Origin of the sequence: Streptomyces virginiae (genome assembly GCF_000720455.1) — a bacterium.
In the GTDB taxonomy this organism is placed as follows: domain Bacteria; phylum Actinomycetota; class Actinomycetes; order Streptomycetales; family Streptomycetaceae; genus Streptomyces; species Streptomyces virginiae.
This window is the reverse complement of record NZ_JOAK01000024.1, coordinates 1-86,120: the sequence shown is the minus strand read 5'-3', so window position 1 is coordinate 86,120 and position 86,120 is coordinate 1. Positions and strand designations below refer to the sequence as shown.

Here is an 86,120-nt window from a genome sequence, read left to right as displayed (position 1 = left end):
GGGCGGAGCCCCGGCAGCCGCCCGCAGGGCCAGACCCACCCCCGACCCGCCGAAGCGAGCCGTGCACCGCCGAGCAAGCCCGCAGGGCACCCCGCAGGGCAATCGGCAATCGGCCTTCCATCGGCCCCCGCGGCGCGACATCGCGTCCCTGGCACCCCGTGGGGGAAACGGTGTAGCAACTCCCCCATGACGATCAACGGCGGCATTTCCTTCTGGTACGCGACCGACCACGGCACCACCCCGCCCACCCCACCCCGCACGCCCCTCACCGCCCACACCACCACCGACGTCGTCATCGTCGGCGGCGGCTACACCGGCCTGTGGACCGCCTACTACCTCAAGCGGGCCGCCCCCGACCTGCGCGTCACCGTCCTGGAGCAGAAGTTCTGCGGCTACGGCGCCTCCGGCCGCAACGGCGGCTGGCTCTACAACGGCGTCGCCGGCCGCGACCGTTACGCCGCCCTCCACGGCCGGCAGGCCGCCGCGCGCCTCCAGCAGGCCATGAACGAGACCGTCACCGAGGTCATCGACGTCGCCGCCAAGGAGGGCATCGACGCCGACATCCACCGCGGCGGCGTCCTCGAAGTCGCCCGCACCCCCGCCCAGCTGGGCCGCCTCAAGGCCTTCCACGCCGCCGAGCTCGCCTTCGGGGAGACCGACCGCGAGCTGCACGACGCCGCCGCCACCCGCGCCCGCATCGACATCGCCGACGCCGTCGGCTCCGGCTGGAGCCCGCACGGCGCCCGCATCCACCCCCTCAAGCTGGTCAGGGGCCTGGCCGCGGCCTGCGAACGCCTCGGCGTGGTGATCCACGAATCGACCCCGGTCACGGAGATCTCCCCGGGCAAGGCCGTCACGCCCTACGGCACCGTCCGCGCCCCCCACGTCCTGCGCTGCACGGAAGGCTTCACGGCTGCCCTCAAGGGCCAGAAGCGGTCGTGGCTCCCGATGAACTCCTCGATGATCGCCACCGCCCCGCTGCCGGCCGAGACCTGGGCGCAGCTCGGCTGGTCGGGCCGGGAGGTCCTGGGCGACATGGCCCACGCGTACATGTACGCCCAGCGCACCGCCGACGACCGGATCGCGATCGGCGGGCGCGGGGTTCCGTACCGCTTCGGCTCGCGCACCGACAACGACGGCCGCACCCAGCCGGCCACCGTCGACTCCCTGCGCGACCTCCTCTTCTCCTTCTTCCCGGTGCTCACCGGCACGGAGATCACCCACGCCTGGTCGGGGGTCCTCGGCGTCCCGCGCGACTGGTGCGCGACCGTCACCCTGGACCGCACCACGGGCGTGGGCTGGGCGGGCGGCTACGTCGGCTCGGGCGTCGCGACGTCCAACCTCGCCGCCCGCACCCTGCGCGACCTGGTCCTCGGCGAGTCCACCGAGCTGACCGCCCTGCCGTGGGTGAACCACCGCGTGCGGCGCTGGGAGCCGGAGCCCTTCCGCTGGCTGGGCGTACAGGCCCTCTACGCCGCCTACCGCGAGGCGGACCGCCGGGAAGCCGCCACCCACACCCCGACGACGGCCCCCCTGGCCCGCCTCGCCGACCGCATCTCGGGCCGCCACTGACGAACAAGAACGCCGGAAGGCCCCGGACGATCGCCCGGGGCCTTCCGCTTCTGGAGCCCCCTGTCGGATTCGAACCGACGACCTACGCATTACAAGTGCGTTGCTCTGGCCGGACTGAGCTAAGGAGGCACGACCCACTCGCGCACACGGCGAGCGAAGCCGCCATCACTCTACACAGCGCGCGAATCCCCCTGCCATCACATTCGTCAGCCCCCCGCGGGGTACCCCGTCGACGCCACCGCCGCCGCCACGGCGGCCGGGTCCGCCTCCGGGTTCAGGGCTTTGACCACGTCACCCGTGAGGGGGCGCAGGGCGAACACGTGACGGATCGCGTCCAGGTCCACGGACCGCTCGTGGTAGTCCTCGGCGAAGTCGCGGTAGGCCTCCGGGGTGCCCGCCGCGAGCACCTCGAAGAGGTCCCGGGCGCCGTCGCCGTAGCCGCCGGGGTCCTCGGGGATCTCCACCGGTCCCGTGCGCCACGCCTCGTCCGCCGCCTCCCGCCAGAACACCACCGTGACGCGCGGGACGGGTCCGTCGCCGTCGTCGTCGCAGAACGCCGGCTCCGTCACGTACGGGCGGAACACCTCGGGCACGGCGTCGACCAGCCCCGGCCAGACCTCGACGTCCGCGCCGCCCCACGGGCTCATCCGGGATTCGTGGGCGAAGCCGCGCGCGTAGGCGCCCGCCGCCGAGAAGACGATGGCGTAGTCGTCGCCGGAGCCGTTGTCCATCAGGGCGGCCTCCTCCGTCTCGGACCAGTCGGCGGCGTACGCGAAGAACTGGTCCCGGGTGTCCATCACCGTCTCCAGCACGGCCAGGGCCCGGCAGCGGTCCCGCAGGGCCGGGACGTCGGGGAGGACCGGGAGGATCTCGTACACGCTCATGGGCGCATCGAAGCAGGTCGCACCGACAATCCCACACGCCCGCGGTGCTGACAGACGCCGTCGTGGGAGGTAGCGTCGGGCGGAGTCCGATTTCTGGACTAGACCTTCCACTCGGATCGTCCGGCACGTTCCTGCCGGTAGAAGGGATTCCTCACCATGGCTTCTGTCACTTTCGACAAGGCGACCCGTCTGTACCCGGGCGGCGACAAGCCCGCCGTCGACCAGCTGGAGCTGGAGATCGAGGACGGCGAGTTCCTCGTCCTCGTCGGCCCCTCCGGCTGCGGCAAGTCCACCTCGCTGCGCATGCTCGCCGGCCTGGAGGACGTCAACGGCGGCGCCATCCGCATCGGTGACCGCGACGTCACCCACCTGCCTCCCAAGGACCGGGACATCGCGATGGTGTTCCAGAACTACGCGCTCTACCCGCACATGAGCGTCGCCGACAACATGGGCTTCGCGCTCAAGATCGCCGGCGAGGACAAGGCCACCATCCGCAAGAAGGTGGAGGACGCGGCGAAGATGCTGGACCTCACCCAGTACCTGGACCGCAAGCCGAAGGCGCTCTCCGGCGGCCAGCGCCAGCGCGTCGCCATGGGCCGCGCGATCGTCCGCAAGCCGCAGGTGTTCCTGATGGACGAGCCGCTGTCGAACCTCGACGCCAAGCTCCGCGTGTCGACGCGTACGCAGATCGCCGCGCTCCAGCGCGACCTCGGCATCACCACCGTCTACGTCACCCACGACCAGGTCGAGGCCATGACCATGGGCGACCGGGTGGCCGTGCTCAAGGACGGTCTGCTCCAGCAGGTCGACACCCCGCGCAACATGTACGACCGTCCCGCGAACCTCTTCGTCGCCGGCTTCATCGGCTCCCCGGCCATGAACCTGGTCGAGGTCCCGATCACCGACGGCGGCGTGAAGTTCGGCGACAGCGTCGTCCCGGTGTCGCGCGCGGCGCTGTCCGCCGCGGCCGACGCGGGCGACCGCACCGTCACGGTCGGCGTCCGCCCGGAGCACTTCGACGTCGCCGAGACCGGCGGTCTGACCATCACCGTGAACGTCGTCGAGGAGCTCGGCGCCGACGGCTACGTCTACGGCTCGACCTCGGCCGCCGAGGGCTCGCAGGACCTCGTCGTCCGCGTGGGCGGCCGCCAGGTCCCGGAGAAGGGCTCCAGCCTGCACATCGTGCCGCGGGCGGGCGAGATCCACGTCTTCTCGACCTCTTCCGGGCAGCGACTGTCCGACTAGTCGCACCGGACACGGAGGTTGGAGGGGCGTCCCGTCAAGGGGCGCCCCTCCGCCGTCCGTTGCCGCAGGACACTCCACAGGAACCCCGGCAGACCGGGCCATTCGGGCGCGACCGTCAACCCGTAATTCGAAAAGCCACGTCGAACCATCCCCCGACAGGGTGACTAAATGTCGCCAAATCTTCACCGAGCGCTACTCTCGCCCTCGTGACCCACACTGCCCGCCGTATCGGCCGTTCCCTCGCCCTGGTCCTGCCCGTCGTCCTGGTCCTGTCCGGGACCCTCGCGGTCACCATGGTCCCCTGGGCGGACACTTCCTCCTCCCAGCTCGTCACCGCCTCCGCCGAGGGCGTCTCCACGCCCGCGAAGCCGCGCGCCGCCCACGAGGTGCTGCGCACGCAGCTCGTCGGCGAACTGCAGCAGGGCCAGGCGCCCGACGACGTCCTGACCCACCTCCAGCAGGAGGTGAACCGCCGGCCGTCGCTCGCCGAGCACTGCGTGGGGATCGCCCGGGCGCTCGGACGCGCCGCCGTCGAGGCGTACGGCCCGACGAAGGCCCAGTCGTTCGCCCGGCCCGTCTGCGACACCTCGTACGCCACCGGCGTCGCCTCCATGGGCTGACACGCGACCCGTCCCTACGCTGGCCGCCATGACCGACGACCCCCGATCCGCCTCCTCCGCAGCCGCGTTCCCCGCCGCCCCCACCCAGGCAGTCGTCCTGGCGGGCGGCCAGGGTTCGCGGCTGCGTCCGTACACCGACGACCGCCCCAAGCCGATGGTCGAGATCCCGGGGACCGGGCTGCCGATCATCGGGCACCAGCTGAACTGGCTGGCGGCCGAGGGGGTCACCGACGCCGTGGTCTCGTGCGGGCACCTCGCCGGGGTGCTCCAGGAGTGGCTGGCCGAGGCGCCGTTGCCGCTCCGCGTGACCACGGTGGTCGAGGAGGAGCCGCTGGGGCGCGGCGGCGGCCTGAAGTACGCCGCGCGGCACCTCCCGGACCCCGACGGGGCCTGGTACGCGACGAACGGCGACGTCTGGACGCGGTTCTCGCTGCGCGAGATGGCGGCCTTCCACGCCGAGCGCGGGGCGGTCGCGACGCTCGCGCTGGCCCGGCCGCGGATCCCGTGGGGGGTGGTGGAGACGAATGAGTTCGGGCACGTACTGGACTTCATCGAGGCCCCTCTGTCGCCCTATCCGGTGAACGCCGGGGTGTACGTCTTCGGGCCCGAATTCGCGGCGCTGCTCCCGGACTTGGGGGACCACGAGCGCACCACCTTCCCGCGGCTGGCGCGGGAGCGGCGGCTGGCGGGCTTCCCGCTGCCCCAGGGCGCCTACTGGCGGGCGATCGACACGGCCAAGGACCTCACCGAGGCCGCACGGGAGTTGGCGGCGCAGACGGGCCCCTGAGGCCTCTCACGGTCCCGGCGGCGGCCGGGCCTCCGGCACACCCCCCGCACACACCACAGGGGCCCGGCACGCTCTCGCGTGCCGGGCCCCTGTGTGCCGGCCCCTGGCGGAGGGCTCAGCCGATGAGCCCGCCGATCAGGCCGGGCTGCTTGGTCGGTGTGGTGCCTCCTCCGCGCGTGCTGCTCCCCGACGAGGACGACGACGACTTCGGCGCCGTGGACTGCCGGGGCGTGCTGCGCGGGGTCTGCTGCTTGCCGGTCGTGCCCCGGGTCGCGGTCGGCGACTCCGAGCCCGTCCCAGCGGTCTCCCGGGACGGTGCGCCCGACGCGGTCCTGCCGGCCTTGGCGGACGGCTCGGACGGGGAGGGCGTCGGCGAGGACGACTGCCGGCTCGGCTGCTGCTGCGCGGGCTGCTGCTTGGCCGGCGCCTGCGGCAGCGGGCGGCCCGGCAGGTAGTTGCTGGGGGCCTGGCCGGGCCCGGGGACGGTGACCACGGTGGTGGAGCGGACGGCACCGCCGAGGAGCGAGCCGACGAGCAGGGTGAGGCCGCAGACGACGGTCGCCATGACGGCCCCGCGCCGCAGCACGCGGCGGCGCAGCCGCCAGATCTCGGAGCGGGGCCCGAGGGTGCGCCAGGCCTCGCCGGCGAGGCGCCCGTCGAGGGAGTAGACCGGGGCGCCCGCGATGATCAGCGGGCTCCAGGCGGCGAGGTAGATGATGTCGGGCGCGTCGTAGGCCGGGACGGTCTTCCAGCTGACCGTCATCAGCAGCGCGGCGGACAGCAGCGCCCCGAAGCAGGCGGCGAACCGCTGCCACAGGCCGAAGACCGTCAGCACGCCGACGATGACCTGGAGGAAGGCCACGCTGAGGCCCGCGCCCACCGGGTGCGCGAGCGCGAAGTCGCGCAGCGGCTCGGCCAGCGCCCACGGGGTCAGGGTGTGCAGCCAGGTGACCATGGAGCCGCGCTCGCCGCCGTCGAAGTAGACGGGGTCGCACAGCTTGCCCATGCCGGCGTAGATGGAGATGAAGCCGAGGAAGACGCGCAGCGGGAGCAGCACGACGCCGAGGTTCATCCGGCGGCCGGGGTAGTAGGAGGCCTGCCCGCGGTTGTCGGCCGCGGGGCGCCGGGATTCCGGTCCGGTACCGGCCCCGGAGCCGGGCGGCTGCTCGTACGGGAGGTCCCGTACGGGGGCCAGGGGGCGCGTCTCGGCGGGGTCCCCGTAGCTGCGCTGGCCGATGACGGTCGGCGTGGCGAGGGTGTCCTCGGCGAGGTCGTGGGCCATGTCGATGCGCGGGATGACCTGGGTGGCGACGCCGTCGTACCCGTCGTGGCCGCGCCCGGCCTCGCGAACTGCCTGGAGCAGTCCGCCCATGGCCGCGGCGGCGTCTCCGGTGTCGGACTTGCCGCTCCAGACCACGGGGGCCCGGCGGCGGGTGGCCCCGGCGGCCGCCACCACGGCGCCGCCCAGGACGGGCGCGCGGCCGGGGGCCTTCGCGGGCTTGGAACGCGCGCTCGGGCTCGGTGCGAGCCGCACGCGGAAGCTGGCGTGGTTGACGATGACCTGTGCGGGGTCGCACGGCACCTTGACCATGCTCAGCGCGGGCTGGTCGTCGAACCCTGACGTTCTGGTGTCCACACTCATCTAACCGAGTGATCAGTGTTTAGGACACTGCCTTGACATCAGGGATCTGTCCGAGACCCGTCAAGATCAAGCCACCCCGCCCGAAACGGGCGGGGTGACACGCTCACGGGTCACTGTCCGTGAGCCAAGTGGATCAAAGCGGTCAGGTGCGGGGCTGCGTGGCGCGGCGGCGGGCCGCCTCGTAGAGCACGACGCCCGCGGCGACACCGGCGTTGAGGGACTCGGCGCCGCCCGGCATCGGGATGCGCACGAGGTAGTCGCAGTTCTCGCCGACGAGACGGCCCAGGCCCTTGCCCTCGGAGCCGACGACGATGACGACCGGGCCGCCGAGCGCCTCCAGGTCCTGCACCTCGTGCGTGCCCTCGGCCGCGAGGCCGACGATGGCGATGCCGGCCTTCTTGTACTCCTGCAGGGCGCGGGTGAGGTTGGTGACGCGGGAGACCGGGGTGCGGGCGGCGGTGCCGGCCGAGGTCTTCCAGGCACCGGCGGTCATGCCGGCGGCGCGGCGCTCGGGGATGACCACGCCGTGACCGCCGAAGGCGGAGACGGAGCGAACGATCGCGCCGAGGTTGCGCGGGTCGGTGACGCCGTCGAGGGCGACGATGAGGGGGTCCTCGCCGTTGTCGTAGGCGGCGTCGGTGAGGTCCTCGGGGTGCGCGTACTCGTACGGCGGCACCTGCAGGACCAGGCCCTGGTGGTTGAGCCCGTTGGTCATGCGGTCGAGCTCGGGGCGCGGGGCTTCCATCAGGTTGATGTTGCCGCGCTCGCCGGCGAGCTGGAGCGCCTCGCGGACGCGCTCGTCGTTGTCGATGAACTGCTGGACGTAGAGGGTGGTGGCGGGGACGCCGTCACGCAGCGCCTCGAAGACCGGGTTGCGGCCTACGACCATCTCGCTGGTGCCCTTGGGGCCGCCGCGGCGCGGTGCCGGACGGCGCTTGGCCGCCTGGCGGGCCATGGCGTTGGCGATGCGGTTCGCCTTGTGCTTCTTGCGGTCCTCGGCCTTGGGCGTGGGGCCCTTGCCCTCCAGGCCCTTGCGCCGCTGGCCACCGCTGCCGACCGTCGCGCCCTTCTTGTTGGACGTGCGGCGGTTCCTGCGCTGGCTGTTCCCGGCCATGACCTCTACCTGTTTTCGTTGATGCTGCGATATGTACGTATGAAGAGTGTGCCGCCCGGAAGGCCGGGCGGCACAGTCGGACTGCTCCGGGTGCCGGGGGCTCAGCGGGGGCCGAGCGTCCAGCGCGGCCCCGTCGGGCTGTCCTCGATGACCAGACCGGACTGCTGGAGCTGGTCGCGGATGGCGTCGGCGGTCGCCCAGTCCTTGCGGGCCCGGGCGGACTCGCGCTGGTCCAGGACCAGGCGGACGAGGGTGTCCACGGCTCCGTGGAGGTCCTCGCCGCGGTCGGTCTCGCCGGCCCAGTGCGGGTCGAGCGGGTCCAGGCCGAGGACGCCCAGCATGGCCCGTACCTCGGACAGGCGGGCGATGGCCGCGTCCTTGTCGTCGGCGGCGAGCGCGCTGTTGCCCTGGCGGACGGTGGTGTGGACGATGGCGAGCGCCTGCGGGACGCCGAGGTCGTCGTCCATGGCCTCGGCGAAGGCGGGCGGGACCTCCTTCGCGGCCTCGACGGGGCCTCCGGCCTTCTCCACGACGCGCTGGACGAAGCCCTCGATGCGGGCGAAGGCCGACTCGGCCTCCCGCAGCGCCTCCTCGCTGTACTCGATCATCGACCGGTAGTGCGGGGTGCCGAGGTAGTAGCGCAGGACGATCGGGCGCCACTGCTTGACCATCTCGGAGACGAGGACCGAGTTCCCGAGGGACTTGGACATCTTCTCGCCGGACATGGTGACCCAGGCGTTGTGGACCCAGTAGTTCGCGAACTCGTCGCCGAAGGCCTTGGCCTGGGCGATCTCGTTCTCGTGGTGCGGGAAGATCAGGTCGAGGCCGCCGCCGTGGACGTCGAAGGCCTCGCCGAGGTACTTGTGCGCCATGGCGGAGCATTCGAGGTGCCAGCCCGGACGGCCGCGGCCCCACGGGGTCTCCCAGGAGGGCTCGCCCGGCTTGACGGACTTCCACATGGCGAAGTCGCGGGGGTCGCGCTTGCCCGTCTCGCCCTCGCCGGAGGGCTGGAGCAGGTTGTCGAGCTCCTGGTTGGACAGGCTCAGGTAGCCGGGGAAGGAGCGCACGTCGAAGTAGACGTTGCCGTCGGACTCGTAGGCGTGGCCGCGCTCGATCAGGCCGCGCATCATCTCGATCATCTCGGGGACGTGGCCCGTGGCGCGCGGCTCGTAGGTGGGCCGCAGGCAGCCGAGGGCGTCGTACCCGTTGTTGAAGGCCTGCTCGTTGTCGTAGCCGATGGACCACCAGGGGCGGCCCTGCTCGGCCGACTTCGCGATGATCTTGTCGTCGATGTCGGTGACGTTGCGGATGAAGGTGACGTCGTAGCCGCGGTACTCGAACCAGCGGCGCATCATGTCGAAGTTGAGGCCCGACCGGATGTGCCCGATGTGCGGGGCCGCCTGCACGGTGGCACCACAGAGGTAGATCGAGACGCAGCCCGGAACGAGCGGGGTGAAGTCGCGGATCTGCCGGGCGTTGGTGTCGTACAGGCGAATAGTCACGGCATCCAGGGTAGTGCGCCTGTAGCAGTGCCCCGCGACCTTTGGGGTCGCGGGGCCGCTTTGTTGCCGAAGATGTGCCGTCACGGCGGGCGTTCAGGCCCGGTTCGTCCGGTACACGAGGGCGGTGGCGATGGCGGCGAGCCCTTCGGCCCGGCCGGTCAGGCCCAGTCCGTCGGTGGTGGTGCCCGATACGGAGACGGGGGCGCCCGCGGCGGCCGCGAGCGCCTTCTGCGCCTCTTCGCGCCGCTTGCCGATCTTCGGACGGACACCGATCACCTGGATGGCGATGTTGCCGATCTCGAAGCCCTCCGCGCGCACGATCCGGGCGGCCTCTGCCAGCAGGGTGACCCCGGCGGCGCCGGACCACTCGGGGCGGGAGGTGCCGAAGTGCGCGCCGAGGTCGCCGACTCCGGCGGCCGAGAAGAGGGCGTCGCAGGCGGCGTGGGCGGCGACGTCGCCGTCGGAGTGCCCGGCGAGGCCGTCCTCCCCCTCCCACAGCAGGCCGGCGCACCACAGCTCGCGGCCGGTCTCGAAGGCGTGCACGTCGGTGCCGATCCCGACGAGCGGGATCAGCGGTGCGTCGGAGCTAGAACCCATCGGTGGCCCTCCTGCGGGCGAGTACGGCCTCTGCGAGGACCAGGTCGAGCGGTCGGGTGACCTTGAAGGCCTCTTCGTGTCCCGGGATCACCACGACGGGGACGCCGAGGCGTTCCACCATGCCGGCGTCGTCGGTGGCGCCCTCGCCGTCCACCGCGATCGCGGCGTGCGCCTCCAGGAGCGTGGCGAGGTCGAAGCCCTGCGGGGTCTGCACGGCGCGCAGCCGGGCCCGCTCGGGCGTGGCGACGACCGGCTCGGGCTCGCCCGGCCTGCCGGGCTCGACCTCCTTGACGGTGTCCGCCAGCGGGAGCGCGGGGACCACGGCGCGGGCGCCGTCGCGCACGGCCTCGACGACGGCGTCCACGGTGTCCACCGGGACGAGCGGGCGGGCCGCGTCGTGGATCAGTACGGAGGTGACGTCCTGCGGCAGCGCGTCCAGGCCGGCCCGTACGGACTCCTGGCGGGTCTCGCCGCCGGGGACGACCAGGACCTCGGTCCGCTCGGGCAGCGCGTGCTCGCCCAGCAGGAGGCGCACCTCGGCCGCTTCGGCGGCGGGGGCGACGACCACCACGACGGACACCGCGCGGGAGCGGGCCATCGCGCGGACGGCGTGGACGAGCATCGGGGTGCCGCCGAGGGCCCGCAGGGCCTTGGGGGCGCCGGGGCCGAGGCGTACGCCGCGGCCGGCGGCCGGGATCACCGCGGCCGTGCGGCGGGGGCGCGTTACGTCAGACATCAGTAGCTCCGAGCCAGGTTTCCGAGCCAGGTTTGTGACTTCGGCCGACATGGGTATGGCCTGAAGGGTGCCGGGTGCGACGCCCCTCGCCCCTTCCGTGACGACCGGTCGAGCAGGCTGCCCGGACCCGGCACGCCAGTGAGAAGTACGCGTACGAGTACGACTGACTAGGGAAGCAGAAGTACGAGTACGGCAAGAGGTACGGATACAGACATGCCGCAGCGCCCGGCAACAGGTCTCTCCCGGGGGAGAAGCCTTGTCATCGGGCACCGCGGCAAGCTGTGCACACCGTGCACGGGGCCTCGCGTCAGGACGCGAGCACCTCGTCGAGGAGGGCCTCGGCCTTGTCCTCGTTCGTGTTCTCAGCGAGCGCGAGCTCGCTGACCAGGATCTGGCGCGCCTTCGCGAGCATGCGCTTCTCGCCCGCGGAGAGCCCGCGCTCGCGCTCACGACGCCACAGGTCACGCACCACTTCGGCGACCTTGATGACATCGCCAGAAGCGAGCTTCTCCAGATTTGCCTTGTAGCGCCGGGACCAGTTCGTCGGCTCTTCTGCATACGGTGCACGAAGCACCTCGAAGACCCGGTCCAGCCCGTCCTGGCCGACTACGTCGCGAACGCCGACGAACTCCGCATTGTCCGCAGGCACACGAACCGTCAGGTCGCCCTGGGCGACCTTGAGCACCAAGTAGGTCTTGTCCACGCCTTTGATCTGGCGAGTCTCAATGGCCTCGATCAGCGCGGCCCCGTGATGGGGATAGACCACGGTGTCGCCAACCTTGAACGTCATGTGACAGGTACCCCTTCCGTGGCTATCCAGGGTAACACGAGAACTGACTGTTATGAATGGCGTTTTCGCAGGTCAGGGCACATCTCGGGGCTTGACAACAGCGACAGGAACGTGCTGCGGAAGGGTTCCGGAAGGGGGTATTCGCAGGTCGGGGGCGCTGCGCGGACCAGGCGAAAGGGCCACGCTACACCCGCCGCACACCCCCACCAGTGTGACGTACGTCCCGTTTTGCCGGGTTGAGAGTCGCGAAACCGAACTGCTCCGTTCGGCTGGCGAGCACGCGTGCGGGAGCGGGTTCCGGCCCAATCCGGAATTGATCACCGAGTGGCGTTCGGGGGAATCCGGGAATTGATCAACGCGCGGCGGACGCACGATATGCGAGCGCCACATGATCGGCGAGGTGAACGACAAGGCGGACCCCGCCCGGAATGCAAGATCGTGGACCACCCCCAGGGCGGCGGCCGCCCTGCGGAGGGTCGGGTGCGGGGGCGGGGCGGCGGCTCGGTAACCTAAGCGCGCTGACACACCCTTAGAGCGGCTTCACCTCGGCCGCTCCGGGGGTACCTCCCAGCGGTTGCCGGGAGAGCCCACCCTCCGTTTCCGTTCGTCCTAGGAGTTGCCGCCGCCGTGAGCCGCAGCCTTCGACGCGGCGCCCTCGCCGCCACCGCCGTCGTGTTCTCGATCGCCTCGCTGGCCGCATGCGGTGCGGGCAAAGACGCGCAGACTCTCCAGATCAAGCCGGACAACGCCGCCGTGACCAAGGGCGACATCGAGATCCAGAACGCTCTGGTGATCACCCAGGGCGAGAAGGACAAGAAGGGCCCGGCCGTCGTCTCGGCGACCGTCTTCAACAACGGCACCAAGGCGCAGACGCTTGACGGCATCACCCTTGCGGATGGCAAGGGCAAGGTCGCGCTGAAGCCGGCCGAGGGCGGCGGCAAGATCACCGTGCCGGCCGGCGGCTCCGTGGTGCTCGGCGGCAAGGGCAACGCCTCCGCCGTGATCGAGAACGGCTCCGAGGCCGCGAAGAACGGCGACGTGCAGAAGGTCGTCTTCCAGCTGAGCAGCACCGGTGGCGTCGAGCTCCAGGCCTTCGTGGTCCCGGCCACCGGCATGTACGCGGGCTTCGGTCCGTCGGCGGCCCCGTCCGCCGCCCCGTCCGCCACCCCGGCGGGCACCCCGTCCGGCACCCCGGCCGCCACCCCGGGCGGTACCCCGGCCGCGACCCCGGCCGCCGGCGCCACCCCGTCCGGCAGCGCCTCGGGCGCGGCCGCTTCGCCGTCGGGCTCCGCCTCGCACGCCGCGGGCCACTGACCCCGGTCACGGCGTAGCTCCGTACGCATACGGAAAGGGCCCCCGTCCGCACCAGCGGACGGGGGCCCTTCTCCGTGGCCCTGCGCTGCGGTCCCGCAGCGGTCCGGTCCGGCTTACGGCTCGAACTTGTAGCCGAGGCCGCGGACCGTGACCAGGTAGCGCGGCGCGCCCGGATCGGGCTCGATCTTGGCCCGCAGGCGCTTGACGTGGACGTCCAGGGTCTTGGTGTCGCCGACGTAGTCGGCGCCCCAGACCCGATCGATCAGCTGCATGCGGGTCAGCACGCGGCCCGCGTTGCGCAGCAGCATCTCCAGCAGGTCGAACTCCTTCAGCGGGAGGTCCACCTTGCCGCCGGCGACGGTGACCACGTGACGGTCGACGTCCATCCGTACGGGGCCGGCCTCCAGGGCCGCCGGGGTGACCTCCTCCGGCTCTCCGCGGCGGCGCAGGACCGCGCGGATGCGGGCGACCAGCTCCCGCGAGGAGAAGGGCTTGGTGACGTAGTCGTCTGCTCCTATCTCCAGCCCGACGACCTTGTCGATCTCGCTGTCCTTGGCGGTCACCATGATCACGGGAACGTTGGAGCGGCCGCGCAGCTGCCGGCAGACCTCGGTGCCGGGCAGGCCCGGCAGCATCAGGTCGAGGAGGACGAGGTCGGCGCCGTTGCGCTCGAACTCGTCGAGCCCGTCGGGGCCGGTCGCCGCGATGGCGACCTCGAAGCCCTCCTTGCGGAGCATGTAGGACAGGGCGTCGCTGAAGGATTCCTCATCCTCGACGACGAGCACTCGGGTCACGGAAGGACCTCCGGGGCAGGGATGGCTGGAGCGGTTCTGGTTCAGGCTGGGGTCGGGTGGGTGCGGGGGGCCGCCGCGGGGGCGGCGGCGGCCGCTTCGGGGAGTCGCAGGGTGAAGGTGGAGCCCTGGCCCTCCGAGCTCCACACCGACACCTCCCCGCCGTGGGAGGCGGCCACGTGCTTCACGATCGCAAGGCCGAGGCCGGTTCCTCCCGTGGCGCGGGAGCGGGCCGGGTCCACGCGGTAGAAGCGCTCGAAGATGCGCTCGCGGTCCTTCTCCGGGATGCCGATGCCCTGGTCGGTCACGGCGATCTCGATCAAGTCTCCCCCGGGAGCCGTCACCCGGCGCGCGGCGATGCCGACACGGGTGCGGGCGGGACTGTAGTTGACGGCGTTCTCGACGAGGTTTCCGAGGGCGGCCGCCAGCTGCCCCCGGTGTCCCCACACCCGCAGGTCGGCGGTGCCGCCGGCGGCCATGGTGATCTGTTTGGCGGTGGCCGTGTGGCGGCAGCGGTCGATGGCCTCCGCCACCAGCGTGTCCACGCGTACGGGCTCGGCGTCCTCCAGGGCCTCGTCGTTCTGTACCCGGGAGAGGTCGATGAGTTCCTGCACGAGGTTGATCAGCCGCGTGGACTCGATCTGCATGCGGCCCGCGAAGCGGGTGACCGCCTCGGGGTCGTCGGCCGCGTCCATGACGGCCTCGGACAGCAGGGAGATCGCCCCGACCGGGGTCTTCAGCTCGTGGGAGACGTTGGCGACGAAGTCGCGGCGTACGGCTTCGATGCGGCGGGCCTCGGTGAGGTCCTCGACCAGGAGGAGCACCAGGCGGGAGCCGAGCGGGGCGACGCGTGCCGAGACGGCGAGGGCCTCTCCCCGGCCGGTACCGCGGCGGGGCAGGTCCAGCTCGACCTGCCGTATCTCCCCGTCGCGGCGGGTGTCGCGGGCCATGTGGAGCATGGGCTCGACGGCCAGCTTGCCGCCGCGTACGAGCCCGAGGGCGTAGGCGGCGGACGAGGCCTTCACGACGGCGTCGCCCTCGTCGAGGACCACGGCGGAGGAGCGGAGCACGGACAGCACGGTGTCCACGCCGGGCGGGAGCACCGCGTTGATGTCGGGGCGCATGGAGCTCCGGGTGGGGCGGGCCTGGTCGCGCTCGCTCCAGCGGAACGCCAGCATCGCGATGACGCCGGTGCACAGACCGGCGATCGCTGCAGCTGCGGCGACCGCCGCGTTCACGTCCATGGATCCAGGTTAAGCAGGCGCGACGACACTTCCACAGCCGTTCGGGTGGCACCTCGAACAGTCGTCGCCCAGAGTTCACCCTGGCGACGGGGTTGATTCACTTGTGGTGCCGGAGTCGGACGCGTTTGCGGCTCACCGTGTCAACGTGGGGCAGAAGGCCGCCCCGGCCCGCCCCGGGCATCACCGCAGTAGTAGGTCGAGAGAGGGACACGAGACATGCGCGACGCGTACCACGAGGAACTGGACTCGATCGGAGAAGGCCTGGTCGAGATGGCCCGGCTCGTCGGTTCCGCGATCGGGCGGGCCACGACGTCCATGCTCGATGCCGACCTCAAGCTGGCCGAGAGCGTCATCGCCGCCGACCAGAAGGTCGACGACCTCCAGCACGACCTGGAGGCCCGCGCCATCGCACTGCTGGCCCGCCAGCAGCCGGTCGCCACCGACCTGCGGATCGTGGTGACCTCGCTGCGCATGAGCGCCGACCTGGAGCGCAGCGGCGACCTGGCCCAGCACGTGGCGAAGCTCGCCCGGCTGCGCTTCCCGGACCGCGCCGTCCCGCGTGACCTGCACGCGACGATCCTGGAGATGGGGCAGCTGGCGCAGCGCCTGATGGCGAAGGCGGCCGAGGTCATCATCACGAAGGACGTCGACCTGGCGCTCCAGCTGGAGCAGGACGACGACGAGATGGACCAGCTGCACCGGACGCTGTTCCAGCACCTGATGGACGACCGCTGGAAGCACGGCATCGAGACGGCGGTGGACGTGACGCTGCTCGGCCGCTACTACGAGCGCTTCGCGGACCACGCGGTGTCGGTGGCCAAGCGCGTGGTCTACCTGGTGACGGGAGAGCACGCGGACGACCTCCAGCAGCCGACCCAGATCGAGGGCGCCTGATCGCGGGCGCCTGACGGCGGCGGCAGGCGGGCGGCGGTCGGGCCGGCGCCGGGCGGGCGGCGGGCGTCCCGGGGGCGGCGGCCCGCACCGAGCTTCCGTGCGCCGTTGACGCGCCGGTGGAGCTGGGCATGAATGAGGGCGAGGCGGTCAGTCGCACGAAGTCCCGTATGCCGCGGGGCACCGCCTCTTTCGAGGAGGAACCATGCCCGATTCCCCCGTCCCCATCACCCCGGAGCAGGAGCAGCCTCCGAAGCCCGAGCCGCTGCGGCTCCCGCTGCTCGCGGCATGCGGCTGCGGTTCCGGCTGCGGCTGCGGCTGCCAGTCCGGTGCCCCCTGCCAGTGCGGCGGCTGACCGGGCCCACCCGGCCCGGCACCGCACCCCGTACCCCGAGAGGCCCCCTGCCCGCGGACGTCCCGCAGGCGGGGGGCCTTTCTCGGTACGCCGGGGGCACCGGGGGCACCGGGGGCACCCCTAACGCAGGAGCCACGTCCGGGTCAGCGCCATCACCTCCGCGCGGCTGCGGCCACCGTGGTCGGCCGCGATGAAGTGGGAGCCGATCCGCAGGGAGAAGGTGATCAGGGAACGGACCTCGACGTCGTCCTCGTCGGTGCAGAAGGCGCGGAACAGCGAGCGCAGGTACTCCATGCGCCTGCTGTCCGCGCGGCGCAGCCGCTCGGCGACGGCCTCGTCGCGGCGCGCCCAGTCGCGGATCGCCAGGTCGGCGTCGACGCCGACCACCGGCCCCTCCTCGTAGGAGGCGACGATCGTGAACAGCCGTTCCAGCCTGGCCCGGGCGTCTCCCCCGCCGCTCTCGACCAGCTCGATCACCGCCTCGGTGACCTCCCGCTCCCAGGTGTCGAGCATCTCGGCGAGCAGCGCGCCCCGGCTGCCGAAGTAGCCGTAGAAGCCGCCCTTGCTGACGCCGAGCGCCTGCGCCAGCGACTCGACGCGGACGGCCTCCGGGCCGCCGGCGGCCAGGGCCCGCAGCCCCTCCTCGATCCACTTGCCGCGCGGCGTGCGGGTCGCGCCCATGGTGTCTCCTCCTCACACGGACCCCTTCTATACGGTGCCGTATAGAAGAGTGCTAGCCTCGATCTATACGGCATCGTATAGACAGGGGCTTGCGCATGAGACTCCCCAGCACCGCCCACACCTCGCGCCCCTGGCGCATCCACGAGATCGCCGGCGACTTCCGGCTCGAAGACGTGTGGGCCCTGCCGACCCCCGGCGGTCCCGACGACCTCGCGCGACTGGTACGCCAGTTCGCGGGGGGCACGGGGGACCCCGTCCCCTCCCGCGCGGGACGGGCGCTGTTCGCGATCCGCTGGAAGCTCGGGGCGCTGCTCGGCTGGGACGAACCGTCCGGCGGACTGCGCTCGCGGGTGCCGACGCTCCGGGACCGGCTGCCGGCGGACCTCCGCGAGGGCGATCGCGGGCCGGACCTCACCTCCGTGCCGTTCACCTCCGTCTACCAGACGCACGACGAGTGGGCGGCGGAGACGGCCAACAAGACCATGCACGGCGTGCTGCACATCGGCTGGGTCCCGGACGGCGACGGCGGCCACCACGGCCAGATGGCCGTCCTGGTGAAACCCAACGGCCTGCTGGGCGCCGCCTACATGCTGGCCATCAAGCCCTTCCGGTACCTCGGCGTCTACCCGGCCCTGATCCGCTCGATAGGCAACGAGTGGCGGACCACCACCCCGGCCGCCACGGACTGACCCGGAGGACGGCGAAGCCCCCGCCCGCCGCGGAACAGCGGACGGGAGCCCCGCGTGAGCCCCCGTCCGGCCGGCGGCCGGAAATCCGATGGCTGGACCGTCCGCGCCGCACCTACGCTCCGACCATCATGAAGTTCCGCATCGAGTTCACCGAGCAGGCGGGAAGGCTCCGCGACTACCTCCCGCCCGACGACCGCCGGTCACTGCTGAGCCTCGTCAACAAGATCGCCACGGATCCCTACGGTCCCGACACCCACCTCGCCTACACGAACGACGACCTCACACGGTCGAGTTGGTCCGATTCCGCCACGGTGAAGTACATCGTGGTCCCGGCATGGAACGTCATCTACGTCGTGGAAGCGGACATCTACGACGCGGCCAGGGGCTTCAACATCGACTGAGGCCAGGGCTCCACGGCCGGACGGTCCCCCGCGCACAGTGGGCATGGGGGGTAGACGAATGCCCCCGACCCGCGCCGTGTGCGCAGGTCAGGGGCATGATCGCGGCAGTTACTTCTTCTTGCCCTGGTTCTTGACGGCCTCGATGGCGGCCGCGGCCGCGGCCGGGTCGAGGTAGGTGCCGCCCGGGTTGAGGGGCTTGAAGTCGGCGTCGAGCTCGTAGACGAGCGGGATGCCGGTCGGGATGTTCAGGCCCGTGATGTCCTCGTCCGAGATGCTGTCGAGGTGCTTGACCAGACCGCGCAGGGAGTTGCCGTGCGCGGCCACCAGGACCGTGCGGCCCGCCAGCAGGTCCGGGACGATGCCGTCGTACCAGTACGGCAGCATGCGCTCGACGACGTCCTTGAGGCACTCGGTGCGCGGACGCAGCTCGTTCGGGATCGACGCGTAGCGCGGGTCCTCGGACTGGGAGAACTCCGTACCGTCCTCGAGCACCGGCGGCGGGGTGTCGTAGGAGCGGCGCCACAGCATGAACTGCTCCTCGCCGAACTCCGCGAGGGTCTGCGCCTTGTCCTTGCCCTGCAGCGCGCCGTAGTGGCGCTCGTTCAGACGCCAGGAGCGGTGCACCGGGATCCAGTGGCGGTCCGCGGACTCGAGCGCGAGCTGAGCGGTGCGGATGGCGCGCTTCTGGAGGGAGGTGTGCAGAACGTCGGGCAGCAGGCCGGCGTCCTTCAGCAGCTCACCGCCACGGACCGCCTCCTTCTCGCCCTTCTCGGTGAGGTTGACGTCCACCCAGCCGGTGAACAGGTTCTTCGCGTTCCATTCGCTCTCGCCGTGGCGGAGGAGGATCAGCTTGTACGGTGCGTCGGCCATGCGTACGAGCCTAATGGACGCACGAGGGTGTCGATTGACGGCTCGGGTCAATTGGGTGGCGCCCCGAGCCCGTCCCCTCGTAATGTGCCCATCGCCAGAGCGACGCTTACACCCTCGGGGGGATTCCGTATGTCCGCTGCCAGTCTGAGACGGGCCGTCCGGGAGAGCGTCTCGGGTCTGCCCCGGGCGTTCTGGTGGCTCTGGACGAGCACGCTCGTCAACCGGCTCGGGGCCTTCGTCGCCACCTTCATGACCTTGTACCTGACGCTGGACCGGGGCTACTCGGCCTCCTTCGCGGGACTCGTCGTCGCCCTCCACGGGCTGGGCGGTGTGGTGTCCTCGCTCGTCGCGGGCGTGATGACCGACCGGCTGGGGCGGCGCCCCACGCTGCTGGCGGCCCAGGCCTCGACCGCCTTCTCGGTGGCGCTGCTGGGCTTCATGGAACACCCGGCGGCGATCGCGGCGGTGGCCCTGCTGGTCGGTATGACCTCGAACGCCTCGCGCCCGGCGGTCGCGGCGATGATGGCGGACATCGTCCGCCCCGAGGACCGCGTACGGGCCTTCGCGCTCAACTACTGGGCCATCAACCTCGGCTTCGCCGTCAGCGCGACCGCGGCGGGCCTGATCGCCGAGTACAGCTACCTGGCCGGCTTCCTCGGCGAGGCGGCCCTCACGCTGGCCTGCGCGGTGCTGGTGTACGTCAAGCTGCCCGAGTCCCGCCCGGAGGGCGGCGGAGCCGGGGCGTCCGGAGCGTCCGGCGCCACCTCGGGGAAGACCGGCGACGGGACGGAGATCGGGCTCGGGACCGTGCTGCGGGACGGCCGGTTCATGGGTGTGGTCGGCCTGTCGTTCCTGATCTCGCTGATCTTCACGCAGGGCTCGGTCGGCCTGCCGGTCGCGATGGGGTCCGCCGGGTTCTCGCCCGGGGACTACGGGCTGGTCATCGCCGTGAACGGCCTGCTGATCGTGGTGCTGCAGATCCCCGTCACCCGCTTCATCGAGCACCGCGACCCGCAGAAGCTGCTGGTGCTGTCGGCGCTGCTGGCCGGCTACGGCTTCGCGCTGACGGCCTTCGCCGGACCGGTGTGGGCGTACGGGCTGACGGTGTGCGTGTGGACGCTCGCCGAGATCGTCAACTCGCCGACCCAGATGAGCCTGGTCGTACGGCTCTCGCCGGTGCACGGGCGCGGGCGCTACCAGGGCGTCTACACGATGTCCTGGGCGGTGGCCGCGCTGGTGGCGCCGCTGATGGCGGGCTTCATGATCGACCGGTGGGGCGCGGGCCGGCTGTGGGCGGCCACGGGCGTACTGGGCACGGTGGTGGCGGCCGGCTACTGGCTGCTGATGCGGAACCTGCCCGCGGGGGACAGGGGTACGGACCCGGTGGCGGCCGGTGACGCCGCCGGCCCGAAGGCGGCGCAGCCGCTGCCCGCCGGACCGGCTCCCGCCGAGCCGCTCCCCGCTACCGCGCCCACCCCGGACCCGGTGCGGGCGGGCTGACCGGAGCCGGCCGGCACCCGGGCGGGAGCCGGCCGGGAGGCCGGACCCGGCGGGCGGCGCCGCGCCGGTGTCAGTCGGCCGGGCCGCCCGGCGTCGCCGCCGGCTCGTCCTGCGGGCGCGTCAGGTGCTTGAAGGCGTCGAGGTTGAAGGTCGGCTCGCCGCGCGAGCCCCGCCACTCGTACTCGCGCCGGATCGCGCTCGCGAAGCCCAGCTCCAGCAGCGTGTTGAAGGAGCCGTCCGCGGCCTCCAGCACCGTGCCGAGCAGCCGGTCCAGCTCCTCCGGGGTGACCACCGACAGCGGCAGGCGGGCCGTCAGGTAGATGTCGCCGAGGCGGTCCACCGCGTACGCCATCCCGTACAGCTTGAGGTTGCGCTCCAGCAGCCAGCGGTGGACGCCCGACTCGTTCTCGTCGGGGTGGCGGATCACGAAGGCGTTGACCGACAGCGAGTGCCGGCCGACCCGGATCGAGCAGGTGGTGCTGAGCTTGCGCGTGCCGGGGAGCTGGACGACGTAGGTGCCCGGCTGGGGGCTCTCCCAGCTCAGCTCCGCGCCGGTGAGCGCGCTCTCGATGATCTCGGCGGTGTCAGCCATGGTGGGAGCGTACGCGACGGCGATGATCGTGCATCGCCGCCGTGTAGACGTCGGCCGTGCCGGCCGCCGCCGTGTCCCAGCCGAAGAACTGCGCGTGCCGCGCCGCCTCGGCCCCCATCCGGTCCGCCAGCCCGGGCTCGTCGACGAAGCGGCGCAGCTTGCGCGCGTAGTCCGCCGGGTCGTGTCCGGGTACGAGGATCCCCGTGACGCCGTCGTTGACGGCGACGGGCAGCCCGCCGACCTCGGCGGCCAGCACCGGGGTGCCGGCGGCCTGGGCCTCTATCGCGACGAGCCCGAACGACTCGCTGTAGGACGGCATGACCAGCACGGACGCCGCCCGGAACCAGTCGGCGAGGCCGTCCTGGGCGACCGGCGGGTGGAAGTGCACGAGGTCTGCGATGCCGAGCTTGGCGGCGAGCTTCTGCAGGCCCTCGGGCTTGGCGAGGCCGCTGCCGCTGGGGCCGCCGACGACGGGGACGAAGAGGCGGCGGCGCAGCGAGGGGTCGCGGTCGACGAGGACGGCGACGGCGCGCAGCAGGATGTCGGGGGCCTTCAGCGGCTGGATGCGCCCGGCGAACAGCGGGATGACGGCGTCCTGCGGGAGGCCGAGGCGGGCGCGGGCGGCGGCCCGGCCGTCGCCGACGGTGAAGCGGTCGAGGTTCACGCCGGGGTGGACGACGGCCACCTTGGCGGGGTCGGCCTCGTAGTGGCGGACGAGCTCGTCGGCCTCTTCGGCGGTGTTGGCGATGAGGCGGTCGGCGGCGGAGACGATCTGGGTCTCGCCTATGACGCGGGCGGCGGGCTCGGGGGTGTCGCCCTCGGCCAGCGCCGCGTTCTTGACCTTGGCCATGGTGTGCATGGCGTGGACGAGGGGCACGCCCCAGCGTTCCGCGGCGAGCCAGCCCACGTGCCCGGAGAGCCAGTAGTGGGAGTGGACGAGGTCGTAGTAGCCGGGGCGGTGGCCGGCCCAGGCCTGCATCACGCCGTGGGTGAAGGCGCACAGCTGGGCCGGGAGCTCCTCCTTGGCGAGGCCCTCGTAGGGGCCCGCGTCCACGTGCCGTACGAGGACGCCGGGGGCCAGCTCGACCACGGGCGGGAGCCCGCCGGTGGTGGCGCGGGTGAAGATCTCGACGTCGATGTTGATCGCGGCGAGGCGGCGGGCCAGCTCCACGATGTAGACGTTCATCCCGCCGGCGTCGCCGGTGCCGGGCTGGTGCAGCGGTGAGGTGTGCACGCTGAGCATGGCCACGCGGCGCGGTTTGCGGTGGTGGCCGACGGCGGGCAGGCGCAGCCGGGGCGGTTCGTGGCGGGTGGCGGCACGGGCGGCGGCGAGGCGCCCGCTGAGGCTGCCGCCGAGGCGGGACACGTACTGGCTCAAGGAAGCGCTTCCTCTCGGCTCGGACGGTGCGCGCTCGGACGCTCGGACGGCATGACTGCGGGGGCGCGTAGGGCGCCCTGCAAGGAGTGCAACCCGGATGGCCGTCCCCCGCATTCCGGGGTGCCCGGTTTTCCTGCGCGTTCCCCCCGTTTCTTGGTGCTTTCTTGGTGCGCCGCGCGATTTTCGGGGTGATGCGGGCGGTTTTCACCGTGTGGGGGCGCTCCGCTTACCCTCGGCTCATGGCCTCCCGCAGTACCCCGTCCCCCAGCCGCGCCCCCGGCCGTCCTGTGGGTTCGGTGACGCGCGGGACGACGAATCCGAACCGGTTGCGCCGGATGGACCGCTGGATCGCGGCCGCCCACGGGGCGGCGCTGCGGCGTGCGGGTGATCCGGTGGCGGTGGACCTCGGGTACGGGGCCGCGCCCTGGACGGCGGTCGAGCTGCTGGCGCGGCTGCGGGACGCGGCGCCGCGGGTGCGGGTGGTCGGCATCGAGATCGAGCCGGCGCGGGTGGCCGGGGCGAAGCCGTACGAGCGGGAGGGGCTGAGCTTCCGGCACGGCGGCTTCGAGGTCCCGCTGGAGGGCGGGGAGCGCGCGATGCTGATCCGCGCGGCGAACGTACTGCGCCAGTACGACGAGGAGCAGGTCGCCGAGGTGTGGGCACGGCTGTGCGCGCGGCTGGCGCCGGGCGGGCTGCTGGTGGAGGGGACCTGCGACGAGATCGGGCGGCGGCACGTGTGGGTGGCGCTGGGGCCGGAGGGGCCGCGCACGGTGACGTTCGCGACCCGGCTGGGCTCGCTGGAGCGTCCCTCGGACCTGGCGGAGCGGCTGCCGAAGGCGCTGATCCACCGGAACGTGCCGGGTGAGCCGGTGTACGCCTTCCTGCGCGACTTCGACCGGGCCTGGGCGGCGGCGGCTCCGTACGCCTCGTACGGGGCGCGGCAGCGCTGGATCCGCACGGCGCGGGCGCTGTCCGCGGACTGGCCGCTGGCGGACGGGCCCGGGCGGTGGCGGCAGGGGGAACTGACGCTGCGCTGGGAGGCGTTGCGCCCGGTGGGGTGAATGCGGTGCGGCGGGGAACCGGGGGCGGGGGTGCCCCGTTGATCCGTGAGGGGCAGGGCTCGGGGTCCGTTGGGGCAGACAAGATCGAAATGGCATCCACAAGGGTGTCGGAATTCATCGACTCGTGGCACCATCCCGATGGCAGTGCGAAGTTACTGATGAATAGTCAGATCTGATACCAGGTCTGGCTCGGGTGCCTGGGGGGACCATGGGGTCGGTAAGGCGACGACGAGGCGCAAGCTCTCTCGTGCTGCTGTGCGCGATGGCGGTGCTGACGGCGCCGGGCCTCGCGACGGGCACGGCGTATGCGGCGCCGGCCGTGCCGGGGGCTCCGGCCACGCCGGCCGCACCGGGGGCTCCCCTGCCGGGCCCGGGCGGCAAGTCCCTGGAGCAGGTCCGCAAGGACATCGAGGAGCTCTACCGGCAGGCGGGCGCCTCGACGGACGCCTACAACCTCGCCGAGGCCGAGACCAAGGCCCAGTCGGACAAGATCGTCGAGATCGCCAATCTGATCGTCGCGGGCAAGGAGCGGATCGCCACGCTCAAGAGCCGCGCGGGCGCCGCGGCCCGCGCTCAGTACCGCTCGGGCGGCCTGCCGCCGGGCGCACGGCTGGCGTTGAGCGAGGACCCGAACCAGTTCCTCGACGGCGCGGACCGGTTGCGGCAGGGAGAGAAGGCCGCCTCGGACCTCCTGTCCGAACTGGACCGCACCCAGACGGACTTGCAGCGCTACGCGGAGGAGGCGAGCGAGCGCTGGCAGAAGCTGGAGACGAACCGGGTCAAGCAGGAGGACTCCAAGAAGCAGATCGAGGAGAAGATCAAGGCGGCGGAGGAGCTGGAGAGCAAGCTGGAGGCCGAGGAGAAGGCCCGGCTGATCCAGCTGGAGCAGGAAGCCCAGTACCGGGCGCAGACGGCGTGGCTGTCCACGGGCGCGATGAAGGACGTCAACGGCAAGGCGACGGACGCCGGCAAGCACGCCGTGCAGTTCGCCACCGCCCAGATGGGGAAGCCGTACAAGTGGGGCGCGGTGGGCCCGGACTCCTTCGACTGCTCCGGGCTGACGTCGCAGGCCTGGCGCGCGGCGGGGCGCGGCATCCCGCGCACCTCGCAGGAGCAGCTGCGGCTGCTGCCGAAGGTCGCGCTCAAGGACATGCGTCCCGGCGACCTGATCATCTACTTCGACGACGCGAGCCACGTCGGCATGTACGTCGGCGACGGCGCGATGGTCCACGCCCCGCGCCCCGGCCGCAACGTCACGCTGGCGGGCGCGGGCTCCATGCCGATCAAGGCAGTGGTCCGCCCGGACGCCTGATCCCTCCCGGGCGGGGCAGCCGCTCCCGCGGCCCGTGGCACTGCCGGGCCGCGGCGGGCGTGGGCCGCGCACGGCCTCGGTACGGACGGCGGGCGACCGGCCGGGGCCGCGGGCGCCGGGAGGGCCGAGGAGGCGAGGGTGCGGAGGCAACCCCGGGGGTGTGGGGGACGTCTCGTTAGGCGGGACGGAACGCGGCCCCGCCGTGACCTTTGTCATCCAGTGAGGCCGATTTTCCCCCGTGATGACGGCATATGACGGAGGCCCGCGCCAAGAACGGCATTCCGTTCGCGGGGCAGGGACCGCTAGGGTCTGCCGGACGAGCGCACCCTCGGGGGGAGGGAAGGAACCGGAAACGATGCCCGTACCCGTACCGCGGCAGAGGGAGACCCCCGCCACGGAGAGCGGTCAGGCCGTTCTGCACACCGCCGCACCGCCTGCCTCCACAGGTGCCGGCGTCGCGCAGGCGACCCCTCAGACCACCGCCCTGACCCTCCTGGTCATCGAGGACGACCCCGCCGGCGGGCTCACCGTCCCCGAGATCCTCGACGCCGACGGCCACCGCATCCGGCTCCGCACCGCCCGCAACCTCACCGAGGCCGAGCGGCTGCTCACCCCCGACGTGCACTGCATCCTGCTCGACCTCTCGCTGCCCGGCACCGGCGCCCGCATCCCGGTCGCGGCAGCCGGGGCGTCCGGCGGGGCCGGCGGGTCCGGCGCGGTCACCGCGACGACCACCGCCACCGCCGACCCGCAGCTCGCCGTCCTGCACCAGGTGCTGCGCCTCGCCCCGCGCCACGCCGTCCTCGTCCTCACCGACGAGGACGACGCCGAGCGCGCCGCCGAGGCCGTCCGCGTCGGCGCCCAGGACTTCCTCTTCCGGGACGAGCTGGACGGCCGGCTGCTGAGCCGCGCAATCCGGTACGCCGTGGAGAGAAAACGGGCCGACATCGCCCAGTACAAGCTTGCAGAATCGAAACTGCGCGCCCAGGAGAACGCCCGCCTGGAGCGCGGCCTGCTCCCCACCCCCCTCCTTGAGGGCTCCGATCTGCGCTTCGCCGCCCGCTACCGCCCCGGCCGCAGCCGGGCCCTCCTCGGTGGCGACTTCTACGACACCGTCCGCACCCCCGACGGCACCGTCCACGCCATGATCGGCGACGTCTGCGGCCACGGCCCCGACGAAGCCGCCCTCGGCGTCGAGCTCCGCATCGCCTGGCGCGCCCTGACCCTGGCGGGCCTGTGCGGCGACGACCTGCTGGCCACCCTCCAGGAGGTGCTGGAGGTGGAGCGGCCGTGCGAGGAGATCTTCGCGACGCTGTGCACCGTCGACATCGCGCCGGACGGCCGCCGTGCGGGCCTGTGCCTGGCCGGCCATCCGGCACCGCTGATCTCCCGGCCGGGCCGCCGCGCACGGCTCCTGCCGTACGAGAACAGCGGTCCGGCCCTCGGACTGCTGCCCCGGGCCCGCTGGCCGCGCCGGCAGGTCGAGCTCGGCGGCACATGGAGCCTGATGCTCTACACCGACGGCCTCATCGAGGGGCGGATCGGCGAGGGCAAGGAACGCCTGGGCCAGGACGGCATGGTCGAGATGATCAACCGCCATCTGGACCGCGGTCTGAGCGGCGAGTCACTGCTGGAGGCCTCCGTCACCGAAGCGCGCCGCCTCAACGGCGGCGAGCTCACCGACGACGTGGCCGTGGTCCTGCTCTCCCGCTCCGAGGGCTGACCTCCGCCGTCCCTCGGCGATCCCCGCCGAACCCGGCTACCGTCCGCCGTTGTACGGGCCGTACGGGCCGTCGCTGCTGCTGCCACCACTGCGGCGGCCGCCGCCCGAGACCTGCTTGAGGGCCGGCCGTACGTCCACGAAGAACACGATGGTCGCCACCAGGCCCGCGATCTCCAGGAAGAGCATCCCCAGGAAGGCGTCGACGAGCACGGTGATGCCGAGGATGACCAGCCAGAAGGTCTTGCTCTGCTTGTCGGCCGCCCGGTAGGCGTCGTCCCGCGCCACCAGCGCGAACCCGAAGGCCACGACGGCGAGCACCAGCATGGCGAGCCCGAGAAGCGGGATCACCCCTCGATCGAACCCGTCCATCAACATCGCTTCGACCGCCTTTTCCTGCTCGCGCTTCGCACTTCCGGTGCCGCCTCACTCCACGCTACCGGCACACGCCCCTCCATCGACCACAACGGGCCGGGCCCTTGAAGGGTGCCCGGCCCGTGGTCGCCCATGCGGGCGTGCGGCTCAGCTCGCGTCGTCCGCCGTGACGACGGCCTTCTTGGCCGTGCTCCTGCGCGTGGCGGGCTTCTTGGCGGCGGGCTGCTCGTCGGCGGCCGCCCCGGCCGCCGGCTCCGCGGTCGGCTCGGCCTCCGCCTTCGGCTCGGGCCGCGGCTCGACGACGACGGCGATGTCGACGATCTCCTCGGAGACCTCGCCGCGCCAGGCCCGTACGGCCTGCTCACCGTGCTCGGCGACCTTGTCGTAGGTCTCCTTGGCGCGCACCGCGTACTCGGCTGCCACGCCGACACCGCGCAGCGCCAGGTCCTGGGCGGTCTCCCCGATCTTCTTCGGGTCGATCGCGCCGAGCACCTCGGCGACCTTGGCGGTGACCGCGTCCTGCACGGCCTTCGGGTCCGTGTTCTTCACGGCCTCGATGCGCGCGGGGGCCTCGGCGCGCAGCTGCTCGATGAGCTCCGGAACCTTCTTCGCCTGCTGCACGGCGAGATCGGCGGTGCCGGCGGCGAAGTAGAGGGGAGTGGGGTCGGTGAGGGTCTTCTTCAGGTCATCGGCGATGGCCATGTGCTGGTCCTCCCGGATCAACTTCAGTCGGTCTTCGACGGCATCTCGTCGGCGGGAACGGCGGGAACATCGGGAACGGCGGGTTCGTCGAGTGCGTTCTCCTTGCGGAACGACTCGTAGACCTGGAGCAGCACCTGCTTCTGCCGCTCGTTGATGGACGGGTCGGCGAGTATGACGGCTCGCGTCTCCACCTCGTCGCGGTCCCGCTCGTCAAGGATCCCGGCCTGCACGTACAGCGTCTCCGCGGAGATCCGCAGCGCCTTGGCCAGCTGCTGGAGGATGTCCGCGCTCGGCTTGCGCAGCCCGCGCTCGATCTGGCTCAGGTACGGATTCGACACCCCCGCGGCGTCGGCCAGCTGCCGCAGCGAGAGCTGCGCCTGCCGCCGTTGCTCACGGAGGTATTCGCCGAGGTTTCCGACGTTGAGCGATGCCATGCTGCCGATCCTGCCCGACGCCGCTAACTTTTGCAAGCAGATGCTTGCAACATCTCCCGCCCGCGCCGCCGGGCCGCACCACCGGTGGTCACCCGCCGAAGCCGAGGGCCAGGGCGACCACCGCCGGGGCCGCGTAGATCACCGGGAAGGGCACGTGCGCGTATGCCCCGGCACGGACCACCGTGAACACCGCCCCCGCGAAGTACGCCGCGATCCCGATCGCCGCGGCGACACCGACGGCCGGTACGAACACGCCGACCGCCAGGCCCACCGCGCCCGCCGCCTTCGCGGCTCCCAGCCACACCCACCACGTACGCGGGACCCCGTACTCCGCCAGCGGCTCGACCACCCACTTCGCCCCCAGGAACATCGAAGCCGCCGAGAACCCGACCATGAACGCACCGACCAGAGCGAAAACAACAGCCGTCGTGGACATCCGGCACTCCCCTCAGACGGACGCCGGCGCGGACCGCGCCGGTCAGGTCTCCCGCCTGCCTCACTCCACTGACCCGCCCCGACGCCCACGTGTGACAGACCGAGCCGACCCGTTTCCCGGCCCGTCCGAAATCCCTTGGCGGGGCGGCCGTCCGCCGAAGCAGACTGGCCGCATGCCGCATCGCTCCGCCTACGTGTGCCTCGACTGCCGGGTGTCGGTCAAGCGCGCCGCCAACCACTCCGCCGAGGACTGCGCGTCCCGCGCATACCGCTGCCCCCGCTGCCGCCGGGCCCTCGTCCTGGCCGGGGACGCCTTCGAGGCGCCGCCACGGCGGGACCGGGACGCCTGGCGGGTCCTGTCCGTGCTCCTGCACGCCGGGCTCGACTTCCGCCAGGCCTGCTGCGGATGCGGACCCGGCTACCGGCCGCGGAGCCTGCGCGAGGTGCGCGAACGGCTCGAGTACGCCCGGCGCACCGGGGTCCCGGTCGCCCGCGCGCTCGCCACCCGGTGACCACGGGCGGGCGGGCGCGGCCGGCCCCGGCTCAGGACGTGCCGATCACCACCGTCGCGTACAGCTCCTCAGAGGTGACCGCGCGGACCGAGAGGCCCGCGGAGGTCAGCGCCGAGGCCGTCGACGGGGCCTGGCGGGCGCTCGTCTCGATCAGCAGGTGACCCCCCGGGGCCAGCCAGGCCATGGCGCCCGCCGCGACCCGGCGGTGCACGTCCAGCCCGTCGGCCCCGCCGTCCAGCGAGACCAGCGGCTCGTGGTCGCGCGCCTCCGACGGCATCAGGCCGATCTCCTCCGTGGGCACGTACGGGGCGTTGACCACCAGCACCTCCACCCGCCCGCGCAGCTCGGCCGGGAGCGCCGCGTACAGATCGCCCTCCCACACCCGGCCGCCGTACGGGGCCACGTTGCGCCGCGCGTACGCCAGCGCCGCCGGGTCGATGTCGGCGACGTGCAGCTCCACCCCGCCCGGGGACTGCGCCGCCACCGCCGCGCCCAGCGCGCCGACCCCGCAGCACAGGTCCAGCACCACCGCGCCCGGCCGGGTCAGCGCCAGCGCCTCCTGCACCAGGAACTCGGTGCGCCTGCGCGGCACGAAGGCCCCCGCGCCCACCTGGACGCGCAGTCCGCAGAACTCCGCCCAGCCCACGACGTGTTCGAGCGGTTCGCCGCCCACCCGGCGGGCCAGCAGCTCCGCCAGGTGCGCGTCGTCCCGGGCGGCGCCGCTCAGCAGCTCCGCCTCCTCCTCCGCGAAGACACAGCCGGCCGCGCGCAGGGATTCCACAAGTGACGTCAAAACCTCAGTCCTCAGTGCTCAGTGCTCAGTGCTCAGTTCTCACTACCCGGTGCCCGGTGCCCGGTGCGGTGGGCGGTCTCAGAAGATGTCCGGGCACCACGGACGGCGCGCGGTGCGGAACACCGCGTCCGCCAGCGCGGCCGCGCCCGGCCGCTCCTCGGCCACCCGCCCGAGTGCGGCCAGCCGTACCGCGGACGCGTCACCGAGGTACACGGATCCCAGCGCGGACACGTCCAGCCGCAGGTCAGCCGCCTCCCGCGTGCGCTCGCACACGCCCGCCGCCGCGTCCAGCCGGTAACGGCCGGCCGCCGGGCCCGCCTCGTCCGTGACCTCCAGCACGAGCACCCCCGGCACCTCGTACGTCCGCGCGCCCAGGGCCCGTACGACGTCGAGGACCCGCACCCACAGGAAGTCGGCGGACGTCACGACCCGCGCCGACCGCGGGTCGGGCAGCAGCTCCGGGAGCAGGTCGTCGGGCGCCCGGTAGCCGGTGCGGACCTTCTGCACCCAGTCGATCGAGCACAGGAACTGCCACAGCGCCCGCTCCGCCTGCGGGGTGAGCGCCAGCAGGTCCCGCACCTGCACGGTGTTCTGCGGGACCTTCGCGTCCGTCCAGTGGTCGTCGGCGGTGTAGACGGCCACGCCGGCCACCTCGCCCTCCGCCGTCCGGTACACGGCGTGGAACTTCTCCTTGTAGGGCCGGTGCGAGATCTCCTCCACCCCGGTCGCCAGGTCCCACCAGCGCTCGTTGCGGCCCACGGCGCCCGGCGTGGCCGCCCGCAGCCCGTCGTGCAGCCCGGGGCCGAACCGCCGGTAGTCGGCCGCGTCCACCAGGTCGATCCGCCCGCCGTCCACGGGCGCCGCCAGCCGCCGGTCCAGCCCGGTGCGCGGTACGTCGATCTCCCACTCCACGAGGGAGGTGGCGGGCCCGAAACCGTACCGCCCGTAGATCGGGTACTCGGCGGCGATCAGCGTCGCCAGCGCCTCGCCGCGCGCCGCGGCCGCGGCGAACTCGGCCCGCATCATGCGGGTCAGCAGACCCTGCCGGCGGTGGGTGGGCAGCACGCCCACGTTGGAGATCGCGCTGGAAGGGACGGCCGCGCCGCCGGGCACCGTCACCTCCTGCGCGAAGGAACGGAAGGCCGCCACGCAACGGCCGGTGTCGGTGTCGAACGCGCCCTGCATCCGGGCGAGGTCGTTGTACTTGGCGCGCTGGGCCACATCGGCGTCCGTCACCCGGGTCGCGGTCAGGAAACCGGTGTTGACGGCACGCAGCCAGTCGTGGAGTTCGGATTCGGCGATCGGCCGGACGTCAGCACTCATAGCGGCCCACGCTAATCGCCCGACCGGCGCGGGTCGCCCGAATTTCCTTACGCCAGCAGGTCGTCCACCTGCGCCTCCCCCTCCCGGTACCGCCGGGTGATCTCCGCACTGCACTCGTCGGCCGTGCGCTGGAGCTGCTGCCGGCGCCGCGAGACCTGCTGCTCGTAGCGCACCAGCCGGCCCAGCCCGTCGTGCAGTTCACCGTCCGTGCGGGCCTCCAGGTCCGACAGCTCGACGTCGGCGAGCATCTCCGCCGCCAGCACCCGGTACTCCTCGCTGTGCGGGGTGCCGAGCGTGACGTGGCGGGCGGAGGCGCTGCGGCTGGAGGGGGCGTCGGCGAGGATCACCGAGAGCCGGTCCACCACCGGCGCCTCGGGGTCGGTCCGCCGGGCGAGTTCGGCACGCAGGATGTCGATACGGCCCTGGAGCAGTCTGCGCACATAGCTCAGGTCGGCCTCGTCGCGCTGCGCGTCGCGGCGCAGCGCGCGCAGTTCGGGCAGCCCGAGCGCGGTGGCCGGGGCCGCCGGCCCCGGCTCCTGTGTCTCGGCCGTGCGCTGCGCGGGCGGTCGTACCGCGGCAGCTGCGACGGAAGCGGGTGATGCAGGTACGGAGGTACCAGAGGTATTCATGACGTTCGGGTCCGTCCCCTCGACCGGTGCGGCGCACCCGCACCGCCTGCGTGCATCGTGCCACTCTCCGTGGCCCCGGTGCAGTCCCACTCCACCCGATCGGCCCCGGACGGGTGCAAGGCTGGTACACAGGTGGTATGCGAGCTGTGGTGCAGAGGGTGGACGGCGCGAGTGTCGTCGTCGGCGGCGAGACCGTGGGCGAGATCGTCGGCGAGGGGCTGTGCGTGCTGGTGGGGGTCACCCACGACGACACGCCGGAGAAGGCGGCGGTGCTGGCGCGCAAGCTGTGGTCCGTGCGGATCCTGGAGGGCGAGAAGTCCTGCAGCGACAACGGCGCACCGCTGCTGGTGATCTCCCAGTTCACGCTGTACGGCGACGCCCGCAAGGGGCGGCGCCCCACGTGGAACGCGGCGGCGCCCGGTCCGGTCGCCGAGCCGCTGGTCGACGAGGTCGTCGCGCAGCTGCGGGCGCTGGGCGCGACGGTGGCGACGGGCCGCTTCGGGGCGGACATGCGGGTGTCGCTGACCAACCACGGCCCGTTCACCATCGTCGTCGACGTGTAGGCGCGGCGCGTCAGGGCGCCACGACGACCTCCTGCGCGGCGGCCGTGCCGCCCACCAGCAGCGGCGCGTCGACCGGGACGTTCCGCTTGACCAGGGCGAGGGCGATCGGGCCCAGTTCGTGGTGGCGGACGGCGGTGGTCACGAAGCCCAGCTGGCGGCCCTCCTCGCCGTCCGCGGCGAGCCGTACGGGGGCGCCGTGGGCCGGGAGGACCACCTCGGAGCCGTCCAGGTGCAGGAAGACCAGGCGGCGCGGGGGCTTGCCGAGGTTGTGGACGCGGGCGACGGTCTCCTGACCGCGGTAGCAGCCCTTCTGCAGGTGCACGGCGGTGCCGATCCAGCCCAGTTCGTGCGGGATGGTGCGGTGGTCGGTCTCCAGGCCGACCCGCGGCCGGTGCCCCTCGACGCGCAGGGCCTCGTAGGCCAGGAGGCCGGCGGCCGGGCCGTGCGCGGCGGCGAAGGACTCCAGCTCGGCGCGGGGCAGGAAGACGTCACGGCCGTACGCGGTCTCGCGTACGACGAGTTCCTTGGCGATCTCGGCGATGGAGCCGGCCGGCAGGTGCACGACCGCGAACTCCTCGGTGCGGTCGGCGACTTCGACGCGGTAGAAGAACTTCATCGACTCCAGGTAGGCGATCAGCTCGCCCTGGGTGCCGGGCTCCACGTGCACCCAGGTGGTGTCGCCGTCGTCGACGAGGTAGAGCGCGTGCTCGATGTGGCCGTTGGCGGAGAGGATCAGCGCCTCGGTGGCCTGCCCGGCCGGGAGCTCGGTGACGTGCTGGGTGATCAGCAGGTGCAGCCAGCTCAGCCGTTCCGGTCCGGTGACGCAGACGACCCCGCGGTGCGAGAGGTCGACGAAGCCGCGGCCGTCCGCGAGGGAGCGCTGTTCGCCGTACAGCTGGCCGTAGTGGGCGGCGACGCCCTCGTCGCGGCCTTCGGCCGGGACGGCGCCGGGAAGATGGAGCAAGGGGCTGCTGGTCATGCGACCAAGCCTACGACCCTGCTACGCGGACGCGGCACGCTGCTTGGCGGCGCACTTCTTGCACAGGCCGAAGATCGCGAAGTGCTTCATGTCGGTCTCGAAACCGAAGGTCGTGCGCAGCTTCGCGGTGAACTCGGCGGCGATGTCGAGGTCCGCCTCGATGACGTCGGCGCAGTCGCGGCAGACCAGGTGGATGTGGTGGTGCCGGTCGGCCAGGTGGTAGGTGGGGGCCCCGTGCCCGAGGTGGGCGTGCGAGACCAGGCCAAGCTCCTCCAGGAGCTCCAGCGTCCGGTAGACGGTGGAGATGTTGACACCGGAGGCCGTCCTGCGGACTTCCGCGAGGATCTCGTCCGGCGAGGCGTGCTCCAGCGCGTCGACGGCTTCCAGCACGAGCTGGCGCTGCGGGGTCAGCCGGTAACCGCGCTGGCGCAGGTCGGCCTTCCAGTCGGTGCCCGGGGTTCCTTCGGTGCTCTCGGTGCTCACCACCCCGCCAGTGTATGTGTGCGAAGGGGACCACGGTCGAGCCCGCGGTCCCCTTTCGTACACAGCCTGTGGAGGTTTCCGCTCAGCGGAAGAAGGCGATGCCGTCGTCCGGCATGTCCGGGAGGTTGCGCGCCATCTCGGCGACCTCCTCGGGCGTGACGACCTTCTTGAGCTGGGCCGACATGTACGGGCGCAGCTCGACGTCCGGGGTGGCCTTCTCGCCGACCCACATGAGGTCGCTCTTGACGTAGCCGTAGAGCCGCTTGCCCCCGCTGTACGGGCCGGAGGCCGCGGTACGGGCGACCGCGTCGGTGACCAGGTCGATCTGGGGCTTCTGGTCGGCCAGCTCGCCGTACCAGACCTCGACGACGCCCTGGTCGCGGACCATGACGATCTCGACCTTGCGGTCCTTGTCGATGCGCCAGTAACCCGACTCGGACTCCAGCGGCCGCACCTTGTTGCCCTCGGCGTCGAGGACCCAGGTGTGGGAGGTGTACTCCAGGAAGTCCCGGCCGTCGTGGCTGAAGACGACCTCCTGGCCGAAGTTGCACTTCTCCTCACCGGGGAAGTCGAAGACTCCCGCACCCTCCCAGTTGCCGAGGAGGAAGGCGAGGGGGACGAGGCCCGGGTTCAGGTCGGACGGGATCTGGATCATGAATGGCTGCTCAGGCGATCTGTGGGAGGGGTTCCGGGGCGGTCAGCTGAGCCGGTGCTCAGCGCTGACCCTGGTACAGCTTCTTGACGGCCAGGCCGGTGAAGGCCATGACGCCGACGCAGACCAGGACCAGCAGGGAGGTGAAGACTGCCTCAAGCACGGGGTGCTCCTCGGAATCGTTTCGGGGCTGTACGGGGCCGGTCCCCAAGCCTACTGGCCCGGGGACCGGCGCACGGTGTGAGGTGGGCCGTACGGCGCCCGCCCGGTGGTCAGCTCAGCAGCTGGCTCTGCAGGATCACCGTCTGGTGGAAGGGGACGGGTGCCACCTCGCCCTTGCGGGTCTGGACGACCATGCCCAGGACGTCACCCGTCCGGAGGCAGCCGACCTTGGTCTGCTCCTCGCCGGTGACGGGCTTCATCTCCTGGTACACGCTGAGGTCGGTGCCGTCGAAGTTGGCGGCGCCGGGGAAGTCCAGCGCGGTGCTGTTCATCTGCGTGTTCTTGGCCTTGCTCCAGACGTCGTCCAGGTCCAGGGCCGAGACGCCGCTCAGCTGGGCGTTGGTGTCGCAGCCCTTGAAGGCGTCCACGAAGCCGGACGAGTGGAAGCGCAGCAGGTAGACGTGCGTGCGCGTGCCGTCCGCCGTCGTCCAGCCCCGGCCGACGATCTGCCGCAGCCCGTCCCATTCGAGGGACGTCTTGAGCTTCTCGCGGGCTTCGGGCGCGTACTCCTCCAGGAAGGAGTCGACCGGCACAGCACCGTCCTTGTCCGCCTTGACCGCTTCGTCGGTCTTGGCGCCCTGCGGAGCGGGCAGGAGCAGGCCGGAGAGCTGCGCGTAGTGCGTCCCGTCCTTGTTGTCCGGGCCCTGGGGCAGGGGGGCGCCGGCGGGCAGCGCGGGCGGGGAGAGCTTCGGGAACGTCCAGCGGCCGTCGCCCTCGGTGGACAGGCCGGGTACGTCGGTGCGCTCCGGCACGGTGATCCCGTACGCGACCCCGGCGCCGACCACGGCGAAAACGGCGACGGCGGCGGTCCAGCGCAGGGCGGCGCGCAGCGCCCGCCGGTCCTTCGGCGGGGCGGGCGGGGCCGCCCAGGGGGAGGCCTCGGACGAGGGCGCGGCGGCGGGCACGGGCTCGGCGGCCGGCACGGGCTCGGCGGCCGGCACGGGCTCGGACGCGGGCATGGGCTCCGCCTCGGGGCCGGTGGTGGTCTGCTCGCTGCTCACGCGGACTCTCCGGGGGACTTGAGGTGGTCGAGTTGCTGCTTGAAGAGGCTCGCGGCGTCCTTCACCGCGAATCCCTTGCTCCCGTACATGCGGAAGGTCACGAGGACGTCCCCTTCGACGGCCACGCAGTCGAGGGCGTCGATCTTCTCCTTGCCGTCCTTCCCGCCCTTGAGCGAGTCGTCCAGCCCGCACTTGGCCTGCGGGTAGCCCTCCACCTGGGGCGCCTCGCCGCCGGCGGTGAGCTCGATCAGCTTCTTGGTGAACTCGCCGAACTTGGCGAGCTGCTGAGGATCGGCCTGGATGAGCCGGATCTCGGCGACCGCGCCGCCGTAGCCTTCGCCCCGGCCGTAGCTGCGCCCTGCCATGCCCTTGAGCTTCAGGTCCGCCAGCGACTTGTCCCGTTCGGCCCGCTCGCTGCTGGAGAGGCCCGTACGGGCGTCCTTGAAGCTCTGCAGCGCCTTGTCGCTCGGGAGGTAGTAGAAGTTGCCCTCGGGGTCGAGGTCGGGACCGGGCCAGTAGTTGGCGGGCAGCGGCATCAGCTTGCCCGTCAGCTCGTTGGGCGGCACGGACGGGACCGGGGCCGGCGTGCCGCCGGTCGTGTGGTCCTCGGCCATCCAGTACCGCGTCGGCGCGGTCCGGTCGGCGTCCGCGAGCGCGGCAGCGGCGGCGACACCGCCGCCCGCGAGGACGACGACGCCCACGGCCGCCGAGACCAGCGCGAGCGTCCTGCGGTTCTTCTTGCGCGCGGGTGCGGGATCGGGCGCCGCCGCCGGCTCGGGTGCGGGCGCCGGCTCGGGTGCCGGCTCGGGTGCGGGCGCCGCTACGGGCTCGGCCGCGGGTGCGGGCGCCGCTACGGGCTCGGCCGCGGGTGCGGGCGCCGACTCGGGCCCGGTCGTGTTCTGCTGCTCGCTCACAGCCGCTCCATCTGTCGCTGGGCCAACTCGACCAGGGCCTTCTCGTCGACTTCGCCGCGGTTGTTCGTGTACTCGATGCTCATCACGATGTCGCCGCGCCGGACCACGGCCCGGCCCTGCCGCAGCGGGTGGTAGCCGGGCTCCTCGTGCGCCTTGGAGTCGATCCATATGTGCCCGAAGTCCGCCGGAGCGCCCGGGAGGCCCTTGCCCGTGTTGCCCGCGTGGTCCTTGCCGGGCATGTACTGGACGATCTCCGTGTAGAAGTCGTCGGCGCCCGCGCGGTCGCGGAACTGGAGCAGGTTGACCTCGATGAAGTTCCGGTCGTTCTCGGACCACCGGGCGGTGGCGAGCCGCTTGGCATCCCTGATGAGCGAGCCGACCGCCTGGGACGGCTCGAGGAAGTAGTCCGCCGAGAACGCGTCCGTGGAGACGGGACCCGAGAAGCTGTCCTGCGCACCGCCGGGGAGGTCCAGCAGCTTCTTGGCCAGGTCCTCGTCCGCCTTGTGCCAGCGGGTGGCGTTGATCGAGCGGCGGCTCGTCGCGTCGTTCATGGCGGCCGGCTTCGGCCCGTCCATCTTCTGCTGGGCCAGCGGCGGCAGCGGGGTGGGCTCGCGGTGGTACTGGACCGCGTAGCCGGTGACGGTGCCCGCGAGGACGCCGAGCACGGCGGCGCCCGCGATCAGGAGCGTGGTGCGCCCCGCGCGGCGCCGGCGCGGGACCGGAGTGGCCGAAGTTTCCGACTCCGGTGCGCTCTCCCCCTCTTTCCGCTGCTCAGGGATGGTCTGTTCGTGTTCCAACGGGGTCCCCCACAAAACCGGAAGCGCGGGTTCGTTACCCGCGCGTACCCCATGACCCACAGCGCGTCGGAGCAGTTGTACGCAGCCTGATCACGTTCTTGTCTCGTGGGGGATTCAGTCCTCGCGGCGCCGTTTTCCGTCCAGTTCGTCCCACCATTCGTCGGACTTCGGATCGCCCGAGGGGTCGTCCCACCAGCGGTCGTCCGGGCCGCGCCGGTTCGCGACCATCGCGGCGACGGGCGGGATGACCATGGCGACCACGCACATGGCCACTGCGGCCTCGACCGACCACAGGCGCACGAAGGACCAGGCGGAGACGAAGAGGACCAGGCATCCGCCCATCAGCAGGAAGTAGGCGCGCCGGCGCCGGGCGTACATGCTTCCAGGGTAGGTCGGCAGGCCCGGGCCCGGAACGGCACGAAGGGCCGCACCCCGTTCCAGTGGCGTCCAACCCCCGGGGGTGCGGCCCTTCGGCCGTTCGATCAGGCGATCACATGTGCGGCGCTCAGACCGCGATCGCCACGTCCGTCACGCCGCCGGCCTCGGCGACCACGACGGCACGGTCCGCCTGGGCACCCGGGACGAGCGCCCGCAGCGTCCAGGAGCCGGTGGCGGCGTAGAAGCGGAACTGGCCGGTGGCCGAGGTCGGGACCTCGGCGGTGAACTCACCGGTCGAGTCCAGCAGCCGCACGTAACCGCTGACGGGCTCGCCGTCCTTGGTCACCTGGCCCTGGATCGCGGTCTCACCGGGCTTGAGGGTCGCGAGGTCGGGCCCGCCGATCTGTGCTCCACACATGTTCTCTGTCCTGTCCTGAGAGAAGTCGTACCTACGAGGGCGTCGCGTGCCCGGGAATTACTTGTTGGGGCCGAGCTCGATCGGCACGCCGACCAGCGAGCCGTACTCGGTCCACGAGCCGTCGTAGTTCTTGACGTTCTCCTGACCCAGGAGCTCGTGCAGCACGAACCACGTGAGCGCGGAGCGCTCACCGATGCGGCAGTAGGCGATGGTGTCCTTCGCCAGGTCGACCTGCTCGGCCTCGTAGAGGGCCTTGAGCTCGTCGTCCGACTTGAAGGTGCCGTCGTCGTTGGCGTTCTTCGACCACGGGATGTTGCGGGCGCTGGGCACGTGGCCGGGGCGCTGCGACTGCTCCTGCGGGAGGTGCGCCGGGGCGAGCAGCTTGCCCGAGAACTCGTCGGGGGAGCGGACGTCGACCAGGTTCAGGGAGCCGATCGCGGCCACGACGTCGTCGCGGAAGGCGCGGATCGAGCTGTCCTGGGCCTTGGCCTTGTACTCGGTGGCCGGGCGGTTCGGGACGTCCTTGCCGTCGACCAGGTCGCGGGAGTCGAGCTCCCACTTCTTGCGGCCGCCGTCGAGGAGCTTGACGTCCTGGTGGCCGTAGAGCTTGAAGTACCAGTAGGCGTAGGAGGCGAACCAGTTGTTGTTGCCGCCGTAGAGGACGACGGTGTCGTCGTTGGAGATGCCCTTGGCGGAGAGGAGCTTCTCGAAGCCCTCCTGGTCCACGAAGTCGCGGCGGACCGGGTCCTGGAGGTCGCTCTTCCAGTCGATCCGGACGGCGTTGGTGATGTGGTTCTTGTCGTACGCGGACGTGTCCTCGTCCACCTCGACGATGACGACATTGGCGTCGTTCAGGTGGGCCTCGACCCAGTCGGCGTCTACGAGGACGTCGCTGCGGCTCATGGTGTTCTCCTCCGGGGCAGTGTGCGGCGGGGCGGTGCGGGTTGCGCTGTGCTGCGTGCCTGCGGGTGCGCTCGGTCTCCTGCGCGGGGAGGCGTCAGGGGTCAGGAGGCAGGTGCGGTCACGCGGGAAAGGGCCGGTGGGGCCGTCGTCCGGCTGATGGAGCGGATGCGCTCACACGTCACATGGATCGACAGAGCATGGCGGCGACGCGACACAGGTCTACTGCCCGTCGCTTCGTGAGGTCCGCCTGCTGATGCTTCATAGCCATGGATCGTAGGGACGAATCAGCCGCCCTGTCACCGGTGTGTCATATTCCGAGACAGGATCGTCCGTATAGTGGGATGAGAAGACCCGTTCCGGGCGCCCCGGCACCCCTGCGGCCCGTCGAGCGGCCCGTCCTTCTGCGGATCGGACCGCTCCGTCTCACGATCCGGCCATCACCACGTTCGAGCCGCCGAGGGTGAGGTGCACACCGGCCTCGTCCGAGGTCAGCGCCGAGAGCTGGAGCCCGGCCGGGAGGCCGGTGCCGAGGTCGCGGTCGAAGTCGGTCCGCTTGCGCACCTGGCGCTCCAGGCCGGGGATGCCCTCGCCCGGGACCTCCTCGGCGTGCACCCGGACGATCTTGCCGCCCTTGGAGTCCGGCGCGTCCACGAGCGTGATCGTCGAGATCACGCTGCGCGACAGCGTCCGGCCGACGATGTCCACCGACGCGGTGACCTTCACCTTGCCGGGCGCGCCGCCGTAGGAGAGGGTCGCGCCGGTCTGCGAGGCGGCGGTCAGGTCGGCGTAGGTGATGAGCGCGCTGCCGGTGGCCCGCTCGGCCGTGCCGCCGCTGTAGTCACCGTTCAGCTTCACGCCGTGGAAGCTCGCGTCGAGCTCCGCGAGCCGCGTCTTGCGGCCGTCCGCCGTGACCTCGACGCCCCGCAGGCCGAGGTCGACCCGGTCCAGGTCGTGACTGAGCGCCTGGGTGAGGAAGGGGAACCCGTGGATCTCCACCTCGGCGGTGCCGGCCAGCCCCTGGCGGGCCTGTATCCGCTCGGCCAGCCGGTTCTCGGCGTAGCCGACCGCCCACCGGTCCACCCCGGCGAACAGGGCCGCCAGCACCACTCCGACGATCACGACGACACGCAGAACCCGCACGCGCCCACCCCCTACTAATCGGTACGTGCGTTCTAGTTGACCATGCTCCGCGTCGGACGGGTATCAGCCCACCACCCGCCCGATCAGGTACACGGCGGGAGCGGCGGCCGCGAGCGGCAGCGCGACACCGGCCGTCATGTGCACGAACTTCGACGGGTAGTCGTACGCCGCCACGCGCAGCCCGACCAGCGCGCACACCCCGGCGGCCAGGCCGAGCAGCGCCCCGCCGACCCCGACGGAGGTGAGCCCGCCGACCGCGACGCCCGCTCCGGCGGCCGAGGCCAGCGAGACGCCGACCGAGGTGGCGGTGGGCAGCGGCAGCGCGCGGACGAAGACGGCGACCGCCACCGCGGCGGCGCCGACCGTGACGGCGGCGGTGTCGGCGGCCAGGTAGCCGGCGCAGATGATGGCGAGGGCGGCCGAGGCCACCGAGGCCATCAGCCCGTACATCCGCTCGTCGGGGTCCGCGTGGCTGCGCAGCTGCAGGACGAGGGTGAGCAGCACCCAGGCGCCGAGGGTGCCGACGATCGCGCCGGCCCCGTACGCGTCCTCCACCGCGAGCACCGCCGCGTCGGCGACCAGGGCTCCCGCGAAGGCGAGGGCGATGCCCTGCCGGGCGGGCCACATGCCGTTGAGGCGGAACCAGCCGGCCGCGGTGAGCCCCTGGAGGGCGATCAGCGGCACGAGCAGGGCGAACTGCCCGAGGGCGGCGGCCGCGGCGAGCAGCAGCCCGAGGGCGGCGGTCAGTATGGCCGACTGCGGCCCCGGGTCGATGATCGGCGACCGGCCTTCGGCCCGGGCCTGGGCCGGGTCCACGGCCCGCAGGGTGTTCCCGCCGAGGGTGGGCGGGGACCAGTCGGCGGGGGCCTCCGGCGCCCCGGCGGCGCTCCCGGCCGGAGCCTGGGCCTGGGCCCGGGCCGGAGCCGGGTCGGCGGCGGCCTGGGGCGGGAGGTAGGCCGTCTGCTCGGCGGCGGCGACCGCGGGCTCCTGGGCCTGCGGCTCGGGGCCGGGGAAGGGCGGCAGGTACGCGGTCTGCTCGGCGGCGGCGCCCTGCTCCGGCCCGGGACCCGGGTACGGCGGCAGATATGCCGTCTCGGCCGCCGAGACGGCCGTCCCGGCACCCTGCGACCAGTCCGGCCCGGGTGCGGGCGCGGCCGGAGCCGGAGCCTCGTCCCGGAACCAGCCCTCCGGAGCCACGGCCTGCTGCTGCGCCGGCCCGGGGTAGGGCGGCAGGTACGCGGTCTGCTCGGCGGCGGCGCCCTGCTCCGGCCCGGGACCGGGGTACGGCGGCAGGTACGCCGTCTCGGCGGCGGACGCGGGCGCGGGCACGCCCGTACCCGGACCGCCCTGCGACCAGTCCTGCGCCGCCGGAGCGGGCTCTGCCGGAGCCGGAGCCTCGTCCCGGAACCAGCCCTCCGGAGCCAGCCCCTGCGGCTCCTGGGGGGCGGCCGCCCCCCAGGAGGCACCCTCGGCCGGAACCTGGGAGTGGGACTGGGACTGGGACTGGGACTGGGACTGGGACTGGGGCTGGGGCTGGGAATGGGGCTCGTACGACGGGTGGGCCCCGGCGTGTCCGGGCGCGGCTCCCGCACCCGCCCCGGCGGCGGAGCCGTCCGGCCACGGCACTCCCGTACCGGCGGCCGGGGCCTGGGCGGCGTCCTCCTCCCGGAACCAGCCCTCGGGCGCGACGGGCTGCCCCGGCACCGCGCCCAGCGGCGGGTGCACCGGCTGGTAACCGGTGTCCCAGGTGTCGGCCTGCCAGGTCTGGGTCCCGTACGGATCCTGCGGCTGCGGCGACTGCGACTGCTGCTGCGGCGGCGACTGCTGCTGCTGCGCCTGATGCTGCTGTGACTGCTGCTGCGCGTACTGCCGGCGCTGCTGTTCCTCTGGCGTGCTCATCGGCTCCCGCTCACCCGCCCGCGAACGGCGGGAGCACCTCGACGGTGCCCCCCTCGGTCAGCGGCACGGAATCGTGCGGGCGCTTGCCCACAGGTTCTTCGTTCACGAGGAAGGAGCAGCGCAGCAGGACCCGGGTCAGCTCCCCGGGGTGGCGTTCCCGCACGCCCTCGAGCGCCTCGGCCAGTGTCAGCGCCGAGTACGGCTCCTCCGCAGTCCCGGCCGCGGCCTTGGCCGCCGCCCAGTAGCGGATGGTTCCGGTTGCCACTGCAGCTCCTATCGTCGGCTCTCTACCGTCGGCCTCCATGATGGCCCCTCGCGCCGCCGCCCCCGGCGTGCCCCGACGCGCCGTCCGTGCGCCCGGGCGGGCGACCGGCGCCGTCGCGCATGCCCCCGATCCGGTGAAACCGGTGCATACGCAGGGCGGAAACGTGGCAGGAGGGTGGCAGGAACCACAGAAGACGAAGCAGGAGAGCCTCGGCCCCGAAACGGCGGGTGGGCTATTCTGCTGGCGAGAGGATCCGGGCAATGTGGCCCCCGGGTCCTTTTGTGCTTTCAGCACGTTGAACGAACCGAGAACAGTGGTATCCGAAGCGGACTCCCGGGGCGCGGGACCGCGAGGGCACCAGGCGACACGTACGAAGCAGTACCGCGCACGTCCTCGACGGGACCGAGGAGGAACCGACGTGATGGACCAGCGATCCGTGCACCACCGTCCGACCCGGGCAGGTGGTCGGTCATGAGCTCGCTCCTGCTGCTCACCAACGCATTGCAGCCGTCCACCGAAGTGCTGCCCGCACTCGGCCTGCTGCTGCACAACGTCCGGGTGGCGCCGGCCGAGGGCCCCGCCCTCGTGGACACCCCCGGCGCCGACGTCATCCTCGTCGACGGCCGCCGCGATCTGCCACAGGTCCGCTCGCTGTGCCAGCTGCTGCGCTCCACCGGCCCCGGCTGCCCGCTGATCCTCGTCGTCACCGAGGGCGGCCTGGCGGCCGTCACCGCCGACTGGGGCATCGACGACGTACTCCTGGACACCGCCGGTCCCGCCGAGGTCGAGGCGCGCCTGCGGCTGGCCACCGGCCGCCAGCAGCTCGGCTCGGACGACTCCCCCATGGAGATCCGCAACGGCGACCTGTCGGTGGACGAGGCCACGTACTCCGCCAAGCTCAAGGGGCGGGTGCTGGACCTCACCTTCAAGGAGTTCGAGCTGCTCAAGTACCTCGCGCAGCATCCGGGCCGGGTCTTCACCCGCGCCCAGCTGCTCCAGGAGGTCTGGGGCTACGACTACTTCGGCGGCACCCGGACGGTCGACGTGCACGTACGGCGGCTGCGGGCGAAACTCGGCCCCGAGCACGAGTCGCTGATCGGTACGGTCCGCAACGTCGGCTACCGTTTCGTCACGCCGGAGAAGGTCGAGCGGGCGGCGGCGGAGGCCGCGGCCCAGGCGGCGGCCAAGGTCGCCGCGGAGGCGGCCGCGGAGGGTTCCGTCGGGGCGTCGGGGGCCACCACCCGGTCGGCCTAAGGAGCCGATGATCGTCCGGTCTTCAGGACGCCCTGCCCAGAGGTAGGTCACCCCGCGTAGACTGCCGCGCGTGGCCAAGGTGACGCGGGATGACGTAGCGCGACTTGCGGGTACTTCTACCGCCGTCGTGAGCTACGTCATCAACAACGGACCCAGGCCGGTCGCCCCGGCCACGCGCGAGCGTGTCCTCGCCGCGATCAAGGACCTGGGCTACCGCCCGGACCGGGTCGCCCAGGCGATGGCGTCGCGGCGCACCGACCTCATAGGCATGATCGTCCCCGATGCCCGCCAGCCGTTCTTCGCGGAGATGGCGCACGCGGTCGAGCAGGCCGCCGCCGAGCGCGGAAAGATGGTCCTGGTCGGCAACTCCGACTACCGCACCGAGCGGGAGGTCCACTACCTGCGGGCCTTCCTCGGGATGCGGGTCTCGGGCCTGATCCTGGTCAGCCAGGGCATGAGCGAGCAGGCCGCCAGCGAGATCGAGGCCTGGGACGCCCGTGTGGTGCTCCTGCACGAGCGCCCGGAGGCGATCGACGACGTCGCGGTCGTCACGGACGACATCGGCGGCGCCCAGCTCGCCACCCGGCACCTGCTGGAGCACGGTCACGAGTACGTCGCCTGTATCGGCGGCATCGAGAACACCCCGTCGGTCGGCGACCCGGTCGCCGACCACGTCGAGGGCTGGCGCCGGGCCATGCTGGAGGCGGGCCGCTCGATCGAGGGCCGGCTGATCGAGGCCCCGTACAACCGCTACGACGCGTACACGGTCGCCTTGGAGGTCCTGGCGCGGCCGGACCGGCCGACGGCCATCTTCTGCGCCACGGACGACCAGGCGATCGGTGTGCTGCGCGCCGCGCGCGAGCTGCGCATCGACGTGCCCGGGGAACTGGCCGTGGCGGGCTTCGACGACGTGAAGGAGGCGGCCCTCACGGACCCGCCCCTGACCACGATCGCCTCGGACCGCCCGGCGATGGCCCGCGCGGCGGTGGACCTGGTCCTGGACGACGGGCTGCGCGTGGCCGGCTCGCGCCGCGAGCGCCTCAAGCAGTTCCCGTCGGCCCTGGTGATCCGCCGCTCCTGCGGCTGCCGCTAGGGGGCCTACCAGGCGGCGAAGAGAAGCAGCAGGTAGAACAGCGGCGGCAGTACCAGGCCCACCGTGACCGACGCACAGTCAGGTGAGTTGGCGGGGTCGGCGACGGAGGCGGCCAACAGCAGGAGCGCCGCCGCGACGACAGGTCCGAGACCGAACTCGGCCCCGACCGGTGACCCCCACAGCAGCATCACCCCCACGATCAGGCATGCGCGGCCGAAGGATGCCGGCGCCTGGCGCATGAGGAGCGGCAGCACGACGACGGCCGGGACCACCACGTACACCGCGCCCGGCACGCCCTCCTTCCCCACGGCTGCCGCGTACACCACCGCACCGGCCGTCACCGCCGCCGCCGTCACGGCCAGCCTCCACGGCACGCGCTTCACCCTCCGCGGCACGACCCCGTCCATGATCCCCCCGATCCGTATTTGAACACGTTCACTTGAACATGTTCAAGGTAGCGGAGAGAGAAGGAGGCGGGAAGTGCCTTTACATCGGGCATACGCGGTTCTGTCGGGCTTCTCAGGCCGGACTCAGGAAGCTCTCATCAACGGCGGGGAGAGTCGTCCCATGACCGAGAGCTTCCGCCGCGAAGGCGAGTACCCGCAGGAACACCGCCCCCAGCACGCGCCGTTCGGCGAGGACTGGCAGCGCGGACGCGACCGGCTGGCGCACGAGGCCGGAGCCGGGACCGGGGCGTATCCACCGCCGCCCGCCTACCCGCCGGCCGCGCCCGGCTGGCACGAGGCGCACCAGCCGCCGGTCATCGTGGGCGAGACCGTCCCGGCGGCGGCCGGCGGCGGCGACGGCACGGGCACCCCGCAGGGGCCGGCCCACGCCGCACCCGACCGGCGCGCCAAGAAGCCGCTCGCCCTGCTGGCCGCCGTCGCGCTCGCCGCGGCCCTGGTCGGCGGCGGCACCGCGGCCGCCGTGCAGCAGCTGATGGACCGGCAGGCCGGTACGGCCGGCGGGGTCAACGGCACGAACGTCTCGCAGTCCAGCACCGGCACCGTCTCCGGCATCGCCGACCAGGTCAGCCCCTCGGTCGTCCGCATCGACACCCGCACCGGCTCCGGCCAGGGCACCGGTTCCGGCATCGTGCTCACCGCCGACGGCGAGATCGCCACCAACAACCACGTCGTGGACGGCGCCACCGAGATCCAGGTGACGATGAGCGACGGCAAGAAGTACTCCGCCAAGATCGTCGGCACCGATCCCGACAAGGACCTGGCCCTGATCAAGCTCCAGGGCGCGTCCGGCCTGAAGCCCGCGAGGCTCGGTGACTCCGGCAGCGTCAAGGTCGGCGACCAGGTCGTCGCCATCGGCTCCCCCGACGGCCTCACCGGCACCGTGACCAGCGGCATCGTCTCGGCGCTGAACCGCGAGGTGAAGGTGCCCAAGTCGGAGCAGAGCTCCCCGCAGGGCCGCCAGCAGGGCGAGGGCGGCTGGCCCTTCTCCTTCGGCGGCCGCCAGTTCAACGGGAACACCGGCTCGGACACCACCTCGTACAAGGCCCTCCAGACGGACGCCTCCCTCAACCCCGGCAACTCCGGCGGCGCCCTGGTCAACATGAACGGCGAGATCGTGGGCATGCCCTCCGCGATCTACTCCCCCTCCTCGGGCGGCTCCGCCGCCGGCAGCGTCGGCCTCGGATTCGCCATCCCGGTCGACACGATCAAGGCCGACCTGGACTCCCTGCGCAAGGGCGGCCCCGGTGGCAAGGGTTCCTCCGGCAACTCCCAGAACCCCGGCGGCGACTCCTTCGCCAACGGCTTCGGCACCTCCTTCTAGCCCGTGCGAGGCTGGAGGCGCCGTCACCCGTCGGAGCCACCGGCCGACCACCACACCTGGGAGACCCATCCATGAATCCCGCCGAAGGCGAAGCGCGGATCCTCGTCGTCGACGACGAACCGGCCGTACGCGAGGCCCTGCGCCGCAGCCTCGCCTTCGAGGGGTACGCCGTGCAGACCGCCGTCGACGGCCTCGACGCCCTCGACAAGGCGGCCTCGTACGCCCCCGGCCTGATCGTGCTGGACATCCAGATGCCGCGGATGGACGGGCTCACTGCGGCCCGGCGGCTGCGCGCCTCCGGCAGCGTCACCCCGATCCTGATGCTCACCGCCCGCGACACCGTCGGCGACCGCGTCACCGGCCTCGACGCGGGCGCCGACGACTACCTCGTCAAGCCCTTCGAGCTCGACGAGCTCTTCGCCCGCGTCCGCGCCCTGCTGCGCCGCAGCTCCTACGCCGCCCCGCAGGCCGGCGCCGACGCGCACGAGGACGCCCTGGCCTTCGGCGACCTGCGCATGGACCTCGCGACCCGCGAGGTCACCCGGGCCGGGCGGCCGGTGGAGCTGACCCGGACCGAGTTCACGCTGCTGGAGATGTTCCTCGCGCACCCGCGCCAGGTCCTGACCCGCGAACAGATCCTCAAGACCGTGTGGGGCTTCGACTTCGAGCCCAGTTCCAACTCCCTGGACGTGTACGTGATGTACCTGCGCCGCAAGACCGAGGCGGGCGGCGAGCCGCGCCTGGTCCACACCGTGCGCGGCGTGGGCTACGTACTGCGCGCCGGCGAGGGCGGGCCCGAGTGAGCCCGGTCGCCCGCTTCCGCGCGCTGCCCCTGCGCTCGCGGCTGGCCCTGCTGGTCACGGTGGCGGTGGCCCTCGCCGTGGCCACGGTGTCCGCGGTGTCCTGGGTGATGGTGCGCACCCAGCTGCGCGATCAGCTCGACCGCTCCCTGATGGCGACGAACGTCGGCGCCGAGGTGAACCGGATCGTGATCCAGAACGACTGTCTCCCGCCACCGCAGCAGCCCCGGCAGCAGACCGCCGGGAACCTGGGCGCGACCGTCCAGATCGTCCTGCCCGACGGCCGGCACTGCTGGGTCGCCGGGCCGACCGCGCTGCCGGTGACCGAGGCCGACAAGGAGATCGCGGCGGGCCGGCGGGGCAAGACCCTGCAGACCGTGACGACCTCCGCAGGCACCCAGATGCGGGTCTTCACGATCCCGGTGGTGGCCCCGGACACCGGCCAGGTCTTCGGCGGCGTCTCCATCGCCAAACCGCTCGCCGACATCGACAAGCCGCTGTCCACCCTGGCCTGGGTGCTGCTCCTCGTCTCCGGGATCGGGGTCGTCGGCGCCGGCGTCGCCGGCCTGTGGGTGGCCCGTACCGGGCTGCAGCCCGTCGACGAGCTGACCGACGCCGTCGAGCACATCGCCCGTACCGAGGACCTGACCGTACGGATCCCCGACGAGGGCGACGACGAGATCGCCCGCCTGTCGCGGTCCTTCAACGCGATGACGGCGGCCCTGTCCTCCTCCCAGGAGCGGCAGGCGCAGCTGATCGCGGACGCCGGTCACGAGCTGCGCACCCCGCTGACCTCGCTGCGCACCAACATCGAGCTGCTCGCGCGCAGCGAGGAGACCGGCCGGGCCATCCCGCCCGACGACCGGCGCGAGCTGCTGGCCTCGGTCAAGGCGCAGATGACGGAACTGGCCTCGCTGATCGGCGACCTGCAGGAGCTGTCCCGGCCGGACGCGGCCGCCCCGGGCCGGCTCGCAGTGGTCGCCCTGCACGAGATCGCCGCGGCCGCGCTGTCGCGGGCCCGGCTGCGCGGTCCGGAGCTGGCCTTCGCCTCGGACCTGGAGCCCTGGTACGTACGGGGCGAGGCGGCGGCGCTGGAGCGGGCGGTGGTCAACGTCCTGGACAACGCGGTGAAGTTCAGCCCGCCGGGCGGCTCGGTCGAGGTGACGCTGCGGGCGGGCGAGCTGACCGTACGGGACCACGGGCCGGGCATCCCGGCGGAGGACCTGCCGCACGTCTTCGAGCGGTTCTGGCGCTCCCCCTCGGCCCGCGCCCTGCCCGGCAGCGGACTGGGCCTGTCGATCGTGGCCCGCACGGCGGCCCGCGCGGGCGGCAGCGCCGAGCTGCGGGCGGCGGCGGACGGCGGTCCGGGCACCGAGGCGGTGCTCCGCATCCCGGGGGCGCCCACGCCGCCGCCCTCCGAGCCGTCAGTTGTGCCGGATCAGTGAGGGGACCAGGCCGGAGCGGGTGTTGGGGAAGTCCATGGGGACGATGCCCAGCCCGGTCCGGCCGGCCAGCTCGCCGCCGTCGACGAACGAGTGCACCTGCGGGTTGAGGCGGTCGGAGTTCCAGCGCGGCGGCATGTAGGCCGAGGTGCTGACGTAGTTGACGAAGAGCTTGCCGGGCTGCTGGACGGCCTTGCGGAAGTGGTTCTCGATCTTCCCGCGCTTGGCGAAGGGCTCGGCGTTCCAGTCGTCCTGGACGTCGAAGACGTTGCCGTCGCCGTAGCGCAGCCCCGGCAGGCCGCCGTTGTCCGCGAGCAGGACCACCTTGCCGCGGGCCTGGCCGAGCGTGGGCAGGGTGTCGGCGATCCGGAACAGCGGGCGCCAGCCGCGGTTGTCGAGGTAGTCGTCGAAGACGGCACGGAAGGTGGCGTCGCTCTCCCCGGAATACTCCTGCTTGACGCGCATCAGGACGGTCTCGCCAGGATGGGCGGCGAGGAAGTTCCAGCAGGCGACGAGGACGTCCCCGAACATCAGGTCCTGGAAGAAGGACCCGTGGTGGATGGCGAAGGAGCCGCCGGTGACCCGGCAGCGCACGTCCAGGAAGCGGATGCCGGAGTCGAGCTGCTGGGCGATCGAGGTGTTCTGGCAGGCGACGTAGAGCCCGCCCTTGGTCGCGCCGGAGTCGTGCGTGCCGGGGACGGTCATCCGCTGGAGGGCGGTGGAGTCGCCGAGGCCGGCCATCCAGTCCTGGGTGCCGAGGGCCGCCGCGGCGGCCGGGGCGGACGCGGCTCCCAGTCCGACGGCCGCTCCGGCGGCCAGCGCTCCGGCCAGAAACGCCCGCCGGCCCATGCCCGTACCCATGCCCGTGCTCGCGACCGTGCCCATGCCCGCCCCTTCGCCGACCCGGTGATGGGCGGATTATGGCGTGGACACGTCACACTGACCACCCGTCGGCAATGGTCAGTCTTCGAGCAGCCCGACCATCTCGCGCAGCCCCCGGAGCAGCTCCCGACCGTCCGGAGCCTGCTCCGGATCGGTCAGCGTCTGCACCATCACCCCGCTCAGCAGCGCGATGTGCATCGAGCCGAGGGCGCGTACGTCGGCCTCCGACACCTCTGACTCCGGCACCCCGCGCAGGGCCGCGGCCACCATCCGGCGGTTCCGGCGCTGCCCCTCGGCCAGGATGGCGAGCAGCTCGGGCGAGGACTGCGCGTGCACGAATGCCTCGACGGAGGCGAGCCACAGCCAGCGCATCTCGCCGAAGTCCCGGATCTTGCGGTCCCAGGTGTCGGCGTAGCGCTCCCCCGCGGTCTCACCCTCTCCGGCGAGCCGGCCGGAGCCCGCGGCCCACTCCTCCATCGCCGCGAACAGCGCCTGGTTGAGCAGCGCCTCGCGCGACCCGAAGTGGTAGCCGATCGCGGCCATGCTCACCTCCGCGGCCGTGGCGATGTCGCGCACGGTCGTGCGCAGGTAGCCCTTCTCCTCCAGGCAGCGCCGGGCTCCGGCCAGCAGGTCCTCGCGATTTCCCATGCCGGGATCGTATCCACCAGCCGTTTGGGCAAGCGCGCAATACAAACGTATTGCGCGCTTGCCCAAACGCTGGCAGGGTGGAGCCGACGCAAGAGATCCACGGGCCCACGGAAGGCAGGAACATGCGCCACGAGCTGAAGATCGAGAACCGGACCCTCTCCTACCTGGACTTCGGCGGCACCGGCCGACCGCTCCTCGCCCTGCACGGCGGCATGTCCGAGGCCCTCGCCTTCACCGGCCTCGCCGCCTCCCTCGGCGACGGCTGGCGGGTCATCGCCCCCGACCAGCGCGGTCACGGCGCGTCGGACCGGGCGCCCGACTACCGCCGCGAGGGCTACGTCGCCGACGCCGTCGCCCTCCTGGACCACCTGGGCCTGGACACCCCCGTGCCGCTCCTCGGCTACTCCCTCGGCGGACTCAACGCCTACCACCTGGCCGCCGCCCACCCCGACCGGATCAGCGCGCTCGTCGGCGTCGACGCCACCGTCGACATCCGCATCCCCGACGGACCGAACTGGTTCGACTTCCTGGGCGGCCTGCCCTACACCGCCCCCACCCGCGAGGAACTCCTCGCCGCCGCCGGACCGGCCGCCGCGCCCTTCGTCGCCGACGGACTGCGCCCCCTCCCCGACGGCAGCGGCTGGCGCCTGGCCTACCACCCGCAGGACATGCTCGACTCCATCCACGCCTGCGCCGGCGACCACTGGGACGTCTGGCTCGCGAGCACCTGCCCGGCCCTGCTGGTCCACGGCACCCGGAGCCAGGCGCTCACGCAGCCCGTCGCCGACGCGATGGCCGCCCGCCGCCCGAAGACCTCGTACGCGCCCCTCGACGGCGACCACTTCGTACCGTTCACCGACCCGGACGGCTTCCACCGGGCCGTCGGGACCTTCCTGGCGGCGCTCTGACCCCACGGGGTCCCCGCGCCACGGGGGTGCGCGGGAAAACGCCGGAGGGGCGGCGGGCCGACAGGCCCACCGCCCCTCCGGGCACGCTGTGCGCGGGTGTTACTTGATGACGGTGATCCGGTTCGCCGCCGGCGGGGCGATCGGCGCGGACGCCGAGGAGTTCTTCGTCAGGTAGGCGTTGAAGCAGTCCAGGTCGGACGCGCCGACCAGCTTGTTCTTGTGCTCCTTCAGGACGGTGAAGCCGTCACCGCCGCCCGCGAGGAACTCGTTCATCGCGACCCGGTAGGTCTTGGCGGGGTCGATCGCGACACCGTTCAGCTTGACCGAGTCCACGACGATGCGGTCGGCGCCCGCCTTCGTCATGTCGAGGGTGTAGGTGAAGCCCTTCGACACCTGCAGGATCTTCGGGCTCGGCCCGTTGACCGGCCCGCTGACCTGCTGCTGGAGCGCGGTGATCAGCTGCGCGCCGGTCAGGTCCACGACGTTCATCATGTTGGTGAACGGCTGGACCGTGAAGGACTCGCCGTAGGTCACCACGCCGTCGCCCTCGGCGCCCGAGGCCTTGTAGGCGAGGTCCGAGCGGATGCCGCCCGGGTTCATGACGGCCAGCTGCGCGCCGCCCTTGTCCGCCGGGGCGAGCGCCTCCAGCTGGGCGTCGGCGATCAGGTCGCCGAGCGGCTTCTCGTGCTCCGCCGAGCCGCGGCCCGGGATGTCCGCCGAGATGAAGCCCTGCGGGCGGTTGGCGATCGGGGCCGCCAGGGCGTTCCAGCGACCGATCAGCTCGGTCATGTCCGGGGCCTTGGGCTGGTCCCGGGTGACGACCTTGTTGACCGGCTTGGGCGAGGTGACCGGCGTACGGACGATGTCCTTGGTCTGCCGGTCGTAGGTCAGCGTGGTGTCCGTGAACAGCCGGCCGATCGAGGCCGCCGAGGTCACCGCGCGCGGGTTGCCCGCCGGGTCGGGGATGTTGCAGGCGTAGGCCTGGTGGGTGTGGCCCGTGACCAGCGCGTCGACCTTGGCGTCGACGTTCTTGGCGATGTCCACGATCGCGCCCGAGATGCCGGCGCCGGCACCCGGGACGTCACAGTCGTAGTTGTACGCGCCGTTCGCGGGCAGACCGCCCTCGTGGATCAGCGCGACGATCGACTTCACGCCCTGCTTGTTCAGCTCGGCGGCGTACTTGTTGATCGTCTCGATCTCGTCGCCGAACTTGAGGCCCTTGACACCCTCGGCGGTCACGACGTCCGGAGTGCCCTCCAGGGTGACGCCGATGAAGCCGATCTTCACGTCGCCCTTCTTCCACACGTAGGTGGGCGACATCAGGGGGCGCTTGGTCTTCTCGTCCGTGACGTTCGCGGCGAGGTACTGGAAGGTGGAGCCCGTGAACTCCTTGCCGAACTCGTAGCAGCCCTCGACCGGGTGGCAGCCGCCGTACGCCATGCGGCGCAGCTCGGTCTTGCCCTCGTCGAACTCGTGGTTGCCGACGCTGGAGACGTTCAGGCCCAGCTTGTTCAGCGCCTCGATGCTCGGCTCGTCGTGGAAGAGCCCGGACAGCATCGGGCTGCCGCCGATCATGTCGCCGGCAGCCGCGGTGACGGAGTACTCGTGGCCCTTGCGGGCCTCGCGCAGGCTGGTCGCGAGGTACTCGACCCCGCCCGCGGGTATGGCCTTGGTGGTGCCGTCGGCCTGACGTTCGGTCACGGTGCCGGAGGAGCCCTGCGGGGGCTCCAGGGTGCCGTGGAAGTCGTTGAACGACAGCATTTGCACATCGACGGTCCGGCTCTTGGCCGCACCGCCACCACTCGCGGCACCGGCCGGCAGTGCGGCCGCGACCATCGCTCCGGCCCCGGCCGTGACGGCGAGGGCGGCGAAGGTCAACCGGCGGTTTCGGCGGTGCCGTTGTGGCGTCGCTGACATTTAGTCCCCTTTGTGGACAGCGATACTGCTTGGGAGGTCCGCCGAAGCCTATGGTCAACGCGCGTAGCTCTACCAGGGGGTAACGGGTATCGCGTTGGTTACGCGCAGAAGAAGGACCGACCCCGCGCCCGCACTCCACCCGGCGGCCGGGACGGTCGTAGGCTCGTTCCATGACTGACGCAAGCGCGGCCCTGGAGCCGGGACGGCAGATTCAGACCCTCGACGAGCTGACGGGGAAACAGGCCGACGCCGTCCTCGACCTGATCGAGGACGCGGCGCGCACGGACGGCACCACCGCCGTGTCCGAACAGGGAAGGCTCCAGCTGCGCGGAGGACCGCGCCCGGGGATCCGGCACTTCCTGCTCACCGACGGCGGCCGGCTCGCCGCGTACGGGCAACTGGAGGACACCGACCCGGTGGAGGCGCCGGCCGCCGAACTCGTCGTGCACCCCGCCCTGCGCGGCCGCGGCCACGGTCGCGCCATGGGGATGGCCCTGCTGGCCGCCTCCGGCAAGCGGCTTCGGGTATGGGCCCACGGCGGCAAGTCCGCCGCCCGGCACCTCGCCCAGGTGCTCGGCCTGACCCTCTTCCGCGAGCTGCGCCAGCTGCGCCGGCCCCTCGCCGAGGGGGCCCCGCTGCCGGACCCGGCGCTCCCGCCGGGCGTGACCGTACGGACCTTCCAGCCCGGCACCGACGACGCGGCCTGGCTCGCGGCGAACGCCGCCGCCTTCGCCCACCACCCCGAGCAGGGCTCGCTCACCCAGCGCGACCTCGACGACCGGATCGCGCAGCCGTGGTTCGACGCCAAAGGCTTCTTCCTCGCCGAGCGCGACGGCGAGCTCGTCGGCTTCCACTGGACGAAGGTCCACGCGGCGGACCAGCTGGGCGAGGTCTACGTGGTCGGCGTACTCCCCGGAGCCCAGGGCGGCGGCCTCGGCAAGGCCCTCACCGCGATCGGCCTCCAGCACCTGGCGGCCCAGGGCCTGCCGACGGCCATGCTCTACGTCGACGCCGACAACCCGGCGGCCCTCAACGTCTACGAGGGCCTCGGCTTCACCACCCACGAGGTCGACCTGATGTACCGCACGGAAAGCTGACCCCGCCTTCGGCCCCGCCGGCACTTGAGGCGCGGGGGCCCGGGGGCGGCGCCCCCGGCAACCGCGCCGCACCCGCGCCCCCCGGGAGGGACTCGTGCGCCAGCCGGAGCCGGGAAGCCATGCGCCATTAACCGGGCATTCAGAAGCGCTTGCGACTCTCCCCCAATGCAGCCCCGACTCCGACTGACGGCCGACACGTCCGACGCGCCTGTCCTGCCGCTTGCGCGGAAGAATGGAGTCATGAGCCACAAGCCCAGCGCCGGTCCCACCGAGGTCCCCGCCCAGCACCCGTCCCACACGTCCGCGTCCGCCGCCGACAAGGCCGGAAAAGCCACTGGCAAGGACACCGGCAAGGACACCGGCAAAGCCGCCGACCAGGCACCCGGCGCCGCGGCCCACGCACGCATAGGCTCCATCGCCGCGCACCGCCCGCACGTCGATTTCGACCCCGATCTCGACGCCGACCTGGACGCCTACGACGACAAGGACGGCGGGGAGCTCCCCCCGAACCGCTTCCTCGACCGTGAGCGCAGCTGGCTCGCCTTCAACGAGCGGGTGCTGGAGCTCGCCGAGGACCCGACGACCCCGCTCCTGGAGCGCGCCAACTTCCTGGCGATCTTCGCGAGCAACCTCGACGAGTTCTTCATGGTCCGCGTGGCCGGCCTCAAACGGCGCATCGCGACGGGCGTCGCCACCCGATCGGCCTCCGGCCTGCAGCCCCGCGAGGTGCTGGACCTCATCTGGACGCGCTCGCGCGAGCTCATGGCCCGCCACGCCGCCTGCTTCCAGCAGGACATCTCCCCGGCACTCGCCGAGGAGGGCGTCCACCTGATCCGCTGGCCCGATCTCACGGAGAAGGAGCAGGCCCGCCTCTTCACGCTGTTCCGGAACCAGATCTTCCCGGTGCTGACCCCGCTGGCCGTGGACCCCGCGCACCCCTTCCCGTACATCTCCGGCCTCTCCCTCAACCTGGCCGTGGTCGTGCGCAACCCCGTCAGCGGCCACCGCCACTTCGCCCGCGTCAAGGTGCCGCCGATCCTCTCCCGCTTCCTGGAGGCCTCCCCGCAGCGCTACGTCCCGCTGGAGGACGTCATCGCCGCCCACCTGGAGGAGCTGTTCCCGGGCATGGAGGTGCTCGCGCACCACATGTTCCGCGTGACCCGCAACGAGGACCTGGAGGTGGAGGAGGACGACGCCGAGAACCTCCTCCAGGCCCTGGAGAAGGAGCTCATGCGGCGCCGTTTCGGCCCGCCCGTGCGCCTGGAGGTCGAGGAGTCCATCGACCCGGGCGTCCTGGACCTCCTCGTGCAGGAGCTGAACGTCAACGCCTCCGAGGTGTACCCGCTGCCCGGGCCGCTGGACCTGACCGCCCTCTTCGGGATCGCCTCCCTGGACCGGCCCGAGCTGAAGTACCCGAAGTTCGTCGCCGGCACCCACCGCGACCTGGCCGAGGTCGAGTCCGCGCACGCGCCCGACATCTTCGCCGCCCTGCGCGAGCGCGACGTCCTGCTGCACCACCCGTACGACTCCTTCTCCACCTCGGTGCAGAGGTTCCTGGAGCAGGCCGCCGCCGACCCGGACGTCCTCGCCATCAAGCAGACGCTCTACCGCACCTCCGGCGACTCCCCGATCGTGGACGCCCTGATCGACGCCGCCGAATCCGGCAAGCAGGTCCTCGTCCTCGTCGAGATCAAGGCCCGCTTCGACGAGCAGGCCAACATCAAGTGGGCGCGCAAGCTGGAAGAGGCCGGCTGCCACGTCGTCTACGGGCTCGTCGGCCTCAAGACGCACTGCAAGCTGTCGCTCGTCGTCCGCCAGGAGGGCGACCAGCTGCGCCGCTACGCCCACGTCGGCACCGGCAACTACCACCCCAAGACCGCCCGCCTGTACGAGGACCTCGGCCTGCTCACGGCCGACCCGCAGGTCGGCGCGGATCTCTCCGACCTGTTCAACCGGCTGTCCGGCTACTCGCGACGCGAGACCTACCGCCGGCTGATGGTCGCTCCCCGCTCGCTGCGGGACGGCCTGATCGCGCGGATCGACAAGGAGGCCGCCCACCACAGGGCCGGCCGCCCCGCGTACGTGCGCCTCAAGATGAACTCGATCGTCGACGAGGCCCTCATCGACTCGCTCTACCGGGCCTCCCAGGCGGGAGTGCCCGTCGACATCTGGGTGCGCGGCATCTGCGCCGTCCGCCCAGGGGTCCCCGGACTCTCGGACAACATCCGGGTCCGCTCGATCCTCGGCCGCTTCCTCGAACACTCCCGGGTCTTCGCCTTCGGCAACGGCGGCGAGCCCGAGGTGTGGATCGGCAGCGCCGACATGATGCACCGCAACCTCGACCGCCGTATCGAGGCACTGGTCAGGGTCGCCGACCCGGCCCACCGCGCGGCACTGGACCGGATGCTGGAAACCGGGATGTCCGACGCCACCTCCTCCTGGCACCTGGGCCCGGACGGCGAATGGACCCGGCACAGCACCGACGCGGACGGCCAGCCGCTGCGGCACGTACAGGAGACGCTCATAGACGCCCGGAGGCGCCGGCGTGGCTCAGCCAAACCATGACCCGATCACGGCGACGGCGGACGCAGGTGACGTGCTCGGCGCGTACCTGCGCTCCCAGGCCACGGCCTTCCTGCGGGGCCTGCGCCTGCACGAGGAGAGCGGGGCCGACGCCGCGGAGAGCGGCGTCGCGGCGCGCAGCCTGCGGGGGGCCGCGCGCCGCATCAGCGGATCACTGGCCACCTTCCGGGTGGTGACCGAGTCCTCCTGGGCCGACGGGCTGCGCACCGAGCTGGTCTGGCTGTCCTCGACCCTGGCCGACGAGCACGCCTACGCCGCCCGGCTGGCCCGGCTCATGGACGCGCTGCACCGGCTGTCGGGGTCCCCGGAGCTTCCGGCGCCGCGCGGCTCGGCCGGTGCGCTGACGGTGGGCTCGGCGCGCGCGGGCGCACTGCTGGACCGCCAGCTGACCCTGGCCCGTACGCGCGCCCACTCGGCAACCCTCCAGGCGCTCGGCTCGTCCCGCTTCCACGCGGTGGCGGACGCGGTGGCGGTGCTCGCCTCCGAGGTCCCGCTCGACGCCGTCGCGGCCCGCGGACGGGTGGGGGAGGTCCTCGTGCCCCTCGCGGCCGTGGCCGAAACCCGACTGTCGGCCGCGGTCTCGGCGCTGCCGCCGGTCGGCGGCTGCGAGGCGGCGCCGAGCCCGTACGACGCGGACCACGACGGCCTCTGGCACGAGGTACGCCGCCTCCTGCGGGTCCACCGCTACGCGCGGGAGGTCCTCGGTGAGGACGTGACCCGCCCGGCGGCCGCGGGCGAGGCCCTGGACCGCCACCGGGACGCCGCCGAGGCCGCCGCCGCCTCCGCCACGGCCGCCCGCACCCCCCGCATCGCCCCGGCGACGGCCTACGCCCTGGGCGTCCTGCACGCCGACCAGCGCCACGAGGTCGAGGCGGCGCGGGCCGAATTCCAGCACCTGTGGCTGCGGGAGCCCGCGGTCACACCACGGTAACGGCGGGATAACGGATGATGGCGACCGTGTGCGGACACTCCGGAACGCACCGGGTCGTCCGCCACGGTTCACCGTCCGTTCACTCGGGCCGGTCGGCTGCTTCACCTGTTCTGCCTAATTTCGGTCGTGCACGGAGACGGCTGCTCGCAGAGGGGCGGCCGGACCGCGCGACCCGACGTAGTAGTCCTCTTCGCACGCCGCCCGGTACGAACGGAAAGCGGCCGGCGGCTTCTGGAAGGAACACCCGAAAGTGAAGCTTCAGCGCAAGAACATGCTTCGTGCCTCCGCCCTCGGTGCGCTTGTCGTGTCCGGCGCCCTGGTCCTCACGGCGTGCGGCTCGGACGACAACACCAAGACCGGCGACGGCGCCACCAAGGCCGCCGCTCCGGCCGCCGGCGACATCAAGTGCGAGGGCGCCAAGGGCAAGCTGCTCGCCTCCGGCTCCTCCGCGCAGAAGAACGCGGTCGACCTGTGGGTGAAGAACTACATGGCCGCCTGCTCCGGCGTCGAGGTCAACTACAAGTCCTCCTCCTCCGGTGAGGGCATCGTCGCGTTCAACCAGGGCACCGTCGGCTTCGCCGGCTCCGACTCGGCGCTGAAGCCGGAGCAGGTCGAGGAGTCGAAGAAGATCTGCACCGGCGGCCAGGGCATCGACCTGCCCATGGTCGGCGGCCCGATCGCCCTCGGTTTCAACGTCGCGGGCGTGGACAAGCTGAACCTTGACGCCGCCACGATCGCCAACATCTTCAACGACAAGATCAAGAAGTGGGACGACGAGGCGATCAAGAAGCTGAACCCCGGCGTCACGCTCCCCTCCACCGCGATCCAGCACTTCCACCGCTCCGAGGACTCGGGCACCACCGAGAACCTCGGCAAGTACCTCAAGGCCACCGCCGGTGACGCGTGGCCGTACGAGGCCGCGAAGAAGTGGCCGGCCCCGGGCGGCCTCGGCGCCTCCGGCTCCTCCGGTGTCGCGACCCAGGTCAAGCAGGTCGACGGCGCCATCGGCTACTTCGAGCTCTCCTACGCCAGCGCCCAGGGCATCAAGACGGTCGACCTGAACACGGGTGCCGCCGCCCCGGTCAAGGCCACCGGCGAGAACGCCTCCAAGGCCATCGCCGCCGCCAAGATCGCCGGCACCGGCTCGGACCTGGCCCTCAAGCTCGACTACACCACCAAGGCCGAGGGCGCCTACCCGATCGTCCTGGTCACCTACGAGGTCGTCTGCGACAAGGGCAACAAGGCGGAGACCCTGCCCACCGTCAAGTCCTTCCTGAACTACACCGCGTCCGACGCGGGCCAGAAGGTCCTCCTGGAGAACGGCTACGCGCCGATCCCGGCCGAGATCAACGCCAAGGTCCGCGAGGTCGTCAACTCGCTGAGCTAGTCCTGAGCTCCGGGGCCCGGTCCGCCTCCTCCCCCCGTCCGGGGACGGGGCGGGCCGGCCCCGGGGACCCTTCCCCTCCACCCGGGGGAATCCGGTGCACCGCCGCCAGGGGGCCTGCCCCCCACACAGACCGGAAAGACCATGGCTTCCACCACACCCACCCAGATAGACACGGCTCCGCCTGTCTCCACGAGCAAGAGGTCCACCGGCCGCGCCGGTGACAAGATCTTCGCGGGGCTCTCCAAGGGCTCCGGCATCCTGCTCCTGGTGATCATGGCGTCGATCGCCGTCTTCCTCACCTACCGCGCCTCGATCGCACTGTCGAAGAACGAGGGGAACTTCCTCACCACCTTCGACTGGAACGCGTCGGCCAACCCGCCCGTCTTCGGCATCGCCGTCCTGCTCTTCGGCACCGTCGTCAGCTCGATCATCGCGATGGTCATCGCGGTTCCGATCGCCGTCGGCATCGCCCTCTTCATCTCGCACTACGCGCCGCGCAGGCTCGCCGCCCCCATCGCGTACGTGGTCGACCTGCTGGCCGCCGTGCCGTCGATCATCTACGGCATCTGGGGCGCCCTCTTCCTCGTCCCGCAGCTGGCGGGCCTGAACCTCTGGCTCGACGAGTACCTGGGCTGGACCTACGTCTTCGACAAGACCCAGGTCGGCGTGGCGCGTTCGCTCTTCACCGTCGGCATCCTGCTCGCGATCATGATCCTGCCGATCGTGACCAGCGTCAGCCGCGAGGTCTTCCTCCAGGTCCCGCGCATGAACGAGGAGGCCGCCCTGGCCCTCGGCGCGACCCGCTGGGAGGTCATCCGGATGTCCGTGCTGCCCTTCGGCCGCTCCGGCGTCATCTCCGCCTCGATGCTCGGCCTCGGCCGCGCGCTCGGCGAGACCATGGCCGTCGCCACCGTCCTCTCGCCGAGCTTCCTGATCTCCGGCCACATCCTCGACCCCGGCGGCGGCACGTTCGCGCAGAACATCGCCGCGAAGTTCGACGAGGCCAACGAGTTCGGCCGGGACGCGCTGATCGCCTCCGGTCTGGTCCTCTTCCTGCTCACCCTGCTGGTCAACGGTGCAGCTCGCCTGATCATCGCTCGCCGCAAGGACTTCTCGGGGGCGAACGCCTGATGAGCCACGCACTCCAGGACCAGCGGCCCTCCCGGGCCCCCCGGTCCGCCGCTCCCACCAGCCTCACCCGAGGCGGCCTGCCCCGCTGGGCCCCGGCCGGCATCGCGGTCCTCTCGATCGCCCTCGGCAGCGGCATCGGCGTCGTCTTCGACCTCCACAGCAAGATCCAGTGGGGTCTGATCGCGGCCATCCTGTTCGTCGTGATCACGTACACCGCCAGCGCGGTGGTCGAGAACCGCCGCCAGGCCAAGGACCGCATCGCGACCTCCGTCGTGTGGGTCTCCTTCGTCCTCGCGGTCATCCCGCTGCTCTCGCTGATCTGGACCACGATCAGCCGCGGCATCGAGGTCTTCAGCGCCGACTTCCTCAGCCACTCGATGAACGGCGTGACCAGCTTCGAGGAGGGCGGCGGCGTCTACCACGCGCTGCTCGGCACCATCGAGCAGATCGCCCTGGCCACCCTGATCGCGGCCCCGATCGGCCTGTTGACCGCCGTCTACCTGGTCGAGTACGGCAAGGGCACGCTCGCCAAGGCCGTGACCTTCTTCGTCGACGTCATGACCGGCATCCCCTCCATCGTCGCGGGCCTGTTCATCCTGACGACCTGGAACCTGGCGCTCGGCTTCGGACCCTCCGGCTTCGCCGGCGCGATGGCCCTGTCGATCCTGATGATGCCCGTCGTGGTCCGCTCCACCGAGGAGATGCTCAAGCTCGTCCCGAACGAGCTGCGCGAGGCCGCCCTGGCCCTCGGTGTGCCGAAGTGGCGCGTGATCCTCAAGGTCGTCCTCCCCACCGCCATCGGCGGCATCGCCACCGGTCTGATGCTGGCCGTCGCCCGCATCGCCGGTGAGACCGCCCCGATCATGCTGCTGGTCTTCGGCACCCAGCTGATCAACGGCAACCCCTTCGAAGGCGCCCAGTCCTCGCTCCCGCTCTACATTTGGGAGCAGTACAAGGTCGGCAGTGACGCCTCCTACGACCGGGCATGGGCCGCAGCGCTCGTCCTGATCGCCTTCGTCATGATCCTCAATCTGGTGGCCCGCGGCATCGCCCGCTGGAAGGCCCCGAAGACCGGTCGCTGACGCGACTGTATGAAAGCGAAGTGACCCCTCATGGCGAAGCGAATCGACGTCAGCGGACTGTCCGCCTTCTACGGCAGCCACAAGGCCATCGACGACATCTCGATGACCGTTGAACCCCGCTCGGTGACCGCCTTCATCGGTCCCTCCGGCTGCGGCAAGTCCACCTTCCTGCGCACCCTCAACCGCATGCACGAGGTCACCCCCGGCGGCCGCGTCGAGGGCAAGGTCATGCTGGACGACGAGAACCTCTACGGCGCCGGCGTGGACCCCGTCGCGGTACGCCGCACGGTCGGCATGGTCTTCCAGCGCCCGAACCCCTTCCCCACCATGTCGATCTTCGACAACGTGGCGGCGGGCCTGCGGCTGAACGGCAACTTCAAGAAGTCCGAGCTCGGCGACATCGTCGAGAGGTCCCTGCAGGGCGCCAACCTCTGGAACGAGGTCAAGGACCGCCTGAACAAGCCCGGCTCGGGCCTCTCCGGCGGCCAGCAGCAGCGTCTGTGCATCGCCCGCGCCATCGCGGTCGAGCCCCAGGTCCTGCTGATGGACGAGCCCTGCTCGGCCCTGGACCCGATCTCCACCCTGGCGATCGAGGACCTGATCGGCGAGCTGAAGGAGCGCTTCACGATCGTCATCGTGACGCACAACATGCAGCAGGCCGCCCGCGTCTCCGACCGGACCGCCTTCTTCAACCTCTCGGCGGTCGGCCAGCCCGGCAAGCTCATCGAGATCGACGACACGGACCGGATCTTCTCCAACCCGTCCGTGCAGGCGACCGAGGACTACATCTCGGGCCGCTTCGGCTAGAGCGAGATGTGCGAGACGTCCCGCGGTGCTGCATGGCGGTGCCACCGCGGGACGGAAGAAAGAAAGAGGGCCGGCTCCCCCTGGGTGGGGGGAGCCGGCCCGCTTTCGTGTCCGTACGACCGGACTTAGGGGTGCCCGGCGGATCAGGGCCGGACACCCCCTAGCCGAAGGCCAGGTTCACGATCCAGAAGCTGACCGCCGCGACCAGCGCCGCGGCCGGCATGGTGATGAACCAGCCCAGGATGATGTTCTTGGCGACGCCCCAGCGCACCGCGTTCACGCGCTTCGTCGCACCCACGCCCATGATCGCCGAGGTGATCACGTGGGTGGTGGAGATCGGCGCGTGGAAGAGGTAGGCGGAGCCGAACATGATCGAGGCGCCGGTGGTCTCCGCCGCGAAGCCCTGCGGCGGGTCCAGCTCGATGATCTTGCGGCCGAGCGTACGCATGATGCGCCAGCCGCCCGCGTACGTACCCAGCGACAGCATCACGGCACACACGATCTTGACCCAGACCGGGATCGGGTCGTCGGCGGTCTGGACGTCCGCGATGACCAGCGCCATCACGACGATGCCCATCGTCTTCTGCGCGTCCTGGAGGCCGTGGCCGAGCGCCATGGCCGCGGCCGAGACGGTCTGCGCGATACGGAAGCCGTGCTTGGCCTTGTGCGGGTTGGCGCGGCGGAACATCCACAGGATGACCACCATCACCAGGAACCCGGCGATCAGGCCGACGACCGGCGAGGCGAACATCGGGATGACGACCTTGTCGACCACGCCCGACCAGATGACCTCCGTGCCGCCGGCCAGCGCCGCACCCACCATGCCGCCGAAGAGGGCGTGCGAGGAGGACGAGGGCAGACCGAAGTACCAGGTGATCAGGTTCCAGACGATCGCGCCGACCAGCGCCGCGAAGAGGATCCACATGCCCGTGGACCCCGTGGGCGTCTCGATCAGGCCGCTGCTGACCGTCTTGGCCACCCCGCTGCCCAGGAACGCGCCTGCGAGGTTCATCACGGCCGCCATCGCGAGCGCCGCACGCGGGGTCAGGGCCCGCGTGGAGACGGACGTCGCGATCGCGTTCGCGGAGTCGTGAAAACCGTTCGTATACGTGAAACCGAGCGCGACGCCGATGGTCACGACCAGTGCGAAGGTGTCCACGAGGTTCAGGACTCCTTGACCGCGATGGTCTCCACCGTGTTCGCGACGTGCTCGAACGCGTCGGCCGCCTCTTCGAGCACGTCGACGATCTGCTTGAGCTTCAGCACCTCGATGGCGTCGTACTTGCCGTTGAACAGGTGCGCGAGCAGCTTGCGGTGGATCTGGTCGGCCTGGTTCTCAAGGCGGTTGACCTCGATCCAGTACTCGGTGAGGTTGTCCATCGTCCGCAGGTGCGGCATCGCCTCGGCGGTCAGCTCCGCCGCCCGCGCCAGCACCTCGATCTGCTGCTCGACGCCCTTGGGGAGCTCCTCGACGTTGTAGAGGACGACGAGGTCGACGGCCTCCTCCATGAAGTCCATGATGTCGTCGAGCGACGACGCCAGGGAGTAGATGTCCTCGCGGTCGAACGGCGTGATGAAGGAGGAGTTCAGCTGGTGGAAGATCGCGTGTGTCGCGTCGTCCCCCGCGTGCTCCGCCGCCCGCATCCGTTCCGCGATCTCGGCCCGGGCGGACGAGTCCGCTCCGAGCAGTTCCATCAGGAGCTTGGAGCCCGTGACGATGTTGTCCGCGGATGCGGCGAACATGTCGTAGAAGCTCGTCTCCCTGGGGGTCAGACGAAATCGCACGTGAGGTCCTCGGGGTGCATTGGATTCGGTCAGGCTGATGCTAGGCGCATCCCCCGGCCACGGCTAACCGACGGTTCCCCAGTGTCCTCCATCAGGCAGAGTGAGGAACACGGGCCCCTGCTCCTCGGGCGCGAGCCCGGTATCCTATACCCATGAGGGGTATCCATCCCCCTCGCTCGTTCGACCACGGGAGGACGTATGACGACCATCGAGGCGGAGGGCACCGGAGCCGGAACCGGCACGGCGGCCACCCCCGGCACCTCCCACGACGGCGGGGCCGTCCACGGCTACCACCACCAGAAGGACGAGCACCTCAAGCGGCTGCGCCGGATCGAGGGCCAGATCCGCGGCCTGCAGCGGCTCGTCGACGAGGACGTCTACTGCATCGACATACTCACCCAGGTCTCGGCGAGCACGAAGGCGCTGCAGTCCTTCGCACTCCAGCTGCTGGAGGAGCACCTGCGCCACTGCGTCGCCGACGCGGCGGTCAAGGGCGGCGCCGAGATCGACGCCAAGGTCGAGGAGGCCACCAAGGCCATCGCGCGGCTCCTGCGCACCTGAGCCGCCCGGCCCCGCCCGCCGGCGGCGGGCGGGAGCAACCGGCTGCGGGCGGGAGCTACCGGCCCAGCAGGACTTCGTCGATGCGGTCCAGGCTCAGACGTTCCTCGGCGGCCGCGGACGCGGCGATGATCAGCTCACCGCACAGTTCGATCTCGGCGAGCGCCACGTGGTCCTGCACCGTCGTACCGCCTGCGGGAGTCACGCGTGTCACCTCAATCTGCCACCGGCCACCGGCCGTCGTCGGTCATGCCGCACCACTTGCCGGCGCCCGGCTTCTCAGCGTAGGGAGGACGCCCCTCCCCCCGCATGACACGGATGGACCATTTCCGGATACCCGGCCATGGCCCGATCGCGCCGCTCCCGGCCCGCCCGCCCCGCTAGTCGGCGATCTTTCCGGCGTAAATGTCCCCGCTCGCGGGCAATACGACGGTCACCGGCGTCCCGAATCCGTACAGCAGCGTGGTCGACGACACATCGATCACGCCATTGTTGACGTAGGTGAAGCGGTGCCTGACCTTCCGCAGCCGCCCCTCCTCGTCCAGGTAGGCGTCGAAGGGCACCGTGTCCTTGCTGAACCCTTTCGCCGCGGCCTGCAGCGCACCGCGCATCTCCGCCGACGCGCTCCCGGCGGCCCGCCCGATGTCGGTGGTCCCCCGGTAGTGCCGCACCTTGGTGCCCGCCACCTCGGTCTCCCCCACGTACGTCACCCCCTGCGCGGCCCGCAGCAGCTCGGCCGCGATCAGCGGGTCGGTTGCCCCGCCGGTGACCAGGTTCCCGTCGGCGAGGGTCGTGGTGTCGACGCGCACCCACTTGTCGGCGGGGACGCCCGCGCCGCGGTTCTTCATGTAGAGCGCGCCGGGCACGAGGAGCTCGGTGATGGGCCGGTGCTCGTCCTCGCCCTTCACGTCGGCCGGGAGCAGCACCAGGAGCTGCCCCATCCGCTTCTTGAAGTCGACGCCGCCCTCGCCGCGGATGGTGACCCGGGTCCCGCCGGTCGCCATCTCCATGGCCGTACGGGCCCGGGCGCTGCCCGTGCGCGCCAGGGCGTCCGCGGCGCCGCGTACCGCCGCCGAGGCCTCCGCCGGGGACCGGTCGTCGCTTCCGCCGCCGCCGGCGGCGCACCCGCCCGTCGCCGTGACCGCCAGGGTGACTCCGGCGGCGAGCACCACCTCAGCCGCGCGCCCGCGCAGCCGCCTGTGCCGGTGAACCACCATCGCCTGCCAACCCCCAACGCATGACCGCTGTTTGCCCGAGGCCCCCACCCGCTCCGCTTAACGAGGCCCCGGGTTTCCCGTCACGGGGGCACGCCTTGCCCGCCCCCCGAGTGCCCCGGGTACCGTGGAGAAGTGGAACCGCACATCGACGCGACCCCGGTCCCTCCGCTGGACGCCGTACCGCCCCCGCGGCCGCAGCCACAGCCGCCGACCGCCCACACCACATCCACCGCCGACCGCGGATCCTTCTGCCTGGCCGTCTGCTCCTGCGGCTGGAAGGGCCCGGCCCGCCGCTCCCGCGACCTGGCCCGCAAGGACGCCACCGGCCACCAGGCCCTGCAGACCGCGGAGACCACGCAGACCCCGGACACCCCCTAGGACGTCTCGCCCGTTCGGACGGCCCGGCTGGCCGGGGGCCGCCGCAGCGGATGCCCTTGACTCATGCCAGGTTCCGCAGCCCGTCTCGCGGCCCTCCTCTGGGCCCTGCTCCTCGTGTTCGCCCCGGCCGCCGCGGCCGCCGCGGCCTGGGCCAGACCCGTGGGCTCGGCGGACGGTCCCGCCGACGTGGCCCTGGCGATCGGGCTCACCTCCGCCGCCGCCGTGGCCACCGGCCTGTGGCTGCGCTCCCGCTACCGCCGCGAGGGCGACACCGACGCGGGCGAGCAGTGACGCCCCGGCCCCGCCCGCGGGCGGTCCTGGTGTGCTTCGGGGTGGCCGCGCTGTGCCTGCTGACGGCCGCGCTGCTCGCCGTATGGGACTCGTACGGGACGGGCTGACCAGCCTCAGGGGCCCGCAGGCGCCCCGTCAGGCGGCGAGGTCGCTGTCCTGCGTGCGCCGGCCCGCCGGCGGCGTCCGGGGCTGCGCGAGGCCGACCGGCAGGGGCCGCGCCCGCTCCCCGGCCCGTACGAGCCGGCCGAAGCGCGGGGAGGCGGCGACCGCCCGGACGAGCGGGTTCAGCAGTGCCAGCGCGAGCGGTGCGAGGACGAGGGCGACGGCGGTGCCGAGCGCGAGGCCGCCGATCACGTCGGTGGGGTAGTGGACGCCCATGTAGACGCGGCAGAGGCCTTCGAGCAGGGCCAGCCCGATCCCCGCGAGGCCGAGCTTGCGGTGGGCGACGAACAGCCCCACGCCCAGGGCCATCGCGACGGTGGTGTGGCCGCTGACGAAGGAGTACTCGGTGTTCCCGAGCCCCACTCCCCAGCCCGGGTCGAGGACCTGCAGCCCCTCGTGCTGGCGGAACGGCCGCTGACGCCCGACCAATTCACGCAGCGGTACGTTCACGAGCAGGGCCAGGCCGGCGGCGAGGGGGGCCCACACGAGCGCGGTGAAGGTCTCGGCGGCGGCGGTCTCGTCCTGCCTCCGGGCGCCGCGCCAGCACCACAGCACCAGGAGCACCAGGGCCAACAGGATCCCGTACTCACCGGCCAGGCTCACCGCCGTGTCCAGCCACGACGGGGCGCGCCGGGCCGCTCCGTTGACCTCGTACAGCAGGCTGACATCCACGTTCGGCCCACCTGTTGTGAGTCCAGCCATGGTGACGCGGCCCCTTGCTCTTGCCGTGGTTCCCCTGCGGGCGCACCCGGGTGTGCGCCCCTTCGACACCCACTTGATCAACCCCCGCGTTCATGGAACGCCCGTTCTGACGACCGCGTTCCACTCTCCACCGAATGATCACGGCAACGTTATCGAAGAGTGACTGGTCGTCGCAGCTCAGGGCCTTTGCATCACGGAGAGTTGCTAAGCCGGCCCGCCGACCGCCGACCGCTCCGGAAGGGCCTCCGCCCCGTCCTTCGTCACGCGGGTCGCTCCGAAGTAGTCGGGAGTGTCGATCTTGTCGAAGCGGATGACCGCCCCCGTGTAAGGGGCGTTGATCATGTATCCGCCGCCCACGTAGAGCCCGACGTGCCGGATCTCCCGGGAGTTCGTCAGATCATCGGAGAAGAACACCAGGTCTCCGGGGAGGAGTTCGTCACGCGAGGGGTGCGGACCGGCGTTGTACTGGTCGTTGGCCACGCGCGGCAGCTGGATCCCGACCGTCTCGTACGCCGCCTTGGTCAGCCCCGAACAGTCGAACCGCCCGCCCTGGTCGGGCGTACCGTTGCCGCCCCACAGGTACGGCGTGCCCAGCTGCTTCTGCGCGAAGTAGATCGCCCCGGCGGCCTGTTGCGAGGGCGCCACCCGGCCCACGGGCCGCGCGAAGCTCTTCGCCAGCGTCGTGATCGCCTTCACGTACCCCTGGGTCTCCTTGTACGGCGGCACTCCCCCGTACTTGATGACCGCGTAGGCGCCGGCGTTGTAGGCGGCCAGCATGTTCGACGTCGCGTCACCGGGCACGCTCCGCACGTCCCTGGCCAGCTCGCAGTCGTACGAAGCGGCCGAGGGGATCGCGTCGTTCGGGTCCCAGATGTCCCGGTCCCCGTCCCCGTCCCCGTCGATGCCGTGACCGGCCCAGGTGCCCGGGATGAACTGGGCGATGCCCCGCGCGTCCGCCGGACTGACGGCGCTCGGGTTCCAGCCGCTCTCGGAGTACAGCTGCGCGGCCAGCATCGGCGGGCTGATGGCCGGGCAGAGGTTGCCCCACTTCTCCACCAGCGCCTGGTACTTCGCGGGCACGGCCCCCTTGGTCAGGCCCACGGCACGGCCGCCGGCACCCGCTCCCACGAGCCCCGCCGCCGCCGAGTACGTCCCCACGACGAGGAGCGCCACGAAGGTCAGACACAGCCCGATCCCGATCCCGCCGGCCATCCAGAATCTGCGCACCCGTCAACCCTCCCCCATGCCCGTCGCTTTCACGTGCGAATCGCCCGTGTCGCCGGAGCCGCTACTCCACTTACTCCACCCGGAAGCCCGTGCAGTGGATGCTCGCGTACTTCGTAGGGTCATCCTCGACGTGGTAGAAGACCAGCGTCCAGTCCCCCGGGTCGTTGGCCAGGGGCACGCCGGGGTACGTCTTGCCGTTCACGTGCTCCGCGAAGTCGTCCGGATACGTGAGCGTCAGGTATTCGCCCGTCTTCCACTTGCCGTAGAGGTCGACGGGCTTGCTGGTGAAGCCCACGGCCCGGTTGTCCATCGGGAACGGCCGTCCGGTCTGCGGGTCGAGGTCGTGCGGGGCCCTGACCGCCACCGACACGTAGTACGGATCGGGTTTGGTCGGGCTGTTCTCCGCGTACTTGACGCGCATGCTGATCTTCACGGACTTGCCCGAAACCTCGGCGCCCGCCTGGAAGTCCGCACCCGGCGGCTTCTGCTCCGTCCCCAGGTTGCATGCGCCGGTGCCGTGCGCCGCGCGCTCCGGGTCGGTGGAAGGCAGCCAGAAGTAGTGCGAGATCTGGTTGCCCTCGATGTACTCGGCCGGCGGCTTGGCGGCGCTCGCGGACGGGGAGGGCGCGGGGCCGACGCCTCCCCCGCCCGGGACTCGGGGAGACGCGCTCGCGGCACCCCCGGAGGCGTCCTCGCCCCGGCCCGCCCCACCGTCCTCCCCGCCGAACGGGGCCAGCTTCCAGGCGGCCAGCGACAGCGCCGCGGCCACCGCCACGGCCGCCACCCACACGCCCGTCCGCCCACGCCCCGCCGGGGGCGCGGCCGGGGGCGTAGCCGGGGGCGCAGCCGGGGTCGCGGCCGCAGCCGCGTGGCCGGTCGGCGTGTAGCCGTGGGGGAGACCCGGCCCCTGCGTCCGCATCTCGTGCACCGGTACGGCCTCGCCCAGCGCGCCCAGCCCCAGGTACACGGGATCGTCGACCAGCGCGTCCCGCACCCCGCACCGGGCGATGACCTCCGGCAGGGCGGGCCGGGCCGCCGGGTCCTTCGCCACGCACGCCTCGATCAGCGCCGCCAGACCCGGCTCCACCCCGGCCACGTCGACCGGCTCGTGCACGGCCCGGTAGCTCACGCTCGTCGCGGCGCCCGTGCCGAACGGAGGCCGCCCGGTCGCCGCGTACGCGAGCGTCGCGCCCAGCGCGAAGACGTCCGCGGCGGCCCCCGCCTCGGCCCCGCGCAGCACCTCGGGCGCGGTGTACCCCGGCGTTCCGGGGGTCTGGCCGTCCTGGGTGAGGGCCGTCTCGCCCACGCCGCGCGCGATGCCGAAGTCGATGAGCTGCGGGCCCTGCGCGCCCAGGATGACGTTCTGCGGCTTCAGGTCCCGGTGCGTCACCCCGTACGCGTGGACGCTCGCCAGCCCCTCCGCGAGGGCCGCGAACAGCCGGCGGCAGGTGTCCGCGGGCAGACCGCCCCGCCGCGCCACGGCGTGACCGAGCGTGGGGCCCGCCACGTACTCCGTCGCCAGCCAGAACGGCGGCGCCGCCAGCGACGCGTCGATCAGGTTCGCCGTGTACGCCGACCGCACGGCGCGCACGGTCTCGGCCTCCCGCCGGAACCGGGTCAGGGCCTCGGGGTGGCCCGTGATCTCGTCCCGGATCACCTTGACCGCCACCAGGCGCCCGCCGGGCGAGCGCCCGAGGTACACCTGCCCCATTCCTCCGGCGCCGAGCCGGGCCAGCAGCGCGTGCGCCCCGATCCGGGCGGGGTCGACCTCTCTCAACGGCTCCATTGGCACGAGCCTGCCATACCGACTTGCGTGCCACGGCGCCGGGTTGAGAAGGAAAACGGCCGCGACCGCGGCGCCGGGAGCGCTTATGCGCGCGGCGCGACGTACAGGCTCTGCGCGCTCCGCCCGATCGGGCCCTTCTCGTCGTGGAGCTGCGCGTCCGCCAGGCCGATGCCGGCCGCGTCCACGCTCGTACGGGCCTGCACGCACGCCCACTCGCCCACCGGGTGGCGGTGCAGGTGGACGGTCAGGTCGCTGTTGATGAAGACGTACGCCCCGAAGTCCATCACCGCGCTGATCCCGTTGCCCGAGTCGGCGGCGATCAGCACCCGGTCCAGCGGCCTGGTCTCCTCCCCGGCGATCAGCGGCACCTTCATCCGCATCCAGCACGTGCCGGGGCCCGGTTCGACGAAGGCGCCCTCGGTGAACCGGGTCTCCATCGCCGAGTGGTAGCCGGTCTCCCACGGCACCGGGAAGAACGGCGTCACCTCCACCTCGCCCGGCGCCGGCAGCTGCGGCCCGCTCACCACGGCCGGTACCGACTCCTCGGCGACCCGGATCCGCAGGGCCCGCGCCAGCATCACGGGCGGCGCGCCCACCGGGCCGAGCGCCGCCTCGACCACCTCGGTGCTGCGCCCCGAGCGCAGCACGCCGGTGGTGACCTCCAGCTCGCCGATCGGCACCGGGCGCAGGATCTCGTAGGTGATCCGGGCGATCCGCATGTCCGCGCGCGCACCCGGCCGCTCCTCGACGGCCCGCCCCAGCAGCGCGGCCGGCGGACCGGCGTGCTGCGAGCCCGCGTCCCACGGCCCGCGCGTGTACTCGGTGGCCCGGAACCGCCCGGGACCGACCCGCTCGAAGAACCCCTCGCACCCCTCGGCAGTACCCATGACCGTCACGCTACCGACTGGTAACCACGTCCACCAGCCCTCCGCGAAGGGTCAGCGGGCGAACCCCAGCCCCACCCCCAGCCCCACCAGCACCGACCCGATGGCCCGGTTCAGCGTCTTCTGCGCCTTCAGCATCCGATCACGCAGACTGGAGACGGAGAAGAACACCGCCACCGCGCCGAACCACCCCAGGTGCGCCGCCGACATGAACAGCCCGTAGCCGGCCTGCTGCCACAGCGGCGTCCCCGGATCGACCACCTGCGTGAAGGTCGACACCACGAACAACGTCGTCTTCGGATTGAGCACGTTGGTCAGGAACCCCGACCGCATCGCCCCCAGCCGGGTCAGCTGCGGCTTCGACTCCAGGTCCACGGTCACCTCCGCCCGCGCCCGGAAGGTCCGTATCCCGATCCACACCAGATACGCCGCACCCGCCAGCTTGATCACGGTGAACAGCGCGGTGGAGGAGGCGATCAGCAGACCGACCCCCAGCATCGTGTACGAGACGTGGACCAGCACCCCGGCCGCGACCCCGGCTGCGGCGAACAGCCCCGTGGGCCGCCCGTAGAGATAGCTGTTGCGCACGACCATGGCGAAGTCCGCACCCGGACTGATCACGGCGAGCATGGTGATGACGGCGACTGCGATCACTTCTGTCATACGGCGATGCTCGCCGCCCCTCCCCTCTCGATCAACCCCCTTCCCGTGGCACACACTTGAGGCATGGACCTTCCACAGCCCCTCGCCCTGCGCCCGTTCCACCCGGCCGCCGACGCCCCCACGCTGCGCAGCTGGCTCTCGGGCCCCACCGACCTCATGACCTGGGCCGGTCCGAACTTCCGCTGGCCCCTGGACGACGCCCAGCTCATCGCGTATGCCGCCGAGCCCGGCCGCCGCACGTGGACCGGGGTGTCCCCGGACGGCACCCCGCTCGGGCACGTCTCCCTCGCCGACGGCCGCCTGGGCCGCGTCCTGATCGCCCCCGGGGCCCGCGGCCGGGGTCTGGGCGAGCGGCTCGTCTCCCTCGCCGTCTCCGTCGGCTTCGACGAGCTGGCCCTCCCGGAGATCGCCCTGGGCGTGTGGACCCACAACACGGCGGCGCTGCGCATCTACGAGAAGCTCGGCTTCCGCACGACGGCGACCCTCGAAGCCGTCGAGACCGTCGACGGCACGCCCTGGAGCGTCCACCGGATGCGCCTCACCGCGTCCGACCGACGACAATGAAGGCGTGTCCCACAGCCTGCCCCTCCTGCAAGCCGACTGCGCGAACTGCTTCGCGCTCTGCTGCGTCGCCCTGCCCTTCGCCAAGTCCACCGACTTCGCCGTGAACAAGCCCGCCGGAACCCCCTGCAAGAACCTCCGGGAGGACTTCCGCTGCGGCATCCACACCCGGCTGCGCGACCAGGGCTTCCCGGGCTGCACCGTCTTCGACTGCTTCGGCGCGGGCCAGCAGGTCTCCCAGGTCACCTTCGGCGGCCGCGATTGGCGCACCCACCCCGAGACCCGCGGCGAGATGTTCGACGTCTTCCCGGTGATGCGACAGCTGCACGAGCTGCTCTTCTACGTGGACCAGGCGCTGGCCCTCCCCGACGCCGCCCCGGTCCACCCCGAGCTGCGCCGCGTGCTCGCCGAGACGGAGCAGTGGACGCGCGCCGACGCCGCCGCCCTCGCGGACCTGGACGTCACGGCCCTGCGGGGACGGATCAACACGCTGCTCCTGAAGACCAGCGAGCTGGTCCGCGCCAAGGTCCCGGGCCGCAAGAAGAACCACCGCGGCGCCGACCTGATGGGCGCCCGCCTCTCCGGGGCGAACCTGCGCGGGGCGAACCTCCGCGGCGCCTACCTGATCGCCGCCGACCTCTCCCGCGCCGACCTGCGCACCGCCGACCTGATCGGCGCGGACCTCCGCGACGCGAACCTGCGCGGCGCGGACCTCCGCGGAGCCGTCTTCCTCACCCAGCCCCAACTGAACGCGGCCCACGGCGACCCGAAGACCCACATCCCCCGCACCCTCACCCGCCCCACCCACTGGACCTGACCCGGCCTGCACTCGACGCACGGGCCCCGGGGCGGAGCCCCGACCTTCGCCCGGGGCGGGGCCCCGCTCTTCCAGCCCCGCCGGCGTTTGAGGCGCGGGGCCCGGGGCGGAGCCCCGCTCTTCCAGCCCCGCCGGCGTTTGAGGCGCGGGGACCCGGGGGCGGAGCCCCGCTCTTCCAGCCCCGCCGGCGTTTGAGGCGCGGGGGCCCGGGGGCAGCGCCCCCGCAACGGCGCCGCACCCGGCAACGCACCGGCAGGCCCCGGATCCGCCGAGCCCGCGGCCAGCGAAGGGTCAGCCGGCCGACCCCGGAACCTCCTTCAACCGGTCGACGACGGCCCGGCTCACCACGGCACTGGTGGACACGACCGTGCCCGGCTTGATCAGCCCCTCCTCGCCGGCCTCACCCTGCACCTGGACGACCCGCTCCCCGAGGAACGCGAGCGTCTCCCGGTCGAAGATCCACTCCTCCCGCTGCCCGGTCTTCTCCTCCAGCCGGGCGACCGCGATCCCGTGACGGCCCGCGGCGTCGACCGCGTCCTCCACGGTCACCACCCCCGGGATCTTCGCCGCGGTCTTGTAGAGCGCGGCCGCCAGCTCGGCCGACGGGTACGTGCCCCGCAACAGGTCGCCGATCGTGGTGAAGGCCTCCTGATCGGGTCCGGTGCCCATCCCCCGGGTCTCCTCGTAGATCTTCCTCAGGAGCACGTCGGGGTCGGTGGGCAGCGTGGCGAGGTAGTTGTGGCTGGGCGCGTTCAGGTACGGCGTGGGCGTCTCACCCTTCTCGTTCTTTCCCGCCAGCGTCACGCCCTTCGGGCCGGTGTTGCCGGGCTCGATCAGCCAGCCGTCGAGGCCGTCCGGGGAGTTCCACTGGTGTCGCATGTGAAGCTCCTGGCTGACCAGGGTGCTCTTGTCCCCGACGGTCTTCACGTACGTGGTGGCCGTCTTGCTGCCGATGTAGATGAACTGGTCCGCGCGCACCTTCGGCGCACCGCCGGACGTGGCGGCCGCCAGGGAGATGCGGTCCAGGAGCTGCGGCGTGCCCTTGGCGTCGGCGGTGCCGATCCGGGTGGTCATCGCCGGACCCGTGGCGATGGTGGAGCCGGCTCCGTCCGCGCCGCCCCCGTCCACGTAGGTGAGGAAGCCGGCGGCGAGCGCGCCGGCCAGGGCGAAGGCCCCGGCGGGCACGAGGACCGCACTGCGCAGGAAGGGGCCGCGCGCCCTCGTCCCACGGACGGTCGCGGGGCCGGCGTCGGCGGCTCGGAGGTCTTCGTGGATCTGCGCCATCAGTCGCTCCTTGTGGAACTGGTGGCGGCCCGCGGGAAGTTCCCGTTCGGCGAACGGCAGGGGGAGCGAGTCCTCCTCCCGGCCGGCCGGGCGGCGCCGGGAAAGGTCGGCGTTCATCAGATTCCCTCCTGTGCGGACCGGACCGCCTTCGCGCGGTCCTCATATGCCTGTCGGGACCGGGCCGCGAGTTCCCGTCCGTTCTTCTTCAGTTCCGCGTCGGCGAGCTTGCGCAGCTTCGTACGGGCCCGCGACAGCCTGGAACGCACGGTTCCCACCGGAATGCCGAGGACCCGGGCGGCCTCGGCGTACTCCAGGCCCTCGCACAGGCACAGCAGGAGGACTTCACGCTCGGGCCGGCGCAGCGCGCTCAACTGCGCCAGCGTGGCCGCGATCTGCCGCCGGTCGTCCAGCCGCCCGGCCACCTCCTCGGCGTGATCGGGCACGGCCGCGGCACCCGCCGCCGCCGCGGCCACCGCGGCGGCGGCCCGGAAGCGGCGGTTGCTGCGGCAGTGGTTGCGGGCGATGTTGGTGGTGATCCCCAGGAGCCAGGGCCGGAGGGAGCCGCCCTCGGGATCGACCGTGCCGCGCAGCCGCCACGCCTCCAGGAAGGCCGCCGACATGACGTCCTCCGCGACGGCCCAGTCCCCGGTCATCCGGAAGGCATGGTTGTAGAGGGTGCGGGAGTAGCTGTCGAACAGCTCCGCATAGGCGTCCGGATCACCGGACCGCACCCGGGTTCGCATCTCTGTGGTCACTCCTGTCGGCTGTCCGGCACCCCCGACAGAGTTCCCGTGACCTGCGTCACGCCCGCCGGGCAGCCCAGGAGCACCCTACGAACCACTCACCGCCCGACCACCCCCAGGGCCGCACGACGCACACGACCGCGGCCCCACGCCCCGGCGACTACGCCCCGCGAAGGGGCGACCCACGACGCCCCGATCCGGCGATCCGGCGACCCGGCGACCCGGCGACCAGCCGAGATCACACAGCCGCTCCCCGCCCCACCCGCGCCAAGAAGGCCCGCACGGCGGCGAAGTACCCCTCCGGGTCCCCCACCCGCACCGCGTGCCCCGCCGGCAACTCCACCAGCCGCACCCCCGCCCTGCGCACCGTCATCTCCCGCGCGTGCTCCGCCGACAGCACCCCGCTGCGGTCCCCCCGCACCAGCAGCGTCGGCGTCCGCACCGCCAGCCAGTCCCCCCAGTGGTCACCGTTCAGCCCCTGCTGGGACTCGACCATGTCCTCCACCTCGAACGCGGTCCCCCACCCGTCCGGGTACTCCCGTACCGCCCCCTCCAGATACGGCGCGGAGCTCCCCAGCCCCGCCAGGAAACCGGCCCGGGTCGTGGCCCGCCGCGGCCAGGCCCGCGCGAACGACAGGTCGCCGTCGACCACCGCACCGATGTCCTCGACCACCACCGCCCGCACGAGGTCCGGCCGCCGCGCGGCCAGCTGGTAGGCGTTGACCCCGCCCAGCGAATGCCCCAGCACCACCGCGGGCCCCAGCCCCACGTGCTCCAGCAGCGCCGCCGCGTCCGCGACGTACCCCTCCCGCGTGTACTCCCCCGCCCGGTCGGAATCCCCCTGCCCACGCTGGTCCAGGGCGATCACCCGCCACGCCGGACCCACCTCCCGGGCCAGCCGCTCGAAGTCCGCCCCCGCCCCGAAGTGCCCGTGCAGCGCCAGCAGCGGCGCGCCCGGCCCGCCGAAATCCGTGTAGGCCAGGCGCCGCCCGTCCCGCGCCACCATCACCCCCGGCAACGGCCCCAGCTTGTCGATCACCCGCTGCCGCAGCAGCTGGTACTCCTCCCACCGCCGCTTCAGCCGCCCGCCCGGCCGCTTCACCACGCGCCCGGGCGTGACCGTCTCACCCCGCCGGAACTGCTCCCGCGTCAGATCGACCCGGATGCCCCCGGGCAGCAGGTTCCACCAGTGGTAGCCCTCCTGCCGCCCCCCGTGGAACACCTCGCCCAGCACCAGGTCCCCGCCCACGAGGTCCTGCACGACCAGGGCGGTGATGTCGCATTGCCCCCAGGCCGGATTCTCCGGAGTCCAGGGCACCCGGCTGATGTCGGCCGGCTCGCAGGTCTCGGCGGACCATCCCGCCCGAATGGCAGCCTCGAGATCCGCAAGAGTCCAGGTAGTCGTCATCCCCTCAGCGTGCCGCACCCCACTGACAACGCGGCGGCCTCAGGGATTGATGACCGCGGCCCAGCCCAGGGTGCAGGTCAGCGTCAGCGTGCACGAGGTCTCGAACACCGCCCCGGCGGTGGTGAGCACCTTCACGTAGACCCGGTCGGCGACCTTGACGGCCACCCCGCAGGCGTTCCTCGGATACCCCGGCGTCTGCCGGTGGTTGGTCAGGTCCTTCCACGCATAGGCACCGGTCGGCGCGCTGCGATAGCCGACGTACGTCCGCCCCCGGGTCAGCGCCGCGCTGTACTCGGCACCCGACATCGACCCCGGAACCCCGACCGTGTCGATGTCCACGCACGGCCCCGGCGGCCCCGCCGGACCCCGCTCGGCCTTCGGCTTCGTCCCCCCGCGCGGCGCCGGACAGGCCGTACCGCGGCCACCCGCCGCCCCCTTCGGCCCGCCCTTCGCGGCAGCGGCCCCCGTCTTTCCGCACACCTCGGCCACCACCGGCGCGGCCTCCCGCACGGCGGCCGCCGCGGGCGCCTGAACACCCCCGAGGACCAGCACCAACGGCACGGCCAGACCCCCGGCCGGCCACACGCGCCGAGCCGCCCCGAACACGGAACCCATCGTTCACTCCCTGCGTCGTCCCAGCTGACGACGTGGAGCTTCACCCGCGATCCGGCGTACGGATGGAATACTGACGGAATGTCGGACTTATGTCAGCGACTCGGCCCAACGACACGCGACCCCACTGCTCCGAACGGCGGCCACTCGCCCCGCCCCCCGTACGCCGAGAGGGCAATCATTGCCCGGCGTCACCCCCCGTGATACACAGAGTGACCGCACGTTCTTGCGGATGGACGGCAGCCCGGCCCAGGTCAGAGCGCGGAAGCCGGTCGCGGGCCGGGAGATCGGGTAAAGAGAGCCGACAAGTCGACGACGGCGGCGGTTTCATCAGCGAAGATAGTGCGTGACCCCTGCCGTCGGGCAGCGGGCCTCCGGAACTACCCATACAGGGGCGGTGAGTTACATGATCCTGGCAGCCGAAAAGGGCGACATCACCACCATCATCGGCGGAATCGCCCCGAACTGGGGGCCGTTCGGCAGTCTCGGCAACGAAGCGAAGGTCATGATCGAGGTGGTCATGGCCGTGGCGATCCTCCTCTGCCTCGGCATCGCCATCTGGGGCGCGGCCAAACAGCGCATCGGCGCGACCGCCCTGCGCGACACGTTCAGCGCGGAACAGGGCAAGGGCCTGATCGTGGCCGGCCTCACGGGCGTCTTCATCATCGGCTCCCTCGGCACGCTCTTCACGATCGTCTACGGAATGGCCGTCTAGCCCGACCGACCACCGGTGGCCCCGACCTGATGAGGACTCACCACACCGCATCCACGCGGGAACCAGCGCTACCGTCGTACGACGCGGAGGGGGCGGAAACGGAATGAGCAACGACGACCAGTACGGCGGCGGCGGCCACGGCGAGGTCGGCGGCACGGGCCAGACCCGCACCCGCCTCCCGGAGGCCCCCGCCGACCCGTACGGCCCCGCCCGCCGCACCTCCCGCGCCCCCCGCAGCCTGGTCACCGTGGTCGGCGTGGTGGTCCTCCTCATCGCCGCCATCGCCTTCGCGAACCAGGCCCCCGACACCCCCGACGCCAAACCCGCGGACGACACCCCGTCCGCCACCTCCACCTCGGCCACCGGCACCGACCCCGTCACCGGCAGGACCGCCGGCATCCCGAAGGGCTTCGCCCACGACGAACAGGGCGCCCAATCGGCCGCCGCCAACTACGCGGTGGCCCTCGGCTCCGACGGCATGTTCAGGAAGACCACCCGGCACGCCCTCGTCGACGGCATCTACGCACCCGACGTGGCGTCCAGAATGAAGGCCCCGCAGGACGAGGCCTACTCGGCGGCGTTCCTCGCCCAGCTCGGCCTCGACGCGAACGGCAACGCCCCTCAGGGCAGCACCTTCGTCACGCGTACCGTCCCGATCGGCACCCGCGTCGAGAGCTACACGCCGACCGCCGCGAAGGTCTCCGTCTGGTACACCGGCCTGATCGGCATGTCCGGCACCAAGTCCACCGACCCGGTCCGGACCCTCTGGAAGACCTGGACCTTCGAACTGAGTTGGATCGGCGAGGACTGGAAAGTCGTCGACGACACCCAACAGGACGGGCCCGCCCCGGTTCCCGGCGATGTCCCCGTGTCGACGTCCGACGACATGAGCAAGGCCATCAAGGAATTCGGAGGATTCACCTATGCCCGCTAGCCTCCGGCTTCCCGCCCGGCTGGGCGTGATCTCCTCCGCCCACGCCGCCCTCGTCGTCCTGGCCACCCGCGCCCACGCCGCCCCGAACCCGACACCGACGCCGTCCCCCTCGGCACCAGCCGTGAACAAGGACTGCGATCTCCTGATCGGGTCGGCCAAGGACTACTGCCTCAAGGGCGATGGCGCAGCAACCGGCGGAACCTCCGGCAGAGGACTCGACTCCACCGGCGCTGAAGCCCTCAACCCCCTAGCCTCCCTCGCCAAGGGCTGCGCCGACGCCGCAGCCTGGATCGTCACCAAGCTCAGCGAAGCGGTCAAGGGCAGCGCCAACGTCGACTTCACCAACGCCACCTTCCTCAAGCAGTACGCCGTCGTCTTCGCCGCCTCCACCATCCTCACGCTCGTCCTGTGGCTCTTCGCCGTCGCCAAGCGAGCCGTCCGCGGCGTCCCCCTCACCACCGCCATCTCCGAAGCCATCGGCTTCCTCTGGCTCACCGTCCTGGCCTCCGCCTTCACCCCCCTGATCCTCTACACCGTCGTCTCCGCCACCGACGGCGTCACCGAGGTCATCGCCTCCGCCACCGGCGGCCAGACCGACGTCTTCTTCGGCTCCTTCTCCGAGGCCCTCAAGAAGGGCGACGACATCGGCGGCGGCCCGATCATGCTGATCGTCGTCGCCCTCGTCACCGTCCTCGCCGCCGGCATCCTCTTCCTCGAACTCTTCATCCGGGCCGCCCTCCTCTACGTGGGCGCCCTCCTCGGCGTCGTCGTCTACTCCGGGCTCGTCGACCGCAACCTCTGGGGCCACGTCCGCCGCTGGGCCGGCATCATGATCGCCGTCATCCTCGTGAAGCCGGTCATCGTCATCGTCCTCGGCCTCGCCGGAGCCCTCACCGGCGAACAGGGCCCCAACGCCTTCTCCGCCGTCGTCACCGGCCTCTCCATCATCCTCCTGGCGATCTTCGCCTCCGCGATGATCTACCGCTTCGTCCCCGGCTTCGGCGACGAGATCGCCTCCGCCCGCGCCGGCCGCAGCAAGGCCACCGACGGAGCCCAGGCCGCCGCCGTCATCAGCTCCCCGGCCTCCCTCGTCTCCCAGGGCATCAAGACCCACAGCAGCCGCGGCGCCCACCGCGGAGGCGACGGCGGCGGCAGCGCGCCCCGCCCCGCCAACCCCCTCTCCGGAGGCGTGGCCGCCCACAGCAGCCGCCCCACCTCCGGCGGCGGGGCCGGCGGCGGATCTGTCCCCTCCGCCGCACCCCCGCCCCGCACGAGCTCGAGCACGAGGAACACAGGAGGTGACGGGCGTTGACGACCCAGTCCCACCAGCTGCACCCGGTCGCGCCCCGCCGCACGTATCTCATCGGCCGCGCCCGGCCGAACGCGATCGTCGGCAAGAACCGCGAGACCGGCGAGATCGCCCTCATCATCACCGGGGCGTTCTTCGGCATGATGAGCGGACTGCTCGTCCCCGACCTCACCCTGCGCATCGTCAGTCTCGTCGGCTTCCCGCTCCTCGCGCTCGCCGCCGTGTACGTCCCCTACAAGGGCCGCACCTTCTACCGCTGGTTCGAGATCAGCCGCAGCTACAAGCGCACCCTGCGCCGCGGCACCACCTACCGCTCCGGCGCCATGGAAGCCGGCGTCCGCGCCGCCGACGGCCGCGAGGTCGAGGTCGGCCCGCCCCCCGGCATCGGCCGCATCAACTGGCTCGCCGCCCCCTTCGGCCCCGACGAGATCGCCGTACTCCTCCACGCCGACCGCCGCACCGTCACCGCCGCCATCGAGATCGAGGGCCCCGGCGTGGGCCTGCGCGACAGCGAGGACCAAGAAGCCCTCGTCGACCGCTTCGGCACCCTCCTCAAGCACGTCGCCAACGGCGACGGCTTCGTCACCCGCCTCCAGATGCTGGCCCGCACCCTGCCCGCCGACCCCGACGCCCACGCCAAGGACGTCGCCCAACGCGGCGACACCCAGGCCCCCGTCTGGCTGCGCGACTCCTACGACCAGCTCCAGTCGATGGTGTCCACCTCCTCCGAGCAGCACCGCGCCTACCTCGTCGCCTGCATGCACTACACCCGCGACCTGGCCGCCGAAGCCGTCACCATCGCCCGCGCGACCACCCCCCACAAGGGCCGCAAGCTCGACCGCGACGCCGGCCTCGCCATCGTCATGGCCCGCGAACTCACCGACATCTGCGCCCGCCTCGCCGAAGCCGACATCCGCGTCCGCCAGCCCCTCGGCCAGGGCCGCCTCGCCTCCCTCGTGCACTCCATGTACGACCCGGACCACCCCATCGACCACATCCAGGCCATGACCAAGCGCAACGCCTGGCCGGCCGAACTCGACGCGGTGGAACCCACCTTCCTCCAGGCCAAGACCCGCGAGTCCTCCACCCGCGCCCCCTGGTGCCACGCCACCGCCTGGGTCAAGGAATGGCCCATGACCCCCGTCGGCGTGAACTTCCTCGCCCCGCTCCTCGTCCACACCCCCGACGTCATCCGCACCGTCGCCGTCACCATGGACCTGGAACCCACCGAGGTCGCCATCGAGCGCATGCTCACCGAGAAGACCAACGACGAGGCCGACGCCTCCCGCGCCGCCAAGATGAACCGCACCGTCGACCCCCGCGACATCGCCGCCCACGGCCGGCTCGACCAGAGGGGTGAAGATCTCGCCAGCGGCGCTGCCGGAGTCAACCTGGTCGGGTACATCACGGTGTCCTCGCGTTCACCGGAGGCCCTCGCCCGCGACAAGCGGACCATCCGCGCCTCGGCCGGCAAGTCCTACCTGAAGCTGGAATGGTGCGACCGCGAGCACCACCGCGCCTTCGTCAACACCCTGCCGTTCGCCACCGGCATCCGACGCTAGCTGGAGGGAAGACCCGCCCATGCGAGATCCCATGACAGCGCTGACGGACGCCTTCACCAGCTTCCTCTTCGGCAAAGTCGAAACCACGCGCCTGCCCGTACGCACCTCCACCGGGCAGGCGCAAGCCGTCTACCTCCCCACCGCCGCCCCCGGCCTCGGCGACTCCGGCGTCATCATCGGCCGCGAGGTCTACAGCGGCAAGGGCTACATCTACGACCCCTTCCAGCTGTACGGACAGCAGCTCCCCGCCCCCCACTGGCTGGTCCTCGGCGAATCCGGCAACGGCAAGTCCGCCCTGGAGAAGACCTACGTCCTGCGCCAGCTCCGCTTCAAGGACCGCCAGGTCGTCGTCCTCGACGCCCAGGGCGAAGACGGCGTCGGCGAATGGAACCTCATCGCCCAGCAGCTGGGGATAACCCCCATCCGCCTGGACCCCATCGCCGCCAACGACTCCGGGATCCGCCTCAACCCCCTCGACCCGGCCATCACCGCGACCGGGCAGCTCGCCCTGCTCCGCACCATCATCGAAGTCGCCATGGGCCACGGCCTCGACGAGCGCGCCGGCTTCGCCCTCAAGGTCGCCCACGCCCACGTCGTCGACACCATCCGCGACCGCCAGCCCGTCCTCACCGACATCGTCGAGCAACTGCGCCACCCCGAAGCCGAATCCGCACTCGCCATGAACGTCGACATAGACGATGTCCGGGCCTGGGGCCTCGACGTCGCGCTCGTCATCGACCGCCTCGTCGACGGCGACCTGCGCGGCATGTTCGACGGCCCCACGACCGTCGGCATCGACCTCGACGCCCCCTTGATCGTCTTCGACCTCTCCCACATCGACCGCAACTCCATCGCCATGCCCATCCTCATGGCGATCGTCGGTGTCTGGCTGGAGCACACCTGGATCCGGCCCGACCGCAAGAAGCGCATCTTCCTCGTCGAAGAGGCCTGGCACATCATCAACAGCCCGTTCGTCGCACAGCTGTTCCAGCGCCTCCTGAAGTTCGGCCGGCGTCTCGGCCTGTCCTTCGTGGCCGTCGTCCACCACCTCTCCGACGTCGTCGACGGCGCCGCCGCACGCGAAGCCGCGGCCATCCTCAAAATGGCCTCCACCCGCACCATCTACGCCCAGAAGGCCGACGAGGCCCGCGCCACGGGCCGCGTACTCGGGCTGCCCCGCTGGGCGGTGGAAATCATCCCCACGCTCACCCCGGGCATCGCCGTCTGGGACGTCAACGGCAACGTCCAGGTCGTCAAACACCTGATCACCGAAGCCGAACGCCCCCTGGTCTTCACCGACCGCGCCATGACCGAGTCCTCGACCCCGCCCCGCCTCCCCGCCGACCTCCTCGCCGCCGAACTGGAAGCGGAGGAACGCGCCCTGTCGATCGAACGCAGCCGCGGCGGCAGCCCCGGATCCGCGACCACGGTGGCCTGACCATGCACGACGCACGACGTACGGAACCCCCCGCGCGCGGCGGCGGCATCCCGGACGGCCTGCTGGTCGCCCTCCTGGCCTTCCTCCTCGGCCTGGCCGTCCTCGTCTGGACGGCCACCGGCCTGGCCGCGCTCTTCGCGAAGGGCTCCTGGCCCGACACCGTCACCTTCACCCGCACCCCGGCGGCCGTCCGCGCCCTGATAGGGCAGCCCCACGACATCCCGGGCGCCTGGCCGGACACCGACCCGGCGGCCCTTTCCGGCTGGGGCCTCTTCTGGGGCCTGTTCGTCAGCCAGCTGCTGATCCTGTTCGTCCTGACGGTCTTCGTCATCGGCGTGGTGGCCCGCACCAAGTCCCGCCACGCCCTGTCGAAGCACACGCCGGCAACCCCGCTACCGGAGCCGGCCCATCGAACCGCGCCGACGCCCAATACAGCCCCGCCGACGCTCGAGGCGCGGGGGTCCGGGGGCAGCGCCCCCGCGGTTCCAGCCCCGCCGGCGTTCGAGGCGCGGGGATCCGGGGGCAGCGCCCCCGCGGTTCCAGCCCCGCCGGCGCTTGAGGCGCGGGGGTTCGGGGGCAGCGCCCCCGCGGTTCCAGCCCCGCCGGCGTTCGAGACGCGGGGGTCCGGGGGCAGCGCCCCCGCGGTTCCAGCCCCGCCGGCGTTCGAGACGCGGGGGTCCGGGGGCAGCGCCCCCGCCACCCACACCGGCCCGACCGATGACGCCTACCGCTACGGCTTCGGTTACGCCCCCGGGCCGGCAGCCACCACCGTCACGCCCGCCCTCGCCCCGCACGGGATCACGTACGGCGGCCCCGACGACCGCCACCGCGTCGCAGCCCACCGCATCGCCGAGACGGAGGGCGCGGCCCTGGTCGTGACGTCCTCTCCCGCCCTCTGGGCCGAGACCAAGGACGCCCGCGCCAAACTCGGCCCGGTGCTCCTCTACGACCCCTCCCACCTGTGCGACACCCCGGCCCGCATGCACTGGAACCCCGCCGAGGGCTGCGCCGACCGCGACACCGCCGCCGCCCGCGCGGTCGCCCTGCTGACCCCCGTACGCCCGCAGGCCCGGATGGACGAGGCCGTGGCCGACACCGCCGAAACGCTCCTGCGCAGCTGGCTCCAGGCCGCCGCCCTCGACGACCGCCCGTTCAAGCAACTCCACCGCTGGACCCAGGGCAACAGCGGCCAGGACCCGGTACGCATCCTGCGCACCCACCCCCAGGCCGCCGCGGGCGCCGCCGGCGAATTGGAGAGCGCCCTCACCGCGCACCCGGAACGCCGCGAGCTCGCCCTGAACCTGACGGCCCGTGCCCTCTCCTGCCTGACCTCGATCCACATCCGCGAGGCCTGCAATCCGAACCGAACAGATGCCCTCACCTTGGCTTCATTCGTCGCCGAAGGGGGAACCCTCTACCTGGTGGGTGAAGCTCTGGAGGATCCCCGTACCCACCCGGGTGCGATGCCGTTGCTGACCGCACTCGCCTCTCACGTGGTCGAGCACGGCCGCCGCATGGCCGCACGGTCATCCCACGGTCGGCTCGACCCACCACTGTCCCTGGTGCTGGACGATGTGGCGGCCGTGGCCCCGATCCCCCAGCTCCCGGAGCTGCTGACCGGGGACACGCTTCCCCTCCTGGCCCTGTGCCGCAGCCGTGAACAGGCCCGCTCCCGCTGGCCCGGAGCCGACCTCTAGCCTGCGGGCCGCCGGAGCACGTACTCCAGTTCCTTGGCGCCCGGGTTCCCGGGCACGGGCACCACGACACCGGTCGGCTCGAAGCCGTACCTCCGGTAGAAGGCGCCGGCCCGGCCGTTGTCCTCGTGCACGAAGAGCCGTACTCGGTCCAGGGCCGGCTCCTCCAGCCCCCAGGCCCACTCCAGGGCGGCGGCGAACAGGGCCTCGGTCAGTCCGGTCCCGCGCTGCTCGGTCCGTACGAACACCCCGACCACATGGCCCTGCGTCCGCTCGACGTCCTGGTCGAAGAAGTCGACGGTCCCGCCCTCCTCGACGAGCACGGTCACCGAGCCGTCCCACCGCCCGTCGGCGGCCTCGGCGACGAACTGCCGGGCGGCCCGCCCGTGCGACGCGCCCTCGGCCCGCCCCCGCCAGAACTCGTCGGGGTGCCCCTCGGCCTGCTCGACCGTCTCGAGGAAGGCGACCGGAGCCGCAGGGTCCTTGAGCCCGGCGATCCGCAGTTCCTTGACCTTCTCCCACTCATCGGCGCGCACCGGACGTATCACATGCTGGAGTTCGTTCATGAGCGGTGATCCTAACCATCCATCAGCCAGACTTCACCCATGAATCCGCACGTCAGAGCCATCGACCACGTCACCGCGCGCTCTTTCGGCCGCCCCCTGGACCCGACCCTCGCGGTGACCTTGAACTTCCACCCCGACCGCTGGTCGGGAGACCGCCCGATCCTCGCCTCCCTGGCGGAGGACGGCGTGTACCGCTCCCAGTTCGTCACGGGCACCGGCAACGGCGGTCTCACCGCCCACCCGGGCGGCGCCCGCTGGCTCTGGGAGAGCCGCATATTCGGCGGAGCGTATGACGACGCCCCACCCGAGTCCCGTCCGGTCTACGGCGCCCTGAACTTCCGCCACAACCCGGCCGGCGCCGCACCGCGCTTCGGCTCGGCCCACTTCCGCCTCACGCCGGCAGCCCTGCCGCTGACCACGTTCTGCTACCCGGACAGCTACCTCGAACCGGAATCCTTCGGCGTCGCGGACCGCATGTCCCTGATCGCGCTGGCCGAAGCCGACGACCAGGACGCCCTCGACGACTACATCGAAGCCCAGGTCCACACACCGGTCCTGCTGGAACGCGATGTGGCCGCCCTCGTACTGGACCCCAGCTACCGGGACACGCCGGTCGAGGCGGCGGCCGCCCGACTGCCCTGCCCGGTGGAATGGCACCCGGGCTTCCGGCTCACGGTCGACGAACTCCGCCGCCACCCCGAATACCGCGGCCAGGAGTACGTCGACCTCGGCGCGGACATCGCCGTCGGGGGCCGGCTGACCCCCCGCATCCTGGGCGAGGCAGCCCGCACGGGCCGGTACGAAGAACAGGCCCTCAAGCGGGTCTGGCACTACCTGGCCCGCTTCGGAATGCAACAACAGCACCCCTGAAACGCAGAAAAGCCCCGCACCGAACCCTGAACGGGCTGGTGCGGGGCTTTCCCACAATGATTGTTCGGCGGCGTCCTACTCTCCCACAGGGTCCCCCCT

Annotated in this window: 91 protein-coding genes, 1 tRNA gene and 1 pseudogene; 41 read left to right on the top strand and 52 right to left on the bottom strand. The window is 72.0% G+C overall.

Annotated elements, in window-relative coordinates; genetic code table 11:
• Positions 1-186 precede the first annotated feature (186 nt).
• Positions 187-1,572, top strand: a complete 1,386-nt coding sequence (locus tag IG86_RS0129080) for an NAD(P)/FAD-dependent oxidoreductase (protein ID WP_030823359.1) — start codon at positions 187-189, stop codon at positions 1,570-1,572.
• A gap of 51 nt (positions 1,573-1,623) precedes the next feature.
• On the opposite strand, the gene IG86_RS0129075 is transcribed toward IG86_RS0129080, so the two are convergent.
• Positions 1,624-1,701 (bottom strand) — tRNA-Thr (locus tag IG86_RS0129075).
• Positions 1,702-1,778: 77 nt separating this feature from the next.
• Complete coding sequence (locus tag IG86_RS0129070) at positions 1,779-2,456, bottom strand: hypothetical protein (protein WP_030900791.1); 678 nt, start codon at positions 2,454-2,456, stop codon at positions 1,779-1,781.
• Positions 2,457-2,612: 156 nt separating this feature from the next.
• Here IG86_RS0129070 and IG86_RS0129065 point away from each other — a divergent pair, with 156 nt between their 5' ends.
• The 3 genes from IG86_RS0129065 to IG86_RS0129055 all read left to right on the top strand — a co-directional run bounded on the left by IG86_RS0129065 (position 2,613) and on the right by IG86_RS0129055 (position 5,108).
• Positions 2,613-3,701: an ABC transporter ATP-binding protein gene (locus IG86_RS0129065; RefSeq protein ID WP_030658977.1), complete on the top strand. Its 1,089-nt coding sequence runs from the start codon at positions 2,613-2,615 to the stop codon at positions 3,699-3,701.
• Positions 3,702-3,907: 206 nt separating this feature from the next.
• Positions 3,908-4,321: a hypothetical protein gene (locus tag IG86_RS0129060; RefSeq protein WP_030658980.1), complete on the top strand. Its 414-nt coding sequence runs from the start codon at positions 3,908-3,910 to the stop codon at positions 4,319-4,321.
• 28 nt (positions 4,322-4,349) lie between these two features.
• Positions 4,350-5,108, top strand: coding sequence for a nucleotidyltransferase family protein (locus IG86_RS0129055; protein WP_030823302.1), 759 nt, complete (start codon positions 4,350-4,352; stop codon positions 5,106-5,108).
• Positions 5,109-5,223: 115 nt separating this feature from the next.
• On the opposite strand, the gene IG86_RS0129050 is transcribed toward IG86_RS0129055, so the two are convergent.
• The 6 genes from IG86_RS0129050 to IG86_RS0129025 all read right to left on the bottom strand — a co-directional run bounded on the left by IG86_RS0129050 (position 5,224) and on the right by IG86_RS0129025 (position 11,489).
• Complete coding sequence (locus tag IG86_RS0129050) at positions 5,224-6,750, bottom strand: DoxX family protein (RefSeq protein WP_053679323.1); 1,527 nt, start codon at positions 6,748-6,750, stop codon at positions 5,224-5,226.
• A 142-nt stretch (positions 6,751-6,892) separates the two neighbouring features.
• Positions 6,893-7,864 (bottom strand): 23S rRNA (guanosine(2251)-2'-O)-methyltransferase RlmB, encoded by a 972-nt coding sequence (rlmB, locus tag IG86_RS0129045; protein WP_030823289.1) that lies wholly within the window; start codon positions 7,862-7,864, stop codon positions 6,893-6,895.
• Between the two features lie 101 nt (positions 7,865-7,965).
• The gene (gene cysS / locus IG86_RS0129040; protein WP_030823288.1) at positions 7,966-9,366 is read right to left on the bottom strand and encodes a cysteine--tRNA ligase; all 1,401 of its coding nucleotides are present in this window, start codon (positions 9,364-9,366) and stop codon (positions 7,966-7,968) included.
• A gap of 93 nt (positions 9,367-9,459) precedes the next feature.
• Positions 9,460-9,963, bottom strand: coding sequence for a 2-C-methyl-D-erythritol 2,4-cyclodiphosphate synthase (ispF, locus tag IG86_RS0129035; RefSeq protein ID WP_030823285.1), 504 nt, complete (start codon positions 9,961-9,963; stop codon positions 9,460-9,462).
• Complete coding sequence (gene ispD, locus IG86_RS0129030) at positions 9,953-10,699, bottom strand: 2-C-methyl-D-erythritol 4-phosphate cytidylyltransferase (protein WP_030658991.1); 747 nt, start codon at positions 10,697-10,699, stop codon at positions 9,953-9,955. Before ispD ends, ispF begins: the two co-directional genes overlap by 11 nt.
• 307 nt (positions 10,700-11,006) lie before the next feature.
• Positions 11,007-11,489: a CarD family transcriptional regulator gene (locus tag IG86_RS0129025; RefSeq protein WP_003953493.1), complete on the bottom strand. Its 483-nt coding sequence runs from the start codon at positions 11,487-11,489 to the stop codon at positions 11,007-11,009.
• Positions 11,490-12,116: 627 nt separating this feature from the next.
• Here IG86_RS0129025 and IG86_RS0129020 point away from each other — a divergent pair.
• Positions 12,117-12,803, top strand: a complete 687-nt coding sequence (locus tag IG86_RS0129020) for a hypothetical protein (RefSeq protein WP_030823282.1) — start codon at positions 12,117-12,119, stop codon at positions 12,801-12,803.
• A gap of 113 nt (positions 12,804-12,916) precedes the next feature.
• Here IG86_RS0129020 and phoP read toward each other — a convergent pair whose 3' ends face one another.
• Together phoP and phoR are read right to left on the bottom strand one after the other, a co-directional pair.
• Positions 12,917-13,588 (bottom strand): two-component system response regulator PhoP, encoded by a 672-nt coding sequence (gene phoP, locus IG86_RS0129015; protein ID WP_465270294.1) that lies wholly within the window; start codon positions 13,586-13,588, stop codon positions 12,917-12,919.
• A gap of 104 nt (positions 13,589-13,692) precedes the next feature.
• Positions 13,693-14,838 (bottom strand): annotated as a pseudogene (phoR, locus tag IG86_RS0129010) (two-component system sensor histidine kinase PhoR); the annotation flags it as partial.
• Between the two features lie 216 nt (positions 14,839-15,054).
• Between phoR and phoU the strand changes: the two are divergent.
• Entirely contained in the window at positions 15,055-15,732 is a 678-nt protein-coding gene (gene phoU / locus IG86_RS0129005) for a phosphate signaling complex protein PhoU (protein WP_030900783.1), read from the top strand.
• A gap of 202 nt (positions 15,733-15,934) precedes the next feature.
• A complete protein-coding gene (locus tag IG86_RS43735) occupies positions 15,935-16,084 on the top strand; it encodes a hypothetical protein (RefSeq protein WP_167350612.1) in 150 nt (49 codons plus the stop codon).
• A 120-nt stretch (positions 16,085-16,204) separates the two neighbouring features.
• On the opposite strand, the gene IG86_RS0128995 is transcribed toward IG86_RS43735, so the two are convergent.
• Positions 16,205-16,765 (bottom strand): TetR/AcrR family transcriptional regulator, encoded by a 561-nt coding sequence (locus IG86_RS0128995; protein WP_030823276.1) that lies wholly within the window; start codon positions 16,763-16,765, stop codon positions 16,205-16,207.
• A 95-nt stretch (positions 16,766-16,860) separates the two neighbouring features.
• Between IG86_RS0128995 and IG86_RS0128990 the strand changes: the two genes are divergently transcribed.
• Both IG86_RS0128990 and IG86_RS0128985 read left to right on the top strand, forming a co-directional pair.
• Entirely contained in the window at positions 16,861-17,454 is a 594-nt protein-coding gene (locus IG86_RS0128990; protein ID WP_030823274.1) for a DUF2867 domain-containing protein, read from the top strand.
• Positions 17,455-17,582: 128 nt separating this feature from the next.
• The gene (locus IG86_RS0128985; protein ID WP_030900779.1) at positions 17,583-17,855 is read left to right on the top strand and encodes a hypothetical protein; all 273 of its coding nucleotides are present in this window, start codon (positions 17,583-17,585) and stop codon (positions 17,853-17,855) included.
• A gap of 108 nt (positions 17,856-17,963) precedes the next feature.
• Here the strand turns inward: IG86_RS0128985 and IG86_RS0128980 are convergent, their stop codons facing one another.
• Positions 17,964-18,725 (bottom strand): phosphoglyceromutase, encoded by a 762-nt coding sequence (locus IG86_RS0128980; RefSeq protein ID WP_030823267.1) that lies wholly within the window; start codon positions 18,723-18,725, stop codon positions 17,964-17,966.
• A 129-nt stretch (positions 18,726-18,854) separates the two neighbouring features.
• Between IG86_RS0128980 and IG86_RS0128975 the strand changes: the two genes are divergently transcribed.
• Entirely contained in the window at positions 18,855-20,225 is a 1,371-nt protein-coding gene (locus IG86_RS0128975) for an MDR family MFS transporter (RefSeq protein WP_051785487.1), read from the top strand.
• Positions 20,226-20,295: 70 nt separating this feature from the next.
• Here IG86_RS0128975 and IG86_RS0128970 read toward each other — a convergent pair whose 3' ends face one another.
• Complete coding sequence (locus IG86_RS0128970) at positions 20,296-20,817, bottom strand: type III secretion system chaperone family protein (RefSeq protein ID WP_030900774.1); 522 nt, start codon at positions 20,815-20,817, stop codon at positions 20,296-20,298.
• Complete coding sequence (mshA, locus tag IG86_RS0128965; protein WP_030823259.1) at positions 20,810-22,195, bottom strand: D-inositol-3-phosphate glycosyltransferase; 1,386 nt, start codon at positions 22,193-22,195, stop codon at positions 20,810-20,812. Before mshA ends, IG86_RS0128970 begins: the two co-directional genes overlap by 8 nt.
• Before the next feature lie 239 nt (positions 22,196-22,434).
• On the opposite strand from mshA, the gene IG86_RS0128960 reads away from it, so the two are divergent.
• From IG86_RS0128960 to IG86_RS0128950, 3 genes are all read left to right on the top strand, one after another.
• Entirely contained in the window at positions 22,435-23,256 is an 822-nt protein-coding gene (locus IG86_RS0128960) for a class I SAM-dependent methyltransferase (protein WP_173429202.1), read from the top strand.
• A 208-nt stretch (positions 23,257-23,464) separates the two neighbouring features.
• Complete coding sequence (locus tag IG86_RS0128955) at positions 23,465-24,568, top strand: C40 family peptidase (protein WP_030900770.1); 1,104 nt, start codon at positions 23,465-23,467, stop codon at positions 24,566-24,568.
• 355 nt (positions 24,569-24,923) lie between these two features.
• The gene (locus IG86_RS0128950) at positions 24,924-26,291 is read left to right on the top strand and encodes a PP2C family protein-serine/threonine phosphatase (RefSeq protein WP_030823250.1); all 1,368 of its coding nucleotides are present in this window, start codon (positions 24,924-24,926) and stop codon (positions 26,289-26,291) included.
• A 36-nt stretch (positions 26,292-26,327) separates the two neighbouring features.
• On the opposite strand, the gene IG86_RS0128945 is transcribed toward IG86_RS0128950, so the two are convergent.
• From IG86_RS0128945 to IG86_RS0128930, 4 genes are all read right to left on the bottom strand, one after another.
• Positions 26,328-26,666: a DUF2516 family protein gene (locus IG86_RS0128945; RefSeq protein WP_030659011.1), complete on the bottom strand. Its 339-nt coding sequence runs from the start codon at positions 26,664-26,666 to the stop codon at positions 26,328-26,330.
• A gap of 144 nt (positions 26,667-26,810) precedes the next feature.
• Positions 26,811-27,365 carry a hypothetical protein gene (locus IG86_RS0128940; RefSeq protein WP_030900768.1) on the bottom strand — a complete coding sequence of 185 codons (555 nt, stop codon included), beginning with the start codon at positions 27,363-27,365 and terminating at the stop codon, positions 26,811-26,813.
• A 23-nt stretch (positions 27,366-27,388) separates the two neighbouring features.
• Positions 27,389-27,799 carry a helix-turn-helix domain-containing protein gene (locus tag IG86_RS0128935; RefSeq protein WP_030900766.1) on the bottom strand — a complete coding sequence of 137 codons (411 nt, stop codon included), beginning with the start codon at positions 27,797-27,799 and terminating at the stop codon, positions 27,389-27,391.
• Between the two features lie 88 nt (positions 27,800-27,887).
• Positions 27,888-28,235, bottom strand: coding sequence for a DoxX family protein (locus IG86_RS0128930; RefSeq protein ID WP_030823244.1), 348 nt, complete (start codon positions 28,233-28,235; stop codon positions 27,888-27,890).
• Positions 28,236-28,407: 172 nt separating this feature from the next.
• Here IG86_RS0128930 and IG86_RS0128925 point away from each other — a divergent pair, with 172 nt between their 5' ends.
• A complete protein-coding gene (locus IG86_RS0128925; RefSeq protein ID WP_030823241.1) occupies positions 28,408-28,746 on the top strand; it encodes a hypothetical protein in 339 nt (112 codons plus the stop codon).
• Positions 28,747-28,777: 31 nt separating this feature from the next.
• Here the strand turns inward: IG86_RS0128925 and IG86_RS0128920 are convergent, their stop codons facing one another.
• The 3 genes from IG86_RS0128920 to IG86_RS0128910 all read right to left on the bottom strand — a co-directional run bounded on the left by IG86_RS0128920 (position 28,778) and on the right by IG86_RS0128910 (position 31,491).
• Positions 28,778-29,539, bottom strand: coding sequence for a putative protein N(5)-glutamine methyltransferase (locus IG86_RS0128920; RefSeq protein WP_234315966.1), 762 nt, complete (start codon positions 29,537-29,539; stop codon positions 28,778-28,780).
• A 78-nt stretch (positions 29,540-29,617) separates the two neighbouring features.
• Entirely contained in the window at positions 29,618-30,862 is a 1,245-nt protein-coding gene (locus IG86_RS0128915) for a GNAT family N-acetyltransferase (protein ID WP_030900764.1), read from the bottom strand.
• A 47-nt stretch (positions 30,863-30,909) separates the two neighbouring features.
• The gene (locus tag IG86_RS0128910; RefSeq protein ID WP_030823232.1) at positions 30,910-31,491 is read right to left on the bottom strand and encodes an RsiG family protein; all 582 of its coding nucleotides are present in this window, start codon (positions 31,489-31,491) and stop codon (positions 30,910-30,912) included.
• A 137-nt stretch (positions 31,492-31,628) separates the two neighbouring features.
• Between IG86_RS0128910 and dtd the strand changes: the two genes are divergently transcribed.
• Positions 31,629-32,054, top strand: coding sequence for a D-aminoacyl-tRNA deacylase (gene dtd, locus IG86_RS0128905; protein ID WP_030659025.1), 426 nt, complete (start codon positions 31,629-31,631; stop codon positions 32,052-32,054).
• A gap of 10 nt (positions 32,055-32,064) precedes the next feature.
• Here dtd and ygfZ read toward each other — a convergent pair whose 3' ends face one another.
• The 13 genes from ygfZ to IG86_RS0128840 all read right to left on the bottom strand — a co-directional run bounded on the left by ygfZ (position 32,065) and on the right by IG86_RS0128840 (position 42,105).
• The gene (gene ygfZ, locus IG86_RS0128900) at positions 32,065-33,033 is read right to left on the bottom strand and encodes a CAF17-like 4Fe-4S cluster assembly/insertion protein YgfZ (protein WP_030900761.1); all 969 of its coding nucleotides are present in this window, start codon (positions 33,031-33,033) and stop codon (positions 32,065-32,067) included.
• A 21-nt stretch (positions 33,034-33,054) separates the two neighbouring features.
• Positions 33,055-33,519: a Fur family transcriptional regulator gene (locus tag IG86_RS0128895; protein WP_234315967.1), complete on the bottom strand. Its 465-nt coding sequence runs from the start codon at positions 33,517-33,519 to the stop codon at positions 33,055-33,057.
• Between the two features lie 79 nt (positions 33,520-33,598).
• Positions 33,599-34,171 carry a heme-binding beta-barrel domain-containing protein gene (locus IG86_RS0128890; protein WP_030659031.1) on the bottom strand — a complete coding sequence of 191 codons (573 nt, stop codon included), beginning with the start codon at positions 34,169-34,171 and terminating at the stop codon, positions 33,599-33,601.
• Positions 34,172-34,440: 269 nt separating this feature from the next.
• Entirely contained in the window at positions 34,441-35,391 is a 951-nt protein-coding gene (locus IG86_RS0128880) for a hypothetical protein (protein ID WP_030900757.1), read from the bottom strand.
• Complete coding sequence (locus tag IG86_RS44020) at positions 35,388-36,305, bottom strand: hypothetical protein (RefSeq protein WP_078906072.1); 918 nt, start codon at positions 36,303-36,305, stop codon at positions 35,388-35,390. Before IG86_RS44020 ends, IG86_RS0128880 begins: the two co-directional genes overlap by 4 nt.
• Complete coding sequence (locus tag IG86_RS0128870) at positions 36,302-37,102, bottom strand: hypothetical protein (protein WP_234379084.1); 801 nt, start codon at positions 37,100-37,102, stop codon at positions 36,302-36,304. Before IG86_RS0128870 ends, IG86_RS44020 begins: the two co-directional genes overlap by 4 nt.
• 114 nt (positions 37,103-37,216) lie before the next feature.
• On the bottom strand, positions 37,217-37,480 hold the full coding sequence (locus tag IG86_RS0128865; protein ID WP_030823212.1) for a DUF3099 domain-containing protein: 264 nt from the start codon (positions 37,478-37,480) through the stop codon (positions 37,217-37,219).
• Between the two features lie 127 nt (positions 37,481-37,607).
• Positions 37,608-37,898 carry a DUF1416 domain-containing protein gene (locus tag IG86_RS0128860; protein WP_030030422.1) on the bottom strand — a complete coding sequence of 97 codons (291 nt, stop codon included), beginning with the start codon at positions 37,896-37,898 and terminating at the stop codon, positions 37,608-37,610.
• A 57-nt stretch (positions 37,899-37,955) separates the two neighbouring features.
• Complete coding sequence (locus IG86_RS0128855) at positions 37,956-38,801, bottom strand: sulfurtransferase (protein WP_030659040.1); 846 nt, start codon at positions 38,799-38,801, stop codon at positions 37,956-37,958.
• A gap of 178 nt (positions 38,802-38,979) precedes the next feature.
• On the bottom strand, positions 38,980-39,063 hold the full coding sequence (locus IG86_RS45595; protein ID WP_350206375.1) for a putative leader peptide: 84 nt from the start codon (positions 39,061-39,063) through the stop codon (positions 38,980-38,982).
• A gap of 161 nt (positions 39,064-39,224) precedes the next feature.
• Positions 39,225-39,941, bottom strand: a complete 717-nt coding sequence (locus tag IG86_RS0128850) for an LmeA family phospholipid-binding protein (RefSeq protein ID WP_030823209.1) — start codon at positions 39,939-39,941, stop codon at positions 39,225-39,227.
• Between the two features lie 63 nt (positions 39,942-40,004).
• Complete coding sequence (locus tag IG86_RS44705; RefSeq protein ID WP_051785488.1) at positions 40,005-41,270, bottom strand: hypothetical protein; 1,266 nt, start codon at positions 41,268-41,270, stop codon at positions 40,005-40,007.
• Between the two features lie 580 nt (positions 41,271-41,850).
• On the bottom strand, positions 41,851-42,105 hold the full coding sequence (locus IG86_RS0128840) for a MoaD/ThiS family protein (protein ID WP_030659045.1): 255 nt from the start codon (positions 42,103-42,105) through the stop codon (positions 41,851-41,853).
• 471 nt (positions 42,106-42,576) lie between these two features.
• On the opposite strand from IG86_RS0128840, the gene IG86_RS0128835 reads away from it, so the two are divergent.
• Both IG86_RS0128835 and IG86_RS0128830 read left to right on the top strand, forming a co-directional pair.
• On the top strand, positions 42,577-43,359 hold the full coding sequence (locus IG86_RS0128835) for a response regulator transcription factor (protein WP_030823203.1): 783 nt from the start codon (positions 42,577-42,579) through the stop codon (positions 43,357-43,359).
• 70 nt (positions 43,360-43,429) lie between these two features.
• Positions 43,430-44,452, top strand: coding sequence for a LacI family DNA-binding transcriptional regulator (locus tag IG86_RS0128830; RefSeq protein ID WP_030659049.1), 1,023 nt, complete (start codon positions 43,430-43,432; stop codon positions 44,450-44,452).
• Positions 44,453-44,457: 5 nt separating this feature from the next.
• Here IG86_RS0128830 and IG86_RS0128825 read toward each other — a convergent pair whose 3' ends face one another.
• Positions 44,458-44,826: a hypothetical protein gene (locus tag IG86_RS0128825; RefSeq protein WP_157854923.1), complete on the bottom strand. Its 369-nt coding sequence runs from the start codon at positions 44,824-44,826 to the stop codon at positions 44,458-44,460.
• 193 nt (positions 44,827-45,019) lie between these two features.
• On the opposite strand from IG86_RS0128825, the gene IG86_RS0128820 reads away from it, so the two are divergent.
• The 3 genes from IG86_RS0128820 (at position 45,020) to IG86_RS0128810 (ending at position 48,485) form a co-directional block, all read left to right on the top strand.
• Positions 45,020-46,240 (top strand): S1C family serine protease, encoded by a 1,221-nt coding sequence (locus IG86_RS0128820; protein WP_030823196.1) that lies wholly within the window; start codon positions 45,020-45,022, stop codon positions 46,238-46,240.
• 71 nt (positions 46,241-46,311) lie between these two features.
• Complete coding sequence (locus tag IG86_RS0128815) at positions 46,312-47,043, top strand: response regulator transcription factor (RefSeq protein WP_030823192.1); 732 nt, start codon at positions 46,312-46,314, stop codon at positions 47,041-47,043.
• Positions 47,040-48,485 carry a sensor histidine kinase gene (locus IG86_RS0128810; RefSeq protein WP_030823189.1) on the top strand — a complete coding sequence of 482 codons (1,446 nt, stop codon included), beginning with the start codon at positions 47,040-47,042 and terminating at the stop codon, positions 48,483-48,485. The genes IG86_RS0128815 and IG86_RS0128810 overlap by 4 nt, the downstream gene beginning before the upstream one ends.
• Here the strand turns inward: IG86_RS0128810 and IG86_RS0128805 are convergent.
• Entirely contained in the window at positions 48,465-49,367 is a 903-nt protein-coding gene (locus tag IG86_RS0128805) for a phosphatidylinositol-specific phospholipase C (protein ID WP_234315969.1), read from the bottom strand. The two genes, IG86_RS0128810 and IG86_RS0128805, sit on opposite strands and share 21 nt — an antisense overlap.
• A 75-nt stretch (positions 49,368-49,442) precedes the next feature.
• On the bottom strand, positions 49,443-50,012 hold the full coding sequence (locus tag IG86_RS0128800) for a TetR/AcrR family transcriptional regulator (RefSeq protein WP_030823183.1): 570 nt from the start codon (positions 50,010-50,012) through the stop codon (positions 49,443-49,445).
• Positions 50,013-50,134: 122 nt separating this feature from the next.
• On the opposite strand from IG86_RS0128800, the gene IG86_RS0128795 reads away from it, so the two are divergent.
• Complete coding sequence (locus IG86_RS0128795; RefSeq protein WP_030823180.1) at positions 50,135-50,920, top strand: alpha/beta fold hydrolase; 786 nt, start codon at positions 50,135-50,137, stop codon at positions 50,918-50,920.
• 99 nt (positions 50,921-51,019) lie between these two features.
• Here IG86_RS0128795 and IG86_RS0128790 read toward each other — a convergent pair whose 3' ends face one another.
• Entirely contained in the window at positions 51,020-52,837 is a 1,818-nt protein-coding gene (locus IG86_RS0128790) for a bifunctional metallophosphatase/5'-nucleotidase (RefSeq protein WP_045936306.1), read from the bottom strand.
• Positions 52,838-53,007: 170 nt separating this feature from the next.
• Here IG86_RS0128790 and mshD point away from each other — a divergent pair, with 170 nt between their 5' ends.
• From mshD to pstB, 7 genes are all read left to right on the top strand, one after another.
• A complete protein-coding gene (mshD, locus tag IG86_RS0128785) occupies positions 53,008-53,934 on the top strand; it encodes a mycothiol synthase (RefSeq protein ID WP_030823174.1) in 927 nt (308 codons plus the stop codon).
• A 240-nt stretch (positions 53,935-54,174) separates the two neighbouring features.
• Positions 54,175-56,499, top strand: a complete 2,325-nt coding sequence (locus tag IG86_RS0128780) for an RNA degradosome polyphosphate kinase (protein WP_030823172.1) — start codon at positions 54,175-54,177, stop codon at positions 56,497-56,499.
• Positions 56,480-57,448, top strand: coding sequence for a CHAD domain-containing protein (locus IG86_RS0128775; protein WP_030823169.1), 969 nt, complete (start codon positions 56,480-56,482; stop codon positions 57,446-57,448). Before IG86_RS0128780 ends, IG86_RS0128775 begins: the two co-directional genes overlap by 20 nt.
• 250 nt (positions 57,449-57,698) lie before the next feature.
• Positions 57,699-58,835, top strand: a complete 1,137-nt coding sequence (gene pstS, locus IG86_RS0128770) for a phosphate ABC transporter substrate-binding protein PstS (protein ID WP_030823166.1) — start codon at positions 57,699-57,701, stop codon at positions 58,833-58,835.
• A 141-nt stretch (positions 58,836-58,976) separates the two neighbouring features.
• Positions 58,977-59,966, top strand: a complete 990-nt coding sequence (pstC, locus tag IG86_RS0128765; protein ID WP_030823163.1) for a phosphate ABC transporter permease subunit PstC — start codon at positions 58,977-58,979, stop codon at positions 59,964-59,966.
• Positions 59,966-61,048 (top strand): phosphate ABC transporter permease PstA, encoded by a 1,083-nt coding sequence (pstA, locus tag IG86_RS0128760; RefSeq protein ID WP_030900744.1) that lies wholly within the window; start codon positions 59,966-59,968, stop codon positions 61,046-61,048. Before pstC ends, pstA begins: the two co-directional genes overlap by 1 nt.
• A gap of 30 nt (positions 61,049-61,078) precedes the next feature.
• Entirely contained in the window at positions 61,079-61,855 is a 777-nt protein-coding gene (pstB, locus tag IG86_RS0128755; protein ID WP_030823157.1) for a phosphate ABC transporter ATP-binding protein PstB, read from the top strand.
• Between the two features lie 160 nt (positions 61,856-62,015).
• On the opposite strand, the gene IG86_RS0128750 is transcribed toward pstB, so the two are convergent.
• Positions 62,016-63,014, bottom strand: a complete 999-nt coding sequence (locus IG86_RS0128750; RefSeq protein ID WP_030823153.1) for an inorganic phosphate transporter — start codon at positions 63,012-63,014, stop codon at positions 62,016-62,018.
• A 5-nt stretch (positions 63,015-63,019) separates the two neighbouring features.
• On the bottom strand, positions 63,020-63,640 hold the full coding sequence (locus IG86_RS0128745) for a DUF47 domain-containing protein (RefSeq protein WP_028797706.1): 621 nt from the start codon (positions 63,638-63,640) through the stop codon (positions 63,020-63,022).
• A 198-nt stretch (positions 63,641-63,838) separates the two neighbouring features.
• On the opposite strand from IG86_RS0128745, the gene IG86_RS0128740 reads away from it, so the two are divergent.
• Positions 63,839-64,201, top strand: a complete 363-nt coding sequence (locus IG86_RS0128740; protein ID WP_030823148.1) for a metal-sensitive transcriptional regulator — start codon at positions 63,839-63,841, stop codon at positions 64,199-64,201.
• A gap of 55 nt (positions 64,202-64,256) precedes the next feature.
• On the opposite strand, the gene IG86_RS43725 is transcribed toward IG86_RS0128740, so the two are convergent.
• Both IG86_RS43725 and IG86_RS0128730 read right to left on the bottom strand, forming a co-directional pair.
• Positions 64,257-64,403 (bottom strand): hypothetical protein, encoded by a 147-nt coding sequence (locus IG86_RS43725; protein ID WP_167751170.1) that lies wholly within the window; start codon positions 64,401-64,403, stop codon positions 64,257-64,259.
• A 175-nt stretch (positions 64,404-64,578) separates the two neighbouring features.
• Positions 64,579-65,415, bottom strand: coding sequence for an SCO4651 family lipoprotein (locus IG86_RS0128730; protein ID WP_030900738.1), 837 nt, complete (start codon positions 65,413-65,415; stop codon positions 64,579-64,581).
• A gap of 132 nt (positions 65,416-65,547) precedes the next feature.
• Between IG86_RS0128730 and IG86_RS39210 the strand changes: the two genes are divergently transcribed.
• Both IG86_RS39210 and IG86_RS0128720 read left to right on the top strand, forming a co-directional pair.
• Positions 65,548-65,793 (top strand): hypothetical protein, encoded by a 246-nt coding sequence (locus IG86_RS39210; protein ID WP_037848454.1) that lies wholly within the window; start codon positions 65,548-65,550, stop codon positions 65,791-65,793.
• A gap of 63 nt (positions 65,794-65,856) precedes the next feature.
• Positions 65,857-66,084, top strand: coding sequence for a hypothetical protein (locus IG86_RS0128720; RefSeq protein WP_030823142.1), 228 nt, complete (start codon positions 65,857-65,859; stop codon positions 66,082-66,084).
• 135 nt (positions 66,085-66,219) lie between these two features.
• Here IG86_RS0128720 and IG86_RS0128710 read toward each other — a convergent pair whose 3' ends face one another.
• From IG86_RS0128710 to IG86_RS0128690, 5 genes are all read right to left on the bottom strand, one after another.
• Positions 66,220-66,948 carry a phosphatase PAP2 family protein gene (locus tag IG86_RS0128710; protein WP_030900733.1) on the bottom strand — a complete coding sequence of 243 codons (729 nt, stop codon included), beginning with the start codon at positions 66,946-66,948 and terminating at the stop codon, positions 66,220-66,222.
• A 204-nt stretch (positions 66,949-67,152) separates the two neighbouring features.
• Complete coding sequence (locus IG86_RS0128705) at positions 67,153-68,160, bottom strand: C40 family peptidase (protein ID WP_030823136.1); 1,008 nt, start codon at positions 68,158-68,160, stop codon at positions 67,153-67,155.
• Positions 68,161-68,245: 85 nt separating this feature from the next.
• Positions 68,246-69,961: a serine/threonine-protein kinase gene (locus IG86_RS0128700; protein WP_030823133.1), complete on the bottom strand. Its 1,716-nt coding sequence runs from the start codon at positions 69,959-69,961 to the stop codon at positions 68,246-68,248.
• Positions 69,962-70,044: 83 nt separating this feature from the next.
• A complete protein-coding gene (locus tag IG86_RS0128695; protein WP_030823130.1) occupies positions 70,045-70,848 on the bottom strand; it encodes a thioesterase family protein in 804 nt (267 codons plus the stop codon).
• Positions 70,849-70,899: 51 nt separating this feature from the next.
• Positions 70,900-71,508, bottom strand: coding sequence for a LysE family translocator (locus tag IG86_RS0128690; RefSeq protein ID WP_030823127.1), 609 nt, complete (start codon positions 71,506-71,508; stop codon positions 70,900-70,902).
• A 63-nt stretch (positions 71,509-71,571) separates the two neighbouring features.
• Between IG86_RS0128690 and IG86_RS0128685 the strand changes: the two genes are divergently transcribed.
• Both IG86_RS0128685 and IG86_RS0128680 read left to right on the top strand, forming a co-directional pair.
• Positions 71,572-72,072, top strand: a complete 501-nt coding sequence (locus IG86_RS0128685; protein ID WP_051785485.1) for a GNAT family N-acetyltransferase — start codon at positions 71,572-71,574, stop codon at positions 72,070-72,072.
• A 4-nt stretch (positions 72,073-72,076) separates the two neighbouring features.
• Positions 72,077-72,886, top strand: coding sequence for a pentapeptide repeat-containing protein (locus IG86_RS0128680; protein ID WP_030823121.1), 810 nt, complete (start codon positions 72,077-72,079; stop codon positions 72,884-72,886).
• Between the two features lie 291 nt (positions 72,887-73,177).
• Here IG86_RS0128680 and IG86_RS0128675 read toward each other — a convergent pair whose 3' ends face one another.
• From IG86_RS0128675 to IG86_RS43715, 4 genes are all read right to left on the bottom strand, one after another.
• A complete protein-coding gene (locus tag IG86_RS0128675; RefSeq protein WP_030823119.1) occupies positions 73,178-74,287 on the bottom strand; it encodes a CU044_5270 family protein in 1,110 nt (369 codons plus the stop codon).
• Entirely contained in the window at positions 74,287-74,913 is a 627-nt protein-coding gene (locus tag IG86_RS0128670) for an RNA polymerase sigma factor (protein ID WP_030659111.1), read from the bottom strand. Before IG86_RS0128670 ends, IG86_RS0128675 begins: the two co-directional genes overlap by 1 nt.
• A gap of 238 nt (positions 74,914-75,151) precedes the next feature.
• Positions 75,152-76,321 (bottom strand): YunG family protein, encoded by a 1,170-nt coding sequence (locus IG86_RS0128665; RefSeq protein ID WP_078906071.1) that lies wholly within the window; start codon positions 76,319-76,321, stop codon positions 75,152-75,154.
• A gap of 39 nt (positions 76,322-76,360) precedes the next feature.
• Positions 76,361-76,660: a hypothetical protein gene (locus IG86_RS43715; protein WP_167751172.1), complete on the bottom strand. Its 300-nt coding sequence runs from the start codon at positions 76,658-76,660 to the stop codon at positions 76,361-76,363.
• Between IG86_RS43715 and IG86_RS43710 the strand changes: the two genes are divergently transcribed.
• The 7 genes from IG86_RS43710 to IG86_RS0128625 all read left to right on the top strand — a co-directional run bounded on the left by IG86_RS43710 (position 76,647) and on the right by IG86_RS0128625 (position 84,588).
• Complete coding sequence (locus IG86_RS43710; protein ID WP_167751171.1) at positions 76,647-76,853, top strand: hypothetical protein; 207 nt, start codon at positions 76,647-76,649, stop codon at positions 76,851-76,853. The genes IG86_RS43715 and IG86_RS43710 overlap by 14 nt on opposite strands.
• Before the next feature lie 486 nt (positions 76,854-77,339).
• Positions 77,340-77,648: a hypothetical protein gene (locus IG86_RS0128650; RefSeq protein WP_008742356.1), complete on the top strand. Its 309-nt coding sequence runs from the start codon at positions 77,340-77,342 to the stop codon at positions 77,646-77,648.
• Between the two features lie 103 nt (positions 77,649-77,751).
• Entirely contained in the window at positions 77,752-78,582 is an 831-nt protein-coding gene (locus IG86_RS0128645; RefSeq protein ID WP_030900723.1) for a DUF8175 domain-containg protein, read from the top strand.
• Positions 78,572-79,894, top strand: a complete 1,323-nt coding sequence (locus IG86_RS0128640) for a hypothetical protein (RefSeq protein WP_030900721.1) — start codon at positions 78,572-78,574, stop codon at positions 79,892-79,894. Before IG86_RS0128645 ends, IG86_RS0128640 begins: the two co-directional genes overlap by 11 nt.
• Complete coding sequence (locus tag IG86_RS0128635; RefSeq protein WP_030659119.1) at positions 79,891-81,453, top strand: SCO6880 family protein; 1,563 nt, start codon at positions 79,891-79,893, stop codon at positions 81,451-81,453. Before IG86_RS0128640 ends, IG86_RS0128635 begins: the two co-directional genes overlap by 4 nt.
• Positions 81,454-81,472: 19 nt before the next feature.
• Complete coding sequence (locus IG86_RS0128630) at positions 81,473-82,891, top strand: ATP-binding protein (RefSeq protein ID WP_030823107.1); 1,419 nt, start codon at positions 81,473-81,475, stop codon at positions 82,889-82,891.
• Between the two features lie 2 nt (positions 82,892-82,893).
• Entirely contained in the window at positions 82,894-84,588 is a 1,695-nt protein-coding gene (locus IG86_RS0128625; protein ID WP_030900718.1) for a P-loop NTPase family protein, read from the top strand.
• Here IG86_RS0128625 and IG86_RS0128620 read toward each other — a convergent pair.
• Entirely contained in the window at positions 84,585-85,151 is a 567-nt protein-coding gene (locus tag IG86_RS0128620; protein WP_030823101.1) for a GNAT family N-acetyltransferase, read from the bottom strand. The two genes, IG86_RS0128625 and IG86_RS0128620, sit on opposite strands and share 4 nt — an antisense overlap.
• Before the next feature lie 39 nt (positions 85,152-85,190).
• Between IG86_RS0128620 and IG86_RS0128615 the strand changes: the two genes are divergently transcribed.
• Positions 85,191-86,021: a DUF3626 domain-containing protein gene (locus tag IG86_RS0128615; RefSeq protein ID WP_030900716.1), complete on the top strand. Its 831-nt coding sequence runs from the start codon at positions 85,191-85,193 to the stop codon at positions 86,019-86,021.
• Positions 86,022-86,120: the final 99 nt, after the last annotated feature.

What these genes read in the sequence shown, in the direction of transcription:
- IG86_RS0128670 (WP_030659111.1), bottom strand. Translation starts at nt 74,913, where the DNA reads ATGCGAACCCGGGTGCGGTCCGGTGATCCGGACGCCTATGCGGAGCTG.
- IG86_RS0128675 (WP_030823119.1), bottom strand. Translation starts at nt 74,287, where the DNA reads ATGAACGCCGACCTTTCCCGGCGCCGCCCGGCCGGCCGGGAGGAGGAC.
- IG86_RS0128720 (WP_030823142.1), top strand. Translation starts at nt 65,857, where the DNA reads ATGCCAGGTTCCGCAGCCCGTCTCGCGGCCCTCCTCTGGGCCCTGCTC.
- IG86_RS0128615 (WP_030900716.1), top strand. Translation starts at nt 85,191, where the DNA reads ATGAATCCGCACGTCAGAGCCATCGACCACGTCACCGCGCGCTCTTTC.
- IG86_RS0128620 (WP_030823101.1), bottom strand. Translation starts at nt 85,151, where the DNA reads ATGAACGAACTCCAGCATGTGATACGTCCGGTGCGCGCCGATGAGTGG.
- ispD (WP_030658991.1), bottom strand. Translation starts at nt 10,699, where the DNA reads ATGTCTGACGTAACGCGCCCCCGCCGCACGGCCGCGGTGATCCCGGCC.
- IG86_RS0129050 (WP_053679323.1), bottom strand. Translation starts at nt 6,750, where the DNA reads ATGAGTGTGGACACCAGAACGTCAGGGTTCGACGACCAGCCCGCGCTG.
- pstB (WP_030823157.1), top strand. Translation starts at nt 61,079, where the DNA reads ATGGCGAAGCGAATCGACGTCAGCGGACTGTCCGCCTTCTACGGCAGC.
- IG86_RS0128955 (WP_030900770.1), top strand. Translation starts at nt 23,465, where the DNA reads ATGGGGTCGGTAAGGCGACGACGAGGCGCAAGCTCTCTCGTGCTGCTG.
- IG86_RS0128945 (WP_030659011.1), bottom strand. Translation starts at nt 26,666, where the DNA reads ATGTTGATGGACGGGTTCGATCGAGGGGTGATCCCGCTTCTCGGGCTC.
- IG86_RS0128705 (WP_030823136.1), bottom strand. Translation starts at nt 68,160, where the DNA reads ATGGCCGGCGGGATCGGGATCGGGCTGTGTCTGACCTTCGTGGCGCTC.
- IG86_RS0128925 (WP_030823241.1), top strand. Translation starts at nt 28,408, where the DNA reads ATGCCGCATCGCTCCGCCTACGTGTGCCTCGACTGCCGGGTGTCGGTC.
- ygfZ (WP_030900761.1), bottom strand. Translation starts at nt 33,033, where the DNA reads ATGACCAGCAGCCCCTTGCTCCATCTTCCCGGCGCCGTCCCGGCCGAA.
- IG86_RS0128995 (WP_030823276.1), bottom strand. Translation starts at nt 16,765, where the DNA reads ATGGGCGCGACCCGCACGCCGCGCGGCAAGTGGATCGAGGAGGGGCTG.
- IG86_RS0128960 (WP_173429202.1), top strand. Translation starts at nt 22,435, where the DNA reads ATGGCCTCCCGCAGTACCCCGTCCCCCAGCCGCGCCCCCGGCCGTCCT.
- IG86_RS0128800 (WP_030823183.1), bottom strand. Translation starts at nt 50,012, where the DNA reads ATGGGAAATCGCGAGGACCTGCTGGCCGGAGCCCGGCGCTGCCTGGAG.
- IG86_RS0128855 (WP_030659040.1), bottom strand. Translation starts at nt 38,801, where the DNA reads ATGAGCCGCAGCGACGTCCTCGTAGACGCCGACTGGGTCGAGGCCCAC.
- IG86_RS0129065 (WP_030658977.1), top strand. Translation starts at nt 2,613, where the DNA reads ATGGCTTCTGTCACTTTCGACAAGGCGACCCGTCTGTACCCGGGCGGC.
- IG86_RS0128690 (WP_030823127.1), bottom strand. Translation starts at nt 71,508, where the DNA reads ATGACAGAAGTGATCGCAGTCGCCGTCATCACCATGCTCGCCGTGATC.
- ispF (WP_030823285.1), bottom strand. Translation starts at nt 9,963, where the DNA reads ATGGGTTCTAGCTCCGACGCACCGCTGATCCCGCTCGTCGGGATCGGC.
- IG86_RS45595 (WP_350206375.1), bottom strand. Translation starts at nt 39,063, where the DNA reads ATGAAGCATCAGCAGGCGGACCTCACGAAGCGACGGGCAGTAGACCTG.
- rlmB (WP_030823289.1), bottom strand. Translation starts at nt 7,864, where the DNA reads ATGGCCGGGAACAGCCAGCGCAGGAACCGCCGCACGTCCAACAAGAAG.
- IG86_RS43735 (WP_167350612.1), top strand. Translation starts at nt 15,935, where the DNA reads ATGCCCGATTCCCCCGTCCCCATCACCCCGGAGCAGGAGCAGCCTCCG.
- mshD (WP_030823174.1), top strand. Translation starts at nt 53,008, where the DNA reads ATGACTGACGCAAGCGCGGCCCTGGAGCCGGGACGGCAGATTCAGACC.
- IG86_RS0128795 (WP_030823180.1), top strand. Translation starts at nt 50,135, where the DNA reads ATGCGCCACGAGCTGAAGATCGAGAACCGGACCCTCTCCTACCTGGAC.
- IG86_RS0128710 (WP_030900733.1), bottom strand. Translation starts at nt 66,948, where the DNA reads ATGGCTGGACTCACAACAGGTGGGCCGAACGTGGATGTCAGCCTGCTG.
- IG86_RS0128815 (WP_030823192.1), top strand. Translation starts at nt 46,312, where the DNA reads ATGAATCCCGCCGAAGGCGAAGCGCGGATCCTCGTCGTCGACGACGAA.
- IG86_RS0128685 (WP_051785485.1), top strand. Translation starts at nt 71,572, where the DNA reads ATGGACCTTCCACAGCCCCTCGCCCTGCGCCCGTTCCACCCGGCCGCC.
- IG86_RS0128930 (WP_030823244.1), bottom strand. Translation starts at nt 28,235, where the DNA reads ATGTCCACGACGGCTGTTGTTTTCGCTCTGGTCGGTGCGTTCATGGTC.
- IG86_RS0128625 (WP_030900718.1), top strand. Translation starts at nt 82,894, where the DNA reads ATGCACGACGCACGACGTACGGAACCCCCCGCGCGCGGCGGCGGCATC.
- IG86_RS0129070 (WP_030900791.1), bottom strand. Translation starts at nt 2,456, where the DNA reads ATGAGCGTGTACGAGATCCTCCCGGTCCTCCCCGACGTCCCGGCCCTG.
- IG86_RS0128975 (WP_051785487.1), top strand. Translation starts at nt 18,855, where the DNA reads ATGTCCGCTGCCAGTCTGAGACGGGCCGTCCGGGAGAGCGTCTCGGGT.
- IG86_RS0128730 (WP_030900738.1), bottom strand. Translation starts at nt 65,415, where the DNA reads ATGGTGGTTCACCGGCACAGGCGGCTGCGCGGGCGCGCGGCTGAGGTG.
- IG86_RS0128950 (WP_030823250.1), top strand. Translation starts at nt 24,924, where the DNA reads ATGCCCGTACCCGTACCGCGGCAGAGGGAGACCCCCGCCACGGAGAGC.
- phoU (WP_030900783.1), top strand. Translation starts at nt 15,055, where the DNA reads ATGCGCGACGCGTACCACGAGGAACTGGACTCGATCGGAGAAGGCCTG.
- IG86_RS0128935 (WP_030900766.1), bottom strand. Translation starts at nt 27,799, where the DNA reads ATGGCATCGCTCAACGTCGGAAACCTCGGCGAATACCTCCGTGAGCAA.
- IG86_RS0128695 (WP_030823130.1), bottom strand. Translation starts at nt 70,848, where the DNA reads ATGGGTACTGCCGAGGGGTGCGAGGGGTTCTTCGAGCGGGTCGGTCCC.
- IG86_RS0128940 (WP_030900768.1), bottom strand. Translation starts at nt 27,365, where the DNA reads ATGGCCATCGCCGATGACCTGAAGAAGACCCTCACCGACCCCACTCCC.
- pstC (WP_030823163.1), top strand. Translation starts at nt 58,977, where the DNA reads ATGGCTTCCACCACACCCACCCAGATAGACACGGCTCCGCCTGTCTCC.
- IG86_RS0128700 (WP_030823133.1), bottom strand. Translation starts at nt 69,961, where the DNA reads ATGGAGCCGTTGAGAGAGGTCGACCCCGCCCGGATCGGGGCGCACGCG.
- IG86_RS0128780 (WP_030823172.1), top strand. Translation starts at nt 54,175, where the DNA reads ATGAGCCACAAGCCCAGCGCCGGTCCCACCGAGGTCCCCGCCCAGCAC.
- IG86_RS0128890 (WP_030659031.1), bottom strand. Translation starts at nt 34,171, where the DNA reads ATGATCCAGATCCCGTCCGACCTGAACCCGGGCCTCGTCCCCCTCGCC.
- IG86_RS0128985 (WP_030900779.1), top strand. Translation starts at nt 17,583, where the DNA reads ATGAAGTTCCGCATCGAGTTCACCGAGCAGGCGGGAAGGCTCCGCGAC.
- dtd (WP_030659025.1), top strand. Translation starts at nt 31,629, where the DNA reads ATGCGAGCTGTGGTGCAGAGGGTGGACGGCGCGAGTGTCGTCGTCGGC.
- IG86_RS0128645 (WP_030900723.1), top strand. Translation starts at nt 77,752, where the DNA reads ATGAGCAACGACGACCAGTACGGCGGCGGCGGCCACGGCGAGGTCGGC.
- IG86_RS0128980 (WP_030823267.1), bottom strand. Translation starts at nt 18,725, where the DNA reads ATGGCCGACGCACCGTACAAGCTGATCCTCCTCCGCCACGGCGAGAGC.
- IG86_RS0128860 (WP_030030422.1), bottom strand. Translation starts at nt 37,898, where the DNA reads ATGTGTGGAGCACAGATCGGCGGGCCCGACCTCGCGACCCTCAAGCCC.
- IG86_RS0128630 (WP_030823107.1), top strand. Translation starts at nt 81,473, where the DNA reads ATGCGAGATCCCATGACAGCGCTGACGGACGCCTTCACCAGCTTCCTC.
- IG86_RS0128650 (WP_008742356.1), top strand. Translation starts at nt 77,340, where the DNA reads ATGATCCTGGCAGCCGAAAAGGGCGACATCACCACCATCATCGGCGGA.
- IG86_RS0128915 (WP_030900764.1), bottom strand. Translation starts at nt 30,862, where the DNA reads ATGAGTGCTGACGTCCGGCCGATCGCCGAATCCGAACTCCACGACTGG.
- IG86_RS0128970 (WP_030900774.1), bottom strand. Translation starts at nt 20,817, where the DNA reads ATGGCTGACACCGCCGAGATCATCGAGAGCGCGCTCACCGGCGCGGAG.
- IG86_RS0128640 (WP_030900721.1), top strand. Translation starts at nt 78,572, where the DNA reads ATGCCCGCTAGCCTCCGGCTTCCCGCCCGGCTGGGCGTGATCTCCTCC.
- IG86_RS0129080 (WP_030823359.1), top strand. Translation starts at nt 187, where the DNA reads ATGACGATCAACGGCGGCATTTCCTTCTGGTACGCGACCGACCACGGC.
- IG86_RS0128790 (WP_045936306.1), bottom strand. Translation starts at nt 52,837, where the DNA reads ATGTCAGCGACGCCACAACGGCACCGCCGAAACCGCCGGTTGACCTTC.
- IG86_RS0128910 (WP_030823232.1), bottom strand. Translation starts at nt 31,491, where the DNA reads ATGAATACCTCTGGTACCTCCGTACCTGCATCACCCGCTTCCGTCGCA.
- IG86_RS0128865 (WP_030823212.1), bottom strand. Translation starts at nt 37,480, where the DNA reads ATGTACGCCCGGCGCCGGCGCGCCTACTTCCTGCTGATGGGCGGATGC.
- IG86_RS0129055 (WP_030823302.1), top strand. Translation starts at nt 4,350, where the DNA reads ATGACCGACGACCCCCGATCCGCCTCCTCCGCAGCCGCGTTCCCCGCC.
- IG86_RS0128805 (WP_234315969.1), bottom strand. Translation starts at nt 49,367, where the DNA reads ATGGGCACGGTCGCGAGCACGGGCATGGGTACGGGCATGGGCCGGCGG.
- pstA (WP_030900744.1), top strand. Translation starts at nt 59,966, where the DNA reads ATGAGCCACGCACTCCAGGACCAGCGGCCCTCCCGGGCCCCCCGGTCC.
- IG86_RS0128740 (WP_030823148.1), top strand. Translation starts at nt 63,839, where the DNA reads ATGACGACCATCGAGGCGGAGGGCACCGGAGCCGGAACCGGCACGGCG.
- IG86_RS0128665 (WP_078906071.1), bottom strand. Translation starts at nt 76,321, where the DNA reads ATGACGACTACCTGGACTCTTGCGGATCTCGAGGCTGCCATTCGGGCG.
- IG86_RS0128990 (WP_030823274.1), top strand. Translation starts at nt 16,861, where the DNA reads ATGAGACTCCCCAGCACCGCCCACACCTCGCGCCCCTGGCGCATCCAC.
- IG86_RS0129025 (WP_003953493.1), bottom strand. Translation starts at nt 11,489, where the DNA reads ATGACGTTCAAGGTTGGCGACACCGTGGTCTATCCCCATCACGGGGCC.
- IG86_RS0128820 (WP_030823196.1), top strand. Translation starts at nt 45,020, where the DNA reads ATGACCGAGAGCTTCCGCCGCGAAGGCGAGTACCCGCAGGAACACCGC.
- IG86_RS0128835 (WP_030823203.1), top strand. Translation starts at nt 42,577, where the DNA reads ATGAGCTCGCTCCTGCTGCTCACCAACGCATTGCAGCCGTCCACCGAA.